Below are 94,585 nucleotides of genomic sequence, written 5' to 3' on the forward strand. Positions count from 1 at the left end.
TTTTGGTCATCGTCTGCTTCATCGTACTGATAGATAATCCAATCAATGAGAATTCTACTTTTGAGAATCTCTTTAGAGAGGTGTTCTGCTACTGCTTTTAATAATCTTCTCCCCCTTTCCAATCCATTAGTTTTCCGCAATTTATCACTTATCTTACCCGCCATTGCATCTGCCATTACCTCTTTAGTAATACCCGCTTTAAACGTTCCCCATTTGGAAGCAGTGGGTAATGGATAACCTTCTTCGGTAAGCTCCACGATAAAATCAAGTAGCGGAAGCTCCTCTTTGCACGCCATTTTAGCTCCCTTAGGAAAGTCGCCCCCCTTCCAAGGATTTGTACAAATGTTAATCTCCGAAAACATTCTCGAGACTGCAATTTCTTCATTCAAAGCATAGATAAGATAGAACTCACCTTTGTACTTCTCTTCATCTTTTAAGTCCTTGTTAGCTTCCAGAAGATTTAGATGACCTTTGTAACGGTGGTTTGCATCCACTAACACAACGTACCGGGCTGCATCAGCTGCGCTAATGATTTCTCCCGTTTCAAAATCTACAATTTCCAATCCGGCTTCTATAACCTTCGTTGCATCCACTATGATAGCAGGAACTAACATTCCATTTGCCTTCATGGACTTCATTTTGGCTTTAACCACCTTTTCGTCAAAGTTGCGATTACCTGATAGTCTAGCTATCTTGATTCCCTTACTTGCTAGCACTGCTAGTGTTAAAACTTGAAGTGCTAATTCTTTTTCTTTTGCCATTTTTGTACCCATGCCCTTGGGATTTATTTTGGTATCTAGCACACCAGTGATTTTATGGTGGCAAAGGTAAGGAGTTGTAAATGGCTATATGTGAATGTTAGAATCATCCTCAATTTTCACACGAATTTATGTACTTTAGGTATTCATATCTCAATTTTGTTATTTCTGGATTGGATATGATAGTAAAAGGCATAATCTTTCCATTTATTGTAACTAAAGGCTTATCTATTAATAATTTTTTGCCGTCACTCATTAGCTTTCTATATCTGGCTGTACCATTTATGGCAGTAGTTTTATAAAATCCAAACAAATATAATACTTGTTGGATTAGTTCTTTTTCTTTATCAGTAAATCTACCATCCAAATAACTGGTCAAGAAGTATTCTAACTCTGTTGCAAAATAATAGTCTAGTGTTCTCTTGTAGACTGATTTATCAATCAAACTATCAATAGGAACTATTCCGTTACTGGTATAGCTTTGCAAAGTTTCTGGAGTAATAATATCATTCTGCATATTCAAGTATGAAAGGAGCACTTTTTTCAATAATTCTTCGTTCTTTATAGTGACATTATTTGCTTTGCCATCTATTGTACATTTAAATTCAATAGCTGATACATTGACATTATTTTGAGTAAGGGTGAAGAGACGGTATAACTTTAAATATTCATCTATAAGTGATGGTACAATTTTCACTACAGGATATTTGGCTACCATAGCATACAATAGAACTGATAGTCTCCACAGCTTTCTTACATTTAAATTCCCTTTAGTTGCTTGCAAGGTAGTATCATTTGCAAATACATTTTCTGATAGATGTTTTCCTTCCTCACCAATTGTTATGGATTGTGCAAGAGCTACAGCTTGTTCATAATCAATCTCACCAATATCATTTAATATTATTTCTCCTTGTATCTCAACCACTTCCCCTTTAGAAGTTTTTACTTTACCTTTTAGGATATTCAAACAGTGTTCCTTATAATATTCTACATATTCATTCATGGTATTATCTTTTAAAATCAATGACTGCAAAGAAACAAATTTATCCAATATTCCAGTCCACTGTATTATAAAAAATAAGGTAGCAAATGAAATTTCACTTACCACCTTATCAATGACTTAGTTTCATCATATCTCACAGGTATAAAAAATAAAATCATAAATATCTGGCATGAACCAGTTACAAGAATTGCTTTGCTTGCTATCTCAACCCAAATTCCTTTGGAGATATACGCACATATACTCCAATAATCCAGAATGTATATCTTGTATTAGATTTACCTGATTCTTATCAGTACCTTTGTTATAGATAAATCAATTACTAATCTATTTATTTTTACACAAATATGCAAGTGACGCCAAAGAAGAATAACACAATTCATTATTTACCACAAGAGATTAGAGAAACTAGATTAACAGAGGTTACATATTTACCTATCACAAGGGAAATGTTAGAAATGCTTTTCTCAAATTCAGCTAAGAAGGATAAGCATAAATTAGTTAAGAAGAGAAGAAGATGAATTAAAAAGGCGACATTTGATAGATAGCTCAAATGCCGCCTTCTTGTATAATAGATAATTAGTTGAATCTGTTTTTAAGGGTGCAATTAATTTGTACCCTTTTTATTCGTTCATATATTAATGCATCTATTAAATCTAAGTTTTTTTAGGCAAAAGATATTATTTGTATAATTAAGAATTATTATATTTGTAATTGAATTAGTAAAGTAGAAGCGTTGTGCTGCCTTGTTGCAAAATGTGGGAAATTATTCAAAAGGGCAAAGATAGCATTACAGTTTCACGTTTCGATGTATAGTATTGATGTTCTTGTAGAAACTGGAGAACGGTAAATTTTGATAATATGAAAAAACTACTATCAATTACAATGTTGCTCATATCTTCATTATTTGTTTATGCGCAACAAGACGTTACTAAATTTTTAGGTATTCCAGTTGACGGAAGTAAATCTGAAATGATTCAGAAATTAAAAGCTAAAGGTTATACGAGTAGTCAACACAATAAGGAAATTCTAGTTGGTGAGTTTAATGGTACGGATGTCAATATACATATTGCCACAAACAACAATAAGGTTTGTCGAATAATGGTTTGTGATGCTAATTCCATAGATGAAGGGGGGATTAGGATAAGATTTAATAGGCTCTGTGAGCAATTTAAAAAAAATTCTAAATACCTTTCATTACAAGATTATACTATATCAGAAGACGAAGATATATCCTATGAAATGTCTGTACATTCAAAAAAGTATGATGCTCTTTTTTATCAAGCTCCTCTTGTTGTTGATTCTGTTGAGACTGCAAATAAATTGAGAGCAGCTCTTTTAGTCAAATATACAGAAGAGCAATTGGCTAATCCAACAGAAGAAATTAAAAAAGATATTTATGAAACATCTACTTCTTTTGTATTGGATATGATGCTCAAAAAGCCTGTTTGGTTTAGAATTGAAGAATTTGCAGGGAAATATTACATTGCAATGTACTATGATAATGAATACAATAGGGCAAATGGTGAAGATTTATAATTAGATTATGAAAAAGGTATTAATATTTATTGCAGGCGTTGTTATAGGTGCTATTTTAATGCTTGTTATTGCTGCACTTATTGGAAATTCGTCAAATGGAGAATCTTCAAATAATGGAATGACATTCTTTGAGAAAGAAGGGGATTGCATTAGTGAAAATTCTTTTGAGGTCTTTCAAGTTCTTGATTCAGGTGATGCTTTAGCTAATGAGGTAAAAATAGAGTGGGATATGTCTGTTCCAACAGGGGTAACTGTTTTGTTGTTATGTAAGGATGGCAAATCGTATTATGACGACCAAGTTATCAAAGTTTCTGAAGGAAAATGTGCAAAACAGATTGGGACATTCAAATACTCAACAAAGGCAGGTTTTGATAAGACTGTTCCTATTGTAAGCATACTCAATAAATAGGATAAAATAATAAAGAGCGTGTATGAGGGGCATTAATTTGCACCCTTCTGTAAAAATAAAGGCAGCAAGTGAATGTTACTTCAAATGCTGCCTTTCTTCTTATTTAGCTTGTAACAAATTACTAAATACTAGAGGAATACCATTTACAAGTTTTTTTGTAAAGGAAGATGCTAATTATAATCGTAAAAAACAAATAGATAAAAGGGGTAATGCAGCAAAAGAAATAAGAACTTGCTATCCATGCTAAAATAACGCTCCACACAAACCATTGGGTTACTTTCTGAGTTGAGATAAACTTAGGAAGCATGCCGAACTCATTATTAGTACTGTTATTGGTTTCATTATTAGAGTTGTTATTAGTATCGTTATTGCCTTCATTATTAGCCGCCTTATTTTTGTATTCCATAACTTTCCCATATACAAATATTTCAGATGAATTCAGTGAACCAACGGCTTGTTGATTTGGGGATGTTCCAAAGAATGATTTCTCTCTCTCTTTCACGATAAGTATCCAACTATTCATCCATTTATAATGCCCGATAATACTAGCTAACCAACACATAGAAGTAAACCATCCTAAAGTCATAATCAGAAGTGGTAGCCACATACTAAAAAATGTTCCACTATCACAACAAGGATTGCAACGGATATTTTCTAATTGTGAAACAACAGTGTAAAATGCTACAAACAAAGCACCAACGAAAATTGCATAATAGTTAACCCATGTATGATAACGTTGTACATGGAACTGATAGGCATCAATAGACTTTTCATAAGCAATCTGCTTTTTACAAATCTGGTCACAAGTATTTGAATCACACATAAATTATATATTTTAAAATTCAACTTCTTCAATACTTTCAAATTTATTCCAACCACTAGCGTTTCTATAGATTTCAGCACAATTTAAAGGAACATATAGTTTGGAATAATTTGAGAAAGAGCCTGAATCAATATCAGGCGGAGTTACAGCTTTACAATATACAGGAGATAAATCGCTAGGAAATGCAGAATTACCTATTATTTTAATACTTGCGGGAATAGTCAAACTACCACCATCAACATAATAAGTATTTGAAAAGGCTAATTCGCCAACTGATATAACTCCTTCTGGTATTATTAGATTTCCTGTCAATTTATTGCATTCAGCAAACGCACACATTTCAATTGTCGTAACTCCTGTTGGTATTATGAGATTTCCTGTTAGTTTACAATTGATTGAAAGCATAGCTCCCTATTTCTTTTAAAGTTTTGGGAAGTTTTATAGAAGTTAATGTCTTATTTTGAGAAAAAGCATGTCTAGGCAAACTAGTCAAATATACATCCTCTAAATCTAAATTTGAGAGTTTAGGTAAAATGCGTAAAGCAACAATATCATTATCATTAATTGAACCTATAACTTTTAATGTTGTGATAGAATTTTTATCATAACCTTCTAATATCTTAGCTAATGTACCTGCTTCTGATACCCTTATTGTATTTTCTTCCAATGCAGGTTTTAAGGATACATTAATTGCAACCATTATAGTAACTTCCCCATTGGAAACGCTTACTATCACTTGATTGGTAGTAGGTACACTGGCTTTAATAGTGATTGTACCAGAAGTAGTATTCGTTATATCAGTATGTAATGAGTAGCAACCATCATTATTTAGCATTTCAACCTTAATTACGCTTTTGTTGCTTTCACTTTTTATAGTATAATGAACAACTTTAGTTTCATCTACATCAAATTTCAAATCATCTCCTTCTTTGAACGTTATAGATAATTTCCTGTATTTCTGAATAGTTATTACAGTCTCATTTTTAAGAGTAAAGTATACATAATCATCGTCTTGTGTCACTTCTTTGAAAATGGTCTCTCCATTATCAGCAACAACTTTATCTAACTGAATCCAACCAGATTCTTCCCCATAAGAAACCCACCAATAACCATCTTCTATTTTTAATTGGGGAGTAATGCCTGCTTTCCCTTCTTCCCCTTGCTCACCATCAGCACCATCTTTACCTTCTGCTTTAATCATATTACCAGAATTATCTCTAAGCCAGTCTCCATTTAACGTCCAGTAGTATATACCATCAGTATATTGTCTTACAGCAATAATAGGAGTACTACCATCTTTACCATTAGCACCCGTATCTCCTTTGTCCCCAGTTTCTCCTTTATCGCCCTGCTCTCCTTTGTCACCTTTTTCGCCATGATAGATGGTAATTGGCTCGCCTTTGGTGAATGAGATTGTATAGCCTATGACTTTCTCCCCTTCCTTGATTGGAGTAATTTTGGTTATACTGTTGTTGTCTTGTAATGCCTGTACCAGTTTCTGCAAGGAACTGATATTGCCATTCATCTGTTTGCATAATTCTTCCAATGAAGTAACCCTTCCATCCAGTTGGTGGATGCTGTCCCATAAATCATCAGTGTTTGTCTTGCAACTGTAAAATGTGGTAGTCAGCGTTGCAATAACCAAGAAAAAGAATGTCGCCTTTTTCATCATAACCAATAAATAATAATAGCCATTTCACTCCTATAATGGCAGTAATATATTCGTAAAAGAAAGTGTGGAGCAATTAGTCTTCCCATCAGTTCTTGTATAGATTCCAAACCATATCCCTGTTTGGGTAGAACTGCATTGAAACCTTATAACAGGAAGATACTAAACACTTTCATTATAGTATTTGTCGTACAGATATTTAATTGATGTGACAAAGATAGAAATTTTTATTTATATTACTATATAAGAAGCGTTTATTCTTAATGAACCTCAATTTAGACTAAATATCAATACAAGTATAAAATCCTCACTTTTGTATCTAAAGGTCAGATAATCATAAGTCTGCACTTACTCTCTGTAATTGTTGACAATACGTTCTTTTACTAAAAAATATTCCTGTAAAATTAAAGGTAGCAGATGAATTTTACTCCAAGTGCTACCTTTATTGATTGATAATGGTATCTATTCCATTTTGGTAAATGTTTCTGTAAAGTCTGCACTGTCACGATGATTAGGATTATAATCAGGGTCAGTTGGCTGACTGGTTTGCACATTGTCATATTTAACACGAATCGCCAACTTTTCTGCTGTTAAAGATTCAATAATGAGATTGGCATAAGAATCAAAATAACCATAATCTCCATTGGTTTGGCTCACCGTTAATGTGTTACCATTTAAGGTTAATGTTTGGCTACTTCCGTCCATTTGCCATTTTGAACCATAATAGTAATATGCAGCTACAGAATAAGTGTTGTCTGTTAGTTTTTTGATAACTAGTTTCTCGCACTCACCATCACCATTATCGGGATTGTAAGGGTCGCAAGTATAATCCCATTCTTCTCTTTCGGTTTCTTCGTTGCAGCTTTCCCATCCTGCACTACGCACTAATCCCCAAGTTCCCTCTAACTGGCTTACATCAATGTCATCATCGTCATCGCTACAAGCGGTAAAGTTCAAACACAACACAACCATTAACAAGGTCGTTCCAATTAATCTCAATGTTCTCATAATTGATATAAATTTAATCTTGCCAACCTGTTCCCTATAGTTGGCTACTACATACAAAAAAGGTGTGGGAACTATCAGCATATCTGTTCCAAGGTATCGCCAAACACCCACACTACAAATACACACAAGTTGCCCACACCTAGACTATGATATTCTGCTAAATAGCAGGTATATAGCCAAGCATGGGCGTTGTGCATATCCTCGTAGTGTAAAATTTTGGCGAAATTCTGGAACAAGGATAATGCAAAACGCCTTTCGTTAAATAAATATGTTATTCCATTACTGGAACGGCACAAATATACGAAAAGCGTTTGTATTATAACTAAACCTGTGTGTTAAAAACTAAGACAGTCATAAGTATTTAATAATTCCTCTTGCCTTAATCCCAAGTATCTCTTAGTAATTGATACACTGGAATGATTGAATAGCTCCATGAGCTTAACAAGTGCAAGCTCTGAATTATCACTGTTCATATTATAAACCTGTCTGCCAAAAGTCTTTCTAAGAGAATGACACGAAAAATTGCCTATTTGTAGCCTGTATTTTTTCTTAATCTCTTTCAGCATGACATTGATTCTTTGAACTGTGTACACTGTTCCCTTCTGACTTATCAATACAGGTGCATTTATGCCAACTGGATTTATATGCTCATAACAATCTCTAATATGTTGCTGTAGCTGCATATTAATCCTAATTGTCCTTTGCTTCCCTGTCTTAATCTCTGTAATGGTAAATTCTTCCGTATCTAATATCTGATTCCACCTCAAAGCAAGAATATCAGAAATTCTTAGACCTGTGAAGCAACCCAAAGCGATAAGAAGTGACATCTTATAATTACTATCCCTTGCCAACTTTCTTACTAAGTTCATCGCTTCGCTCCATTGCAGATAATCTGCTGTTGTACTTGAATATTTAAGTGACATAACGTTCTGTTTTATAGTGAAACTAATAAAAGTGAATATTATTTTTTAGTTGGAATATCTAACTTGCTGATTATTAACTAAACATTCACTAATAACAGAAGTGAATATTATACTACTGGCTAATAATAGAGAAAGAGTACCTATATATAGTATATAGATACCCTTTCAGTAGTACTATCATCTCTTAGTAAGACAATAGCCAATCAATAGAATATATCCAATTATCATAACTGGATATAATAGCACACTTACAAAGAACGTAGCAATCACAGCAAGTAGATAAAACAAACTCCTCATAGTTTCAGATATTGAGTATTTGACAATCCTATGTATTCTCAAATACCACTAACTAAGAAACCATTGATACTTGTCATCACCATGTAAAGCGGAACATATACCCGTTGCAAGTTCTGTAGCATTATAGGCTCTATCCAAGAATGAATCTATATAGCTGCTCTTATTTGCACCTGTGAGCAAGTTGTAGAACTTCCACATAGACAAATCATTTCCCAAGCTGCCAAAGTTCTCGTCATTGATATACGCTTTAGCCACATTGTTAACCTGTGTATCAGTAAGCAACATTTTAGGTATATCTTTCTGATAGCCTTGCGGTAGTGATTGATAAAGTCTCATTCTTCCAAGTAGTTGGCAAAACTGATGCTCCGTCATACTGGTATTGCCTAAAGACTGCATCAAATGTATGTGTTTGGCTGCATCGTATTTGTGGAACATTTCCAATACCGCTTGATATAAATCCCTTGTATTGGTAACTTCCAAGCAACTAAGATAACCGTCCGTAGATACACATAGATTTGTACAAACCTTACAAGTAAAGCCAATAAACACTTTAAACCGCTCCGCGCCTTTCTTTGAATAAAGATTGGTATGGTTGTAAGCTCTGACACCGCCAATAGTAAGTGTTAGCCTGTTACCGTGTACTGTCTCATAGATAGTAGGAACTTCAATAACAAAAGCGCACCTCTCGTAATAGATAGTCTTATCACTTTCTAATAACTGATTGGCTGGCTTATGTATTGCTTCGGGAATCCTACCTTTGATTACATGAGAAACACGAATATCTGGCGATTCAATTTGTTCACCGCTAAAGAATGTATTGGTTGCATCCTGTACCGCTTCAATGAAAGCCACATGAGATAATGTAGCTTCGTTGTCCTTTGCGAATACGGGTATAATACAATCATTCCTTAGATGTTCCAAACTGGCTTCAATCGTATTGGCTTCAATGAATAGAGGTCGTTTCTGCTTAATAATTGGCTCTTCAATTATTACCGCTTCTTCTGCATATTCACCAAAGTTTCTACTAGTTCTTTGTACTGGCATAATCTGTAATGTTGATTCCATAATCTGTAATTTATTAAGTTAATATTAGAAATTCCTCTGTCTGAAAGCTAAGCAAGCCACAATCAGTATTAATAATCCAATAAAGAACTGTGGCACTAAGACTATTGGCACAATTAGAATTATTCCAAACGTCAATAAAATCTTTAAATTCTCCATACGCATAATAATAGATTAGTAAATAGTGTATTTAAGGACAAAATGAGGGCTTAACATGAAGTTCTTTCTTATCACTTATCTTTGTGCATCTTTATATGTAGACATATACAAATCGTTGATAAGTCCGCACATTTAAGAAGTTCAAAAGGTTTGTGGGCTGAATGGCAATTCATGTTATCCTTTCATTTTTCCTAATGATTGGTATGGGGGTGTAGAGTAGTTACACCGCTATAGAGTGCATAATATATACCTCATGCTCACTGTCTGACTAATAAATCCATTTTATCAAAGCATAGTATCTCAATAAAATGGATTTTCTAAAATTAAAGAGAGGGGAATAATAGTAGGTATTCTATCTATATGCCCCAATAAGTACTGTGTTTTTTATTTTGATTTAGAACAGTTTGGCTTAGTTCTTTTCCAATAAATGTACTATATTTGTGTGTTAGATATTAAATGAGTTCTTATTACATAAGGGAAAGCAATAAATGAAACTAACAGACAAAAGATTGTGGTGGTTTGAAGGCATAATGTTAATATGCGGTATCTTATCTTCATATTTGTATGCTTTGAATTTTGGTATATGTATTTCACAAATACCAAGCATTGTTGTATTCTATACATTAAGTTGCTTACTAGGTAGTATAATAGCTTGGAAAGTTTATAAAAATAATGGTGTTTGGAAACTGCTCTGTTACGTTTTCTTGTTCTCCACCATTATATATTGTACTATCGACATGATACTAAGGGTTGTATATCCCAATCCCTATGGAAATTTATTTATGTTATTTGCAAACGGACTTCTTTATTGGTGCTTGTGTTCCATATTTCCAATAATTATTCTTGTATTTGGGGCTAAAAGAATCTTAAGGCTATGAAACTAACTGATAAAAATATCTGGAAGTATGAGGGTATAATATTACTTTGTTGTATAATTGCGATGTTACTTCATCCTCTTTCATTCATGGAAATTACTTGGCTGATAGAGGGTTCTGTTATTCCAACCTATCTATGCTCATACTTATTGGGTAGTATTATTGCATGGTTATTTTACAAAGGTAATTCTTGGTGGAAGTTGGCTTTACTTACATTTTTCTCCATAAACATTTTGTTCACATGTTTAATGCAAATAGAAGTCTATGACTGTGGGGATGCAATGACATGGCTCATGTTTACAACAATGAATATTTTTAATACATTGCTATCTGCTGTATTAATATGTGGGTGTTGTTACTATATCCAAAAACGATATAATATATGGAATTAACGGGTAAAAGATTCTGGATATTAGGATTACAATTGATAGTTATTGTATCAATCCTGTCATGTACAACAAAGAAAATAAGCTCTCCTGTTGCTTTAGGGAATATATTTACACCTGCGTTTTTTCAAACAGAGGAATACTTATCTGTAATAGACTATTTAGGTAAGAACTTGTGTTTACAGGATGAAATGGAACGATATACATACAAAATTTGTGTAAAGATTGATAGTTTGGGATTTGTTAAACAAACTACGTTAATAGACGTAGTTCAACATTCGCATAATGATTCTATTTTATTATATACACTACTCAATATGCCCCAATGGCAACCTGCTAAAGAAAACGGTAAGAATATTCATTCGTCTGTTAAATTTCTCTTGCACTTATCTCCAAATCACTAAAAATAAGTATGAATTGTTATTTTAGGGGATTAATAGATTAAATATTTCACTTTATCAAAGCATAAACTCTAAATAAAAAACACTTCCTCAATAAAAGGGGGGGGGATGAATTTCAGGTACCTATATTCTTGGGTGGGGGATATACATAAAAAGCCCCAAACCTGATTAATGGTTTGGAGCTTTATTCTTGTCCTGTTCTGTCATATTGGTAGATTCTTATTCAAAGGTAAATATCATCTTGCCAAGTTCATAGCCACTAACAGTTTTTCCATCTATCTTCCTGCTTGCCTTCTCCACATTATAGAGAGTACAATTCTCTATCAGGGTAGCTTTGGGGGATAACTTGATTCCCAATCTGCCAAACTCATCCTTCAATTTGCTTTTCAAATCCTTATTGCTGATAAAGCCAGGTTGATATATAGCCAAGAAAACTTTATCAACTTGTTTCTTGTCCTCTACAGCTTTTAGCATCTTCTCCCTGTTCCATCTAAGAGTATTCATTTCAGATTCCTTCAAATATCTTTTGATTAGTGGAAATTCTGGATATTCCTGTTCATAAGATTCAGAAGGGGAATCCAGATAATCTTTTAGTAATTGCTCATAACTGACAGTCATAGCCTTTGCCAGTTTTATGTTGAAATCTTTCCATTTATTCTGGTTGGTAAGCTCAAATTTCTCTGATTGCATAAAACTGTCCCTGATGCTGATTCCATCCTTGTATGTCTTCCTTAGTGCCTGCTTATAAATGAAGGATTGTTTTTTCAGATTGTTATACACCATCCTGCCATTAATGATGGAGACCAGTTCAGTGTCTAGGCTCATCCTCTTAATATAGGTCTGTCTCTCTTCCTTATCCAACTTGCTCCATCCGCTTAGTAACTTGTCAGCTTCCTTCTCCTTATCCTGCATCACCATTTCAAACTCTTCATCGCTTATAACATTCTTATTGGTGGAGAACAGATGGACTATTACATTCCTAAAGATGTTCTGGTATTCATCATTGATTCTGATTCTGCCTGCTATCTGTTCCATAGTAGTACTTATATCCACCAAAGTCTGTGTTCTGTATGCGTCACTGGCTACTATTATCAGCCCGTTATTGGTGAAAAGGTTGCATCCCTGAAAGCATTTCTTTGTAAAGAAATTAATCTTCTTATTGGGACTACTGACTGATTCAATCTGGTATTCGCCCAACAGTTTGTTATTTCTAATCCTGTCAGCACAGCATATTTTTACATCATTTGGATTCAGCTTCAACGTATCTGCTATCTGCTTGATACTGGTCACAGAATTGATAAAAATATATAGTTCTTCCACTTTGCTGACATTGCCGTTTATGTCTGGGAGTGATATGCCTTCATCCAAAAATATCTGTATGAATCTAGCCAGTCCTTTGGTTAATTGCGTGACCTTGTATCTGATAGGGGTTATTTTCGTCACTCCATTCCATTGGACTTTGTAATGTGGAAGCTGTTTCAGGAAATCTATCTCAAAGTCAAGGTCAATTGGAGTGGCAGACAGAAAAGAATAATGCCTGAACTTCTGTATTTCTTCCATCAAGCCGTTAATTGCATCATATCTGAAATCCATGTCTTCCAAGATTAAATGGTATTCATCTACCAAGACTTTCCACCCTTCTGTACTGCTCAACCATCCAATTAATTTGGGCAGACTGTCATAGGTCACAGCTATCTTATATGTGGTATTGTTTTTGATATATTTCCTGAACTGGTATTCTCTTACACCACCATAACATTTGAATACTTCATACCTGTTATTCTTATCTGCTGCTATGCTATCCACCAAGTCCTTGAACGGACATACGATAATATAGTTGCTACTGCAATTTGCAGCCACATAAGTGCCACCTACATCTGTCTTTGTCTTGTTTACGATGCCAAAAGGAATACCATCTTTAAATCTTTCTAATTCGCCCAAATATCGGGCATTGCCACCATTAATGATTTCTTGTTTCATTGTGTTTAGATTAACTTAGATTTATAAAATTGTAATCTGTGTATTTGAAATATCTGACTTTAGATTAAGTTTAAGTAGGGTTATTTTTTTCTTCCTATATAGGGACGCTTTGAAGAAAAACTCGTCCATAAGAATAAAATAATAAGCGTATTACTACGCCTATTACTTTACCGCTGACTTAGCATAGTCAAGCAATCTAAATGTTATGTCTTGTATTATATCGTTTATGGCGGAAGCGTCTTTTAAAACTTTAGTTTAAAAGTTTTATGAAGAAAACACCTCTTATTATGTTAGCTTGGCAACAGGGTTAGAACTAAAAAATCATTCCTGTTCCTGTTTATGATGCGGTAGGTAGATTGTGTAGGTCTTGCCTTGAACCATTTTGCGCTTTTTGATGTATCGGTCAGTAGCCCAAAGTCCAATGTGCAGCCTTGTGTCCTTGATACCGTGCTCTAGTGCCACTTTACGAATGTCTGCGTAGGTCAGTTCTTTCATTTGAAGTAGATTTAGGTTTGTAGTGGTGAATCTGGGTGACGAGAAACTCGGTCATTTCTGACTTTCAATCACATTGCAAAGGTATAAAGTCCCGACCGCATCACCAAACAACAAGTCGAAATTGTGGAATATTTGAGTTGAGGATGCGATAATGCAAAAATTCTCCCCATAGCCGTAGCTGTTCGGGGAGAATATGATGTTCAGGCTTACCAGAAGCCTTGATTTCCTAAAAAACTTGTCAGCCCTTGTTTCTTTTATCCAATAAGGCTGTAGTGATTTCTTTTATATTGGTGAATCTTTCATTATCCAACAAGCCTATTTCCAAAGCCTTATTGATAAACTGCATAATTGCATCCTTACTGATACCAATCTTAACACACTTGATAATCATTTCTCTAAAACTGTCATACAAATCTGACTGCTTCCCAACAGATAACTGTTTCACATATTGTTTTGCCACATCAGAATCAGGAGTGGAAGATTGGGAGAATTTTTCTATCTCGCTTATAAGGGACGTGATTTCATTGTCATAGCTACACAGTTTCCCATTTTTCAAATGACCTACCTGTGATTGTAGTTCAACAGCCTTATTGATTTTAGATGCAAAAAATTGAGTGTCTAACAGAGTATCGAAGGTGATATTATTAGTTACATCGTTCGTAGGCTTTACTTCATTGAGAGAATTTGTCTCCACCTTGCCCATACTAAAAATATCACCATCTAATTTTTTCTTAAAAGCGGTAGATACCTTTTGGGCTTTATCCTTATTGCTTAAATGGGAATATACTTTATCAATCATCTTTGTATCTTCATGTCCTGTTGCTATTATTATGGTTTCTTTTGGAATATCCCTTCTACACATTATAGTAATGAATGTATGTCTAGCCGTATGGGTATGGACTAATTCAAATAAAGGTTTTACTTGTTTGCCATCCTTATCCTCAAAAGTGACTGGAGTATTTAAACCTGCTTCTTCTGCAATTATTCTTAACTCTGCATTTAGATTGGAGTTGCTTGGTTTATAATATTTCAGTTCTGTGTTTTGATATTTAGATATGATTTCTTTTGCCAATGGGGTTAATGGTATTATAGCTCTTGCTTTTGTCTTTTGCTGTATTATAGATATTGTATCTTCCTCTTCATCTTTTTCGTTATCGCCATTGAAGAATTTCTGCATATCTCCAACACGCTGACCAACTAAACATTGCAGTACGAATAAATCTCTTATTTCAGTACGTTTTCTTACTTGTAATTCTGTTCCTGTTATTGGGTAATCATATAATTGTTTTAGTTGTTCTTCTGTTAATGTGACTTTTTTATTACTGGCTAGCTCTTTATTAGATTCATCTTTTACAAATTCAAAGCTGTTCAAGTTGCTATCATACCACGTGAAGGGAATATCCACTCTTTTACTAACTTTCTTCAATAACGGAAATAGAGTATTCTGAATGATATTCCTTATTGTTACACTACCTCTTCCATTATCAACTAAATATTTTTGATAGCCCTCAAAGGTGTTTAAATTCATGGATTCCCAAGTGTCAGAGATATTATTTTCTTTTAGATACCTCTCAAATTTGCCAACATTTAATTTTTGTTGTTCTTTAGTACTAGATGCTGCCTGTTTAGCATCTATAATTTCTTTCATTACAGTCGTTGCTGACTTCTTCTTAATCTCTGTAGTCATTGTATTTTTATATATGCGTGTTCTTAATATGGTTATACTGTTATCAATATCAGTAGGGTGTTCACAAAGATAATGCTTAAATTCTAAGAACATATCTTTTAGCTCTGATAATCTATCATTGGCTATAGTATTATTATTGTTGTCTAATTTTGACAAACGTGCGTTGACATACGCTTGTTGTTTTCTTATATTCCAGTGTTCTGGATATACTTTAACTCCCGTTGAGAGCTTTACTTGTTTGTTATTGAGATATACAACCAAATATATATTGGTTGGTTTATTTGCTTTGGGTTGTCTTAAATTGAAATTGCATTGCATTTGGTTAATGAAAATTTGCCTTCCCATAACTTTGTTCTTAAAATTGGTTCTTAAATTCTGTTCTTAATTTGTGTTCTTGAAAGGTTATTCTCTGTAATTGCAACTTATTTCCAACCTGTTACAAATATGCCTGCAAACAATTTGTGCATTTCCAAGAAAAGAATTACTTTTGCTCAAAATATTCAGCAATGTGCAATTAGTATAACCTATGACCGTATCAAAAACGAAAGCCAAGTTAGTAGACGTTGCCCGCCAGCTCTTTGCAAAGATGGGGGTGGAGAATACTACGATGAATGATATCGCTCTTGCTTCGAAAAAAGGTAGAAGAACACTCTATACCTATTTTAAAAGTAAAGATGAAATTTATCTGGCTGTTGTAGAATCGGAACTGGATATCTTGTCGGATATGATGAAACGGGTGGCCGAAAGAGATATGTCGCCGGACAAGAAAATGCTGGAGATGATTTATACCCGGCTGGATGCAGTTAAAGAGGTAGTTTACCGAAATGGAACTTTGCGGGCCTATTTCTTCCGTGATATATGGCGGGTGGAAAAGGTTCGTAAGAAGTTTGATGCGAAAGAAATACAACTTTTCAAAGCAGTATTATTGGAGGGGCAGGCTAAGGGTGTCTTCCACATTGACGATGTAGAAATGACAGCCGATTTGATACATTATTGCGTAAAGGGGATTGAGGTACCTTACATCCGCGGTCATATAGGGGCTCATCTGGACGAAGAAACTAGAAATAAATATGTGTCCAACATTGTGTTTGGCGCACTGCATAGAACAGAAATTTAATTAAATAACTTTTAGTATGGGATTATTAGACGGAAAAACAGCCATTGTAACTGGTGCCGCTCGTGGTATTGGCAAGGCTATCGCTCTGAAGTTTGCTGCCGAAGGTGCAAACATTGCATTTACTGACCTTGTCATTGATGAAAATGCAGAAAATACAGCTAAAGAACTTGAAGCAATGGGAGTAAAAGCCAAAGGCTATGCTTCGAATGCAGCCAACTTTGAAGATACTGCAAAGGTCGTAGAAGAAATCCATAAGGACTTCGGACGTATCGATATTCTGGTGAACAATGCCGGTATTACCCGTGACGGTCTGATGATGCGCATGAGTGAACAGCAATGGGATATGGTAATCAACGTGAACCTGAAGTCTGCGTTTAACTTCATCCACGCTTGTACACCTGTTATGATGCGTCAGAAAGCTGGTAGCATTATCAACATGGCATCTGTAGTGGGTGTTCACGGTAATGCAGGACAGGCTAACTATGCTGCTTCCAAAGCTGGTATGATTGCATTGGCTAAGTCTATTGCGCAAGAACTGGGTTCTCGTGGTATCCGTGCCAACGCTATTGCTCCGGGATTCATCCTGACAGATATGACTGCGGCTCTTTCTGACGAAGTAAGAGCTGAATGGGCAAAGAAGATTCCTTTGCGTCGTGGTGGTACTCCTGAAGATGTGGCAAACATCGCTACCTTCCTGGCATCAGATATGTCTTCTTACGTATCGGGGCAGGTGATTCAGGTAGATGGTGGTATGAACATGTAATCGAACAGCATGACTGTTGTATACGAAGACAACCATATAATTGTAGTCAACAAGACCGCTTCCGAGATTGTCCAGGCAGACAAGACGGGAGATACACCGCTTTCGGAGACTGTAAAACAGTATTTGAAAGAGAAGTATCAGAAACCCGGAAATGTTTTCCTCGGTGTGACACACCGGTTGGACCGCCCCGTAAGCGGTCTTGTTATTTTTGCCAGAACGAGTAAGGCACTCACCCGACTGAACGAGATGTTCCGTTCCGGTGAGGTGAAGAAAACCTACTGGGCAGTGGTGAAGAATGCCCCCAAGGAGCCGGAAAATGAATTAGTGCATTATTTGGTACGTAACGAGAAGCAGAACAAGAGTTTTGCTTATGATAAAGAAGTGCCGAACAGTAAGAAAGCAATTTTAGATTACCGGCTGATCGGACATTCGGAGAATTATTATCTGCTTGAAGTAGATTTGAAAACCGGACGTCATCACCAGATTCGTTGCCAATTGGCAAAGATGGGATGTCCCATTAAAGGTGACCTTAAATATGGCGCTCCACGTTCCAATCCAGATGGCAGTATTTGTCTGCATGCACGGAAGGTACGATTCATCCATCCAGTGTCTAAAGAGCTGATAGAGCTTGTGGCCCCTCTTCCCGAAGGAAATTTATGGAAAGGATTTGAACTGCTTTAGCCAGTACAAGTCCTTTTTCTTTTGCCAAAAGAGTAAATATCCCTGCCATCCCTATGGTAAACTCTGGCGACAGCCTGATAGTTTCGGAATAGATTCTATATTTGCATCATAAAAACTTTTATTTAATTAAATTATACCATGAAGCAAATTCTATATCTGTTACTGGGATGCCTCATTCCTTTCCAGTTTCTAACGGCAAAAATGTATTCTTCACCGGAAAGAACTCCGGTTGATTATGTAAATCCATATATCGGAAATATCAGTCATTTGCTGGTACCCACTTATCCGACGGTTCATTTGCCTAACAGTATGTTGCGTGTATATCCCGAACGGGAGAATTTTACCGGAAATACAATTAACGGACTACCGCTGATAGTGACCAGTCACCGGGGAAGTTCGGCTTTCAATCTGAGCCCTTATCAGGGAGAATTACAAAAGGCAGGCAGCATTATACAATATGGATACGACAATGAAGTTATCAAGCCTTATTATTATAGTGTTGATCTGGATGATGACGGGATGTATGTTCAGTATGCTCCTTCCCACCAGTCCGGTATTTATCAGATAGACTTTTCGCAGACAGACAAGCCTGCTTATCTGATCTTTAACACTCGCAACGGAGAATTAAAAACAGACGGAAAGTCAATCAGCGGTTATCAGAAACTGGGTAACCATACACAAGTTTATATTTATCTGGAAACAGATCAACAGCCTTTGAAGATCGGTACTCATCAGGGGGCAGTTATTCGCACTACAGATAAGTCTACGCAAGGACATAATGCTTATTATATACTGGAATATCCGAAGGGAACAGCCTCTGTACTGCTTCGCTATGGTGTATCATTTATTTCTTCCGAACAGGCAAAACAAAATTTGCGCCGTGAGATCAAGAACTACAACTTGCAGGCTGTAGCCGATAAGGGACGTTCGGTATGGAATGAGACATTGGGAAAGATTTTTGTAAAGGGAGGTACGGAAAACGAGAAAACAGTATTTTATACTTCTCTTTATCGTACGTATGAACGCATGATTTGTATTTCTGAGGATGGCAGATATTTTAGTGCTTATGACGGGCAGGTACATGATGACGAAGGCATTCCTTTCTATGTAGACGACTGGATTTGGGATACTTATCGTGCCACTCATCCGTTGCGTCTCATCATTGAAACGGAAATGGAGAGCAATATGGTAAATTCATTGATTCGCATGGCGTATCAGATGCAACCCAACTGGATGCCTACTTTCCCGGAAATCAATGGTGACAGCCGTCGTATGAACTGCAATCATGGTGTGGCGACGGTGCTTGATGCGTATAATAAGGGAATGCGCTCATTTGATCTGGCAAAAGCCTATCAAGTCTGTAAAGCTGCCATTACTGAAAAAACACTGGCTCCCTGGTCGTCCAAACCTGCCGGAGTATTGGATCAGTTCTATAAAGACCATGGATACTTTCCCGCACTTGCCGTAGGTGAGCAAGAAACAGTGCCCGAAGTGCATTCGTGGGAAAGACGACAGCCGGCAGCGGTTACTCTGGGAACAGTGTATGACGAGTGGTGTCTGGGAAATATCGCCCAAGCTTTGGGAGATAAAAAAGAGGCAGACTATTTCTTGAAGCGAAGCCTGAACTATCACAAGATATTTAATAAAGAAACCTGTTTCTTCCATCCGAAAGATTCGTTTGGAAACTTTATCCAGCCATTTGATTATCGCTATTCCAGCGGAGTAGGCGGACGCGATGCGTATGATGAAAATAACGGTTGGGTGTATCGGTGGGATCTTCCTCACAATGTAGCCGATCTGGTGAATATGATGGGTGGAAAGGAGCGTTTCGTAGAAGAACTGGAACGAATGTATAGTACTCCTTTAGGGAAAGGACGACCGGATTTTCATCATCAGTTTGGTGACCATACGGGTAATGTCGGTCAGTTCTCGATGGGAAATGAACCTGCCATGCACATTCCTTATCTTTATAATTATGCCGGACAACCTTGGCGTACTCAAAAGCGGGTGCGTAACTTGTTGACGCAATGGTTCCGCAATGATCTGATGGGTATTCCCGGGGATGAAGACGGAGGCGGATTGACTTCGTTCGTCGTCTTCTCGATGATGGGATTTTATCCGGTTACTCCCGGTCTGCCGATGTATGTGATTGGAAGCCCGGTATTTGAGAATCAGACTATTCGGTTGAGTAACGGAAAAACTTTTCAGATCGTGTGCCGGAATTATTCACCGGAAAATAAGTTTATTCAGTCGGCAAAGCTGAATGGAAAGGTATGGGATCAGTCATGGTTCAGCCACGAAGACCTCATGAAGGGTGGAGTATTGGAATTTGTGATGGGTAAACGTCCGAATAAAGCCTGGGCTGCCGGAGACGATGCCGTTCCGCCTTCCTTTGCGATGTAATTGGAAATTCTAACTAAATAAGAAAGATACAGATGAACACATTTAAACTATTAATGGCTGCTTCCTGTTTTTTGGCTATGACAACGAGCGGAGTGGCGAAACAGGACTATTCAAAGAGTGAGGGATTGCTACAGTATGTCGATCCCTATATCGGTTCCGGTTTTCACGGGCACGTATTTGTCGGTACGAGTGTCCCTTATGGTATGGTACAACTCGGACCTAACAATATTCATAAAGGCTGGGACTGGTGTTCGGGATATCATTATTCCGACAGCATCCTGATTGGTTTCTCACATACGCATTTAAGCGGTACGGGATGTACTGATCTGGGGGATATTCTGATTATGCCTCTCAATGAGATCCGTACTCCCAGAGGCAATCAGGACGATATACGTGATGGATATGCGTCGAAATATTCGCATGATAATGAGATAGCCCGTCCGGAATATTATTCCTTACTTTTGGACAGGTACAATATCAAGGCCGAACTGACTGCTACTGACCGGGTAGGCTTTCACCGTTACACCTATCCGGAAGGGAAACCGGCTTCCATACTGATTGACCTGCGCGAAGGCAACGGTTCCAATGCTTATGATAGCTATATCCGTAAAGTGGATGATTATACAGTGGAAGGCTATCGCTATGTCAGAGGATGGAGCCCGTCCCGAAAGGTATACTTTGTACTGAAGAGCGATCAGAAGATAGAGAAATTTACTGCTTATGATGATAATACACCCAAACCCTGGGACCAGCTGAAGGTTGAATCGGTGAAAAGTGTACTGACTTTCGGCCATGTGAAGGAAGTGAAGATTAAAGTGGCTATTTCCTCCGTCAGTTGTGAGAATGCAGCGATGAACCTGCAAGCTGAACTCTCTCACTGGGACTTCGACAAAGTAGTGAAGATGAGCAGCGAACGTTGGAACAAGCAACTGGAAAAGATGACCGTAGAATCAGATGACGAGGCTGCCAAACGTGTCTTTTATACCGCACACTATCACACGATGATCGCTCCGACGCTGTATTGTGATGTCAATGGTGAGTATCGGGGGATGAATGATATGATTTATACAGACCCGAAGAAGGCGAACTATACGACTCTCTCCCTGTGGGATACCTATCGTGCTCTGAATCCTCTGATGACTATCACCCAACCCGAGTTGGTAGACGATGTAGTCAATTCAATGCTTTCTATTTATAGGCAACAGGACAAACTTCCTATCTGGCCTTTGATGAGCGGTGAAACAAATTGTATGCCGGGGTATAGCTCTGTTCCGGTGATTGCAGATGCTTACCTGAAAGGATTTACCGGATTTAATGCGGAAGAAGCCTTGACAGCAATGAAAGCGACAGCCACTTATGAAAGGCAGAATGGAGTTCCTTATGTGCTGGCAAAAGGATACATTCCTGCAGATAAAGTTCACGAAGCCACTTCTATCGCTATGGAATATGCAGTAGATGACTGGGGAATTGCCGCTATGGCACAAAAGATGGGAAAGACGGCTGATTATGAAACATTCTCAAAACGTGCTCATTACTATAAGAACTATTTCGATTCTTCTATCCACTTCATTCGTCCGAAACTGGAGGATGGTTCCTGGCGTACTCCTTATGATCCGGCACGTTCTATTCATGGAGTCGGTGATTTTTGCGAGGGTAACGGATGGCAATATACTTTTTTTGCTCCGCAAGATCCTTATGGATTGATTAGCCTGTTTGGCGGTGACAAACCGTTTACTTCCAAGCTCGACAGTTTCTTTACGAACAATGACAGTATGGGTGAAGGCGCTTCCAGCGACATTACCGGTCTTATCGGACAATATGCACACGGCAATGAGCCGAGCCATCACATTGCCTATCTCTACACCTATGCCGGTGAGCAGTGGAAAACGGCTGAAAAAGTTCGTTTCATCATGAGTGACTTCTATACAGACCGGCCGGATGGCATTATCGGTAATGAAGATTGTGGACAAATGTCTGCCTGGTATCTTCTTTCGGCTATGGGATTCTATCAGGTAAACCCGTCTGACGGTGTATTTGCTTTCGGAAGCCCGCGTTTTAAGAAGATAGAGGTGAAAGTGCGTGGAGGCAAAGTGTTTACAGTAGAGGCTCCCAATAATAGTGAAGAAAATATCTATATCCGGAAGGTTTACTTGAATGGCAAACCTTACCATAAAAGTTATATTACATACAATGATATAATCAACGGCAGTACCTTGAAGTTCGAGATGGGTAAAAAGCCGGATAAAAACTTTGGCAAAGCTTCTGCTAACCGGCCAATTGTTTTGAATAAATAGGAGGAAGAAGTTTTTTTAGGGTAAGTGTAAGTATTGGTTAGGATGATTAACGCCTTCAACTTATTAGCGAAAGCTTATATTTGAAGGCGTTTTTCTTATTTATAGGAGATACGGAACTAAAAAGAAGAAAGTCTGTTCTTAACTGAACAGACTCTCTTTTTGGTTGGGTATGGAGGTATTAGTATACCTCCAATTCATAGATTCTTGCAGCCTTCAGACTGTTGTTCTGTGTAGACTGTGTTACCAATAGTCTGACGTAACGTACTGAAGTCGGCTTAAATTGGCGAACTACCGTATTCTTCTTGTTATTACTCAGCTCATCAATTGTTTTCCATTCTTCGTCCGGACTGTTTTTACCTTGTAAGAAACAAGTATGGGTGATGAAGACACTGCCTTCGTTTCCGGCATTCACTAACTTCCATCCACGAATCGTCTGTTCTTTTCCGAAGTCAAAGTCAATGTAGTTGGGAGCCGTGTTTGTGTCGCACCATTTAGTCTTTACATCACCGTCTGTGGCATATTGGGCGGCTTCGTCTGCATTAGTCTCACCGGAACATTTAATCAGCTTGGCCTGTTTCAGCAGATTCGTTTTAGCCGTGGCTTCTTCTCCGTTACCAGCTTTCAGAGCTGTGCGGAACAATTCCGAAGCCGGAGATATGGCAGGATACTTTTCGTTGACCAGTGTTGCGGCAAATAATACGATAGAAGAGTTGTCCGGCAACGTGACTGTAGTAGCTCCTTTAGGAATATCCATACCAAATTTGAACATATATGTGAACTCGTAGGCTTCGTCTTTATCGGCAGAATGGCGATGGGTACCGACATAAGCAATCTCAGCATCTTTCAGGAAACCTTCCGTATGTCCCAGATGTTCCCACTGGCCGATGAATCCGGTGTATGAAGGTACGGTGACTTCCTGCGAGTTGTTACCGATACGGAAAGTCGCAGTAGCATCTTCGCCGGCAGAAGCTGCCAGGAAATAGATACGGTTGTATGAATGTCCGGTCGGTAATTGAAGCACATTGCCTTTACAAGTCAGTCCATTCGCTATTTCTTTCTCTCCCAGGCGGAAAGAAATGCCATCAGCTTCCAGAATGGAGTCGGGGAGAAGTTCTGCTGCGTAACTGTTGCCCGACTCGAAGTTTCCTTCGTGGCGGAAAGCATTCCAACTGAAGCATTTGCGGTCATAATCCAGCGGCAGACAGGCATATTGCGGAGTCTGGACAGTTGCTTTCTTCTTCAGTTTCACTTTAAATGTCTGTATGCTGTAGGGTTCGATAGATACATTCAACTGATTTTTGTTGAAGTCTGCGCTTCCTATTTCTTTTTCCGTACCGTCTGCAAGCACTGCCTGCTCTATTTCACCGGCAAAGGTGATGGCTGCCTGCTGGGCAGTTGCGCCTCCGGTTTCATATACGCGTACTACATATTCATCCGATACTTCCGCTTTTTTCAGTGCTTTGATGACAACCCGGTCATTGCTTGAACGGACGAAAGCGAATTCCTTGCCTAGTGTTCCGGCATGTTTCGGACTGCTGAAAGCTTTGATCGGTTGATTCAGAATTTCCGCTTTAATGGCGGTGGCAGGTTTGTCCAGTGCTCCGTCATGTCCTGTGATACTATAGGTAAATGTATGGAAACCAAAATCCTGACGGTCCTGATAAGCATAATTACCTTTAGTTTCGGGAGTATGAAGCAGAGTCAGGCGGATGGTATTATGATCCGGTTTATCCCATCCATATTTACTGTCGTTCAGGATAGATACGCCGTAACTGTTATTTTTATCTGTCAGGTCTGCCCATTGCTGTGCGTACACTTCATAAGCGGTCTGTACATTATTTCCTCTTTCCACGCTGCCGATTCCCAGATCGTAGGTTGCCTTTTCATTTTCTATATTCAAAGGAAATTCCGCTTTCAGTAAGGTGTTTGTTGACTGCCAGTCTATTTCATTGTAGAAGTCTATGCGGTCGGCACGGCTGCCTTCGTAGAGGCGGATATATTGTTTGAAGAGTGATTTGCCATACTTCTTCTCGATACAAAGCGCTTTCCGGAGTGCTCCGTTTTCCACTAAAGTGACTTTAGCGTCATCTGTGATTGAGACAGGCTCACGATCAATCGTTTCTTTCAGAATTTCCCAGGCCGGCCATGAATACGACTTGTTTTCGGTGAAGAGTGCCAGACGAATTGCTTTTCCGTCTTTCACGAGTTCTTTGTTGTTACGTTTATCGGTCAGCGAGATGATGTCTCCGTTTTTATCCAGTGTAATCTTGTAAACAGAGTTTTCAATGGCAGAAGCAGGTGAGGGAGTTATTGTCTTTTCCGATCCCCCGTTGCGGACATCGTAGACTGCATAACCGTTTGCCGGCAATGATGCTGCAACCAATATGTGAGCGCGTCCGTTTTCGTAGCCGATCAGTTGAGAAGCGACTTTCTTGCCCTGCGCATTGTATACAGTGAATCCTTTCGGAGCTTTGGGTTGTTCAAGGATGATCTCAGTCAGGTCGGATACGGGGAAAGCATTGGCGTTATAAAGAATGACAGGCGTTCCTTTCACACGTGTATCCATCTGCCCGGCAATGGCGTTGACGGAAGAAGTCAGCACTTGTGAGAATTGCTTCAGAGAGATCAGTTCATCGTTCCATGAGAATTCATAGGCACGGGGAATACTCGTTCCTGTCAGGTCATCATGGAATTGATGGAAGATGAAGCGTTTCCATGCTTCCGTCAGTGTATGTTGCGGGTAGCTGGCTGTACCCAACCATTCGGCAGCGACCGCCGCTCTTTCTGCTGCATCGCCCAGCTGTTCGTTTTGTCGGTTGTACAACTTCATGGCTGCCTGCGAAGTGTAGCAACCTGTTCCGTGAACATCCATCAATAATTCTCCGTCGAATACAGGCAATTCGGGGTGGTTATTGAATGGCAGATAATCTTTATACAACTGATCGCTGGTGGCGCTGATCACTTCCACCGGTCCGTCGCCCTTGATTCCTTGCTCTACAGAACGTACCGAACCCAATGTCGGTGAACCGCCGATATCTCCTGTTCCATAGTAGCGATAGACCGTATTCAGCGGAGTACGTTTGGCCAATCCTTCCAGATATTTGTTCTTCGAGAGGTCTTCGTTGTTCCATCTGCGTCCGTAGTCGTACCCGTGGGCTAACATTACCTGTTTGCCATCGATACCCTTCCAGAGGCCGATAGTAAATGGATGTTTGCTTTTTCCATAAAAGGGATGATTGCGCCAGTCCAGTTTCTGTGAAGAAAAACCAATCAGTCCGCAGTGTGCGGCAATGGTAGGAAGTGTCCATCCGAATCCGAAGCAGTCCGGCAGGAAGATGTCCGTTCCTTCTTTTCCAAACTCTTGCCGGTAGTACGTCTGTCCGAGCATGATGTTGCGGATGGAGGCTTCGACGGAAGGAACCAATACATCGCTGGCTTCCCAGCTGCTTCCGGCAATGTGCCAGCGTCCTTCTTCGATGAATTTCTTCATCTCTTCGTACTGCTCGGGATAGTATTCTTTCATCCAGGCATATTTCACTCCCCCTTCAAAGTTGAAAATGTATTCCGGATATTTCTTTAGCAGAAATAAGTTCTGACTGATGGTATTCCATACATATTCGTTGATTGTTGTCTGGATGTCCCAGTTCCACTGGGTGTCGAGGTGGGCGTCCGACACCATATAGGCTTTCACCTTTTTCCCGGAGGCATCGTTTTGTGCATAGCCGCCTCCTGCCAAAACAAGGGCGAGGGCTACGGCAATTACTTTTTTGTTCATCATGGTTTATTTTAACAAGTTTAGTAGTTTACAAATTGGTTCTTATTCAATATGTTTACAAATGTAGTGATTCGGAAATGGATATCTGTTCTCTGTCGTGACAATATTTAAGCAAATGTATATTGGCAGGTCAGAGTACTGGCTGATCAGTTAGAGTATAACGTAATTGTTTGTATATCACTGGATAACGTCTCAGTCTGTACAATTAAAGTACATATTGTGGCAGAGATGATAAAAGGAGCTGCAAGGAATGAACAATCCGTATTCATTTTGAATTGTAAATTCCTTGCGGCTCGTATCCAATCAAACAGAAAGAGTCTGTGAAATGTTAGGGCAGCGGATCTGCGGCGGCAGGTTTCTTCGGATTGTAAATGGCCGTACCTACTTTGGAGTCTGCGCAACCATAATACAGATACCATTTGTCCTTGTAATAAACCATTCCTTCGATGAACACTGTTCCGTCTACATACTGGCCGCTCTTTTCGAAACTATCCATCGGGCGGAAGAACGGTTCGTCCAGACGGGTGATGAAACGGGTTGGATCATTGGCATCGAAGAGAGCTTGCCCGGCAGCATATACATTGGCTGTATAGCGTTTGTCACCTCTGCTTGCACTGTTTTTACCATTATACAGAAGCACAATTCCTTTCGGAGTATAGATAGCCGGAGGACCGCATTCGGTCAGATGACTGTCGAAGTATCCGTCACGTGGAGAAAACAACTTTCTCAGGGAGCCGTCTGTATTTACATAAGGAGTCCAGTTGATTAAATCTTCGGAGGTAGCGGCAAACACATGTTCCTCTCCCCAGTACATGAAGTATTTTCCGTCGATTTTCTTGATTACCTGCTTCCCGTCGACAACTTCGGTCAGAATAGAGCCGGACTTACATCCTAAATTAAAGAACTTGCCGTCATAAGCTTTGGCAAAAGCAGGACCGTGTTTCGTCCAGTCTTTCAGATTGCGGGAAGTAGCGATTGCCAGGCGTGGAATGTGGCGGTTCCATTGAGTATACGTCATCACGTATAGTCCTTCTGCTGTGACGGCAATACGAGGGTCTTCGCATCCTCCCGGCCATTCCAGCTCTTTTTGGGTGTCGTTATCCGGATAAAATACCGGAGTCTTTTCCCGCTTGAAGTGAATACCATCACTGGAAGTGGCATATCCGAGACGCGAGGTACGGTGACCGATGCCGACACCGGATTTATCTTCTGCCCGATACAGTACAACAATCTTGCCGTTATAAAGAGTAGCTGCCGGATTGAAAGTGTCATTGGACTCCCATGCAACGTAATCTTGTGTCATCGGACAATAGAATTTCGTACTCTCTATAGGAGAAATCACCGGATTGGCCCCTTGCGGACGTTCAAAACCTCCGAATGCCCAATCGGGTAATACGTTCTTTTTGTCGTTGGAGGACTGTCCCAAAGCGGTACAGGTCATCATGGTTGTAGCAACTAGAAATAAAAAGGTTGATTTCATATTATATAAATTATTATTGGGGGAGTAATATATACTCTCTACATTTAAAATAAAAATAAATATTTGCTGTCATCTGTCACATAAACAAGGGTAAAAGGCTGAGTATGTGTAAGTTTTGAGGTGACGGCACGGTGTGATAGCAGTGTGACAGTATTTCTGCTGTCACTGTGGCGAGAAGAGTTGGTTTCCTCGCCTTGATACCAGAGTTTCATCGGTACGAAACTAAAGTTTCATCGGTGCGAAACCAAAGTTTCATGGGCGGGAAACTCTAGTTCCAACGGTGTGAAACTTTAGTTTCAAAGGCATGAAACTCCTTGTTTCATACAATGAAACGATTGGTTCCAATGCATGGAACCATCGGTTTCACCGTATGAAGCAGTTATCTTGCAAGTAAGGGGCGAGGTAGAAACTACTGAATACTGTTCAGTAAGTCTGCCTTTCCTTCATTGACCAGTTTGAGGATGAGTTCTCCGAACAGTGTGTTTTGCCATGCAAACCATGCACGGGTAAAGTTTTTCGGATCGTTTTTGTTGAATGATTCATGCATGAAGCCGGTGCCTGCATCGGTATCCATCAGCATCTTGATACAAGTCTTGATTTCTGCATCATTCTGGCTGGTAAACGCTTTCATCATAATGCTCATAGGCCAGATCATGTCGTATCCGATGTGCGGACCGCCGATACCTTCTCCGGCAGTGCCTTTGAAGAAATAAGGATTGTCTTCGCTCCACACAAACTTGCGGGTATTTTGGTAAATCGGATCGTTCACTTTCACGTCGCCCAGATAAGGTAAAGCGATGAGGCTCGGCACGTTGGCATCATCCATCAGCAGTTGGTTGCCGAATCCGTCTACCTCGAAAGCATAGATTTTACCATATTTCGGGTGGTTGTAGACAGCATATTTCTTCAATGCTTTTTCAACTTCATCCGCCAATGTGGTACATTCTTTGGCCAAAGCCGGTTTCTTGTTCACTGTGTTCAGTATTTCGGCTGCTTTGCGCAGAGAAGTTACGGCAAAGAAGTTGGAAGGAACGAGGAACTGGAAGGTTGTAGCGTCATCCGAAGGGCGGAAAGCGGAAGCGATCAGTCCGACAGGTTTCACCGGATTACCCCAGCCGTCGTTGGTCATGGTGTCGAGTGCGCGTTCGGTTTTGCGTTGGAATCTGTACGGACCTTTCGCATCGTCCTTGCGCTGTTGTTCCTTGAATGTTTTCAGTACGTTTGCAATAGCCTGCAGCCATTCGTCGGAGAAGACGCTGGCATCCCCCGTTGTTTTCCAGTAATGGTAAGCCAGACGGATCGGATAACACAGGGAGTCGATTTCCCATTTGCGTTCGTGAAGTTCCGGTTTCATGTCCGTCAGGTCACTCATCCATTCGCCTCCTTCGGAGTTCATATTGAAGGCGTTGGCGTATGGGTCGATATTGATACATTTGAATTGGCGGTTGATGACTCCTGCCAGCATCTTTTTCAGTTCGGGGTCTTTATTGGCAAGCTGCACATACGGCCATACCTGGGCACCGGAATCGCGAAGCCACATGGCGTGGATGTCTCCGGTGTATACGAAAGTATCCTCTTTTCCGTCAAAATGGACGGTCGTATCCAGTGTGTTCGGGAAACAGTTTTCGAACATCCAGGCCAGTTTCGCATTCGTCAGTAATTGCTTGATGCGGGCAATTTGTTGCTCCACTTCCTGCGATACGAACAGGCGTTTGGATACTTCGGGGCGGTTGGTCTGATAAGTGTTGACCCGCGTGTTGTCTTGTTTGGTGACAAGTTCGCAGTTTTCCATTGCTTGTATGCCGGCAGCGCCCGAAAGTGCCGCGCAAAGGCAAAGTGTTTTGGTTATATTCATGGTGATTGTTTTCTTTAATTCATGTAATGGTTAATAATCAAAGTTTCATTTCTCGATCTCGGCGAATAACTCGATCAGGCAGGCATTATCCAGCAGCCATTTGTAAGGTTCCTCGTTATGTCCCGACCAGTCTCTTCCCAGCAATCCGTTGGCATCCCGGTAATTTCTCCATGCATGGAGAGCATTCTCCGCCATCGCATTGACATAAGTCGGGTTGTGGTCAATCTTCTCCAGCGCCTTGAAGCCTCTGAACAAAATCACATTAAACCATGACATGTCTTTGTGTACCTTGACTGACGGATCTTTCTTATCGGCTTTCGAACGGAAAAAGGCATCGGTCCCTGCGGCTGTCTTCTGGGCATCGCGCAAGTATTGTTCGTCTCCTGTTTCCTCGTATAGCAATACGCCTGCCTGAATCATCTGTCCACTGTTGTAGGCATATTTATCTTTAGAGACGCTTCCTTTCAGGTTGATATTGTCCCAGTAAAGGAAATCGGTGGGATCACATAAGTTCTTTCTGGTCCATGCGTAAGTTTCCTTTGCTTTGTCCAGATATTTTTTGTCCTTTGTCAGGCGGTATAGCTTGACACCGAGTACCGTTGACGGAGCATTGGAACAGGTATGCTTCGCTTCTTTCTGCTGTTCACACCAGAAGATTCCTCCGCCGAGTTCGTCGCTCCATCCGCTGTAGATGTATTCGTACAGTGCGATGGCTTTTTTCAGATAGTCGGCTTTGTGGGTGAGACGATAATAATCACAATAATCCAGTGCAATCCAGATGTTGTCATCGTAGTAGCGTCCATGCTGGCCGTATTTGGCGGGATATGACTGATAGCATGCCGGAAGGCGTTCCCCGTCCCAGTACTGTTCCAGTCCGGGCAGGATGCGCTTTTCCAGTATCTTCTTGTACTTTTTGTCTCCGGTGGCCTGGTACATGGCCACGCAACCGGACATCATTCCGGAATAGGGCCACAGGAAGGAGGCTTTCAGCGTTCCGTTCTGTTGGGCTCCACCCGCCAGATAAGTGATTTTCTGGTCGGGATTCACGGGATATGTTTCGGTAAGCAGTCCGTCCTCCGTCTGATATAAATTCAGGACATTGTCGAGAATGGAGTCGGCAATGGATACGAAGGGATGATTCTTAGCCGTTTTTCCGGAAGCGGAAACAAGGCACAAGAACATGCAGGCTACAAAACATATATTTCTCATATCAGTATCAGATTATAAAATGAAGTATTCGGGTTTATTTTTGCTGACGTTGGTCAAACTCCAGTTCCACTTTTACAGGGAAGTGGTCGGATGGCGTACGTGCTTCATAAGCCTTAATTGTGATTTCCTCCGGACAATCTCTCACGTCCTCCTTTTTACTGTTTTCCCGTACACTCCGATAGGTATCTGTCAGCACACCGTATCTCTTGACGTGGAAAGAAGGGGAAACGAAGATATGGTCGATGCGGCTTTCGGTAAAACTGTTCGGATCGAAATTGTTGAAAGTACCGTTGGTCGCATATCGGTAGTCACATTTCTCATAAGAATCACAAAGTACTCCTTTGCTGACAAATGCATCGTATGACTGGTGAGTCTGGTCGACATTGAAGTCACCCGTCAGGATGGCCGGCAGATTTTTGCCTCTTCCCAGCTCCTTCATCTTTTCCTGTACGAGGAAAGCGCTCTCCACACGGGCTTTCTTGCCGATATGGTCCATGTGGAGATTGAAGAACAGGAACTCAAAACCGGTATCTTTGCATTTGAAATGTCCCCAGCTGCAAATACGAGGCAATACGGCATCCCAGCCTTTGCTCGGGACATCCGGAGTTTCCGACAACCAGAAATCTCCTTTCTCTACGATATCGAATTTGTCAGTGCGGTAGAAGATAGCAGAGTGTTCACCTTTATCTTTACCGTCATCGCGTCCTACGCCGATATAGTCATAACCGGGGAGAGCTTCTTTCATATCTTTCAATTGGTGAAGGAAACATTCCTGTGTGCCGAAAATATCGAAGTCATGGTATTGCACAATCTGGGCAATCACCGGATAACGCTGTCCCCAACCGTTTCCGCGGGCGGAGTCGGAACCATTGGCATTTCTCAGGTTGTAGGAGGCAACTGTAAGCGAAGTAGGCTGATAGCTCTGGCAGTTGCAGAAGACTATGGCCGCAAGGACGATAAATAAAAGGTTTCTTAGTTTCATGTTTTCTTTAGTTTGTTTGGATTAGATCATTCTTTAAAGCATCCAAAAATACGACATTTTATTCAAATGAGAGGGAATAGGGAATATCTTTTTCAGTCGTTCCCCGTTGTTTGTTCGGAGTCGGACTCATCTGGTACTGGATATTCGCACCCTTCAACAATTGGTCGTGTGTCAGGTAATTGCGTGTGAATGTTTTGCCATTTACCTTCATATCCTTCACATAACGGTTGTCGGCGCTATTGCTGTTCGCTTTAATGGTGACGGTTTTCCCATTTTCCAGATGCAGTTTGGCTGACTTGAAAAGAGGAGTTCCCAGAATATATTGATCTGTTCCCGGACAAACGGTGTAGAATCCTAAAGCCGAGAAGACATACCAGGCAGAAGTCTGACCGTTGTCTTCGTCGCCGCAGTATCCGTCGGGACCTGCTGTATACAGCTTATCCATGATTTCGCGTACCCAGTATTGAGCTTTCCAGGGTTCTCCCGAATAGTTGTAAAGGTAAACCATGTGCTGGATGGGCTGATTGCCATGAGCGTATTGCCCCATGTTCATTACTTGCATTTCGCGCATTTCATGAATCATGCCACGGCTTTCCATGCCTAGTTTACCCGGAATGATAAAGACGGAATCCATCATAGTATTGAACTCTTTCTTGCCTCCCATCAGATTGATTAAGCCTTCCGGATCGTGGAATACGCAGAAACTCCAGTGCCAGCTGTTACCTTCGCAGAACTCACCGCTCCAGTCTACTGCATCAAATTTCGGGTTGAATACCCCCTTGTCGTCCTTACCTACCATCAGTTTGCGTTCCGGTTGGTAAACGTTCTTGTAGTTGAGGGCACGTTGCTTGAAGATATCGATTTCGCTTGCCGGTTTGCCCAGTTTCTTTCCTAATGTGTAGATAGTCCAGTCGTTGTAAGCATATTCCAGCGTGCGGGCAACATTCTGACCTACACCGATATTGTTGGGGACATACCCCAGTTGGTTGTATGCTTCGTAAGCTACACGTCCGGAGGCGGTGCCGCGAAGATGGGCGTTTGCATCGTGTTTCAATGCTTCCCAAAGCGTTTCGATGTCATATCCGCGGAGCCCTTTTATATAGGCGTCGGCTACAACAGAAGCGGAGTTGTTGCCCACCATGCAGTCACGGTGTCCGGGACTTGCCCATTCCGGTAGGAAGCCGCTTTCTTTATAAGCATTGACCAGACCTTCCTGCATCTTCTGGTTCATAGACGGATACATCAGGTTCAGGAACGGGAACAGGCAACGGAAAGTATCCCAGAAACCGGTATCTGTGAACATATAGCCGGGCAGTACTTTGCCATTGTAAGGGCTGTAGTGCACTACTTGACCTTTGGCATCTATTTCATAGAAACTGCGTGGGAACAGCATGGAACGATACAAGCATGAATAGAAAGTACGCAGGTTGTCGATATTGTCATCTTCTACATCAACTTTGCTCATTTCACGGTTCCAGATATCTTTTCCTTTAGTGACTAACTGGTCGAAGCTGTTGTTGCCCAATTCTTTGAGATTCAGTTCCGCCTGTTCGTAGCTGATAAAGGAAGAAGCTACACGGGCATGAACGATTTCTCCTTTCTTCGTGGCGAATCCGATGATTGCTCCGGTATGATTGCCCTCAACTTCTGTTTCGTTCGGGAGGATGTTATTCTCTTTTACACCGGAAGTAAAGGTAAACGGCTTGTCGAACTTGATGACAAAATAATTCTTGAAGTTCTCCGGCACCCCGCCGCTATTCCTGGTGGAATAACCGATGATTTTGTTCTCTTCCGGAATCACCTTTACATACGAACCTTTATCGAATGCATCGAGAATGACATAAGCATTCTTGGTTTCCGGATACGTGAAACGGAACATAACGGCACGCTCCGTGGGTACAAGTTCCGTAGTAACGTCGTGGTCTGCGAGATACACCTTATAATAATAAGGTTTGGCAACTTCCGCTTTGTGCGAGAACCAACTGGCACGTTGGTCTTGGTCGAATACGAGTCCGCCGGTGATTGGCATGATGGCAAACTGACCATAATCGTTCATCCACGGACTAGGCTGGTGTGTTTGTTTGAAGCCACGGATTTTGTCGGCATTGTAAGTGTATGCCCAGCCGTCGCCCATTTTGCCGGTTTGCGGTGTCCAGAAGTTCATTCCCCACGGCAATGCCGTAGCCGGATATGTATTTCCGGTCGATAACTCAAACTTGGATTGCGTTCCTACCAGCGTACTGACATAGTCTACCGGATTCTTGACGGCAGAAATATGCATGCTGTACAGCACCGCACCCCCAATAAATAACAGGTGTTTAAATGAAAGATGTGTTTTCATGAACAAATGAATTTATGTATAAAATTAGTTTCTGTGACGAAAATAGAGAGAAAAGGAATGCATCTGCAGGAAGTGGAAATACTAAATCGCTCCGTGGCGCTGTAATTAACCAAACTGGCACGCATTTTTACATATATTCTGCGCCAAAAAAGTGCTGGATAGTTTTTTTGTTTACCTTTGTCATATTGCAAATCTAAGGATTCTATGCCATGAAAAAACATTGTATTTTACTTTTCTTCTGCTGCCTTAATATACTGATGAATACAGCCGGCGCCTATAATCTGAAACAGGTTGCTGACAAAGAATATATGTCTAACAGTGCTATAACTTCGCTGTGCCAGGACGACAAAGGACTGATGTGGATTGGCACTTGTGATGGACTCAATGTCTATGATGGCCGGGCGGTCGAAGAGTTTAAGATCTGTGACAAGGAAGGTTACTTGTCCGGCAATCAAATTGATAATATTATCTATACCGGTGACGATACTTATTGGTTTCAGACTTATTATAGTTTGATTCGTCTTGACCGTAAAACGAATTCTATTACACGTTTTTATGAATTTCAGAAACTGTTTCCGATGAATAAGGATAATCATGGTACCTTATTTATTATTAAGGATAGCGACTGCGTTTACTATTTTCATAAAAAGGAAGGGGTCTTTAAAAAAATCAATGTTGCTGGTATTCCGATTTCAGATGTTATTACTTTCTTCTTTGATAATAATAATCGCATGTGGGTAATAATGAGAGGGTATAATCGGTGTTACGATCTTCAGCAGGATTCCGTTACTGGTAATATTACGTTGACGTCACAAAAAAGTGGTTTGGAACACCACACACCGTTGATTTATTGTACTCATGATGACGGGACTATCTATTATGTAGATAAGGAATACAATCTTTATACATTTTATATTGAAAGCAAGCAGAAAGAGTTTGTTGTTAATTTGGGGACGAAAATACAGGCACATGACAGAATTTCCACGATTATTAAATATCATGATAGCTTCTTTGTCGGATTAATGATCGATGGTGTTCTGATATTGGAAAAGCCAAAAGGCAGCAATGAATATCAGATTCAGCCGTTACCTATAAACAGCGGAGTGTTCAGCTTGGTGAAAGATCGCTTTCAGGATCTTATCTGGATAGCTACAGATGGGCAGGGTGTTTATCTTTATTCGAATCCTCTTTATTCTATAAAGTCGGTTGTGTTGAGTAACTATACCGAAAAGATAGAGCGTCCCGTGCGTGCGCTGTTGCTTGACAAAGAACGTACTTTCTGGATCGGCACTAAAGGAAATGGTATACTTAAGATCTATGATTATGAGGTAGATAAGGATATTTCAGACTGCCGTTCGGAGGTCTTGACAATATCTAACAGTGGTTTGGGTAGCAATGCGGTCTATTGTATCAAGGGAAGTAACCGTAACTTACTATGGATTGGTGATGAGGAAGGATTGAATTTTTATTCGTATCGTGAACGACGTATTAAGAAAATTCCTCTCTGGATTGATAACGAGGAGATTAAATATATACATGATATTTATGAAACGGAAGATTCGGAATTGTGGTTGGCTAGTGTGGGAATGGGAATAGTAAGAGCGCGTATCGGAGGCACACCGGACCATCCGGTTCTTGAAAATATGCAGCGCTATGTGGCTAATGCCGGAGAGTTCGGTTCCAATTGTTTCTTTACCATTTGCAAAGGAGACAGCTTGGGGTTACTATTCGGCAATATGGGGTCTGGAGTATTTCGTTTCAATGAAATCAGTAATGGATTGGAGCCGTTGACCACTCATAAGTATGAGAATATGAATCTGAACAAGGTAGTGCCCATTGTTAAAGATGACGCAAACAATTATTTGATCGGTACTACTTATGGAGTAATCAAGTATACTTCAGAAAACTCTTATAAACTGTTTAATGCGAAAGACGGTTTTCTGAATAGTACTATTCATGCCATTCTGAGGCACTCACCTGATAACTTCTGGCTGAGTACAAATCAAGGCTTGATTAATTTTGATACCAAAAGAGATGTATTCCGTTCTTATGGTTTTGGTGACGGGCTTAAAGTTGTTGAATTTAGTGATGGTGCTTCTTACAGAGATCCGCAAACAGGCACCTTGTTCTTTGGAGGAATCAACGGATTTGTAGCCATTCAGGCAGACGGACGTCCCGAACAGCTTTATATGCCTCCCATTTATTTTGATAAACTCTCTATCTTTGGAGAACAATACAATCTGGGAGAATTCATCACCCGGGAAAAGGAGAATGAAGTGTTGAACCTGAAATATGACCAGAACTTCTTTGCAGTTTCATTCACTTCTGTCGATTACTTGACCGGAAATAACTGTACCTATTCCTATAAGTTAAAAGGCTTGAGTGACCAATGGATCAATAATGGAAAAGAAAGTTCTGTCTCCTTTACGAATATGGCTCCCGGCGAATATACCTTATTGGTGAAATACTACAATAGTGTATTTGATAAAGAGAGTGATGTCTATTCTTTGTTAATCCGGATAGGTGACCCGTGGTATGCTTCTTGGTGGGCATATCTTATTTATACTTTATGTCTGCTGCTGATGGTCACTCTGCTGGTACGCTCATTTATCCTCCGTACTAAGCGGAAAAAGCAGGAACTGCTCAATGAAATAGAGCAGCGCCATCAAAAGAATGTATTTGAGTCGAAACTTCGTTTCTTCACTAACATAGCTCATGAATTTTGTACTCCATTGACCCTTATCTATGGTCCTTGCGGGCGTATTCTGTCATCGAAAGGACTCAGCAAATTTGTCATTGATTACGTTCAGATGATTCAGACGAATGCGGAACGCTTGAATAACTTGATTCACGAACTGATCGAGTTCCGCCGTATCGAAACGGGGAATCGGGAAGTGCGTATAGAGACTTTGAATGTATCTTCTTTAATGAAAAATACGGCAAAGATCTTTGTTGATATGGCTAAATCCCGAAATATCACTTTCTTGAGTAAGATACCGGAGCAAGTTTCCTGGAACTCAGACAAAGGTTTTCTGAATACCATTATTATCAATCTGATATCCAATGCTTTCAAATACACCCCGGATGGGAAAAGTATTAAAATAGAAGTGGATACCAATGATGAAAACCTGCTGGTCCTCCGGGTTGCCAATGAGGGAAGTACAATCAAGGAAGAAGACTTCCAGTATGTATTCAACCGTTATGCTATTTTGGATAGCTTTGAAAATCAGGATGAAAAGAACTTCTCCCGCAATGGTCTGGGGCTTGCTATCTCTTACAATATGGCCCAACTGCTGAATGGAACGTTGAAAGTGGAAAATACTCCTGACGGCTGGGTTTTGTTTACGTTGTCATTACCTCCATTGAAAGTGAGCACTGGTGTATCATCTTCTAAACGAATAACTTCGGAGTATATCCCTAAGATAGAGTCGCAACTTGCCTTGAAACTTCCTCACTATGAATTTGACAAGATGAGGCCAACGCTACTGGTTATCGATGATGAACTGGAAATGTTGTGGTTCATTGGTGAAATCTTCTCTAACGATTTCAATGTGGTTACTTTGCAAGATCCGGAGCGGATTGAACAGGTCATGAATGAAGTCTATCCCAATGTGATTATCTGTGATGTCATGATGCCGGGAATTGGAGGCATTGAACTGACGAAGCGAATTAAATCAGTGAAAGAAACGGCTCACATTCCTATTATCATGGTATCCGGACGGCATGAAATGGAGCAGCAGATGGCTGCACTTTCTGCAGGGGCAGAGATGTATATCACCAAACCGTTTAATGCGGAATATCTTCGCATTTCCGTCTGCCAGATGCTAGAGCGTAAGGAAGTGCTGAAAGACTATTTCAGTTCAGCGATCAGTTCTTTTGAAAAAACGGACGGAAAACTGACACATAAAGAATCAAAGAAATTCCAGCAATCTGTTTTGAAGATAATCAATGACCATATTCAGGAAAAAGAACTGACTCCTCGTTTTATAGCCGATCATTTGGCAATCAGTGTCCGCAGCCTTTACCGGAAAATGGAAGAAATTGGTGAAGAAAGTCCTACGATTTTGATAAAGGAGTGTCGTTTGCATGTGGCCAAGGATTTATTGTTGAAGACCCAAAAGACGATTGATGAAATAGTCTTTGAATCGGGCTTCTCAAATAAGGTTACTTTCTTTAAAGTATTTCGTGAAAAGTATGGATGTACGCCAAAAGAATTCCGAATGAAAAACTTGGAGGAAGTCCGGAAGTAGACCGGATGATAATATGTCTCCTGTTCTGTTGGAAAGGAAGGGTGAAAAGCCTGAAACGTCTGTAGTAAACGTTGGTGCCAGAAAGGTAAATATGAGGCATAATGCCTTTTCATCATTCCTGTTGATTTAATCTCTGTTTTATTGGCGAGGATTTTGATTCTTTAATTGAGGTAGAAATATTATCAAATCATGCCAAAATAGTAAATATCCCTGCCGTGTGAAGCAAAAGATAATGGTCGAAATATAAGAAATCTGGCAAACATACTAATTTTGCTGCTGCATTAGAAAAGCAAGAATATATAATTTGTATAACTAAATATCTTGAGAACTATGAATCAACCACACGATCCTCCTCCACTCATCTTATCTTTTTGTATGTAGTGTTTTCCTTTATCTTTTATTTTTTTTGTTTGAATTAAATTTAATAACTTATGAAACTTGAATTATTAAAGAAGCGCAAGCTTGAAATCGGATTATCTTTATTTATAGGGATGTCTGTATTTTGGGGGTGTAACAATGATTTGACCCCAATAAATCAAAGTAAAACTTTTCCTCCTGATTTGAATGCACCATCAGTGTTTGAAAGTTTCTCTCCTGACAGTGGTGGTATTGGCACCCAATTGATTATCCGCGGAAAGAATTTTGGTTCGGATCCCAATTATGTGAAAGTTACTGTTAATAATAAGGAAGCGGCTATTGTAGGAATGGACGATGAGGTAATCTATGCCATTGTCCCTGCACGTGCAGATACAGGCTATGTTCGTCTGTTTATAGGTAAAGACGATAATATAGAAGAGTATGCTTCTGAGACAAAATTCCGTTATCAGTTTAAACGTAATGTGACGACTATGGTGGGACAACACGGTATGAATGGCCGTGAAGATGGTAGCTATGCTAATTCTAAGCTGCAAAGGACGTGGTTCTTGCTGACTGATAAAGACGGAACGGTATTTTTTGTAGATGAAGGTCGTGGTCAGACACAGAATGGTGCTTTGCGCCGTGCTCGTAACGGTGAAGTGGAAACATTGGTGCAGTGTTCTAGCGGTCCGTTCCAATCGCCTACATGTTTGGCTTTCAGTCCGGATCAGGATACACTGTATATTTCTCAGTATTCATATACAGATGAGGAAAATACGAAAACAGACTTCAACATTATTTATGTGACACGAGAAGGTGGTTTTGTGGATGTAAGAGGACTTTGTAGAGCAAAGAAAGTCGGAACTACAGGGCTTGCCGTACATCCGAAAACAGGAGAAGTATTCTTTTGCAATAAAGGAACTGGTTATATCTATCGTTATGATGGTCCGGAGTATGAGGATTTCACTCCTCTTTTCAGAATAAACAATGCAATGGAAATAGAAACCCGCATGACTTTTAACTCCGAAGGTACTATTCTTTATGTAGCGGTGTGTAATCGTCATTGTATCTATCAGGTTCCTTATGATGCTTCTACTCGTACTTTCGGTGTACCGGTTCTTTTTGTCGGAGCATGGGACGAGAGTGGTTATGTAAATGGGACAGGAGCTACTGTGCGTTTGAACAAGCCGGAACAAATGGCATTTGATGAGGATGGCAATATGTTTGTACCTGAACGTAATAACCATATCATTCGGAAAATTACTCCTGCAGGTTCTGCTACTTTATATGCCGGGCGACCGGAGCAAAGTGGTTTTGGAGACGGACTGCCAGAAGAGGCAAAATTCAATCAGCCGGAATGTGTAACGGTGTATCCGGATAACTCAATATATGTGGCTGACCGTGATAACCATGTCATTCGTCGTGTGACAGTAGAATAAATAATTTATTAAAAGAATTATCCATGAATAATATTCAAAAATATATCGTATTACTCTTGATGGTAATGCTGTTTGTGCCGAATACTGCATGGGCACAAACGAACAAGCAAGAATTTGTAATCAAGGGTGTAGTAGAAGATAATCTTGGTCCTGTTGCCGGTGCGTCGATTATTGCTAAAAATCAGCCGGGTGTGGGTACGGTTACTAATCTTGATGGAGAGTTTTCTATTAAAGTGGGGCCCTATGATGTGATTCAGGTGACTTTCATTGGTTACCAGACAGTTGAGATTCCTGTATTATCCATTAAAGATCGAAACAATTTAAAGATAAAGATTGTAGAAGATAATACAAAGATCGATGAGGTTGTGATAACATCTAGCGGTGTTCAGAAAAAGAAGACACTGACAGGAGCTATTACTAATGTTGATATCAAACAGCTGAATGCTCCGGGTGCTAATCTTTCCAATGCGTTAGCTGGTGTTGTACCTGGTATTATAGCTATGCAGAGTAGCGGTGAACCGGGTGAAAATATGTCTGAGTTTTGGATTCGTGGTATGAGTACGTTTGGTGCAAAATCGGGTGCTTTGATTCTCGTAGATGGTGTTGAACGTAGCTTTAATGAGATTCCGGTAGAAGATATTGAATCATTTTCTGTTTTGAAAGATGCGTCGGCTACTGCTATTTACGGACAGCGTGGTGCAAATGGAGTGGTTCTGATTACTACCAAGCGCGGCGAAAAAGGAAAAGTAAAGATAAATGTGAAGGCAGGCTTCAACTGGAATACTCCTGTAAAAGTGCCTGAATATGCCAGTGCTTATGATTGGGCGCGTTTAGCAAATGAAGCGAGAGTAGGACGTTATGAGTCTCCATTATATACTGACGAAGAAATGTCTATTATTCAACACGGGCTCGATTCAGATTTATATCCGAATATAGACTGGAGAGATTTGATGTTGAAAAGTGGCGCACCGAGTTATTATGCGAATATAAGTTTTTCAGGAGGTAGTGATAATGTACGTTATTTCGTATCGGGGCAATATACAAGTGAAGACGGACGTTATCGAACTTCCAGTTCAGAAAATAAATATAATACAAATTCTACATACGAACGTTATAACTATCGCGCTAATGTAGATATGAATCTGACTCGTACAACTGTTTTGAAAGTAAATGTCGGTGGATGGCTGGTAAATCGCAATTCTCCTTCTAGCAGTTCGGGAGATATTTGGGAATCTTTTGCTGCTTTTACTCCGCTTTCGTCACCGCGTAAATGGTCTTCTGGTCAGTGGGCAAGTGTGAATGGGGCAAAAACTCCAGAATATCGGATGACGCAAACGGGGTACCGCACCATTTGGGAGAATAAGATTGAAACTAGTGTGGCTTTGGAACAAGACTTAAAGTTTATTACAGAGGGGTTGAAATTCTCCGGGGTCTTTGCATTTGATACATATAACAAAAATACGATAGTTCGTTCTAAGGAAGAAGAACTTTGGGAAGCAGAGTCCTATCGGGATGAGAAAGGCCAGTTGGTTTTGAAAAGATTGCAGAATGCTTCCGCAATGAGTCAAAGAAAAGAGGTGAGTGGGGACAAACGCTATTATTTGCAAGCGTCATTAGATTATAGTCGACTGTTTGCACAGAAACATCGTGTTGGTGCGTTTGCCATGGTTTATCAACAGGAAACTTCAGATATAAACTTTGATGAGAGTGATTTGATAGGGTCGATACCACACCGTAATTTAGCTTATTCTGGCCGCTTTACGTATGCTTTTAAAGATAGATACATGGCTGAATTTAACTGGGGATATACTGGTTCGGAAAACTTTGAGAGTGGTAAACAATTTGGCTTTTTCCCTGCCGTATCTGCCGGATGGGTCGTTTCGGAAGAATCGTTTATAAAGAAGGCCGCTCCTTGGTTGGATATGTTCAAAATCAGAGCTTCTTATGGTGAGGTGGGTAATGATGAATTGCAAGGGCGTCGTTTTCCCTATATTTCTTTGGTAAGTACGGATGATGGAGGTTCTTATTATTTTGGTGAATTTAGAACTAATAGAGTACAAGCTTATCGTATTAAAACTTTAGGAACTCCGAATTTGACATGGGAGGTAGCCAAAAAGTATGATATAGGAGTTGATTTCAGCGTTCTCAATGGGAAATTCACAGGAGCTGTAGACTATTTTGTGGATAAACGTGATGATATTTTTATGCAGCGTAACCAAATGCCATTAACGACCGGACTTGCTGACCAGACTCCAATGGCAAATGTGGGTAAAATGAAATCTTTCGGATGGGATGGTAATATAGCTTTCACTCAGCAAATAGGTCAGGTAAATCTACAACTCCGAGCTAATTTTACTTATCAGACTACTGATATCCTTGATAAGGATGAGGCTGCTAATGAGTTGTGGTATAAAATGGATAAAGGTTTTCAGTTGAATCAAAGTCGCGGTTTTATTGCCTTGGGACTGTTTAAGGATCAGGAAGATATAGACCGTAGTCCATCACAGGCAGGATTGGCAAATAAAGCAGTCCTTCCGGGTGATATAAAGTACAAGGATGTAAACGGAGACGGAATCATTAATGATGATGACATTGTGCCTTTGGGATACAGACAGCAACCAGGACTTCAATATGGTATTGGTCTGAGTGCAAACTGGAAAAACTGGAATCTCAGTATGTTATTACAGGGAACAGGAAAATGTGACTTTTTTGTGGGAGGTAACGGACCGCATGCTTTCCATGATGGTCGTACCGGTAATATTCTGCAAGTTATGGTAGAGGGGAATCGTTGGATTCCAAAAGAAATTTCGGGAACAGAAGCTACGGAAAATCCGAATGCCGATTGGCCACGTTTGACGTATGGCAATAATAATATGAATAATCGGGCTTCTACATTCTGGTTGCACGACAGAAAATATCTGCGTTTGAGAAATGTAGAACTATCTTATGATTTTCCTCAGTTATGGACACGGAAATTCTATGTAAACAACTTACGTATTGGATTTATCGGACAGAACTTATTGACTTGGGCTCCATTCAAATGGTGGGATCCGGAAGGAACTAGAGAAGATGGAAGTAACTACCCAATCAATAAAACATTCTCATGCTATCTCCAATTTAGCTTTTAATTTTAAAATGTCGAATTATGAAGAAATTATTATATACCATATTGTTGTCCTTAGGTACGTTTTTATTTACTGCATGTACCGATTATATCAATGTGGATAAATATTTTTATGATCAGGTATCATTAGATTCTGCTTTTTCCAAGCGGGTGTATGTAGAAGGATGGCTGTCAAGTGCATATAGTGTAATGGATAATATTGGTGAGTATCGCGAACCGTTTCGCTGGGCAAGCGATGATCTTTATCATCCGGATATGAAAGAGTATGTGGAAGGAAATTACAGTGCCGACCATCAGCTTAGTGATGATGATAGAAAGAACTCACGCTTGTGGAAATATTATGAGGGAATCCGTAAAGCGTCTACTTTTATAGATAATGTAGATCGTTGTCCGGAATTGACGATGGATGAAAAAACGGATTTGAAGGGACAGGCACGTTTCCTACGCGCTTATTGTTACTGGGCATTAATACGTGTTTATGGCCCGGTGCCTTTAATCCCGACAGAAGGGTTGGATGTGAATCTTTCCTATGAGGAACTGTCATTACCCCGTGAACCTTTTGATAATGTGGTTGATTTTATAGACGCAGAATTGGCTGAGACTGCCCGCTCGCTGCCAATCAAAAGGACAGTCAACAATTTGGGACGTCCCACCCGTGGTGCTGCATTAGGGCTTCGTGCCAGAGTTTTGCTTTATGCTGCCAGTCCGCTTTTCAATGGAAATATCGACTTTTTTGATGTGAAAGATTGCTATGGAAATCAATTGGTATCTCAAACTTATGATGAGACTAAATGGGCGAAAGCGGCAGCTGCAGCTAAGGATGTGATTGAATTGGCTAAGGCGAGCAATTTGTATGAACTTTATGTTATAGCTCCGAAAGCTACGGTTTTACCTTCTCAGCGTCCACCTTATAATGAACTTTATTCGGACAAGAACTATCCGGAAGGTTGGGCAGATGTCGATCCGTTGCTTTCTTATAAATCAATTTTTGATGGTACGATACTTGGATCGAAAAATCCTGAGTTGATATTTACTAGAACAAGGGAAGGAACTGCGCATATTAATGACTGGGCGTATCAGTCGACTCCTAAAACATTGAGAGGAAATAATCGTTTGGCAGTTACACAAAAGCAAGTCAATGCTTATGCAATGAATGATGGACGTTCAATTACAGAGGCTGCTAGTACGAATGACTATGTGACAGAAGGTTTTACAACACAGGCTTATGCCGCAGAAAATCCATTCTTACCGGCTAAAGTTAATCTGATGTATAATAATCGTGAACCTCGTTTCTACGCATCGATTGCTTATAACGGATCAGTTTGGGAAGCTTCCAGTGCTTCCGAGTCCGATTATCGTGATAAACAAATATTTTATTATCGTGGTTTGAACGATGGTAAGCAGGGATTTAAGGAAGAATGCCCTTTGACGGGAATTACTTTAAAGAAGTTTTATAATTCGGAAGATTCGAGAACGGAAGGCGGATATCTCGTTGATAAGACAGAGATGACAATACGTTATGGTGAAATACTGTTGATTTATGCTGAAGCTTTGAATGAGCTGACTTCCGGACAAGTATATCATCTGACGACTTATACAGGAGCTGATGTTGAAATTCAGCGTAATGTCGATGAAATGCGGTATGCTATAAAGCGTATCCGTATGCGTGCCGGAGTACCTGACTATACTGATGAGACCTATAATAATCCGAATGATTTCCGTGTGAAACTGAAGAGAGAGCGTCAGATTGAGTTATTGGGAGAAAACAGTATGCGTTATTTTGATTTACGACGTTGGAAAGACGCGATGACAGAAGAAAACCAGTTGTTGCAAGGATGCAACATAAATATCAGTGATGACGAAAAGCGTGTAGCTGATTTTTACAAGCCGACTATTATCACTTCGGTGCATAAGGTGTTTGAACAAAGGATGTATTTGTGGCCTTTCCCCACTTATGAACTGAAACGCAATGTAAATATGACACAGAATCCCGGATGGTAATACTTACTAAATTTAGCATGTTATGAAACAAAAAAGATATATATATGGAATCGTGGGATGCCTGCTGATTTCGATGATGTTAGGAATCTCCTCATGTGACGGACTGGAAGACGAATTGTTTCAGAAGAACTCGTATATTGTCCACAATGGATGGCAAGATTATGCTTTAGAAGTGGCTGAGGATAATACGACTATACTTCCGATTTATTTTGGTGTGAATGGCACTTCTGCTAATGACAAGGACATTTGTCTGACCATGGAGATAGACCCTGATACATTACAGAAATATAATTGGGAGAAATATAAAAATCAGTCGGACTTATACTATAAGATATTGCCGGCAGGTACTTATACATTTGATGCAGACTCATGGACTATTCCGAGTGGGGAGCTGAATGCGACGGCTGCTATTAAAATCGATTTGAACAAGATAGAGGAATTAGGAAGCTTGTATGATGATTATGTACTTCCACTTCGCATCACTTCTTCGACTGGTGAACCTATGGGGCAGAACAAATATACCAAAGTGCTGGCACATATCGGGTTTAAAAATGATTATTCTGGTACGTATAGTGGAAAAGGTATTATTACGCAGCAAGGAACTACATATACGACTGAGATTACCAGTACACAGCTTTATGCAATTAACAATGATATTTGCTATATGTTTGTTGGTGAGAAAACTCGTGCAAATACCCCAGACTATTTGAACTATGTGGTTGAAATAAAGCGCGATGAATGGGGAGGTATTACATTATCAAGTGAGGTAGGTAGCTTAGAGTTTAAGTCGTATAATAGTAAACTCAGTCGTAAATATACTTATAATTATAACGACCAGCGATATTATACTGAGATTACCACCGTTGAGCTTGCTTATGAGTATCTGGATAAAACTCAGAGTGAAGATTTGCGAATGACATTCGAAGGATCTTTCTCTATGTCAAGAGATGTGTTGAGAGTGGAATATCCTAATGTAGATGTAGAAGAGTAATTTACCTTAGTTATAATATATATATGAAAGTAATGAAATATTTCGTTTTCGCGTCATTGCTTTGTCTTTGTGCATGTAGCGATGATAACGATAACAAAAATAATGAGATACCCCAAGACCTGGTGGAATTGAAAGTTGACGCCAGTGAAATCAGTATTGCACAGGGGGATACCAGAACTGTAAAAATAACGTCAGGTAATGGCGAATATGTGGTAACTTCGGCAAACGAAGAAGTGGTAACGGCGGAAGTGAATGGCGATCTGGTGACACTGACAGCTGTAGAAGGGCAAAATAATGCTCAGGGAGTAGTGTATGTGAGAGATAAATACTACCAACGTGCTAAAATTTTGGTTAATACGGCAGCAGAGTTCGAATTGAAACTGAATAAGACATTATTTACACTTTATTCGCAAGTGGAAGGCGCAGATGAGGCTATAGTCAAAATCTATACAGGAAATGGAGGTTATTCATTGGAAGTGGTCGACGAAAATAATTGTATTGAGGTCGATCAGTCTACACTTGAAGATTCGGAATCATTTATAGTGAAAGGTATCGCACAGGGAAATGCAGAAGTTAAGATAACAGATCGGAAAGGAAAAGAAGCTTTTGTCAATCTGAATGTGATTGCTCCTAAGCAGATAACGACTGATGCTGATGAAAAGGGTGTGTTGATTAATGCTAATCAAGGTTCTCGGCAAGTGAAGATTCTTACAGGGAATGGAGAATATCAGATTCACGATGCTGGTGACTCGAAAATAATTCGTCTGGAAGTTTATGGTAATATCGTGACTGTTACCGGAAGAAAGGCAGGAGAAACTTCGTTTACTTTAATCGATGCCAAGAAACAGATATCCCAACCTATTCATGTAGTAATAGCGCCGGAAAAGCGTTGGTATATGAATTTAGGCAGAGATTATGCAGTTTGGACTCACTTTGGTGAGATGACCGGTGATGGATTAGAAAGCATCAAGGCTGCTACTAATGATTTCAAATTGAAAAAGATGACCTGGGAGTTGGTAACTCGTATTGATGGAACGAACTGGTTACAGACTTTCATAGGTAAGGAAGGCTATTTCATTCTTCGTGGTGGCGATTGGGAAAACAATAAGGGCAGACAGATGGAACTTGTCGGTATAAGTGATAAACTTAAACTTAGAACAGGACATGGAGCTTTCGAACTTGGAGCATGGACGCATATAGCCTTGGTTGTGGATTGTTCGAAAGGAAAAGATGACTATAATGAAAAGTACAAGCTTTATATTAATGGTAAACAACTTCAGTGGACTGATACTCATAAAACGGATATAGATTACTCTGAGATAGACCTTTGTGCAGGCAATGATGGTGGAAGAGTATCTATCGGAAAAGCTAGTGACAATAGACGTTTCCTTGATGGTGCTATACTCGAAGCACGTATATGGTATGTTTGTCGTACGGAAGAACAGTTAAAGGCTAACGCATGGAATCTTGAAGAAGTCAATCCGGAAGGATTATTGGCTCGCTGGGATTTCTCAGCCGGTGCACCGGTTGCTTATATTGAGGATGGCACTAATTCCGACCATGAATTATTAATGCATATCTCTAAGTACGATAGTTGGAATGCTACGGAATTCCCAATGAGCAGATTCGGGGAAGCTCCTATCGAAGTACCTTTTAAGTAATCTCTAAATTTGGAGAAAAATGAAAGCAATATTCAAACTGTTTATATTGAACCTCTTGGCTTTGGCATTACTTCCATCTTGTAGTGATGATGATCAGTCAAACTCAGAACAGAATGATCCGGTCAGTGGCAATATTTCTCCGGTAGGTTCATTTTCCGTAGAAGCTACCAATAACGAGAATGAACTTCTGGTGAAATGGACCAATCCCAGTAATCGCGACGTGGATATGGTAGAACTCTCTTACAGGGACGTGGAAACGAGCTTGTCTCGTGCTACCGACTTCTCACCGGGACATATCATCATACAGGTAGAACGTGATGTTACACAGGAATATCTGTTGAAAGTTCCTTATTTTGCTACTTACGAAGTTTCTGCCGTAGCTATCAGTAAAGCCGGCAAGCGATCGGTACCCGAAAGCCGTATTATGATGCCTTATCATGAAAAGGTGGATGAGCCGGAACTGAAACTGCCGGAGATGCTGGACCGTGCACATTCTTACATGACTTCTGTCATTGGATATTATTTCGGCAAGAGTTCCAGAAGCTGCTGGCGTGGTAATTATCCTTATGATGGAAAAGGTTATTGGGATGGTGATGCGTTAGTTTGGGGACAAGGTGGCGGTCTTTCGGCATTTGTCGCTATGCGTGATGCAACCAAAGAGAGCGAAGTGGAGAATCTTTACGGTGCAATGGATGATATGATGTTCAAAGGAATACAGTATTTCTGCCAGTTGGATCATGGAATTTTGGCTTATTCCTGCTACCCGGCTGCCGGTAACGAACGTTTTTACGATGATAATGTATGGATCGGGCTCGATATGGTCGACTGGTACATGGAAACGAAAGAGATGCGTTATCTGACACAGGCAAAGGTGGTGTGGCGCTACCTGATTGATCACGGTTGGGATGAGACCTGTGGAGGAGGCGTGCACTGGAAAGAGTTGAACGAACATACTACCAGTAAGCACTCTTGCTCTACCGGACCTACTGCTGTGATGGGCTGTAAGATGTATCAGGCAACTCAGGAACAGGAATATCTGGACTGGGCGATCAAATGTTACGACTATATGCTCGATGTATTGCAAGATAAGTCCGACCATTTATTTTATGACAATGTGCGTCCGAATAAGGATGATCCCAATTTGCCGGGTGACCTTGAAAAAAACAAGTATTCTTACAACTCCGGACAACCATTGCAGGCAGCCTGTCTCTTATATAAGATTACCGGCGAACAGAAATATCTGGATGAAGCGTATGCGATTGCTGAAAGCTGTCATAAGAAATGGTTTATGCCCTATCGTTCCAAAGAGCTGAACCTTACTTTCAATATTCTTGCTCCGGGACATGCCTGGTTCAATACGATCATGTGCCGCGGATTCTTTGAACTTTATTCTATAGACAATGACCGTAAATATATCGATGATATCGAAAAGTCAATGATTCATGCGTGGAGCAGTAGCTGTCATCAGGGCAACAACTTGCTGAATGACGATGATCTGAGAGGGGGGACTACCAAGACCAGTTGGGAAATACTCCATCAGGGAGCATTGGTTGAATTGTATGCCCGGTTAGCAGTATTGGAACGTGAAAACCGATAGTTGAATGATTCCCGTTCAGGGAAAATAAGAAAATAAAAAAGCCATCCCCGGAATAGACGAAGTAGGGATGGCTTTTTTGTAGTGTGCTTACTATTGTTCGGCAGACTATGTTCCGTGAGTTTTTGGAAAGGTTATTCCTTGACAGGCTCAGCCGGTTTGTCTTTGGATGCAGTGTCAGTAACGACTGTATCGTTGACAATAGCGGTCGGTGCACTCAGTTCTGTCTTAACAGGTTCCTCGCTCTTGGTTACAGTATCTTTTACTACTGTATCATTAACGATAGCTGTTGCATTAACTTCTGTCAGGGCTGTCGCAGCTTCTGCAGAGTTCTGAGCCTTAACAAGGAATGAACCACCACAAACAAACATAAACATTGCTACTACTAATACTAATTTTTTCATAATCGTTTGCTTTAATGATTATTAAACATATATTTTCAATTCTTTCTTATGTGTTAGGGAATCGGTTGTTACGTTATCTAACGGCTAATTAAAGGTCAAAGTGTGTGCCAAAGACTGATGTACGCTGTTAATGTATTGATTATAAGTGAAATATGTGGATTGTGTACATTGTCTATAGTGTGGAAACGTATGGGAAATGTGTGGAAAATGGGGCAGGGAGTGTGGAATATTTCTACAGTAATATACTTTGCTAAGTAACGATAAATAATGCGAGAATGGTTATGATACAATCAATAGCTATTCTATTTTTCTTTCGTATCACCTAGGTTGAACAATTGAATCACCTAGGTAATACATTCGTCACCTAGGTACTACGAAATAAAATAACTAATAAAAATGAAAGTTTCGGCAAATAGAATGCTTGTTTAGCGGTAACTTACCCTAAACGGCATGGAAATGAAATACCTGACTAAACAGTTGAAAACTATTCGATTTCATCCGGCCAAGGACAGGGCTTACCTGTGGCTTTGACAGTCGGACGCTGGGCATTTACTTTTCTCAAATAGGTTCCTAATTCTTTAGAAAGGTGTCTGACAATATCCGGATGTTGCGTGCTGAGGTCATGACTTTCGCCTATATCATCGGGAATATTGAATAGCTCTTTTTTGCCTGTGCCATAGTAATAGATCAATTTCCAGTCACCATTGCGTACGGCACAATTAAAGTTGATTCCCGGACCGTCGTTTCCCCAGTTGTTGGGCATGTTCCAAAAGAGGCTGCGCCCTTTGGAAGGATTTCCGGTTTGTTTCAGCAGAGGCAGGAAACTGATACCATCGATAGGCTGAACCGTTTGGTATTTTTTGATACCTGCCATTTCGAGGATAGTGGGATAAAAGTCTTCTATCAGCAGATAATCATTGCATTTGCTGTTAGGCGCTACGACACCGGGCCAGCTGACGATCATCGGCTCACGGATGCCACCTTCATAGGTGGAGCCCTTACCACTATTCAGTGGATGGTTTTGTGTATGGAGTTTGCCGTCACGCCAGTATGATTCGGCGGCAAGTCCTCCGTTGTCGCTCATAAAGATGATGATGGTGTTGTCAGCTTCTCCGCTTTTTTCCAGCCAGTCCATTAAATCACCCAGACTCTTATCCATACCTTCTATCAGCGTGGCATAAGCGGCTTCGTGATCGGTCATGCCTTTTTTCTTGTATTTGTCGTAGAAACGTTTGTCCTTGTCCAATGGGACATGGATGGCGTATTGAGACATATACAGGTAGAAGGGTTGGTTGTACTTCTTGGCTTTGTTCAATGCTTTGATGGCTTCTAAGGTTAATGCTTCGGTAACGAAGGTTTCCGTTCCCCAGTACTTCTCAAGTCCGGGAACGGCCATGAGCGATATCGGTTTTCCGTTTTTGTTGTGACCATAATTTTCTTCTCCCAGATAGCTGGCAAGTCCTCCGGCTGCGTGTCCGGCTATGTTTACTTCGAATCCCCAGTGGTGCGGGTCTTCTCCCGGAGTATCTATGGCGCCGAAATGTGCCTTTCCGCAATGAATCGTATGATAGCCGCTGTCTTTCAGCAGTTGTACGAAAGAAGTTCCTACGAATGTATTGTTGGTGCCAGGCACCTGACTTACTCCGTTATAGTTCCAGTCTGGTACTTCCAGCACTTTATCTTTACGGTCTGTTTTTATATTCTTTTGCAGTGTCCAGTTGGTTACTCGGTGACGTGCCGCGTTCGTTCCGGTGATGAGGCTGCATCGGGTGGGAGAACTGATACTGCTCGCATACGCTTGTGTAAACATCATGCCCTGTTTGGCAAGTCGTTCCATGTTGGGTGTTTCATACAGCTCATTGTAGTCTGTCTTTTGTGTCCAGAAGGGGAGCGAAGTGTCCTGCCATCCCATGTCATCTACCATAAAGAGGATGATGTTAGGACGTTTGTCCACCCGTTGTGTCTGAACGGACTTCTGTGCTTGCAGACTGGTACTAACCAGTGGTATGAGCGTGAGGGGGAAAAGTATTTTTTTGTTCATCGGTTGATTATTTAGTGTTATTTCTTTATTTCAATTCTACCGGTCTTTCTTATGGGTATACTCCGTAATTCCTGCTTTTTGCCGGAATCAGCCCATATTCTCAATGTGCCGGTACAATGGACGTCCAGTATCAATGTATCTGCACTACGTTCAAGTATCTGCACGGTAGCAGGCGACAGATATTTCTCTTGTATGCCGATAACTGCCCAGCCTTTGCGGATAGGACAAAGGTGGAACAGGCAATCTGTGAATCCGGATAGCTTTATTTTTCTTTCGGATGCGGTCAATACTTCTGCGCTTTGTTTTTCCCAGTTGAATGCGAGAATGCTATCGGAAGAAAAACGAGCGGATTCTTCGATATTTTCCCGTAAAAAGTAATCTTCCCGCTTGATGAAGCTTTCTACTTCTTGGTAAGAGGGGGAGGTGTTCAGATTGTAACAAATGACTGAGGTGGCTTCGTCCCCTGTAGGTGCAAATACCCGGTAGGCTTTGCCGCTTTGCAATGGATTGGTCAGTATGCATTCCGGAGTTGGAACGGCTGGGGCTGAGGGACGGAATATCTTTCCGGCTTCATCAATCAGGGGACGGATATTAGCTGCAATAAATTCAGTTGGTGAGTCTGATAGGTAAACAGGTCCACCGGAGATGGCCTTTGAACGTGCCATCAGACTACCGCAAATGGTATCACAAGAGTGAAACATGTCGTGGTCAGGCCAGACGGTTTGTCCCTGCATGAGTGTATTGGTATACGACTGGAACAGATGTGACTTTGCCATATTTTCGTCATATTTCTTGTAATCTATGCTGACACGCGTCACACTGCTGTACAGGGTGTGGTCCATGTTCAGAACATTCTGTGCCATGCAGTTCATTAGTCCCATTTGCAGGCGGTGTGTCTGGTGCTCCAAAGCAAGGTTGCAGTCTTTTGCCTGACGGATAACCTGTGTGCCACCCATGTAGAGTGGGAGAGTGAATGACTGATTGTCTATCTTTAGAAAATCAAATCCATATTCTTTCATCGTACGGATATGATATTCGTACCATGCTTCTATCTTGTCCGTGCTTGTGCCGGGCAGTAGGCTGCCATTGTAGGCATATAAGGTTTGCCGGATTTCCGGTGGAAAGTCATTATCGGCAGAGATTCCCAGCCAATAGCCGGAAAGACTGTACCATAAGCCTATCCATCGGATTTTGTCTGCTTGTTTGCGGTTCATGATACGCATCCATCCGTTAGGGAAACGTTTTTTATCGGGAACGAGACTGGTCAGTTGGCGGTTCTTATTCGCAATGTGACCATCGTCAATTAATATGTAACGTACAGGTATGCCCGATGATTCAATGGCGTCGATATCATTGAGTATTTTTGTTTCATCGATATCAAAATGATAATGTTCCCAAGTACACCACCCCAAATAGTTAAAAGCATCGAAATACTGTTTGTCGGTTCTTTTACGGAGAGTGGGCACTGCTGCATTATCTGCCGTTAACGAATGGTAGGCATCGCTGAATACATGATATACAGATGAAGATTTCCGGATAAGAAGGAGAGGGAGTTGTCCGTTTAGTGCGTCTTCTCCCAACGTGGAGATATACAGCGTGATTGTCCCGTCCTGATTAACTTGAAACCAGCTGAGGCTGTTGTCGCCAGCAATGGCCTTGGCGAATAAGTACTCTCCATCAGAGAGTTCAAAGAGTAGTGCATCACCCGATACGGACGGTAGAGCATTGGAAGGGATACCTTCATAATCGCTTCGTGTAAGGTCTTCCAGGCGGCTGAATACCCAAGGAAGTAACCGGTTCGTGTTATTCGGCCATTGATAGTCGTCGGGACGGGAATCACGACTGAAGAATATTCCACGAACATACAAAGGAAGTGCAACTTTATACGAAAGTGTACCCTGATGTTCCGGTACTTGCTGTTCGTATATTATGGGGGTAGATGGAGTATAGGTATTCAGGTCGATATTTTTTTCCATCCGGTAAGCTGCAACATCTTTGTATGTTTTTCCTTTATGGTAGGTAAACGGGTTCTGGGCAGACAGCGATGCTGTAGCAAAGATGCCCGTCAATGTCCATAAACAGATGTGGATAAATCTTCTCATGCCTCTTGTCTATTTTACAGAATATGCGCTGAAATTAATAATATCCGGCAATGCGATCGATTCGGTTACAGTCAGTTTTAATGCAGTGGCTTCTACCGGTTCAAACTTTTCGATCCGTTTGTGTCCTACCGATTCTCCTGTGCAGACGGTTTGCCATTTTCCGTCCACTTTGGCTTCTATTTGATATTGTCGGATGCGTTCTCCGTTTTTAATGTTTTCCTGGATAATACAATAATTGACCGGTTGCTTCTTTTCAAATTTCAGTGTCAGGCTTTTCTTTTGTCCCGAAATGCGGGCTATCGGAGAGGAAAATCGACGATTGATTTCGTCTCCCATTTCTTTCAGGCGCTGTACATCTCCGACAGGGATTAACCCGGTCGGGTCAGGAGTTAATCCGAGAATGAGGGTAGCGTTTCTTCCTACTGACTTTTCATATTTGTTCATCAGAGTGTTTAGCGGATAGATATTATTTTCGTCATCCGGTTCCCAAAACCATTCATGGCGACCGTTTGCTCCTCGTAGCGGAGTGTCTGCCATTGCAGGTACCCAGTATTTGCCGTTCTTGTCACCGTGCTTTAAGAGTTCGATCTGATCGATGTTACTTTCAATGCGTTTATGATGTGAACAGGGAACGGGAAAGGTAGACCAGCAAGGATATTCTACTGTACCTGTTTCCGAACCTCCCCATCGGAAGTCGGCACGGTCGATGTTATGATAGAAAAGACAGTTGGGCTGATACTTATTAACAATCGGTTCTACGTCCGGACCGTCGCCACGTGGATCATCGGCTCCGCCGTCAAACCATATCATATATAAATCTCCGTAGCGGGTACAGAGTTCTGTAACCATCTTCTCGCACAGACGCTTGTACCATGACTGGCGGTTGCGGGCGAATTCTCCTTCTCCTTCGGCTTTGAAGTTATGAATACCTAGCAGTGAGTTCCAGCGGATGCCGATGTAGATGCCCGGTTGCAGCCCGTATTTGCGACAGGAATTTACGAAGTCGCGGACAATATCTCCTTTTCCGTCTCTCCATTTCACAGCTTTCAGGCAATAAGGGTTGACATCGCTTTGCCAGAGTCCGAAACCTGTCTCGTGGGTGGCTGTCAGTACGGCAAATTTACATCCGGCAGCTTTGGCGGCCTGTACCCATTGGTCGGTGTTCAGTTCTGTCGGGTTGAAGATATTATAATCTTCGATAGGATTGATACGGTTGTTGCCTTGCCCGTAGCGGATGCCGTCGAACACATGCAGGTCATAATGGAAGACAGCACCCATTTCAGCTTCATGCCATTTGAGTTGATGAGGCTTGGGGGTGGGTATGTCCTGCTGTTGGGCGAAGCTGTAAGCTGAGCATAAGATAAAGAGGGAGAGATAGCAAAGTTTTTTCATGGTGTTTCTTTAGTTATGGTTTCAGATAATGGGCAAATGAATCATTGGTATGGAGTAGCCATGCCTTGAGTTGTTTGTTGAATTGCCGGACCAGATGGGGGGATTGTCCGGCAATATTATCCATTTGATATGGGTCTTTGGTTCGGTCGAAAAGAACTGTTTCGTCTATTTTTCCATTGGTTGCGTGAACTGCGAATGTGTGGGTTGCCGTACGTAGGCCGCGATATCCGGTAGCGTGATTGTCAAACTGTACATAATAATAAGGTTGCACAACCTCTTTTTTACTCTTTCCCAGAATCTGACGGGATAAGTCGAAAGTTTGTACGGTTTCGGGTATTTCCTTTCGAAATCCCATCAAGGATAAGAGAGAAGGATACAAGTCGGCAAAAGCAATCATTAAACGGTCGTCTTTGCGCGGCTTTATCTTTGCCGGCCAAGAGATAATCATGGGGATACGCATGGATTCTTCGTAAAAGATATCCTTTCCGGCAGCATTGTGAGCTCCCATGCAGATACCATGATCGGACGTAAATACAACGATGGTATTCTCAAAAAGTCCATTGCTTTTGAGCGTTTCGATGATACGTCCTACGTTCTCGTCTACTCCTGTGATACAGGCGTAATAGTTGCGTATATTATTTCTGAAATAGTTTCCCATTTCGGTACCTTTGGCGGGTATGTCCGGTCGATTGGCACAGAGAGCTTCCACATCCATATCCTTATATAAGGCTTTGTATCTGTCAGGAACCAGTTCGTAACCGGTATGTGGAGGGTTCATTGAAACGACCAATGCGAAAGGCTGTTTACTCTCTTTTTGTGCCTGAATGTATTCGATGGCTCTGTCTGCTTCATAAGCAGGTCCCCATTGGTTGACATAATAGAAACTGTCACGTGGGGCAGTGGCGTTCCAGTACATTGGTTTCAGATGATAATCGTAGGTTCCGTATGCTATCCAGTGTTCGAATCCATGACGGCGTTCGGGAGGACACCATTCGTTCCATGCTACTTTACCATGATTGTTGTAGGTATCTACATAGGGTTTATAAGGAGAATCCAGATGCCATTTTCCTATATATCCTGTACGGTAGTCCATGTCTTTTAGTACATCACTCCAGCAGCGTGCCTCCTGCGGAAGTTCTACTCCGTAAGGTGCTGTTTGTGAGTTACAGTTTCCTACCACTTTGTTATGGAGAGGATACATGCCTGTCATCAGCATGGCCCGGGCAGGCGATGAAACAGGATAACTGCTGACAGCATTGGTGAATAGCACTCCTTCGGAAGCCAGATTATCCAGGCAAGGGGTCTTTACAGGTTCTCTGCCCAGGCAGCCTAGTGCGTCACCCCGATATTGGTCTGCCATGATGAAGACAAGATTCGGAGGTGTCTGGGCGGCAAGCGGAAGAATCGGAACGACGAATGTAGCTCCGATCAACCATTTATGATAATATTTAGTCTTTGGTATGTGCATTATCATAAAAATAGTTTTTTTGTGTCTGACAAGTTAAGATCAACTAAGGTCATCGTATGTATTATTTAAAGGTGTACATGAAATTGTTATACGGTTGCAAATGTATGCAAACAATGTGGTTCCGAGTATACCTGTTTCTTTCATTCAACATACATGTTTAATTCAGAAGTCCATTTCTTCATTCTATTTTTTGTATGTTTTGACTTAATTTCGTTTATTTGCTATAAATTGATTAATAGAATGAAGCACTTAAATCTAATTCTGACACTTCTGATTCTGATCTGTTATCCGCTGCATCCTGCTTATGCTTTTTTTGATAAAGATATTCAATTGCTGACGATGAGGGATGGATTGGCAGATAACACGATTCCTTGCATATATAAGGATGAAGACGGATTTATGTGGTTTGGTACGGATAACGGATTAAGCCGTTATGATGGAAAAACGATTCAGAACTTTAAGCCTGCTGAGGCTTATGTCTCAGTTTCCGGTATTGTGAGGTTGTCAGATGATCTTTTAGGTGTCGTATCTGATGGATTTCTTTATTACTTCAACCGAAAGCTGGAAACTTTTCTTCCGAAATGCGTTGATTCTGCTATTTCGACAGGTGTTACTCATGTCTTAGTTGCTGATGATTCTTCCTATTGGGGAATATCAGGAAGCAGGCTGATACTTTATCAATGGGAGATAGAACAAGGTGAGGAAGAGGGAGAATATGCTGTTCGGGTAAACATACAAAAGGAGTTTCAGTTATTAGAGGAAAAAACGGAGCTCTTTTCTTCTATCTGTTATCGTGAAGAAGATAAGAACGGGATATGGCTGACTACTAATCGGGGGAATCTGATTCTGTTTCATCCGGATACTCCGGAATCGTATCAAAAGATATCGTTGGCAGACGGAAAACCGTTACAAGTTACTTCCATTTTAAATAAAGACGGTATCGTCTGGATTTCAACCATTGCCAAAGGTATTGTACGCTATCATACGAAGTCGGGACATATTGACCGAATTTCGTTTGGTGGAACAGGAAAGGAGAATCTCCTTTCCCATACAGATGTTTATCAGATTGTATTTGTTGGTAACAATCGATATCTGGCAGTGACATGGGGTGGCTATACACTATTGATGCCGGATGAAAAGCAGCCGGAAGAATTGACATCAGAGATTTATAGCAATACACATACGCAGATTTACCGGAATCTGGAAACGCGTATGATTTCTGCTTATTATGATCCGAATGGCCTTCTTTGGATTGGAACTAATGGGGGAGGGGTGATGTATTCGGATTTGAGGTCACAGTTCTATGACCGTTATTATCAGGACAGACATAACGAAATATGCAGTATCCTTCTGGATGATAATCATCGAGTGTGGTTAGCGACCTATCATAAAGGAATCATGCGAAGTGACATGCCATACGTACAAGGGAAAAAACTTAGTTTTTCTAAAGTAGATACAGGAAGTGGAAAATCCGAAGAAACGATGTTATGTGCTCTGGAAGACGCAGACGGAAATCTGTGGTTTGGCAATATAGACGGCACTTTGACTGTCTGCCACATCCGGACCGGTCGTTTTGTTGTTCATTCATTGTTGGTGGATGGTGTTGCCAACAGGGCTTCGGTATGGGCTTTATATATGGATAATAAGAACAGGCTCTACGTAGGTACGGGCGATGGGCTGCTGTTGTATAATCATCAGGAGAGTACATGCGTCAAGTTATCTGCTGAACGGTATTTGAATGAGAAAAGACAACCCTTTATCCGTGCGATTGTTCAGACCAAGGATGGGACAATATGGCTGGGGACAAGTAATATGGGAGTTTGCAGATTGGTTGAATCTGCTTCCGGAGATATATCCGTAGAAAACGGATATGAGGGAAGAATGAATATGGAATATCGTTCGGTACGCTCATTACTGGCATCTTCGGATGGAAATTTATATATAGGTTATACGGATGGCTTTGCTGTCCTGTCTCCCCGAGAGAATTCAATCAGCGCGCATTATACAACGAATAACGGATTGTGCAGTAACTTTATCGGCTGTATGGCAGAAGACAACGAGGGGCATGTCTGGCTGGGAAGTAACTCCGGCATATCGCGTTATGGCCGTCGCCAGCATCTTTTCTATAACTACTACATAGCGGGTAGTAACCGTTCTGCTATATTCAGTGATAAGACTTTATTCTTCGGGAATAATCAGAGCCTGACTTATTTCAATCCGGAGGAAATAAATGCTTATCCAACGAATGAGCGTGTATTGATAACTGGTTTGGAAGTTGATAACCGTCCTGTTGGGATAGGGGAAAAGGTAAATAATCAGATTATACTCAATCAAATAATCTCTTCTGCAGAGCGGATTGTACTGGATAATGATAATAGGGACTTCTCCTTGAGTTTCAATAACTTGTCCTATTCGGATGAACGACAGAAATATAACTACCGGCTTTTACCTTATCAGGGGAATTGGCTGATCTCTGATGAGGGAGAGAGAGCTTCGTATACCAATCTCCCTGCCGGAGATTATGTGTTTGAAGTGAGGAATATTTATCCGAATGGTGAGACTGGGGAGGTAACTTCATTGAAGATTGTTATTCTCCCTCATTGGAGCCAGACTTTTGTTTTTCGGCTTTTCGTCTCTCTGTTATTGTTGGGAGGAGTAGCTTATGGAATGCGGTTGATAAAACTTCGCCAAAAACGAATGGAACACGAAATGCAGATGAAGCATGAACTGCTGACGGTCAGCCTGGAGCGTGAGAAAGAACATCAGATACGTGTGGAACGTGAGAACTTTTTTACGGGAGTTGCCCATGAACTGCGTACACCGCTGACTCTGATTCTTGCTCCGGTGCAGGAACTGATGAAACGGTATAGTCCGTCGGAGGACTTTTATAAGAAATTGCAACTCATATATAAGAATGCGACTTCACTGCATACTTTAGTCGATCAGTTGCTTTATATACAAAAGATAGAGGCTGGAATGGTCAGGCTTCAATTGTCAGAGACTGATTTGGTGCAGTTGGTTCGTAATGTGTCGGAACCGTTCCGGCAGATGTCCGAAATCAGACAACTGCACTTTGATGTTGATTTACCCGATGAGAGGCTTTTGTATTGGGTAGATGAGGGAAAGATTACTTCGGCTGTGCAGAATCTTCTTTCTAATGCCTTTAAGTATACGCCTCCGGGAGGACATGTTCTGCTCTCCGTATCTCCTGCCATGAGAAACGGTCAAGGCTATTGCCGGATAACGGTTTCGGATACGGGTGCGGGGATTCCGGAAGAGTTGCAGAAACATATTTTTGAATCGTTCATAACAGGCGATAATAGACCGGAAATGTCAACAAAGGCAGGAGTGGGACTACATATTGTGAAGACTACGATGGACTTGCATCATGGATTGGTTACTTTAAAGAGCGTGCCTGATGAAGGGAGTACCTTTGCCCTTTATATTCCCGAAGGAAAAGCGCATTTTGCAAAAGATACTTATGAGCTTGTAGACGCTCAGCAGGAAAAAATAAAGGATGAGGATTTGGAACCAGAGTCGTTTTCTCCGGCGTCGGAAAATAATGTGCAGGAGGCGGGAGTTAAAAAGAGTCTGCTGATAATAGAAGATAATGAATATATCCGGAGCTTATTTGCTTCCAGATATACTGTCTATGAAGCCGGGGATGGGGAGGAAGGAGTGCGGGTGGCAAAAGAACAGTTGCCCGACCTTATAATCTCGGATGTGATGATGCCCGTAAAAGACGGTTTTACTTGCTGTCGGGAAATTCGTAGGCAGCAGGAGACTGCTCCTATTCCTATTCTGATGTTGACCGCTAAAGCGGAGGATATTGATATCATGCAGGGCTGCAATAGCGGAGCGGATGATTATATGATGAAACCGTTTAATCCGGAGGTATTAAAAACAAAAGTGGATAACTTGATTTTGCAGCGTGAGCGATTGAAACGGATTTATACAAAAGCTCTGATGCTGAAACGGAAGTCAGAAGAAGGAGAGAAAGAAGATGCCTTTTTGCAGCGGCTTATCTCTATAATAGAAGCCAATCTTTCTAATGTAGACTTTAATGTAAAGATGTTGGCGGAGCAATTGAACATGAGTCAGCCAACCTTATACCGGAAGGTGAAACAGCGCAGTGAATTGTCGGTTATTGATATGATCCGCAGTATACGTATAAGCAAGGCGGCAACATTAATTCTGGAGAACCACTATTCAATTCAGGAAATCTCGGAAATGGTTGGGTATTCCGACACCCGTACTTTGCGTAAGCACTTTATGGAACAGTTTGGCGTATCCCCCTCTAAATATATAAATAGCGCTGATTTATATTCTATAGGTTGATATTATATAGTTTCAGTTTATTATATAATGTCTTCCGGTCGATATTGAGCAATTGTGCTGCCTTACTTTTATTATTTCCGGTCTGGCGCAATGCTTCCAGAATGTGTTCTTTCTCCGTCTCTTCATTGCGTAGCGCCATACTTGCCGGACAAGCAGTAGTCGTCTCCAGCAATTCGGTTCCTAATTCAAGAAGAGTGATGAAACTGCCTTGTGCCAGTAAAGTAGCTCTTTTAACGATATTCTTCATCTGGCGTAAGTTGCCCGGCCAGTGATAGTTGAGCAAAGCTTGTGATGCTTTCGAGTCGAAACCGATCAGGTGTTTGTCAAGCTCCTTGTTTGCCTGGTCGAGGAAGAAATTGGCAAACAGCAGTATGTCTTCTTTTCGTTCTTTCAGGTCGGGCATCCGCAGGGTAAATTCGTTGATACGGTGGAAAAGGTCTTCACGGAAAGTTCCCTTTTCGATGGCCTGTTCCAGATTCTCGTTGGTAGCAGAAACCAGACGGATATCAACCGCTACTTCCTGTGTGGAACCGACCGGACGGATCTTTCTCTCTTGCAGGGCACGGAGAAGTTGTATCTGCACCTCATAGCCGAGATTGCCTATCTCATCCAAAAAGATAGTACCGCCATTGGCTGCAACAAACGCTCCTGTTTTGTCAGTCAGTGCTCCTGTAAAAGAGCCTTTCACGTGACCGAAGAATTCGGATGCGGCTAATTCTTTGGGAATCGAACCGCAATCTACCGCGATAAACGGTTTATCGTTTCGTTTACTCAGTTGATGGATACGGTGTGCCACATACTCTTTTCCCGTTCCGCTGGAGCCGTTGATCAGTACGGACATATTAGTTGGAGCGACCAGACCTACATAATTATAGAGTTGCTTGGCGGCATCACTTTCTCCTTCCAGATAAGCATGATGAGTCTCGGCATTATTGGAGGATACGGCAGAAGAACTTTTTTTTGCAGGGGCTTTGGCAGTGTTATGAACGGCTGAGGTTTCTTTCGCTTGCAAAGCTTCCGACATTTTTTTCAGCAATTCTTCCGGGTTCACCGGTTTGGCAACGTAGTCACGTGCTCCCAGTTTCATAGCCTGCACTGCCGATTGGATATCGGCATAGCCGGTCATAATAATCAAAGGTATATCGATTCCCTTTTCGTTCATCCACTTCAGAAGATCGATACCATCGTGATCGGGTAAACGCAAATCGGACAGGATCAAGTCTGCTCCTTGTCCTTCAATGTGCTTCTGGGCACGGGCAATGTTACTCACTGACGATACTTCAAACCCTTTTTTTCCTAGCCAGGTTTTCAGCATCATTCCGAAAGTGATATCGTCTTCAATAATTAATATGGATTTCATCATACTCTCTTTTGCCTCTTTTTAATGCTGCAAAGGTAAGAGGATTTGGGCGAAAGTAGTATATTTGCAAACTTAAATTAAATAAAAGTGTTATGAAAAAGATTGCATACTTACTATTAACCATATCGTTTTGCGGACTTACAGCCTGCAAAACCGGAACAAAAAAAGGAGGAAATATGGACAACGAAACGTTGGTTAAGATTGAAACAACCTTGGGAGACATCAAGGTTAAGTTGTATAACGAGACGCCTAAACATCGTGATAATTTCATTAAACTGGCGGAAGAGGGTGTTTATGAAGGAACGCTGTTCCATCGTGTTATCAAAGATTTCATGATTCAGGCAGGTGATCCGGATTCAAAGAATGCACCGAAAGGAAAGATGCTGGGAGCAGGAGATGTGGGTTACACACTTCCGGCTGAGTTTGTATATCCGAAGTATTTTCACAAAAAAGGTGCTTTGTCGGCTGCCCGTCAGGGAGACAATGTGAATCCGAAGAAGGAATCTTCCGGTTGCCAGTTCTATATTGTAACAGGTAAAGTCTACAATGATTCCACTTTGCTGGGCATGGAAAGCCAGATGAATGAAAATAAGATCAATGTTATTTTCAATACATTGGCTCAGAAGCATATGAAGGAAATCTATAAGATGCGGAAAGAGAACGATGAAAACGGTCTCTATGAATTGCAGGAAAAACTTTTTGCGCAGGCCCAGGAAGAAGCTGCCAAGCAACCGGAATTTCATTTTACACCGGAGCAGGTCGAGGCTTACACGACAGTAGGAGGTACTCCGCATTTGGACGGCGAATATACGGTCTTCGGCGAAGTGGTAGAAGGGATGGATATTGTGGATAAAATCCAGCAGGTGAAAACCGACCGTAGCGACCGCCCCGAAGAAGACGTGAAAATAGTAAAAGTAGAAGTACTAGATTAAGTAGAATGAAGATTAACAGGCATATTCTGGATAATGGGTTGCGTTTGGTACACTCGCAGGACGAAAGTACACAGATGGTAGCTCTTAATATATTATATAATGTGGGAGCACGCGACGAACATCCCGAGCATACCGGCTTCGCCCATTTGTTCGAACACTTGATGTTCGGAGGTTCGGTGAATATCCCCGATTATGATATGCCGCTGCAACTGGCAGGCGGTGAGAATAATGCCTGGACCAATAATGACATCACCAATTACTACCTCACTGTACCCCGGCAAAATGTAGAAACCGGTTTTTGGCTGGAATCTGACCGTATGCTGAGCCTCGATTTCAGTGGGCGGAGTCTGGAAGTACAGCGTGGAGTAGTAATGGAAGAATTCAAGCAACGTTGCTTGAATCAGCCTTATGGAGATGTTGGTCATCTTTTGCGCCCTTTGGCATACCGGACACATACTTATCAGTGGCCTACCATTGGGAAAGATTTGTCGCATATAGCCAATGCGACACTGGAAGAAGTGAAAGCATTCTTCTTCCGTTTCTATGCCCCGAACAATGCAATCTTGGCTGTAACGGGGAATATTGCTTTTGAAGAAGCAGTCGCATTGACGGAGAAATGGTTTGGCCCTATCCCTCGCAGGGAGGTTCCTCAACGGAATCTTCCGCAGGAACCGGAGCAGACGGAAGAAAGGCGGTTGACGGTAGAGCGAAACGTACCCCTTGATTCTTTATTCATGGCGTATCATATGTGCAGCCATGATCATCCGGATTATTATGCTTTTGATATATTGTCGGATTTGTTGAGTAACGGTCGTTCCAGTCGTTTGAATCAGCATCTGGTGCAACAAAAGCAACTGTTTTCAAGTATTGACGCTTATATCTCCGGTAGTGTGGATGCCGGATTATTCCATATCTCCGGCAAACCTTCGGCAGGTGTATCGCTGGAACAGGCGGAAGCGGCTGTGCGTGAAGAACTGGAGCGTTTGCAACAAGAACCTGTAGACGAACAGGAACTGGAAAAAGTAAAGAATAAATTCGAATCGACACAGATATTCGGCAATATCAATTATTTGAATGTCGCTACCAATCTGGCATGGTTCGAACTGTTAGGCAGAGCGGAAGACATGGAAAAGGAAGTGGACCGTTATCGCGCTGTTACTGCCGGACAGTTGCAAAGAGTTGCCCAGTCTGCTTTCCGGAAAGAGAATGGAGTGATACTTTATTATAAAAAACAAGTGTCCTGATTCTCTCCTTTGGAGTGGGACATTTTATAGAGGCAACATCGGGATGCAAAGTTGCCGGGATATGCGATTAACTACGGAAAAATAAATGAGAAATATCTATAGTATATATAAGGAACATTACAAGGCACTGCTCTCTCTCGGATTGCCCATTGTAATCGGGCAAATAGGAGTTATCGTGCTTGGTTTTGCCGATACGTTGATGATTGGACACCATAGTACGATAGAACTGGGTGCTGCCTCCTTCGTTAATAATGTATTCAATCTGGTGATTATTTTCAGCACAGGTTTCTCGTATGGGCTGACTCCTATTGTAGGAGGCTTGTATGGAACTCATCAGTATGCTCCGGCAGGACAGGCATTGCGCAACAGCTTGCTGGCAAATTTATTGGTAGCACTCTTACTCACAATTGCTATGACTGTCCTTTACTTCAATGTGGAGAATCTGGGGCAGCCGGAGGAACTTATTCCTCTGATTAAACCTTATTATCTGGTTCTGCTGGCTTCACTTGTCTTTGTGATGCTTTTCAATGGCTTCAAGCAGTTTACGGATGGAATTACGGACACTAAAACTGCCATGTGGATATTGCTCGGTGGAAACGTGCTGAATATCATTGGTAATTATATCCTGATATACGGAAAGCTGGGCTTGCCGGAAATGGGTTTGCTGGGTGCCGGTATCAGTACGCTGCTCTCGCGTATCGTGATGGTGATCGTGTTTGTTATTATCTTTATGCGGAGTCCGCGTTTTCTTCGTTTTAAACTCGGCTTTTATCGTTTGGGATGGTCTAAAGCTATCTTCGGACGTTTAAATTCTCTGGGCTGGCCGATTGCTTTTCAGATGGGGATGGAGACAGCTTCGTTCAGTTTGAGTGCGGTGATGATTGGCTGGTTGGGCACGATTGCACTGGCTTCTCATCAGGTCATGCTGGCCATTTCTCAGTTTACTTTCATGATGTATTATGGGATGGGAGCTGCTGTAGCTGTCCGTGTGAGTAACTTTAACGGGCAGGGCGATATACTCAATGTACGTCGTTCGGCTTATGCCGGTTTTCATCTGATGATGGCGTTGGGTGTTGTGCTTTCTTCTATTGTATTCCTTTGCCGCAATTATTTGGGAGGCTGGTTTACCGACAGCACCGAGGTGGCGGCTATGGTGACTTCACTGATTTTCCCATTCCTGGTATATCAGTTTGGCGATGGATTGCAGATTACCTTTGCCAATGCTTTGCGTGGAATCTCAGATGTGAAATTAATGATGCTGATTGCCTTCATTGCTTATTTCCTCATTTCGCTTCCGGTCGGTTACTTTTGCGGATTTGTGCTGGAATGGGGGATAATAGGTGTCTGGATGGCATTTCCTTTTGGGTTGACCAGTGCCGGTCTGATGTTATGGTGGCGTTTCCATCAGAAGACGAAACTTCCGTCCCCGATTCAAAATAAATAATTCAAAATCTTTATTTGCCTATGGCTTCCTTCCGCTTCACCAAACTGAAAATAACCATTGGCTATATTTTGCTGTTGGCGATTCTTCTTTTTTCTCTGGTGTTTGTGCATCAGGAAATGGAAACACTGTCGGCTGCAGACGATCAGCAGAATCTGAGAACAGACAGTCTGCTGACCCTTCTTCACGAAAAGGACCAGAATACCCTTCAGATGCTGCGGGTATTGAGCGAGGCGAATGACAGCTTGCTTTCCGCTTCAGAAATTGAAGAAATCATCTCCGAACAGCAGGATTCGGTGATTACCCAGCAACGGGTACAGCATCGGGTCATTACCAAACGCGATTCTTTGATAACTACCCCCAAAAAGAAAGGCTTTTTCAAACGCTTGGGGGAAGTGTTCGCACCTTCTAAAAAAGATACTGCCGTGTTGGTCAACACTTCTCTGGAAGTGGCTACCGATACAATTCTGGAACCTGTTAAGTCGGCGGATTCTCTTCAGCATAAGATTCGCATGGCTACCGAAGAGAAACGCTTGCAACGGCGAAGAACGATCCGGCGTACCAGTACGAGGTATCAGCGGATGAACACACAGTTGACCGCAAGAATGGATAGCCTGATTAAGGGGTATGAGGAGAAAATGACTGAACGTGCCCGTCAGGATGCGGCACTTCAGCAGGAGGTGAGGATGCGTTCGGCAAGCATCATTGCAGGCATCGCTATTGGTGCTGTATTCCTGTCTGCTTTTTTTCTGATTCTGATCATGCGGGATATCACTCGCAGCAATCGTTATCGAAGCCAGCTTGAAGAAGCGAATAAGCGGGCGGAAGATTTGCTTGTCGCCCGTGAAAAGCTGATGCTTGCTATTACCCATGACTTCAAGGCACCGTTGGGCTCTATCATGGGATATACGGAACTGTTGTCCCGGCTGACCGAAGATGAACGGCAACGATTCTACCTGGACAATATGAAGAGCTCTTCGGAACATTTACTGAAGTTAGTAAGCGACTTGCTTGATTTTCACCGTCTCGATCTTAATAAGGCAGAAGTGAACCGGATTGTTTTTAATCCGTCCCAGCTATTTGAGGAAATCCGTGTTTGCTTTGAACCGCTGACAGCGGCAAAAGGCTTGGTATTGCAATGTCATATTGCTCCGGAGTTATCGGAGAAGTATATCAGTGACCCTTTGCGCATTCAGCAGATTGTGAATAATCTCTTGTCCAATGCTGTGAAATTCACTCAGCAGGGTGAGATAACGTTATCTGTCAGTTATGATGCTTCGAAGCTGACCATTGCGGTCTCGGATACCGGAAAAGGCATGGCGTCAGAAGATCGGGAACGTATTTTTCAGGAATTTACCCGCCTTCCCGGTGCGCAGGGAGAAGAAGGATTCGGGCTGGGATTGTCTATCGTACATAAGTTGGTTCTTCTGCTTGAAGGTACCATCGATGTGCAAAGTACCTTGGGAAAAGGAAGTTGCTTCACTGTCGTGTTGCCACTCTTTCCGGTAGGTAAGTCGATTGTGGAGAATAAGCCTTTTGGAAGCAGAATCAGAAAAATACCGGCAGGTGCAGAGGTTCCCGGAGAGGATGCTTCTTCTGAAGAGAATACATTGAACGAAGAAACAGATGTTATCCCACCTATGAAGGTTATCCGTGTGCTTCTGATTGATGATGATAAGATTCAGTTGAACCTGACTGCCGCCATGCTGAAGCAACATGGCATTGATGCAGTCTGTTGTGAACAATTGGAGGAACTGACAGAACAATTGCGTTCTTCAACTTTTGATGTACTGCTGACTGATATACAGATGCCTGCCATCAACGGTTTTGATCTGGTAAAATTATTGCGTGCCTCTAATATCCCTCAGGCCCGTAATATTCCGGTAATTGCTGTCACGGCACGCAGTGAAATGGATGAAAAGGCGTTGCATGAACATGGCTTTGCCGGATGCCTGCACAAACCTTTTACAGTAAAAGAACTGTTGCTGACCTTGAATGAAGGTCAGATGGCGGCTGATGAGGCACATATAACACACGATATGCAACTGACAGCAGATGCACTACCTGAAGAGAATCCCTCGACAGAGATTGATTCAAAGCGTGAAAGTGCTCATCCTTCATTCAATTTCTCTGCACTTACCGCCTTCTCGGAAGATGACCCGGAAGCAGCACGTTCCATTATCCGGACTTTTGTCGAAGAGACCGGAAAGAATGCCGAACGGATGCAGCAGGCATTGGTTGACAGGGAGGTGGACGGAATTGCCGCCATGGCTCATAAACTGCTTCCTCTTTTTATTTTAATAGGTGCTTCTGAGTCAGTTGCTCCATTAAAATGGCTGGAGTCTTGTCGTGGAGAAGCGTTCTCCGGTGATATAGAAAAGACTGCGTTGGAAGCGCTGGAGGCAGTTCGCAAAGTAATTCGCGCTGCTGAAGATTATGGTCTGGAGGCACGTTAGATCTCAGCTACTATGTGCTTCAGGTTAAGCTCCCGGTGTACGACCTGTGCCACTCCGTTGTCACACTTGTGCCAAGGGCTTGGCACGGTTGTGCCAAAGGCGTGGCACAGTTGTGCCAAAGGCGCGGCACAGACATAGGCTAGTAGTAAAAAGAGAAGATGTCGCTGGTTTTCTCACATTTTAGCTCTTCGACAAACCTTTTTTCAAAGTAATTTGTTTACTTTGTATCACTTTTACACTGACACATCCTGCATGAAACGAAAATGGATAAGACGGGTGAGCTGGATATTGCTTACTCCTATAATACTTTTTGTAATACTAATGGTATTACTTTATATACCTCCTGTTCAGAATCTTTTGCGACGGGAGGTTACTGCGTATGCTTCTAAGGCAACCGGAATGCAGATTCAGGTAGAACGGATAGACCTTCGTTTTCCGTTAAATCTGTTGGTACGGGGAGTGGAAGTCATACAGCAGCCGGATACTTTATTGTCTTTGGAAAGCCTGAATGTTCGCGTACAGGCATGGCCGTTATTAAAGGGAAAAGTAGAAGTGGACGATGTCACTTTGAGTCAGGTGGCGGTTAATTCTGCCGACCTGATAGAAGGAATGCAGATAAAAGGTGTTCTGGGACGTTTCTTCCTGCAAAGTCATGGAGTCGATTTATCTAATGAAACAGCAGTTGTCAACCGGGCGGAGTTATCCGATACCCATATACAACTCTTGATGAATGATACCACGACTGCTCCCAAAGATACGACGGCGTCCGCGCCTGTGAATTGGAAGGTGGACCTTCATCAACTGAAGTTGAAGAATATATCATTCGATATGCAACTGCCTGCCGATTCCCTGAAGATGGCAGCCTATATAGGTGAAGCGACTGTTGACGATGCCAAAGCGGATTTAAAGAACCAGTTCTATGGGTTGAGGCAGTTTCTTTTGTCGGGTGCCTCTGCCAGTTATGATACCGGAGAAGCCGGGCCGACAGAAGGTTTTGACGCTTCCCATATGGCAGTCCGGAACATCCGTATCGGTCTGGACTCGTTGCTCTATGAAGGCAGAAACATGAATGCCGTCATTCGCGAAATAACCATGGAAGAACGTTCGGGACTGAGCATTACGTCGCTGACAGGACGACTCTTTTCTAATGATTCTATTATCCGTATTCCTGATTTGAAGCTGCAAACTCCTCATTCAGAGATCAATTTATCCGCCCAGACTTATTGGGAACTTGTGAACATTCCGACGACAGGCCGTTTATCCGCCAATTTTAGTGCCTATATAGGCAAGGAAGACGTCATGCTTTTTGCCGGCGGATTGCCTCAGACGTTCAAAGAAGCATATCCGTTCCGTCCGTTAGTGGTGCGTGCCGGTACGGATGGAAATCTGAAAGAAATGCAGATTTCACGTTTCACTGTAGATCTGCCGGGTGCTTTCTCGCTGAAAGGAGGAGGTATTTTGGAGAACCTGACAGACAGTTTGAGGCGTTCGGGTACTATTGGTCTGGATATGGTCACTCAAAATCTGAACTTTCTGACGGGACTGACCGGAGTGACACCCGATGGCTCTCTAGTGGTTCCCGATAGTATGAGCCTTAAAATGAAGATGGAGATGAACGGGCCTCAGTATAAGGCAAAGCTTGACCTTAAAGAAGGTAAAGGCAGCATGAATGTAAATGCTGCATTAAATAGCTTGACAGAGGTCTATACAGCTGACTTAAAAATAAATGACCTGCAGCTTCATAATTTCCTTCCGAAAGACTCAATCTATGAACTGTCTCTTTCGGCAGATGCCGCTGGTAGAGGATTGGATGTTATGTCTTTCCATTCTTTTGCCAAGCTGAATCTCTCCTTGGATCAGCTTCATTATGCCCGCTACCATCTTTCAAATGTCCATTTGACGGGAAATCTCAAAGGCGCTTTGGCGACGGCTCAGCTTACCAGTGACAATGAGCTTCTGAAAATGACTGCTAATGCAGAATATAATTTAGCTCACAGTTATCCGGATGGAAAAGTAACCGTTGACGTCACCCAGCTTGATTTGCACGAACTGGGGCTTATACCGAAGCCGATGAAGCGTCCGCTGGCATTCAATTTAAGCGGAGAGGCACGGCAGAACCGTGTTTTCACCCATTTCACATCCGGTGATATGAAACTGAATCTGAGTGCCCGTGCCGGTGTATATCCGCTGATTCGTCAGTCTACCCGTTTTGTCGACGTGCTGATGAAACAGATAGATGAAAAGTTATTGGATCATGCTGCTTTGCGTGAGGCATTGCCGTCCGCCATTTTCTCTTTCTCGGCAGGGAAGGAGAATCCGTTGGCATATTATATGGCAATGAAAAATATATCTTTCCATGATGCCTCCATGAAATTTGGCACAGCCCCCGATTGGGGAATCAATGGAAAAGCAGCCATTCACGCCTTGAAAGTGGATACCTTGCAGTTGGATACTGTCTTCTTCACGGTCAAGCAAGATACCACCCGCATGAACCTGCGTGCCGGAGTCATTAACGGACCGAAGAATCCCCAATTCTCTTTCACTACGATTCTGACAGGAGAGATTCGTGACCGTGATGCCGAACTGATAGCAGAATATAAGAATGGAAAAGGAGAAACCGGTGTATTGCTTGGTGTCAATGCCCGTCCGCTGGTTGGAGGACGCGGGAAAGGAGACGGACTGGCTTTTACGCTGATTCCGGCAGAACCGATTATTGCATTCCGTAAATTTCATTTCAATGAGAATCACAACTGGATATATCTGCATAAGAATATGCGTGTCTACGCCAATGTGGATATATGGGATGATGAAGGCATGGGATTCCGTGTCCATTCGGTAGAGGGGGATACGGTTTCTTTACAGAATATTGATGTTGAAATCCGGAGAATCCGTCTGGATGAAATAACGAGCGTACTGCCTTATTTCCCCGAAATAACCGGATTATTCTCAGCCGAAGCACACTACATACAGACGGAAAAAGACCTTCAGCTTTCTGCGGAAGCATCAATTGATGAACTGACTTATGAACGCCAGCGTATTGGTGATGTCACTCTGGGAGCTACGTGGTTACCGGGTGAGCAGGGAAAGCAGTATCTGAACGCTTATCTGAATCATGATAAAGTAGAAGTACTGGTAGCAGACGGTAAGCTGCTCCCTACTTCGACGGGTAAGGATAGCCTGGAAGTAAATACGACACTGGAACACTTCCCGCTGCATATAGCCAATGTCTTTATCCCCGACGAACTTGTTACGCTTGCCGGTGATATGGACGGAGAACTGAGCATTACGGGCAGTACCGAACAACCTTTAATCAACGGCGAACTGATACTGGACAGCGTATCTGTCCTGTCACGCCAGTATGGTGCTAACTTCCTGTTTGATAACCGCCCTGTACAATTGAAGAACAATCGTCTGATCTTTGATAAGTTCGCCATTTACACCACAGGAAAGAATCCGTTTACGATTGACGGTTATGTCGACTTCCGGGATATGTCCCGCCCGATGGCAAGTCTGAACCTGTTGGCGGAGAACTATACCTTATTGAATGCGAAGCGCACCCGTGAGAGCCTTGTCTACGGAAAGGTATCCGCTGATTTGCGGGCAACTATAAAAGGACCATTGGACGGGTTGAATATGCGTGGCAATCTGAATCTGTTAGGCAACACGGACGTTTCCTATGTGCTGACCGATTCACCGTTGACTGTGCAGGACCGTCTGGGAAGTCTGGTGACATTTACTTCATTCAGCGATACCACCACAGTTGTCCGCCAGGAAGTGCCTACGGTGTCTTTGGGAGGGCTGGATATGGTAATGATGGTTCATATTGACCCTTCTGTCCGCGTGAAAGTGGATTTGGATGCAAGCAATGATAACCGTGTCGAGCTGGAAGGAGGCGGTGATCTTTCGATGAAGTATACTCCGCAGGGCGACCTGACCCTGACCGGACGTTACACCCTGAGCGGTGGATTGATGAAGTATTCCTTGCCTATCATTGCTGTCAAAGAATTTGCCATTGATAACGGCAGTTACGTAGAATGGACCGGAAACCCGATGGACCCCATGCTGAACTTCAAGGCGACCGACCGTATCCGTGCTTCCGTGTCCGAAGGAGAGAATGGAGGAACGCGAATGGTTAACTTTGATGTTTCCATTGTCGTGAAGAACCGGCTGGATAATCTTTCTTTTGCGTTTGATGTAGCAGCTCCGGAAGATGCGACCATACAGAATGAACTGACTGCTATGGGAGCAGAAGAGCGGGGAAAACAGGCGCTTTATATCATGTTGATGAAAACTTATCTCGGCACCGGACCGATTGGCGGCGGAGGGGGCGGCCTCGGCAAGTTGAATATGGGTTCTGCCCTGAATTCCGTGTTGAGCAGTCAGATAAACTCGCTGATGGGTAACCTGAAGAATGCAAGCGTTTCTGTAGGTGTCGAAGATCATGATGCCTCGGATACTGGCGGCAAGCGTACGGACTATAGTTTCCGTTATTCACAACGCCTCTTTAACAACCGTTTCCAGATTGTGATCGGCGGTAAGGTATCTACAGGAGAGAATGCGACGAATGATGCCGAGTCCTTCATTGATAATATCTCTTTGGAATATCGTCTGGATCGTACGGGAACCCGTTATGTCCGTTTATTCTATGATAAAAACTACGAAAGTGTACTCGAAGGGGAGATTACGGAAACCGGAGTCGGTCTGGTACTTCGCAAGAAACTGGACAAACTCAGTGAACTGTTCATCTTTAAGAAAAAGAAGTAAGAATGAAAGATATACGTATTAACATATTAGCAGGCTGGCTGATCAGTGTAGTCTTGTTTTCGGCTTGTTCGGTGACGAAACATCTGCCCGAAGGTGAAATTCTCTATACCGGAGGAAAAACGGTGGTTGTCAATAAATCATCGACACGGGTTGGCGAAACAGCTTTGACGGAAATCAATGCAGCTTTGGCCAAAACTCCCAGTACTACCTTGCTGGGAGGCTTTCTGCCTATTCCTTTTAAAATGTGGATGTATAACGACTTTGTGAAGTATAAGAAAGGATTCGGCAAATGGATGTTTAACCGCTTTGCCGCCAATCCTCCCGTGTTTATTTCTACGGTCAATCCCGAAGTGCGTGTCAAGGTAGCTACCAATCTGCTCCGTGATTATGGATATTTCAATGGAAAGGTGACTTGCGAAACATTGGTTGATAAGAAAGACAGTCTGAAAGCAAGTCTTCTCTATACGGTAGATATGAAGAATCCTTATTTTATTGATACCGTTTATTATCAGCGTTTCACTCCCCAGACTCTGAAGATTATGGAACGTGGGCGTCGTATGTCCTACATTACCCCCGGCGAACAGTTTAATGTGGTCGATTTGGATGAAGAACGTTCCCGCATCAGTGCTCTTTTGCGTAACCGCGGATATTTTTTCTTCCGTCCGGATTATATGACTTATCAGGCGGACACCACTTTAGTGCCCGGCGGTCATATCAGCCTTCGCCTGATTCCTGTTCCGGGTTTGCCTACTGCTGCCCAACGTGCTTATTATGTGGGAGACGCTTCGGTATATCTTTTCGGAAAGAATGGAGAAGCTCCTAACGACAGTATCTTGTATAAGAATCTGAATATCCACTATTATGATAAGTTGCGGGTTCGTCCTAATATGCTTTATCGGTGGATGAATTATCAACAATTTGTGCGGAGCAAACAGATGAGAGCTTCCAACCGTACTCGCCTTTATAGCCAGTACCGTCAGGAACAGGTTCAGGAGAAACTGAGCCAGCTGGGTATATTCAGCTATCTTGATATGCAATATGCTCCCAGAGATACGACAGCCGCTTGTGATACGCTGGATGTCACTATGCAGGCTACGTTTGCCAAACCGCTGGATGCAGAACTGGAACTGAACGTGGTAACGAAGAGTAATGACCAGACTGGCCCCGGTGCTTCTTTTGGTGTCACCCGTAATAATGTATTCGGAGGTGGCGAAAGCTGGAATGTCAAATTGAAAGGATCTTACGAATGGCAAACCGGAGGCGGAGAGAAGAGCTCGCTGATGAACAGTTGGGAAATGGGACTTTCTACCTCTCTGACTTTTCCGAGAGTCGTTTTCCCGCATTTGGGTAAACGGGAATTTGACTTCCCCGCTACGACGACTTTCCGTTTGTATATCAATCAGTTGAACCGGGCTAAATACTATAAACTGCTGTCCTTCGGGGGCAATGCTACATACGATTTCCAGCCTTCCCGTACCAGCAGGCACAGTATTACCCCTTTTAAACTGACATTTAATGTCTTGCAGCATCAGTCTGAGGATTTTAAAGAAATAGCTGAAGCTAATCCTGCACTGTATGTCAGTCTTAGGAACCAGTTTATTCCGGCGATGGAATATACGTATACGTATGACAATGCTTCGGTCCGCCGGATAAAGAACCCTATCTGGTGGCAGTCTACCGTCACTTCGGCGGGTAATATCACTTCCCTTATTTACCGTGCTTTTGGCAAGCCGTTCAATGAAGAGGATAAGAGTTTGCTGGGGGCTCCGTTTGCACAGTTTGTGAAGTTGAATACGGAGTTGCGTCATTTGTGGAACATAGATAAGAATAATGCGATAGCCAGCCGCATGGCAGTAGGTGCACTGTTTACTTATGGCAATGCCACGATAGCTCCCTATAGTGAACAATTTTATGTAGGTGGTGCCAATAGTATCCGTGCTTTTACAGTGCGCAGCGTCGGTCCGGGCGGTTATCATCCGGAAGAGGGAAAATATTCCTATCTCGATCAGACAGGAACCTTCCGTTTTGAGGCGAACGTGGAATATCGTTTCCGCATTTTCAAGAGTTTTTGGGGAGCCACTTTTCTGGATGCCGGAAACGTGTGGTTATTGCGTAAGGACAGGAAACTTTTAGCTGATGGAACAGAAGCACGCCCCAATTCACAACTTCGTCTGAAAACTTTTCCTAAACAAATCGCTTTGGGAACCGGTGTCGGTATCCGTTATGACATGGATATTCTTGTATTCCGTCTCGACTTTGGTATTCCTCTGCATCTGCCTTATGATACGGACCGTAGCGGTTATTATAATGTAACCGGAGCTTTCTTAAAGAATTTGGGAATACATTTTGCTATCGGTTACCCGTTCTAATGAATGATTTTTGTACGATATTAGTGAAGAATGATTGATATTTGTCCTGTTGGATTCAACTATTTTCGTAAATTTGCAACGAAATCTGATGCCGTTGACATCACTAACCTTTTAATATTACACAATTTATGAAACCAACTTTATTCTTATTGGCTGCTGGTATGGGTAGCCGTTATGGAGGCTTGAAACAATTGGACGGACTGGGTCCGAATGGCGAAACTATTATGGATTACTCTATCTATGATGCTATCAATGCCGGTTTTGGTAAGCTTGTATTTGTAATCCGCAAAGATTTTGAACAGGATTTCCGCGAAAAGATTATTTCTAAATACGAAGGCCATATTCCTTGCGAATTGGTATTCCAGTCTATCAATGATCTTCCGGAAGGCTTCACATGTCCGGCAGACCGTACAAAACCATGGGGTACAAACCATGCGGTAATGATGGGAGCTGATGTGATTAGTGAACCGTTTGCGGTAATCAACTGTGATGACTTCTATGGTCGTGACTCATTTCAGGTAATGGGCAAATTCCTGTCTGTTCTTCCCGAAAACTCCAAGAACGTTTATTCAATGGTAGGCTTCCGTGTAGGAAATACCTTGAGCGAAAGCGGTACGGTATCTCGCGGTATCTGCGGTACAGATGCCAACAACTTGCTGACTTCAGTTGTTGAGCGTACGAAGATTCAACGTATGGACGGAGAAGTAAAATATATCGATGATAACGGTGAATGGACCGCTACTCCTGATACAACTCCGGTAAGTATGAATTTCTGGGGCTTTACTCCCGACTACTTTGCCTATAGCCAAGAGTTCTTCAAAACATTCCTGAGCGATCCGAAGAACATGGAGAACCTGAAGAGCGAATTCTTTATCCCATTGATGGTGGATAAATTGATCAATGACGGAACTGCAACTGTGGAAGTTCTGGATACTACCAGCAAATGGTTTGGTGTGACTTATCCGGAAGACCGTCAGAGCGTAGTAGATAAGATTCAGGCATTGGTAGATGCCGGTGAATATCCTGCTAAATTGTTCTAAAGAAAAGCTTTTGATAAAGATAGGAAGCAGTCATTCATAGGAATGACTGCTTTTTTTGTCTGTCATAACGGATAATACTACCCTTTTTCCAATAATTATTCATTATCTTTGCAATCCAAAATCTTATAAATCAGAGACAGAAGTGATTTCAGTAGAAGGACTATCAGTAGAATTTAATGCGACACCGCTCTTTGCGGACGTCAGCTATGTTATCAATAAAAAAGACCGTATCGCGTTGGTCGGTAAAAACGGTGCGGGCAAATCGACTATGCTGAAAATATTGGCAGGTCTGCAAAACCCGACTCATGGCGTAGTAGCCGTTCCCAAAGATGTAACGATTGGTTATCTGCCACAGGTGATGATCCTTTCGGATGTCCGTACGGTGATGGAGGAAGCAGAGCTAGCCTTCGAGCACATTTTCGAACTTCAGGCAAATCTAGAACGGATGAACCAGCAGCTTGCCGACCGAACCGACTATGAATCCGAAGAATACCATCAGTTAATAGACCGCTTCACACATGAAAACGACCGCTTCCTGATGATGGGCGGAACCAACTTTCAGGCGGAAATAGAACGTACCCTGTTGGGATTGGGGTTCAGTAGAGAAGACTTTACTCGTCCGACTTCCGAGTTTTCCGGTGGATGGCGTATGCGTATCGAGCTTGCAAAGCTTTTACTTCGCCGTCCGGATGTACTTCTGCTCGACGAGCCGACCAACCACTTGGATATCGAAAGTATACAATGGCTGGAAAATTTCCTGTCTACCCGTGCCAATGCCGTAGTACTGGTCAGCCATGACCGTGCATTTCTCAATAATGTAACTACTCGTACCATTGAGATTACTTGCGGTCAGATTTACGACTATAAAGTGAAGTATGATGAGTTCGTCGTATTACGCAAAGAACGTCGTGAACAGCAACTCCGTGCTTACGAGAATCAACAGAAACAGATACAGGATACGGAAGACTTTATCGAACGTTTCCGTTATAAGGCAACCAAAGCCGTACAGGTACAAAGCCGTATCAAACAACTGGAAAAAATAGACCGCATTGAAGTGGACGAGGAAGACAACTCTTCCCTCCGTTTGAAATTCCCCCCTGCCAGCCGTAGCGGAAATTATCCGGTTATTTGCGAAGATGTACGTAAGGCATACGGACATCATGTTGTTTTCCACGATGTGAATCTGACGATTAACAGAGGAGAAAAAGTAGCATTTGTCGGAAAGAACGGAGAAGGTAAGTCCACACTGGTAAAATGTATTATGGGCGAGATTGATTTTGATGGCAAACTGACGATTGGGCATAACGTACAGATCGGCTACTTTGCACAGAATCAAGCGCAGATGCTGGATGAGAACGTGACGGTATTTGATACGATCGACCGGGTGGCGACGGGGGATATCCGGTTGAAGATACGTGATATTCTGGGTGCTTTCATGTTTGGCGGTGAAGCTTCGGATAAGAAAGTAAAAGTGCTTTCCGGCGGAGAACGTACCCGTCTGGCTATGATTAAGCTGTTGCTGGAGCCGGTGAACTTCCTGATTCTGGACGAACCTACCAACCATCTGGATATGCGTTCCAAAGATGTATTGAAGGAAGCTATCCGAGAATTTGACGGAACAGTGATACTTGTCAGCCATGACCGTGATTTTCTGGACGGACTTGCGACTAAAGTATATGAGTTCGGAGGTGGAACAGTGAAAGAACATTTGGGTGGCATCTACGATTTTCTGCAAAAGAAGAAGATCGATAGCCTGAATGAACTTCAGAAAAGTGCTTCTCTTTCAGCTTCTCCTACCGCGTCTGCCAAAGGTAACGAAGCGGATTCGGAGCAGCCTTCAGAGAACAAACTTTCGTATGAGGCGCAGAAGGAACTTAACAAAAAGATAAAAAAACTCGAACGGCAGGTAGCCGATTGTGAAGCTTCGATAGAAGAAACAGAATCTGCCATCGCTATTTTGGAAGCAAAGATGGCAACTCCCGAAGGAGCATCAGATATGCAACTGTACGAACGGCATCAGAAGTTGAAGCAGCAATTGGATACCACTGTTGAAGAATGGGAACGTGTTTCGATGGAGTTGGAAGAAGTGAAAAACTAATTTATTATACAATATGAAAGTAACCAAGTATTTACCAATTCTTGCCGTATGCCTTATGACAACAGGATGTAATAGCAAGAAAGAGGCCGTACTAACGTCCGGTATCGACCTTGCTAATCTGGATACCACGGCAATGCCGGGTACAAGTTTTTATCAGTATGCCTGTGGTGGATGGATTGAAAGTCATCCGCTGACAGACGAGTATTCACGTTTCGGCTCTTTCGATATGCTTCACGAGAAAAGCCGTGAACAGTTGAAGGAACTGATTGCCGAACTGGCTGCAAAGACGGATAACGCTCCGGGCAGCGCTGCTCAGAAAGTGGGTGATCTTTATAATATCGCTATGGACAGCGTGAAACTGAACAAAGAAGGAGCGGCTCCGATCAAAGAAGAAATGGAGGCCATCAATGCACTCAAAGATAAGGAAGAGATTTATACCTACATCGCCGAAAGTCAGAAGAAAGGAATACGTCCTTACTTTACCATGTTTGTAAGTGCGGATGATATGAACAGTTCCATGAATATGGTTCAGACCTATCAGGGCGGTCTCGGAATGGGACAGCGCGATTATTATCTGGAAGATGACGAACAGACTAAAAACATCCGCGACAAATATAAGGAACATCTCGTTAAAATGTTCCAGTTGGCTGGCTATGACGAAGCTACCGCACAGAAAGCAATGACTGCCGTAATGAATATCGAAACACGTCTTGCCAAAGCTGCCCGCTCACAGGTAGAGTTGCGTGACCCGCATGCCAACTATAATAAGATGGATATGGAAACGCTGAAAAAGAACTTCCCTACTTTCAACTGGGATGTTTACTTCACTACTTCCGGGCTGAAAGACCTGAAAGAAGTGAATATCGGTCAGCCCGCAGCCATGAAGGAAGTGGCCGATATCATAAACACAGTACCTCTTGAAGATCAGAAGTTCTATCTTCAATGGAATCTGATCGATGCAGCAGCCTCTTTCCTGAGCGATGATTTTGTAGCACAGAACTTTGACTTCTATAGCAGAACCATGTCCGGCAAGAAAGAAATGCAGCCTCGTTGGAAACGCGCGGTAAGTACCGTAGACGGCTCTTTGGGCGAAGTCGTAGGACAGATGTATGTAGAGAAATATTTCCCTGCCGCTGCCAAAGAACGTATGGTTGCACTGGTGAAGAACCTGCAGAGCTCTTTGGGTGAGCGTATTAAAGCATTGGAATGGATGAGCGAACCGACAAAGGTGAAAGCGCTGGAGAAACTGGCTACCTTCCATGTAAAGATCGGTTATCCGGATAAATGGAAAGATTACTCTGCTCTGGAAATCAAAGATGATTCTTATTGGGCCAATATCGAACGTGCCAGCCAATGGGATTTCAATGATATGATTGCTAAAGCAGGCAAACCGGTTGACAAGGACGAATGGTTGATGACACCTCAGACGGTGAATGCTTATTATAACCCGACAACCAACGAAATCTGTTTCCCTGCCGCTATTCTGCAGGCTCCGTTCTTCGATATGAACGCTGATGATGCGATGAACTACGGTGCTATCGGTGTGGTAATCGGTCATGAAATGACTCACGGATTCGACGATCAGGGTCGCCAATACGACAAAGACGGTAACTTGAAAGACTGGTGGACGGAAGAAGATGCCAAAAAGTTCGAAGAACGTGCTCAGGTAATGGTGAACTTCTTTGACAGTATCGAAGTGGCTCCCGGTGTGCATGGTAACGGTGAACTGACTTTGGGAGAGAACATAGCCGACCATGGTGGCTTGCAGGTTTCTTTCCAGGCTTTCAAGAAAGCTATGGAAGCAGCACCACTGGAAGTTGTTGACGGATTTACTCCCGAACAGCGTTTCTTCCTCGCTTATGCTAACGTATGGGCAGGACATATCCGTCCGGAAGAGATTCTCCGACTGACCAAACTCGATCCTCACTCTTTAGGAAAATGGCGTGTGGACGGTGCGCTGCCTCATATCCAGAATTGGTACGAAGCATTCAATATCACCGAACATGATCCTATGTTCGTAGCTAAAGACAAACGTGTGTCTATCTGGTAATATTTATTGATTATAACTAATATGCGCAAAGAGGCGTTGACTTTCCACTTGGAATAGTCAACGCTTTTTTTTATTAATTCACACCTTATTTATTACGTACGATAAACAATATTTCGTAACTTTGCACACCAAATACTTAATAAGCAATTCAATGTCAGAGTCTAAAAGAATAAAAACTGCATTGGTATCTGTATACCATAAGGAAGGTTTGGATGAAATTATTACCAAACTTTACGAAGAAGGAGTAGAGTTTCTGTCAACAGGCGGAACTCGTCAGTTTATTGAATCACTAGGATATCCTTGTAAGGCAGTGGAAGATTTGACCACTTATCCTTCAATTCTGGGTGGCAGAGTGAAGACATTACATCCGAAAATCTTCGGAGGTATCCTTTGCCGTCGTGATCTGGAACAGGATATTCAACAGATTGAAAAGTATGAAATCCCCGAAATAGATTTGGTTATTGTCGACTTGTATCCGTTTGAAGCTACCGTAGCTTCCGGCGCATCCGAAGCAGACATCATTGAAAAAATCGATATAGGTGGAATCTCTTTGATTCGTGCTGCCGCCAAGAACTACAACGATGTGATCATCGTAGCTTCTCAGGCTCAATATAAACCATTGCTGGATATGTTGATGGAACACGGTGCTACTTCTTCGCTCGAAGAACGCCGCTGGATGGCAAAAGAAGCATTTGCCGTTTCTTCTCACTACGATTCAGCTATCTTCAATTATTTCGATGCCGGCGAAGGTTCTGCTTTCCGCTGTTCGGTAAACAGCCAGAAGCAACTCCGTTACGGTGAAAACCCTCATCAGAAAGGTTACTTCTACGGAAATCTGGATGCTATGTTCGACCAGATTCACGGTAAGGAAATCTCATATAACAACCTCTTGGATATCAATGCTGCCGTTGATTTGATCGACGAGTACGAAGATCTGACTTTCGCTATCCTGAAACATAACAATGCTTGTGGTCTGGCTTCCCGTTCTACCGTACTGGATGCATGGACAGATGCGTTGGCGGGAGACCCGGTTTCTGCTTTCGGAGGTGTATTGATAACCAACGGAGTGATTGACAAAGCAGCTGCTGAGGAGATCAACAAGATTTTCTTCGAAGTAATTATCGCGCCGGACTATGACGTAGACGCACTCGAGATTCTGGGACAGAAAAAGAACCGCATCATTCTGGTTCGCAAAGAAGCCAAATTGCCGAAGAAGCAATTCCGTGCTTTGCTGAACGGTGTATTGGTGCAGGATAAAGATACGAATATAGAAACGGTGGCTGATTTGAGAACGGTGACAGACAAAGCTCCTACTCCGGAAGAAGTAGAAGATATGTTGTTTGCCAACAAGATCGTAAAGAACAGCAAGTCAAACGCTATTGTGCTGGCCAAAGGTAAACAGCTTCTCGCAAGCGGTGTGGGACAGACTTCACGTGTAGACGCCCTGAAACAAGCAATTGAAAAAGCCAAGTCATTCGGATTCGATCTGCATGGTGCGGTAATGGCGTCAGATGCCTTCTTCCCTTTCCCGGATTGCGTGGAAATTGCGGATAAAGAAGGTATTACAGCAGTCATCCAACCGGGTGGATCAGTGAAAGACGATCTTACTTTTGCATACTGCAACGAGCACGGTATGGCAATGGTGACTACTGGTATCCGTCATTTTAAACACTAATATTAATGAAGAGTGAAGAACTAATAATGAAAAATGCCTGTCCATAACAGCATTCCCCATTCTTAATTCTTCATTCTTAATTCTTCATTTAAAAATATGGGATTATTCTCTTTTACACAAGAAATAGCGATGGACTTGGGAACAGCCAATACCATCATCATCACAAATGGGAAAATTGTGGTGGATGAGCCTTCGGTTGTGGCCTTGGATCGCCGTACAGATAAGATGATCGCCGTTGGGGAAAAGGCGAAGTTGATGCACGAAAAGACCCACGAAAATATACGTACTATTCGTCCGTTGAGGGATGGAGTGATCGCCGACTTCTATGCTTGCGAGCAAATGATGCGCGGTTTGATTAAACAAGTAAATACTCGTAATCACTTGTTCTCACCGTCTCTCCGTATGGTGATCGGTGTACCGTCGGGAAGTACGGAAGTAGAACTCCGTGCCGTTCGTGACTCAGCAGAGCATGCCGGCGGACGTGACGTCTATCTGATATTCGAACCGATGGCTGCGGCGATCGGTATCGGTATTGATGTAGAAGCGCCCGAAGGAAACATGATCGTGGATATAGGTGGTGGATCTACTGAAATTGCCGTTATCTCTTTGGGAGGTATCGTTTCCAACAACTCTATCCGTATCGCCGGAGATGATCTGACCGCAGATATCCAGGAATATATGAGCCGTCAGCACAATGTGAAAGTCAGCGAACGTATGGCAGAACGTATTAAGATCAATGTAGGTGCTGCCCTGACCGAGCTTGGCGATGACGCTCCGGAAGATTATATCGTTCATGGTCCGAATCGTATTACAGCTCTTCCGATGGAAGTGCCCGTATGCTATCAGGAAGTGGCACACTGTCTGGAGAAATCCATTTCCAAGGTAGAGACAGCCATCCTGAGCGCATTGGAAAATACGCCGCCCGAACTATATGCGGATATCGTACACAATGGTATCTATCTTGCCGGTGGTGGTGCATTGCTTCGCGGACTGGACAAGCGTTTGACGGATAAGATTAACATACCTTTCCACATTGCTGAAGATCCTTTGCACGCGGTAGCCAAAGGTACAGGTGTGGCATTAAAGAATGTAGACCGTTTCTCTTTCTTGATGAGATAAAATAATACGGATCATTATTCATGCGGAATTTAATAAACTTCCTTTTGAAATACAATTACTGGTTCCTCTTCATCGTATTAGAGGTAGCCAGTTTTGTTTTGTTATTTCGGTTCAACAGCTACCAGCAGAGTACTTTTTTCACTTCTGCCAATGTGGTTGTAGGGGCAGTTTATGAAGTTTCGGGAGGAATAAGCTCTTATTTTCATCTTAAGTCGGTCAACGAAGACTTGCTGGACCGTAACATGGCACTCGAACAACAAATCACTAATCTGGAAAAGGCGTTGCGGGAGCATCAGGTAGATTCTGTCACTGTAAACAGTATCAAGGAGATACCTCAGACAGATTATCAGTTGTTCAAAGCACGTGTCATAAAGAACAGTCTGAATCAGGCGGATAATTACATTACGCTCGATCAAGGCTCTTCTTCCGGCATCTGCCCTGAAATGGGAGTGGTGGATGGAAACGGAATTGTGGGAATTGTTTATGAAACATCCCCTTCCTATTCGGTAGTGATTTCGGTGTTGAACAGTAAGTCGAATGTCAGTTGCAAGATTGTCGGAAGTGATTATTTCGGTTATCTGAAGTGGGAACATGGAGATTCCCGGTATGCTTATCTGAAAGATTTGCCTCGTCATGCAGAGTTTAATCTGGGTGATACAGTAGTGACAAGCGGCTTTTCTACCGTATTCCCCGAGGGAATCATGGTCGGAACAGTTGATGATATGTCCGACTCACATGACGGGTTGTCTTATTTGTTGAAAATCAAGTTGGCTACCGATTTCGGAAAGGTGAGTGATGTGCGGGTGATAGCCCGGAACGGTCAGCAGGAACAGAAAGAACTGGAAAATAAGACTACGAAATAATGATAATTACCTATATACATAGAATTGGATGGTTCGTCGGGCTGGTACTTCTTCAGGTGCTTATCCTGAACAATGTACATATTGCCGGATATGCTACTCCTTTTCTCTACATTTACTTTATACTGAAGTTCGCTTCCGGAACTTCCCGGAATGAATTGATGCTGTGGGCTTTCTTTTTCGGACTAACCATTGATATCTTTGCCGATACTCCGGGGATGAATGCTGCGGCAACCGTGTTGCTGGCCTTTCTGCGTCCGTCATTGCTGCGTCTGTTTACTCCGCGTGACAATCTGGACAGTATCATCCCGTCTTTCAAGAGCATGGGTATTACTCCTTTTCTGAAATATACCACGGCAAGCGTTTTCGTGCATAGTCTGGCATTACTCAGCATTGAGTTCTTCTCATTTACCAGCATCTGGCTGTTGTTATTGCGGGTGATCTCATGCACCCTTCTGACTTTAACCTGCATTCTTGCTGTAGAAGGAATAAGGAGATAGGAATGGCAAAAGATTATAGATTAGAGAAGCGGAAATTTGTTATCGGGGGTATTGCTTTAACTATTGTGTTGATTTATCTGATACGCCTCTTTGTCTTGCAGATAACGACAGACGACTACAAGAAAAATGCCGACAGCAATGCTTTCCTGAATAAAATTCAATACCCTTCGCGGGGAGCTATTTACGATCGTAACGGCAAACTGCTGGTGTTCAACCAACCGGCTTATGATATCACCCTCGTTCCGAAAGAGGTGGAAAATCTGGATACACTCGATTTATGTGAGTCGTTGGGTATCACCCGTGCCCAGTTCCTCAAGATTATGAGTGATATGAAAGACCGCCGCCGCAATCCGGGATATTCCCGCTATACCAACCAGCTTTTCATGTCGCAGCTTTCTGCTGAAGAGTGTGGCGTCTTTCAAGAGAAACTGTTTAAGTTTCCCGGTTTTTATATTCAGCGGCGTACGATCCGGCAATATTCTTACAATGCGGCTGCCCATGCTTTGGGAGATATCGGTGAGGTATCTGCCAAGGATATGGAGGCGGATGAAGAAGGATATTACATTCGCGGAGATTATATAGGAAAGTTAGGTGTCGAGAGATCTTACGAGAAATACCTGCGTGGAGAAAAAGGAGTGGAGATTCTGCTGCGTGATGCTCACGGACGTATTCAGGGACGTTACATGGATGGAGAGTATGACCGTCCTTCCATTCCCGGTAAGAACTTGACATTGAGCATGGATATTGATTTGCAGATGTTAGGTGAACGGTTGCTGAAGAATAAAATCGGAAGTATTGTAGCTATCGAGCCGGAAACCGGAGAAATCCTTTGTCTGGTATCATCGCCGAACTACGACCCGCACCTGATGATTGGTCGCCAGCGTGGTAAGAATCATCTGATGCTGCAACGTGATAAGCAGAAACCATTGCTCAATCGTGCGTTGATGGGAGTCTATCCTCCGGGATCTACTTTCAAGACGGCGCAGGGATTAACCTTCCTGCAGGAAGGAATCATTACGGAGCAAAGTCCTTCTTTCCCCTGTTCTCACGGCTTCCATTATGGACGTCTGACGGTGGGCTGTCATGCTCATGGTTCGCCTTTGCCTTTGATTCCGGCTATTGCGACTTCTTGTAACTCTTATTTCTGCTGGGGATTATTCCGTATGTTCGGCGATCGTAAGTACGGCTCTCCGCAGAATGCCATAACGGTCTGGAAAGATCACATGGTTTCTCAGGGATTCGGCTATAAATTAGGAGTCGACTTACCCGGAGAAAAACGTGGTCTGATACCTAATGCTCAGTTTTATGACAAGGCTTATCGCGGACACTGGAATGGACTGACGGTGATCAGTATCTCTATCGGACAGGGCGAAATCCTCTCTACCCCTCTTCAGATAGCTAATCTGGGAGCAACAATCGCTAACCGCGGACACTTTACTGCGCCGCATATTGTGAAGGAGATTCAGGATGCGCAGTTAGACAGTATTTACCGTCATCCGCGCAACACTACGATAGAACGCAGACATTATGAATCTGTAGTAGAGGGAATGCGTGCTGCCGCTACCGGAGGTACTTGCCGCATGCTGTCCGTAATGGTTCCGGACCTTGAAGCCTGTGGAAAAACGGGAACGGCACAGAATCGGGGACATGACCATTCTGTGTTTATGGGTTTCGCTCCGATGAACAAGCCTAAGATCGCTATCGCCGTTTATGTGGAGAATGGCGGATGGGGAGCTACTTATGGAGTACCGATCGGTGCATTGATGATGGAACAATATATGAAAGGGAAGTTGTCACCGGAGAATGAGTTAAGAGCAGAAGAAATCAGTAACAGAATCATCTTATATGGTAACGAGGAACGATAGTTTGTGGAAAACATTGGATTGGGTAACGATTGGTATCTATCTGCTTTTGATTGTCGGCGGATGGTTCAGCGTTTGCGGTGCGAGCTATGACTATGGCGATCGTGACTTCCTTGATTTCTCTACCCGTGCCGGAAAACAGTTCGTATGGATTATCTGCTCCTTCGGGCTGGGGTTTGTTCTGCTGATGCTGGAAGACCGGATGTACGATATGTTCGCGTACATTATATATACGGGGATGATTGTGCTGCTTATTGTCACCATCTTTATAGCGCCGGATACGAAAGGATCGCGTTCGTGGCTGGTGATGGGCCCGGTCAGTCTGCAACCCGCCGAATTTGCCAAGTTTGCTACGGCGCTGGCACTCGCGAAATATATGAACTCATACTCATTCAGCATAAAGAAAGAGAAGTGTGCTTTCGTTTTAGGCTTCATCATTCTGCTTCCGATGCTTTTGATTATCGGACAACGGGAGACAGGCTCGGCACTGGTCTATCTTGCATTCTTTTTGGTGCTTTATCGCGAGGGTATGCCCGGAGTAGTGCTTTTTGCCGGTCTGTGTGCGGTGATTTACTTTGTTGTCGGCATTCGTTTCGACGAAGTTTTTATAGCTGATACTCCCACACCTTTAGGAGAATTTATCGTGTTGTTATTGATCCTGTTGTTTGCCGGAGGAATGGTCTGGGTGTACCGTAAAAAGTGGGAACCTACACGGAATATCATCGGGGGAAGTCTGATTATTCTGCTTGTTGCCTATTTGATATCTGAATATGGGATACATTTTAGCCTGGTATGGGTGCAATGGGGGCTTTGTGTCATTGTGGTAGGCTATTTGCTCTATCTGGCATTGAGAGAACGTCAGCGTTCCTATTTCCTGATTGCTCTGTTTGCCATCGGCTCTATCGGCTTCCTGTATTCCAGTAACTACGTATTTGATAACATCTTGGAATCCCATCAGCAAATCCGTATCAAGGTTGTACTTGGTCTGGAAGAAGATCTGACAGGAGCGGGATACAATGTCAATCAGTCAAAGATAGCCATTGGCTCCGGAGGCTTGACCGGGAAAGGATTTCTGAATGGAACACAGACCAAGCTGAAATATGTACCCGAACAAGATACTGACTTCATATTCTGCACAGTAGGAGAGGAGCAGGGATTTATCGGTTCGGCTGCTGTCCTGTTGGCTTTCCTTATATTGATTCTGAGGCTGATTGCTTTATCCGAGCGGCAGACTTCCACCTTCGGACGTGTCTATGGATATTCGGTGGTCAGTATTTTCCTTTTCCACCTTTTCATTAATGTGGGTATGGTACTGGGGCTGACTCCGGTGATTGGCATTCCTCTGCCGTTCTTTAGCTATGGAGGCTCTTCGTTGTGGGGATTCACCATCTTGCTGTTTATCTTCCTGCGACTGGATGCCGGAAGAGGCAGAAGGCTTTAAAGACGGATTTATTCTTTTTGTCTTTCGATTCGGATACCGACGTCATTGAGTCCGGTTAACTTCTCATCCTGCATTCCGTGCATGATTTTGATGGTATAGTTTCCGGGATGCAGCGGGCGGACGGACTTGACAAAAACAACTGTCTGATAAATGCTTCCCCATCCATTTCCCAGCCATCTTCCTGTCGTATCTGCCAGATTGATTGCTATCGTGTCGGTACGCCACACGGTAGAGTCAAGAAGATTCTCTTGGATGAACAGGTAAAGGTTGTGGTAAGGATATTCACTTCTGTTGCGCACTTCCGCGAATAATCTGAGTGTAGCAGGGATGCTGTCTGTAACAGGACACTGAAAAGAGAGTGTATCACTCTTTGCCCATCCCTCGTTGGGCAGGGACTGGTAAGAGTGATACACGGTATTTTCATTGCAGGCTGCCATGAGGCAGACACCGAGCAAACAAAATAAGTTATTCCTGAGCAGGCTTCTCATTATTTTGCGGTTTCTCTTGATTCGGATTTCTTTCAGGTCTCGGAGCACGTTCCTGATGGGGCTGCTTTCCTTGTTCCTGTGATCGTTCTTGATTCTGCGGGCGTTCCTGTTTCGGCTGGCGTTCTCTATTTTGCGGACGCTCTTGGTTGGCCGGACGTTCCTGATTCTGGGAACGTTCCTGATTTTGCGGACGGTTCGGATTTTGTGGACGCTCTTGATTCTGTCCTCTTTCCGGACGTCTGTTTTCATTATTTCGTCCTTGGTTCTGTCCTCTGTTCCGGTTATTATTATTTCTCGGGCGATTGTCTCTGTCTCCTTTTTCCCCTCTGTTTCCGTTTTCTGACGGTTGCGGACGGTTTTCGTTTTCTCCTCTCTGAGGTTGTTGCGGACGATTTCCACCTTCAGCCTGTGCCTGCGGGCGGTTATCATTGTTTCCTTTTCTTTTCTTCTTATTCCGGTTAGCGTTGTTTCCTTCCTTGTTGCTCCGGTTGCGGTCGAAGCGGGTGAGACTTTCCTGTTCCAGCAGGTCTGTCGGCTTTTTGGGTTCTTGCTTGACTTCAGCTTCGAGCAGACTGTCGGGCTTCATTCCCTTCTTGTTCATGGCAATGACCTCGAAAGCACGTTTTCCGCTGATTGTAACCAGATTGGCAGGGAAGTTCTTATCTGTCGAGTAAGAAACCTGATTGCTCAGGATATCAGCTTTGAAGAAATAGAAAGTGCCGTCTTTCGTTTCCAATTCGATTTCTCTGGAAGGAAGACGTTTCTGGGCTTCCACATAGCAGTCTACCTCATAGTTCAGACAACATTTTAGTTTGGCGCATTGTCCGGCAAGCTTTTGAGGATTCAGTGAGATATCCTGAAAGCGGGCAGCGCTTGTAGACACCGATACGAAACTCGTCATCCAGGTGGCACAGCAAAGCTCCCGTCCACAAGGACCGATACCACCGATACGTCCGGCTTCCTGTCGCGCACCGATCTGTTTCATTTCAATACGGACGCGGAAAGCTTCGGCAAGTACCTTAATCAGCTGTCGGAAGTCCACACGTTCATCAGCGATGTAGTAGAAAATAGCCTTGTTGCCATCCCCCTGATATTCTACGTCACCGATTTTCATATCCAGATTCAGGTTCAGTGCAATCTGGCGGGCACGGATCATGGTCGCGTGTTCCTTTGCTTTCGCTTCGTTGAATTTCTCCATATCCACCGGCTTGGCTTTTCGGTAGACTCTTTTTATTTCCGCATCCGTCTTGAAGTTCGCTTTCTTCATCTGTAGCGGAACAAGTCTTCCGGTCAGGGTCACTACACCGATGTCATGTCCGGGAGCAGCTTCCACGGCAACAATATCTCCCTTTTCCAGTTTGATTTTATTGCTGTTGCGGTAATAGCCTTTCCGGGTATTTTTAAATTGCACTTCCACCATATCACACTCTTCCGCATTGCCCGGTATGTCTGCCAGCCAGTCGTAAGTGTTCAGTTTCTTATCTTGTCGGGAGCATCCTTTGCAGCAAAGACCGCCACTCCCATTATGAAGCTTATATTCCATAGTTTATATATTTATTATTGCTTCAACAGTACGATCATCTTCAGAGAGAAGTCGAAGAATACCATCTTGGCATTTACATTTTGTTCTATATGCAGTTGCGCTTCGCTCAGTTCATCCATGATGCCCATCACGTTTCGTTCGTTGACAAAAGGGGCAAAGCGAGAGGCGAAATTTTGTTCATTGATTGTCATATACGTCAGGTCACGCTGATGCAGGTTGAATATGAAGTTCTCGCGAATCATACGCTGGCAGTATTCCAGAAAGTTCTTCTGGCGTTCACGTCCCATGCCGGCAACCTGTTCGCTCCATAGTTTCATTTCCCTGATTTTCCGTTGATAGGACAATCGCATCAGGCTGACAAATAAGTCGAAGAATAACTGATTCTCTTCGTTCAGATGAATGGTTTCCAGTGCTTTGATGAAGTTTCCGTTTGCCAGGTGGGCAATGGAAAGACTGTCGGCAGGCTGGATGCCATATTTAGTCTGTAATATCCGGTCGATAGCCGGTTCGTCAATTTTTCGCACGTTCATGCGCTGAGTACGGCTCAGAATGGTGGGCAGAATCATTTCCGGAGCTTCCGATACGAGCAGGAAGATGGTTTTCTCCGGCGGCTCTTCAAGCAGTTTCAATAGTTTGTTGGCGCATACCGGATGCATCTTTTCGGGTAGCCAGAGAATAGTGATCTTGAATCCTCCTTCGCTCGATTTGAGGCTGAGCTTTTTCAGAATCTCGTCACTCTCTTTCGCATAGATGATGGCCTGTGCATTCTCGGCATCCATTTCTCTCAGCCAATGATTCAGGTTGAAATACGGATTGTTGAGTACGAATTGTCTCCAGTCCGCAATATAATCGTCGCACACTTCCCGTTTTCCTTTTGAGCTTTTCACGATAGGGAACACGAAATGTACGTCCGGGTGTACCAGTTTGTTGAATTTCACACATGACGGACATGCTCCGCAGGCATCCGTTTCACCTCGGTTGGTGCAACTGATGTAGCGTGCATAAGCAATAGCCAACGGCATTTTGCCGACTCCTTCGGGACCACAGATGAGTTGGGCATGCGGTATGCGCCCTTCACTCACTTCCTGAATGAGCCGCTGCTTGATTTCTTCTTGTCCGATTACGTCTCTGAAAAACATGTCAATAAATGATTTTAGCCACTTCTTTGATACTGTCCACTGCTCCGATGGAGTAGAAGTGGATACTCGGCACTCCATGTGCCATCAACTCCTTGCATTGGGCGACGCACCATTCGATGCCTACTTGCTCGGCTTCCTTGTCATTCTTGCATTTCAAAGCCTCTTTCACCAAATCTTCCGGCAAGTCTACTTTGAATGTCTTGGGTACCATGCTGAGTTGAGATAACTTCTTGAATGGCTTGATGCCCGGAATGATAGGTACATTGATGCCTGCTGCCTTTGCTTGTTCTACAAATTCGAAGTATTTCTTATTGTCGTAGAATAACTGTGTCACTGCATATTCGGCGCCTGCTTCCACTTTCTTTTTCAGCCAGAAGAGGTCGGACTCGATGTTGGGGGCCTCTTCATGTTTCTCCGGATAGCAAGCCACACCGTAGGAGAACGGGCTGTTGGTTACTTTCATTTCCGAACCGTCGACAAAGATTCCCTTATTGAAATTGTTGATTTGCTCTTGCAGTTCGATCGCATGATGGTATCCGTCTCCTTCGGGAGTGAATACTGACTCATGCTTGGCTTTATCGCCCCGGAGTACCAGCAAATCAGTGATATTCAGAAATTGCAGGTCGAGCAGTACATATTCTGTCTCTTCGCGGGAGAAACCGCTGCATAGTATATGCGGCACTACCGTGATATTATATTTGTTCTGGATAGCGGCGGCTACGGCAACAGTCCCCGGACGTCTTCTCAGCCGGTTTCGTTGGAAAAGTCCGTTACCCAGGTCTTTGTATACGTATTCGCTGCGGTGCGTGGTGATATTGATATATTTCGGATCAAACTCCCGAAGGGTATCGACAGTCTGATACAGCTTTTCGATGCCTGTACCTTTCAGAGGAGGAAGGATTTCGAAAGAGAAAGCTGTTTTTTCGCTGTTATGTATTAAATCAATTACTCTCATTCTTTTTCGTTGATGTTCGTTGTCTACTTGAATTAAACGTGCATATTGGGACAAAAATACGAAAAAAGAAAGATTTCTTCTTGATTTGTTTGAAAATAGTTTGGTTTTTATCGCACTATTACGTAAAAGTGGGGATGGATAAATAGAACGGACTCTTATTTATAGTGTTCTAAGATATTCTCCAGAGCGATGATCTTGTCATTCCGCAGGTACTGCATGTCTATGACCGGAATGTAACTATATGGAATAAACTGTAACAGTCGTACGGCTGCAAATTTCTTATCAGCCGACATGAGGACATCCAGACGGAGGTTTCCACCCTTTTCTTTCTTTATGTTGAAACTGTTGGAAAAATTCCCGGATTCAATCATTTCTTTCAGTGATTCCATATACTTCAGATTGAATGAATAGTTCTTCTCTTTGACAACACTTTTGGTTGGCAGGTATTTCATTTCCTTAGACCGGAATTTGAGTTGGTATATACCTATAGCACAGATTAGTATGCATGTGATAAGATATAAAATGTTGCCCGATGAAATCTCATCTATATTAAGTAGAACTGCTTCGGGCAAGTGAGAGAGTCCTATTAGCAGGATGAGTACTCCAATGATCGTTTTTTTTACGTTCACTCGTTTTCTGATATCTTGATTGGATAATCTGTCTGTTTTTGATAATTGATTTTGCATAGTCCCTTCATTTGATATGTTAATACTTATTATATCTACGCACTTGTAGATAAGTGCGGTTGCAAATGTAGAGGGAATAAAATGAAATCTGCTGTTCCAATCCGGATAGAAATTGTTCAAAAGGAGTTTAAAGGAATATAAACTTTTGTGCGTCTTTGATGTGTGTATATGAAAAAGGCAATCTCAGCGAAGGAATGTCTTTTAAGATTCTCTTTTTAAGATTGCCTTTTACTCACTTTCTACTGGGTGGGAAATTACTTTTCGAGAAATGATTTTTTCATTCTGGCAATGTCAGTCAGGTAATCCTGAAGATCTTGCTCATGTTCTTCTTCTTCGGCAAGAATATGTTTTGCAATATCACAGGTGGTGAAATCTTTTCCATTAGTGAAGTCGGCAATTTCTTGATAACGTAGTATTGCGCAACGCTCAGAAGCTACATTATCTTTCAGCAGACTTACAGAATCAAATCCTTGGGGAGCATCATATTTACATCTTGCCAGTTCGAACCATTTCTTCGGGTCCAATACGGGTACTCCTTCCAGTTCGATAATGCGGTCGGCAAGCAGTTGCGCATGTCTGCGTTCTTCTTCTGCATGTTCTTCGAACTCGCCTTGTACGTCTGCACGCATAGCGCCTTCTACTACTAATGCGCCTACCCAATACTGGTAGTATGCCAGCCATTCTTCAGACAATGCTGCATTCAACTGTGAAATCAAGCTTTCTACATCCAGCTTTCCTTGTAAGATTTTTACGCTTTCTCTAGCCATAATTTAAAAGTTTAGGTTACTATATTTAAGTTCGATATGTAACAGACAGGAGATGTTTTTGTTTGGGGCTCATGTAAGTTTTAACAGACTGATTTTCTTTTTGGTCTGCTCATACCTCCCAATCGTTTTTTTTGTTTAATCTCTTTTTGTTGTATGTGTAAACTGTCTCATTTATAACTTGAACTTAGGATTTCTCTCTAAGTGAATTAAGTATAGGTTTTGCTCCCACGCTCTCACTTTTTGCTTGTATCGGTTTATTCATC

General features: G+C 42.4%; 59 protein-coding genes and 1 pseudogene. 31 read left to right on the forward strand and 29 right to left on the reverse strand.

Translation table 11 applies throughout. The features are described 5' to 3' along the window. Both HMPREF2794_RS12480 and HMPREF2794_RS12485 read right to left on the reverse strand, forming a co-directional pair. Positions 1 to 803, reverse strand: an 803-nt coding sequence (locus HMPREF2794_RS12480; protein ID WP_210403599.1) for a hypothetical protein, incomplete at its 3' end; no start/stop codon positions are given. A gap of 67 nt (positions 804 to 870) precedes the next feature. After that, positions 871 to 1,761 carry a hypothetical protein gene (locus HMPREF2794_RS12485; protein ID WP_083312071.1) on the reverse strand — a complete coding sequence of 297 codons (891 nt, stop codon included), beginning with the start codon at positions 1,759 to 1,761 and terminating at the stop codon, positions 871 to 873. An 858-nt stretch (positions 1,762 to 2,619) separates the two neighbouring features. On the opposite strand from HMPREF2794_RS12485, the gene HMPREF2794_RS12490 reads away from it, so the two are divergent. Both HMPREF2794_RS12490 and HMPREF2794_RS12495 read left to right on the forward strand, forming a co-directional pair. Continuing rightward, positions 2,620 to 3,297, forward strand: coding sequence for a hypothetical protein (locus tag HMPREF2794_RS12490; RefSeq protein ID WP_070751611.1), 678 nt, complete (start codon positions 2,620 to 2,622; stop codon positions 3,295 to 3,297). A 7-nt stretch (positions 3,298 to 3,304) separates the two neighbouring features. Continuing rightward, complete coding sequence (locus HMPREF2794_RS12495) at positions 3,305 to 3,706, forward strand: hypothetical protein (RefSeq protein ID WP_070751612.1); 402 nt, start codon at positions 3,305 to 3,307, stop codon at positions 3,704 to 3,706. 121 nt (positions 3,707 to 3,827) lie between these two features. Here the strand turns inward: HMPREF2794_RS12495 and HMPREF2794_RS12500 are convergent, their stop codons facing one another. The 6 genes from HMPREF2794_RS12500 to HMPREF2794_RS12525 all read right to left on the reverse strand — a co-directional run bounded on the left by HMPREF2794_RS12500 (position 3,828) and on the right by HMPREF2794_RS12525 (position 9,491). After that, complete coding sequence (locus tag HMPREF2794_RS12500) at positions 3,828 to 4,529, reverse strand: RipA family octameric membrane protein (protein ID WP_070751613.1); 702 nt, start codon at positions 4,527 to 4,529, stop codon at positions 3,828 to 3,830. A gap of 12 nt (positions 4,530 to 4,541) precedes the next feature. Further along, positions 4,542 to 4,934: a leucine-rich repeat protein gene (locus HMPREF2794_RS29555; protein ID WP_070751614.1), complete on the reverse strand. Its 393-nt coding sequence runs from the start codon at positions 4,932 to 4,934 to the stop codon at positions 4,542 to 4,544. Beyond that, complete coding sequence (locus tag HMPREF2794_RS12510; protein ID WP_083312072.1) at positions 4,915 to 6,201, reverse strand: PL29 family lyase N-terminal domain-containing protein; 1,287 nt, start codon at positions 6,199 to 6,201, stop codon at positions 4,915 to 4,917. The genes HMPREF2794_RS29555 and HMPREF2794_RS12510 overlap by 20 nt, the downstream gene beginning before the upstream one ends. Before the next feature lie 459 nt (positions 6,202 to 6,660). Continuing rightward, positions 6,661 to 7,206: a lipocalin family protein gene (locus HMPREF2794_RS12515; RefSeq protein ID WP_070751638.1), complete on the reverse strand. Its 546-nt coding sequence runs from the start codon at positions 7,204 to 7,206 to the stop codon at positions 6,661 to 6,663. Positions 7,207 to 7,541: 335 nt separating this feature from the next. After that, positions 7,542 to 8,129 (reverse strand): tyrosine-type recombinase/integrase, encoded by a 588-nt coding sequence (locus tag HMPREF2794_RS12520; RefSeq protein ID WP_070751616.1) that lies wholly within the window; start codon positions 8,127 to 8,129, stop codon positions 7,542 to 7,544. A 345-nt stretch (positions 8,130 to 8,474) separates the two neighbouring features. Next, entirely contained in the window at positions 8,475 to 9,491 is a 1,017-nt protein-coding gene (locus HMPREF2794_RS12525) for a DUF3871 family protein (RefSeq protein WP_004323047.1), read from the reverse strand. Positions 9,492 to 10,904: 1,413 nt separating this feature from the next. Between HMPREF2794_RS12525 and HMPREF2794_RS12535 the strand changes: the two genes are divergently transcribed. Beyond that, a complete protein-coding gene (locus HMPREF2794_RS12535; protein ID WP_070751617.1) occupies positions 10,905 to 11,312 on the forward strand; it encodes a hypothetical protein in 408 nt (135 codons plus the stop codon). A 216-nt stretch (positions 11,313 to 11,528) separates the two neighbouring features. On the opposite strand, the gene HMPREF2794_RS12540 is transcribed toward HMPREF2794_RS12535, so the two are convergent. The 3 genes from HMPREF2794_RS12540 to HMPREF2794_RS12545 form a co-directional block, all read right to left on the reverse strand. Continuing rightward, positions 11,529 to 13,289, reverse strand: coding sequence for a DEAD/DEAH box helicase family protein (locus HMPREF2794_RS12540; protein ID WP_070751618.1), 1,761 nt, complete (start codon positions 13,287 to 13,289; stop codon positions 11,529 to 11,531). 321 nt (positions 13,290 to 13,610) lie between these two features. Further along, the gene (locus HMPREF2794_RS28960) at positions 13,611 to 13,784 is read right to left on the reverse strand and encodes a hypothetical protein (protein ID WP_004321017.1); all 174 of its coding nucleotides are present in this window, start codon (positions 13,782 to 13,784) and stop codon (positions 13,611 to 13,613) included. Between the two features lie 238 nt (positions 13,785 to 14,022). Next, on the reverse strand, positions 14,023 to 15,816 hold the full coding sequence (locus tag HMPREF2794_RS12545; protein ID WP_070751619.1) for a site-specific integrase: 1,794 nt from the start codon (positions 15,814 to 15,816) through the stop codon (positions 14,023 to 14,025). A 181-nt stretch (positions 15,817 to 15,997) separates the two neighbouring features. Between HMPREF2794_RS12545 and HMPREF2794_RS12550 the strand changes: the two genes are divergently transcribed. From HMPREF2794_RS12550 to HMPREF2794_RS12570, 5 genes are all read left to right on the forward strand, one after another. After that, positions 15,998 to 16,588: a TetR/AcrR family transcriptional regulator gene (locus HMPREF2794_RS12550; RefSeq protein ID WP_010536416.1), complete on the forward strand. Its 591-nt coding sequence runs from the start codon at positions 15,998 to 16,000 to the stop codon at positions 16,586 to 16,588. Between the two features lie 16 nt (positions 16,589 to 16,604). Next, entirely contained in the window at positions 16,605 to 17,351 is a 747-nt protein-coding gene (gene fabG, locus HMPREF2794_RS12555; RefSeq protein ID WP_010536417.1) for a 3-oxoacyl-[acyl-carrier-protein] reductase, read from the forward strand. Positions 17,352 to 17,360: 9 nt separating this feature from the next. Then, the gene (locus tag HMPREF2794_RS12560; RefSeq protein ID WP_010536418.1) at positions 17,361 to 18,032 is read left to right on the forward strand and encodes an RluA family pseudouridine synthase; all 672 of its coding nucleotides are present in this window, start codon (positions 17,361 to 17,363) and stop codon (positions 18,030 to 18,032) included. Positions 18,033 to 18,170: 138 nt separating this feature from the next. Continuing rightward, positions 18,171 to 20,435 carry a GH92 family glycosyl hydrolase gene (locus HMPREF2794_RS12565; protein WP_010536419.1) on the forward strand — a complete coding sequence of 755 codons (2,265 nt, stop codon included), beginning with the start codon at positions 18,171 to 18,173 and terminating at the stop codon, positions 20,433 to 20,435. A gap of 32 nt (positions 20,436 to 20,467) precedes the next feature. Then, positions 20,468 to 22,729: a GH92 family glycosyl hydrolase gene (locus HMPREF2794_RS12570; RefSeq protein ID WP_070751620.1), complete on the forward strand. Its 2,262-nt coding sequence runs from the start codon at positions 20,468 to 20,470 to the stop codon at positions 22,727 to 22,729. A gap of 178 nt (positions 22,730 to 22,907) precedes the next feature. On the opposite strand, the gene HMPREF2794_RS12575 is transcribed toward HMPREF2794_RS12570, so the two are convergent. The 6 genes and pseudogenes from HMPREF2794_RS12575 to HMPREF2794_RS12600 all read right to left on the reverse strand — a co-directional run bounded on the left by HMPREF2794_RS12575 (position 22,908) and on the right by HMPREF2794_RS12600 (position 34,371). Further along, positions 22,908 to 26,504 (reverse strand): glycoside hydrolase family 38 N-terminal domain-containing protein, encoded by a 3,597-nt coding sequence (locus HMPREF2794_RS12575; RefSeq protein WP_022301019.1) that lies wholly within the window; start codon positions 26,502 to 26,504, stop codon positions 22,908 to 22,910. A gap of 328 nt (positions 26,505 to 26,832) precedes the next feature. Further along, positions 26,833 to 27,984: a glycoside hydrolase family 130 protein gene (locus HMPREF2794_RS12580; protein WP_010536423.1), complete on the reverse strand. Its 1,152-nt coding sequence runs from the start codon at positions 27,982 to 27,984 to the stop codon at positions 26,833 to 26,835. Positions 27,985 to 28,393: 409 nt separating this feature from the next. Next, positions 28,394 to 29,716: pseudogene (locus HMPREF2794_RS12585) on the reverse strand (glycoside hydrolase family 125 protein); the annotation flags it as partial. Positions 29,717 to 29,884: 168 nt separating this feature from the next. Continuing rightward, the gene (locus HMPREF2794_RS12590) at positions 29,885 to 31,048 is read right to left on the reverse strand and encodes a glycoside hydrolase family 76 protein (RefSeq protein WP_070751621.1); all 1,164 of its coding nucleotides are present in this window, start codon (positions 31,046 to 31,048) and stop codon (positions 29,885 to 29,887) included. 34 nt (positions 31,049 to 31,082) lie between these two features. Then, positions 31,083 to 32,030, reverse strand: a complete 948-nt coding sequence (locus tag HMPREF2794_RS12595) for an endonuclease/exonuclease/phosphatase family protein (protein ID WP_055271056.1) — start codon at positions 32,028 to 32,030, stop codon at positions 31,083 to 31,085. A 58-nt stretch (positions 32,031 to 32,088) separates the two neighbouring features. Then, on the reverse strand, positions 32,089 to 34,371 hold the full coding sequence (locus HMPREF2794_RS12600) for a GH92 family glycosyl hydrolase (RefSeq protein WP_070751622.1): 2,283 nt from the start codon (positions 34,369 to 34,371) through the stop codon (positions 32,089 to 32,091). Between the two features lie 209 nt (positions 34,372 to 34,580). Here HMPREF2794_RS12600 and HMPREF2794_RS12605 point away from each other — a divergent pair, with 209 nt between their 5' ends. From HMPREF2794_RS12605 to HMPREF2794_RS12635, 7 genes are all read left to right on the forward strand, one after another. Beyond that, complete coding sequence (locus tag HMPREF2794_RS12605; protein ID WP_070751623.1) at positions 34,581 to 38,621, forward strand: hybrid sensor histidine kinase/response regulator transcription factor; 4,041 nt, start codon at positions 34,581 to 34,583, stop codon at positions 38,619 to 38,621. Between the two features lie 431 nt (positions 38,622 to 39,052). Then, the gene (locus tag HMPREF2794_RS12610) at positions 39,053 to 40,417 is read left to right on the forward strand and encodes an IPT/TIG domain-containing protein (protein ID WP_070751624.1); all 1,365 of its coding nucleotides are present in this window, start codon (positions 39,053 to 39,055) and stop codon (positions 40,415 to 40,417) included. 23 nt (positions 40,418 to 40,440) lie between these two features. Continuing rightward, positions 40,441 to 43,545 (forward strand): SusC/RagA family TonB-linked outer membrane protein, encoded by a 3,105-nt coding sequence (locus HMPREF2794_RS12615; protein ID WP_055271054.1) that lies wholly within the window; start codon positions 40,441 to 40,443, stop codon positions 43,543 to 43,545. 17 nt (positions 43,546 to 43,562) lie between these two features. Further along, the gene (locus tag HMPREF2794_RS12620) at positions 43,563 to 45,542 is read left to right on the forward strand and encodes a RagB/SusD family nutrient uptake outer membrane protein (RefSeq protein ID WP_070751625.1); all 1,980 of its coding nucleotides are present in this window, start codon (positions 43,563 to 43,565) and stop codon (positions 45,540 to 45,542) included. 22 nt (positions 45,543 to 45,564) lie between these two features. Next, complete coding sequence (locus HMPREF2794_RS12625) at positions 45,565 to 46,533, forward strand: BT_3987 domain-containing protein (protein ID WP_010536432.1); 969 nt, start codon at positions 45,565 to 45,567, stop codon at positions 46,531 to 46,533. A 32-nt stretch (positions 46,534 to 46,565) separates the two neighbouring features. Further along, on the forward strand, positions 46,566 to 48,194 hold the full coding sequence (locus tag HMPREF2794_RS12630; protein WP_070751639.1) for a LamG-like jellyroll fold domain-containing protein: 1,629 nt from the start codon (positions 46,566 to 46,568) through the stop codon (positions 48,192 to 48,194). Between the two features lie 19 nt (positions 48,195 to 48,213). Further along, positions 48,214 to 49,791, forward strand: a complete 1,578-nt coding sequence (locus HMPREF2794_RS12635) for a glycoside hydrolase family 76 protein (protein WP_010536435.1) — start codon at positions 48,214 to 48,216, stop codon at positions 49,789 to 49,791. 131 nt (positions 49,792 to 49,922) lie between these two features. On the opposite strand, the gene HMPREF2794_RS28965 is transcribed toward HMPREF2794_RS12635, so the two are convergent. The 5 genes from HMPREF2794_RS28965 to HMPREF2794_RS12660 all read right to left on the reverse strand — a co-directional run bounded on the left by HMPREF2794_RS28965 (position 49,923) and on the right by HMPREF2794_RS12660 (position 57,201). Further along, positions 49,923 to 50,192 carry a hypothetical protein gene (locus HMPREF2794_RS28965; RefSeq protein WP_010536436.1) on the reverse strand — a complete coding sequence of 90 codons (270 nt, stop codon included), beginning with the start codon at positions 50,190 to 50,192 and terminating at the stop codon, positions 49,923 to 49,925. A gap of 484 nt (positions 50,193 to 50,676) precedes the next feature. Then, positions 50,677 to 52,233, reverse strand: coding sequence for a sulfatase (locus HMPREF2794_RS12645; RefSeq protein ID WP_010536437.1), 1,557 nt, complete (start codon positions 52,231 to 52,233; stop codon positions 50,677 to 50,679). 17 nt (positions 52,234 to 52,250) lie between these two features. Further along, positions 52,251 to 54,335, reverse strand: a complete 2,085-nt coding sequence (locus tag HMPREF2794_RS12650) for a Sip1-related alpha-galactosidase (protein ID WP_010536438.1) — start codon at positions 54,333 to 54,335, stop codon at positions 52,251 to 52,253. A 9-nt stretch (positions 54,336 to 54,344) separates the two neighbouring features. Then, the gene (locus HMPREF2794_RS12655; protein ID WP_055270979.1) at positions 54,345 to 55,727 is read right to left on the reverse strand and encodes an alpha-L-fucosidase; all 1,383 of its coding nucleotides are present in this window, start codon (positions 55,725 to 55,727) and stop codon (positions 54,345 to 54,347) included. A 13-nt stretch (positions 55,728 to 55,740) separates the two neighbouring features. Beyond that, positions 55,741 to 57,201 (reverse strand): sulfatase family protein, encoded by a 1,461-nt coding sequence (locus tag HMPREF2794_RS12660; RefSeq protein WP_022301025.1) that lies wholly within the window; start codon positions 57,199 to 57,201, stop codon positions 55,741 to 55,743. A gap of 234 nt (positions 57,202 to 57,435) precedes the next feature. Between HMPREF2794_RS12660 and HMPREF2794_RS12665 the strand changes: the two genes are divergently transcribed. After that, positions 57,436 to 61,533: a two-component regulator propeller domain-containing protein gene (locus HMPREF2794_RS12665; protein WP_070751626.1), complete on the forward strand. Its 4,098-nt coding sequence runs from the start codon at positions 57,436 to 57,438 to the stop codon at positions 61,531 to 61,533. On the opposite strand, the gene HMPREF2794_RS12670 is transcribed toward HMPREF2794_RS12665, so the two are convergent. Then, the gene (locus HMPREF2794_RS12670) at positions 61,523 to 62,896 is read right to left on the reverse strand and encodes a sigma-54-dependent transcriptional regulator (RefSeq protein ID WP_070751627.1); all 1,374 of its coding nucleotides are present in this window, start codon (positions 62,894 to 62,896) and stop codon (positions 61,523 to 61,525) included. The genes HMPREF2794_RS12665 and HMPREF2794_RS12670 overlap by 11 nt on opposite strands. An 89-nt stretch (positions 62,897 to 62,985) precedes the next feature. Between HMPREF2794_RS12670 and HMPREF2794_RS12675 the strand changes: the two genes are divergently transcribed. From HMPREF2794_RS12675 to rodA, 15 genes are all read left to right on the forward strand, one after another. Further along, positions 62,986 to 63,825, forward strand: a complete 840-nt coding sequence (locus HMPREF2794_RS12675; RefSeq protein ID WP_010536443.1) for a peptidylprolyl isomerase — start codon at positions 62,986 to 62,988, stop codon at positions 63,823 to 63,825. Between the two features lie 5 nt (positions 63,826 to 63,830). Beyond that, positions 63,831 to 65,069: a M16 family metallopeptidase gene (locus tag HMPREF2794_RS12680; RefSeq protein ID WP_055270975.1), complete on the forward strand. Its 1,239-nt coding sequence runs from the start codon at positions 63,831 to 63,833 to the stop codon at positions 65,067 to 65,069. A gap of 85 nt (positions 65,070 to 65,154) precedes the next feature. Then, complete coding sequence (locus tag HMPREF2794_RS12685) at positions 65,155 to 66,513, forward strand: MATE family efflux transporter (RefSeq protein WP_070751628.1); 1,359 nt, start codon at positions 65,155 to 65,157, stop codon at positions 66,511 to 66,513. Between the two features lie 20 nt (positions 66,514 to 66,533). Then, complete coding sequence (locus HMPREF2794_RS12690; RefSeq protein WP_070751629.1) at positions 66,534 to 68,966, forward strand: hybrid sensor histidine kinase/response regulator; 2,433 nt, start codon at positions 66,534 to 66,536, stop codon at positions 68,964 to 68,966. Between the two features lie 252 nt (positions 68,967 to 69,218). Continuing rightward, a complete protein-coding gene (locus HMPREF2794_RS12695) occupies positions 69,219 to 73,730 on the forward strand; it encodes a translocation/assembly module TamB domain-containing protein (protein WP_168166604.1) in 4,512 nt (1,503 codons plus the stop codon). 2 nt (positions 73,731 to 73,732) lie between these two features. After that, positions 73,733 to 76,099 (forward strand): translocation and assembly module lipoprotein TamL, encoded by a 2,367-nt coding sequence (locus HMPREF2794_RS12700; protein ID WP_010536448.1) that lies wholly within the window; start codon positions 73,733 to 73,735, stop codon positions 76,097 to 76,099. A gap of 128 nt (positions 76,100 to 76,227) precedes the next feature. After that, the gene (locus HMPREF2794_RS12705) at positions 76,228 to 77,139 is read left to right on the forward strand and encodes a nucleotidyltransferase family protein (RefSeq protein WP_070751631.1); all 912 of its coding nucleotides are present in this window, start codon (positions 76,228 to 76,230) and stop codon (positions 77,137 to 77,139) included. A gap of 142 nt (positions 77,140 to 77,281) precedes the next feature. Next, positions 77,282 to 79,237 (forward strand): ABC-F family ATP-binding cassette domain-containing protein, encoded by a 1,956-nt coding sequence (locus HMPREF2794_RS12710; RefSeq protein WP_010536450.1) that lies wholly within the window; start codon positions 77,282 to 77,284, stop codon positions 79,235 to 79,237. A 13-nt stretch (positions 79,238 to 79,250) separates the two neighbouring features. Beyond that, the gene (locus HMPREF2794_RS12715) at positions 79,251 to 81,287 is read left to right on the forward strand and encodes a M13 family metallopeptidase (protein WP_010536451.1); all 2,037 of its coding nucleotides are present in this window, start codon (positions 79,251 to 79,253) and stop codon (positions 81,285 to 81,287) included. A 151-nt stretch (positions 81,288 to 81,438) separates the two neighbouring features. Next, positions 81,439 to 82,962: a bifunctional phosphoribosylaminoimidazolecarboxamide formyltransferase/IMP cyclohydrolase gene (gene purH, locus HMPREF2794_RS12720; protein WP_010536452.1), complete on the forward strand. Its 1,524-nt coding sequence runs from the start codon at positions 81,439 to 81,441 to the stop codon at positions 82,960 to 82,962. A 96-nt stretch (positions 82,963 to 83,058) separates the two neighbouring features. Continuing rightward, on the forward strand, positions 83,059 to 84,081 hold the full coding sequence (locus HMPREF2794_RS12725) for a rod shape-determining protein (protein ID WP_008762747.1): 1,023 nt from the start codon (positions 83,059 to 83,061) through the stop codon (positions 84,079 to 84,081). Positions 84,082 to 84,101: 20 nt separating this feature from the next. Next, positions 84,102 to 84,944, forward strand: coding sequence for a rod shape-determining protein MreC (gene mreC, locus HMPREF2794_RS12730; protein WP_070751632.1), 843 nt, complete (start codon positions 84,102 to 84,104; stop codon positions 84,942 to 84,944). Further along, a complete protein-coding gene (gene mreD / locus HMPREF2794_RS12735; RefSeq protein WP_010536454.1) occupies positions 84,944 to 85,441 on the forward strand; it encodes a rod shape-determining protein MreD in 498 nt (165 codons plus the stop codon). Before mreC ends, mreD begins: the two co-directional genes overlap by 1 nt. 2 nt (positions 85,442 to 85,443) lie before the next feature. Then, positions 85,444 to 87,306, forward strand: a complete 1,863-nt coding sequence (gene mrdA / locus HMPREF2794_RS12740) for a penicillin-binding protein 2 (RefSeq protein ID WP_055270965.1) — start codon at positions 85,444 to 85,446, stop codon at positions 87,304 to 87,306. Beyond that, positions 87,287 to 88,744, forward strand: coding sequence for a rod shape-determining protein RodA (rodA, locus tag HMPREF2794_RS12745; RefSeq protein ID WP_055270963.1), 1,458 nt, complete (start codon positions 87,287 to 87,289; stop codon positions 88,742 to 88,744). The genes mrdA and rodA overlap by 20 nt, the downstream gene beginning before the upstream one ends. Positions 88,745 to 88,752: 8 nt before the next feature. On the opposite strand, the gene gldH is transcribed toward rodA, so the two are convergent. From gldH to HMPREF2794_RS12775, 6 genes are all read right to left on the reverse strand, one after another. Continuing rightward, complete coding sequence (gldH, locus tag HMPREF2794_RS12750) at positions 88,753 to 89,232, reverse strand: gliding motility lipoprotein GldH (protein WP_055270961.1); 480 nt, start codon at positions 89,230 to 89,232, stop codon at positions 88,753 to 88,755. Continuing rightward, the gene (gene ricT, locus HMPREF2794_RS12755) at positions 89,210 to 90,775 is read right to left on the reverse strand and encodes a regulatory iron-sulfur-containing complex subunit RicT (RefSeq protein WP_055270959.1); all 1,566 of its coding nucleotides are present in this window, start codon (positions 90,773 to 90,775) and stop codon (positions 89,210 to 89,212) included. The genes gldH and ricT overlap by 23 nt, the downstream gene beginning before the upstream one ends. A 14-nt stretch (positions 90,776 to 90,789) precedes the next feature. Next, positions 90,790 to 91,914 (reverse strand): DNA polymerase III subunit, encoded by a 1,125-nt coding sequence (locus tag HMPREF2794_RS12760; protein ID WP_010536459.1) that lies wholly within the window; start codon positions 91,912 to 91,914, stop codon positions 90,790 to 90,792. A 1-nt stretch (position 91,915) separates the two neighbouring features. Next, positions 91,916 to 92,869: a methylenetetrahydrofolate reductase [NAD(P)H] gene (gene metF, locus HMPREF2794_RS12765; protein ID WP_010536460.1), complete on the reverse strand. Its 954-nt coding sequence runs from the start codon at positions 92,867 to 92,869 to the stop codon at positions 91,916 to 91,918. A gap of 155 nt (positions 92,870 to 93,024) precedes the next feature. Beyond that, the gene (locus HMPREF2794_RS12770) at positions 93,025 to 93,498 is read right to left on the reverse strand and encodes a hypothetical protein (RefSeq protein ID WP_246839607.1); all 474 of its coding nucleotides are present in this window, start codon (positions 93,496 to 93,498) and stop codon (positions 93,025 to 93,027) included. A gap of 311 nt (positions 93,499 to 93,809) precedes the next feature. Further along, positions 93,810 to 94,322 carry a ferritin-like domain-containing protein gene (locus tag HMPREF2794_RS12775; RefSeq protein ID WP_010536462.1) on the reverse strand — a complete coding sequence of 171 codons (513 nt, stop codon included), beginning with the start codon at positions 94,320 to 94,322 and terminating at the stop codon, positions 93,810 to 93,812. Positions 94,323 to 94,585: the final 263 nt, after the last annotated feature.

The organism is Bacteroides sp. HMSC067B03 (genome assembly GCF_001811315.1).
GTDB classification, from domain to species: Bacteria; Bacteroidota; Bacteroidia; order Bacteroidales; family Bacteroidaceae; genus Bacteroides; species Bacteroides faecis.

Excerpts from the sequence above, each read along its gene's own strand:
- HMPREF2794_RS12485 (WP_083312071.1), bottom strand. The coding sequence starts at position 1,761 with ATGAATGAATATGTAGAATATTATAAGGAACACTGTTTGAATATCCTA.
- HMPREF2794_RS12490 (WP_070751611.1), top strand. The coding sequence starts at position 2,620 with ATGAAAAAACTACTATCAATTACAATGTTGCTCATATCTTCATTATTT.
- HMPREF2794_RS12495 (WP_070751612.1), top strand. The coding sequence starts at position 3,305 with ATGAAAAAGGTATTAATATTTATTGCAGGCGTTGTTATAGGTGCTATT.
- HMPREF2794_RS12500 (WP_070751613.1), bottom strand. The coding sequence starts at position 4,529 with ATGTGTGATTCAAATACTTGTGACCAGATTTGTAAAAAGCAGATTGCT.
- HMPREF2794_RS29555 (WP_070751614.1), bottom strand. The coding sequence starts at position 4,934 with ATGCTTTCAATCAATTGTAAACTAACAGGAAATCTCATAATACCAACA.
- HMPREF2794_RS12510 (WP_083312072.1), bottom strand. The coding sequence starts at position 6,201 with ATGATGAAAAAGGCGACATTCTTTTTCTTGGTTATTGCAACGCTGACT.
- HMPREF2794_RS12515 (WP_070751638.1), bottom strand. The coding sequence starts at position 7,206 with ATGAGAACATTGAGATTAATTGGAACGACCTTGTTAATGGTTGTGTTG.
- HMPREF2794_RS12520 (WP_070751616.1), bottom strand. The coding sequence starts at position 8,129 with ATGTCACTTAAATATTCAAGTACAACAGCAGATTATCTGCAATGGAGC.
- HMPREF2794_RS12525 (WP_004323047.1), bottom strand. The coding sequence starts at position 9,491 with ATGGAATCAACATTACAGATTATGCCAGTACAAAGAACTAGTAGAAAC.
- HMPREF2794_RS12535 (WP_070751617.1), top strand. The coding sequence starts at position 10,905 with ATGGAATTAACGGGTAAAAGATTCTGGATATTAGGATTACAATTGATA.
- HMPREF2794_RS12540 (WP_070751618.1), bottom strand. The coding sequence starts at position 13,289 with ATGAAACAAGAAATCATTAATGGTGGCAATGCCCGATATTTGGGCGAA.
- HMPREF2794_RS28960 (WP_004321017.1), bottom strand. The coding sequence starts at position 13,784 with ATGAAAGAACTGACCTACGCAGACATTCGTAAAGTGGCACTAGAGCAC.
- HMPREF2794_RS12545 (WP_070751619.1), bottom strand. The coding sequence starts at position 15,816 with ATGGGAAGGCAAATTTTCATTAACCAAATGCAATGCAATTTCAATTTA.
- HMPREF2794_RS12550 (WP_010536416.1), top strand. The coding sequence starts at position 15,998 with ATGACCGTATCAAAAACGAAAGCCAAGTTAGTAGACGTTGCCCGCCAG.
- fabG (WP_010536417.1), top strand. The coding sequence starts at position 16,605 with ATGGGATTATTAGACGGAAAAACAGCCATTGTAACTGGTGCCGCTCGT.
- HMPREF2794_RS12560 (WP_010536418.1), top strand. The coding sequence starts at position 17,361 with ATGACTGTTGTATACGAAGACAACCATATAATTGTAGTCAACAAGACC.
- HMPREF2794_RS12565 (WP_010536419.1), top strand. The coding sequence starts at position 18,171 with ATGAAGCAAATTCTATATCTGTTACTGGGATGCCTCATTCCTTTCCAG.
- HMPREF2794_RS12570 (WP_070751620.1), top strand. The coding sequence starts at position 20,468 with ATGAACACATTTAAACTATTAATGGCTGCTTCCTGTTTTTTGGCTATG.
- HMPREF2794_RS12575 (WP_022301019.1), bottom strand. The coding sequence starts at position 26,504 with ATGAACAAAAAAGTAATTGCCGTAGCCCTCGCCCTTGTTTTGGCAGGA.
- HMPREF2794_RS12580 (WP_010536423.1), bottom strand. The coding sequence starts at position 27,984 with ATGAAATCAACCTTTTTATTTCTAGTTGCTACAACCATGATGACCTGT.
- HMPREF2794_RS12590 (WP_070751621.1), bottom strand. The coding sequence starts at position 31,048 with ATGAGAAATATATGTTTTGTAGCCTGCATGTTCTTGTGCCTTGTTTCC.
- HMPREF2794_RS12595 (WP_055271056.1), bottom strand. The coding sequence starts at position 32,030 with ATGAAACTAAGAAACCTTTTATTTATCGTCCTTGCGGCCATAGTCTTC.
- HMPREF2794_RS12600 (WP_070751622.1), bottom strand. The coding sequence starts at position 34,371 with ATGAAAACACATCTTTCATTTAAACACCTGTTATTTATTGGGGGTGCG.
- HMPREF2794_RS12605 (WP_070751623.1), top strand. The coding sequence starts at position 34,581 with ATGAAAAAACATTGTATTTTACTTTTCTTCTGCTGCCTTAATATACTG.
- HMPREF2794_RS12610 (WP_070751624.1), top strand. The coding sequence starts at position 39,053 with ATGAAACTTGAATTATTAAAGAAGCGCAAGCTTGAAATCGGATTATCT.
- HMPREF2794_RS12615 (WP_055271054.1), top strand. The coding sequence starts at position 40,441 with ATGAATAATATTCAAAAATATATCGTATTACTCTTGATGGTAATGCTG.
- HMPREF2794_RS12620 (WP_070751625.1), top strand. The coding sequence starts at position 43,563 with ATGAAGAAATTATTATATACCATATTGTTGTCCTTAGGTACGTTTTTA.
- HMPREF2794_RS12625 (WP_010536432.1), top strand. The coding sequence starts at position 45,565 with ATGAAACAAAAAAGATATATATATGGAATCGTGGGATGCCTGCTGATT.
- HMPREF2794_RS12630 (WP_070751639.1), top strand. The coding sequence starts at position 46,566 with ATGAAATATTTCGTTTTCGCGTCATTGCTTTGTCTTTGTGCATGTAGC.
- HMPREF2794_RS12635 (WP_010536435.1), top strand. The coding sequence starts at position 48,214 with ATGAAAGCAATATTCAAACTGTTTATATTGAACCTCTTGGCTTTGGCA.
- HMPREF2794_RS28965 (WP_010536436.1), bottom strand. The coding sequence starts at position 50,192 with ATGAAAAAATTAGTATTAGTAGTAGCAATGTTTATGTTTGTTTGTGGT.
- HMPREF2794_RS12645 (WP_010536437.1), bottom strand. The coding sequence starts at position 52,233 with ATGAACAAAAAAATACTTTTCCCCCTCACGCTCATACCACTGGTTAGT.
- HMPREF2794_RS12650 (WP_010536438.1), bottom strand. The coding sequence starts at position 54,335 with ATGAGAAGATTTATCCACATCTGTTTATGGACATTGACGGGCATCTTT.
- HMPREF2794_RS12655 (WP_055270979.1), bottom strand. The coding sequence starts at position 55,727 with ATGAAAAAACTTTGCTATCTCTCCCTCTTTATCTTATGCTCAGCTTAC.
- HMPREF2794_RS12660 (WP_022301025.1), bottom strand. The coding sequence starts at position 57,201 with ATGATAATGCACATACCAAAGACTAAATATTATCATAAATGGTTGATC.
- HMPREF2794_RS12665 (WP_070751626.1), top strand. The coding sequence starts at position 57,436 with ATGAAGCACTTAAATCTAATTCTGACACTTCTGATTCTGATCTGTTAT.
- HMPREF2794_RS12670 (WP_070751627.1), bottom strand. The coding sequence starts at position 62,896 with ATGATGAAATCCATATTAATTATTGAAGACGATATCACTTTCGGAATG.
- HMPREF2794_RS12675 (WP_010536443.1), top strand. The coding sequence starts at position 62,986 with ATGAAAAAGATTGCATACTTACTATTAACCATATCGTTTTGCGGACTT.
- HMPREF2794_RS12680 (WP_055270975.1), top strand. The coding sequence starts at position 63,831 with ATGAAGATTAACAGGCATATTCTGGATAATGGGTTGCGTTTGGTACAC.
- HMPREF2794_RS12685 (WP_070751628.1), top strand. The coding sequence starts at position 65,155 with ATGAGAAATATCTATAGTATATATAAGGAACATTACAAGGCACTGCTC.
- HMPREF2794_RS12690 (WP_070751629.1), top strand. The coding sequence starts at position 66,534 with ATGGCTTCCTTCCGCTTCACCAAACTGAAAATAACCATTGGCTATATT.
- HMPREF2794_RS12695 (WP_168166604.1), top strand. The coding sequence starts at position 69,219 with ATGAAACGAAAATGGATAAGACGGGTGAGCTGGATATTGCTTACTCCT.
- HMPREF2794_RS12700 (WP_010536448.1), top strand. The coding sequence starts at position 73,733 with ATGAAAGATATACGTATTAACATATTAGCAGGCTGGCTGATCAGTGTA.
- HMPREF2794_RS12705 (WP_070751631.1), top strand. The coding sequence starts at position 76,228 with ATGAAACCAACTTTATTCTTATTGGCTGCTGGTATGGGTAGCCGTTAT.
- HMPREF2794_RS12715 (WP_010536451.1), top strand. The coding sequence starts at position 79,251 with ATGAAAGTAACCAAGTATTTACCAATTCTTGCCGTATGCCTTATGACA.
- purH (WP_010536452.1), top strand. The coding sequence starts at position 81,439 with ATGTCAGAGTCTAAAAGAATAAAAACTGCATTGGTATCTGTATACCAT.
- HMPREF2794_RS12725 (WP_008762747.1), top strand. The coding sequence starts at position 83,059 with ATGGGATTATTCTCTTTTACACAAGAAATAGCGATGGACTTGGGAACA.
- mreC (WP_070751632.1), top strand. The coding sequence starts at position 84,102 with ATGCGGAATTTAATAAACTTCCTTTTGAAATACAATTACTGGTTCCTC.
- mreD (WP_010536454.1), top strand. The coding sequence starts at position 84,944 with ATGATAATTACCTATATACATAGAATTGGATGGTTCGTCGGGCTGGTA.
- mrdA (WP_055270965.1), top strand. The coding sequence starts at position 85,444 with ATGGCAAAAGATTATAGATTAGAGAAGCGGAAATTTGTTATCGGGGGT.
- rodA (WP_055270963.1), top strand. The coding sequence starts at position 87,287 with ATGGTAACGAGGAACGATAGTTTGTGGAAAACATTGGATTGGGTAACG.
- gldH (WP_055270961.1), bottom strand. The coding sequence starts at position 89,232 with ATGAGAAGCCTGCTCAGGAATAACTTATTTTGTTTGCTCGGTGTCTGC.
- ricT (WP_055270959.1), bottom strand. The coding sequence starts at position 90,775 with ATGGAATATAAGCTTCATAATGGGAGTGGCGGTCTTTGCTGCAAAGGA.
- HMPREF2794_RS12760 (WP_010536459.1), bottom strand. The coding sequence starts at position 91,914 with ATGTTTTTCAGAGACGTAATCGGACAAGAAGAAATCAAGCAGCGGCTC.
- metF (WP_010536460.1), bottom strand. The coding sequence starts at position 92,869 with ATGAGAGTAATTGATTTAATACATAACAGCGAAAAAACAGCTTTCTCT.
- HMPREF2794_RS12775 (WP_010536462.1), bottom strand. The coding sequence starts at position 94,322 with ATGGCTAGAGAAAGCGTAAAAATCTTACAAGGAAAGCTGGATGTAGAA.